The following is a 115,343-nucleotide window of genomic DNA, read 5'->3' as shown; positions in this document are numbered from 1 at the left end:
ATGAAGATTATTTATGTTTTGATAGTCCGTTCTTGTTTCTAACGAGAAACTGGTTTCCTTAATAACAGCGAATACGCCGCCCAATTCCCATTAAAACCCGCTTCATAAAATCCTGCTTTATCGGCAAGCTTTGAAACCTCTTCTCTCCTCTGAAAATGTGGATCAAATATGGTCTCCGCTACCGTCAGGATACCACCTGGCTTTAAAATATTAAAAATTTCTTCCAATGCTGCTTGCCGATCTGGTATTTCCCCTAAGACATTGACAAGCAAGACATGATCACAAGGTGATTGCCGCAGTTGACCCAAACCAATTTTTCCCTGCACCAATTCAATATTCTTTAAATTTCTTCTTTGCACTTTTTTTTCTACCCTTTGTAACATTTCATCCTGAATATCTAACGCAGCTATTTTTCCGTTGGAGCCAACACGTTCTGCTGCTGGAATCGTCACCCTCCCAGGTCCGCACCCTAAATCAATCACATGCATTCCCGGCTGTATGCCAGATTGCTCAATAATTTCATTCGCTTTATTCGGTTTGGTAAAGGGATTATCCAGTTCCACCAGCCAACGCAGCCAGAATGGACAAGGAATTTCACGTTTTCGCGAAGCAAACCTCCAGGCATAGAAGATGCTAATGCTCATAGGAACCATTGCGAAAATAATCATTTTAAGCATTTTTGTCCAAAGCCCTCCTCTTGATGTAGGCTACATTTCTATCCGTAACATCTTCCTTGTTACTTTTTCTATCCGGCTATCCATCCCCTGTTGATGCGCTAGTTTCCCTAATCGCAATTCATCAACAATTTGCCCGTCTTTCATAAATAAGACCCGTTCACTTTTGGCAGCAACTTTCGCATCATGTGTCACTAGCATAATCGTTGTTCCTTCTTGATTAACCTGAAGGAAATAGTCCATCATTCCCTCCGCAGTCTTTGAGTTTAAAGCCCCTGTTGGTTCATCTCCAAAAATGATTTTCGGTTCATTGATCAAAGCCCGGCAAATTCCTGCCCTTTGCAGCTGCCCTCCAGAAACCTGGTTCGTCATGCGATATGCCAAATCGCCAATCCCGGTATTTTCTAAAAGCTGCTGTGCTTTCTTCGCCAATTCTTTTGTTTTTCTCTTGTTATCTCGCACAGCTGGGAGTACGATATTATCAATAATTGTTAAATTTTTTAAAAATGTCGGCTGCTGGAAGACAAACCCCATTTGCTGGCGGCGGATTTCAGCAAGCTCTGATTCTCCACATGCTGGCAGACGTTGATTATTGAATATTATTTCGCCGCTATCAACGGTGTCCATCCCGCTTAAAGCATAGAGAAGCGTTGATTTTCCCGATCCCGATGGTCCCATAATAGAGATGAATTCGCTTTCGTAAATGGTAATGGATACCCCCTGTAAAACGTTGATTTTTTCTTTTTCTATATCAAAAGATTTATGAATTTGTTGCCCATCCAGTATTTTTCTCATCATTTACTCCTTTATATTTTCTGCAATTGGTATTTTACCAGCTTGATTGGTTCCCAATTTTGTTGCCAATAAAGTAACAATAAGCATAAGGGATGGAAACCCCAAATAGATAAACGGATGACTGATAAAGGCAATCGAATCTACACCAAAGGAAGAAATAGCCATCCCTGCGATTGCTTCCCCAAAGGTATTCGCTAAGATACTGCCTCCTGCTACGCCAATTATCAAAATGAAAATTCCGCGAGCTGCATATTGTTTGGTCAAATCCTGATTCGTAAAACCAATTGCTTTTAACGTGGCAATTGCCGAGCGATCCTTAGTAACCACTAATTTCATAAATAACAAGCTTACTAGACCTGTTATGAACAAAGCCACGATTAAGGCAACATTCGCTGCTGTTTTCATCGAATCCATCGTAGAACCAAATACTTGCTGCTTATGGTGATGCGCATCTGTTACGCTGGCAAATGGCAAAACCTGTGACATTTTTTTAGCAGTAACAGCAGCCTGGTTAGCATGATTAAGCTGGATATAATAGTTTAACCACATCGCTGGAGCGGTTTCATCTGAAAAAGCAGCTTTTGCCGTTTTACCTCCATTTAAAATATTGGAGTATATCCCAGAGACGACAAAGCTTTCCGGACCTTCACCGGTAATGATTTCAATCGTATCACCAGCTTGTTTTCCAAACTCCTCTGCATTCAAAGAGGATAATGCAATTTCATTCGGTGCTTCTGGTGCTTTTCCTGCATTGTATTCGATTGGAAACGCAGCATGATCGCCAAGTTCAACGATTATTTTTTCTTCTGTACCATCCTCTTTTACAGCTCGAAAGGATTTGGAGGTAATCTCAACATACTGGTGAATAGAAGCATCATCATTTAAATAATTTACAATCTGTTGTTTATTCTCCTCCATTTCCTCAGATGGATATATACTAACCATCAGGTCCATTTCTCCAAAGCCAAGATATTTTGTGAAAGATGGTGAAGATACGGTATGGTATGTGTTCCAGGGAACAATTATGATAAAACAAGAAAGCAGTAGAACAATCAGCATTGTTGCATAAAGCTTCTTACGGGATAGTACATCCTTTATCCCTAGAAAAACATTGGTAGACATTAGCTTATTTTGACTGAGTAAGAAGTAATTTTTACGGGCAGTGTTTTCCTCCGGACTGCCCGTACGGATTGCTGATGCAGCAGAGATTTTTCTAAAACGTCTCAACAAGAAATAAATGTAACCAATCACCAGCAGGAAAACAAATATACTTCCAAGTATGGCAAGAAAAATACTCCAGCTATCATATTGGCTTTCCCCCATATACAGCCGGATATTCTCTAATAAAGGGTTACTGAAAATAAAAGATACTAACAGCCCAAGCAAGCTCCCTGCCAAAGCAAGAAATGCATATTTAGCAAGATAGATTTTTTTAATATCAGCCAGCCTTAGACCGATTGCTTTCATCGTACCAATCTCCCGATAATCCTCTTCTATCTGGATTAATAGCGTGAAACGAATACACATAAATGCAATGAGTACGATTAGAAAACTAACCAGCAGGATGATTGCAATCATGATTCCATCAGATAAACCGTTAATTACTTTAAACAAAGTACTGGTCAGTGCCGGGCCATTGGCTTCTAATCCTGCATCGGCATATGCTGTTTCAAATTCATTGGTTTTAGATGTATCATGCAGCTGGAATTCAATTAAATATTCCAGCGTTCCTTTTGATACCAGATCTTGATAATCATTTTCGTGCACTAAAAAACGCTTGGAGGAAGCTAAAGGCGAATTCATTTGCGCATCTCTGAGGAATCCGGCAACTTTAAATGCTTTTCCGGCAATCATTGCTTCATCCCCGATTTGAGCTGTTCCATCTGTCATATAGCCGATGGGAACGTATAGCTCTCCCTCTGCCGGATGGATTGGCCTTCCCTCCAAATCAAGCAGAAAATCAAAGGAAGAACTTTGGGTAGTAAAACCATTGTCCTGAACATTATCAATCAGGTTATTTCCACCTACTTGAATACTAGAATTAGTAATATTTAAAAAATCCAACACCTGATATTTTTTTACATTTTCTTGTTCTTCTGCAAAGTTATTTAAACGCTCCTTATCGATATTCCCATTATGCATTTGCAGGAAGTTTGGCACTTGCGCCTGTTTCGTGAGTGTCTCAATCGAGCCGATAAGGTTCAGGCTTAAAATAGCTGCTAAGCAGACAAGTGCTGTTGCCGCAGAGATAAATAACATCGTCGTGATACTAATCAGCTTGTTTCTAAAAAGATCATTGCGTATAACTCGAAAATACATACCCTCTCCTCTATTCTTTTGCCAAGATTTTCAGCAGCTTCTCACTGATTGCTCCTTGTTTTGTTCCGAGCAGTCTTTCTGCGTTAAAAGCAAAAGCTGTCATTTTTAGCAATTGTGCTTCTTTCGATAATTCAATGGTTCCATCATCAAAAACAGTAGAAGCATAGACAAGCAGCATCTCCACACTTTCATAAGGGTAGTTTGTATGAAACAGATTTTCTTCTAATCCATCTTGAATAATACTTGTAAAAATCGGTGTGACTTCTGTAATCAACACCTTCTGGATTTTCTGATGCATCAGGGCGTTTTGCGGTTTATGAATCTGTGTCATCAATTCTTCAGAGACTGTGCTGCTTACGTTTAAAGAAGTAATCGCCATAAGTAACCGTTCAATAACCGGCACTTCTTTCCTCCCGGCAATGGATTGAGCCGTTTCAATCACTTTTTTGTTATAACGGTCAATTATTCCATCCATAATCGCTTCTTTGCTTTCAAAATGATGATACAGCGTTCCTCTGGCAATCCCGATGCTCTTCAAAATGTCCTTCGTGCTTGTTCTGTCATAGCCCTGCTCATTAAACAAAGCTTCAGCCACATCCAAAATTTCATTTTTTCTTTCTTCTGCGTTTTTGGCTCTTTTCATTAATCTCCCTCCTTTCATTTTTAGACCGGCAGTCTGTCGGTAATGTGGTGTAATTAAATTATAAGAAATATACCTCAAATACGCTATTGGTCTCTGGTCTGACTTTTGTATATAGAACGAAATTTATTCAGTAGGAATTTTGTTTCCACTGAATGAACCTAAGAAATTCAGGGAGTTGGCTTACCTGATCTTCCGCTTACATAACCTGCTTTATCTAACACTCTATTTGTTGTTACTCTTCTTCTGACTCGCTCCACTTTTTTTGGATTCGTATCATCAGCTATTTTCTCACTTACGATATCCTCATAATGTTTTACTTTATTTTCAAGAAAGTTTACTCTATCTTTTGCTTCTTCCAGTTGAGAATACGCTATTTCTTTTAAGTTCAAAAATATTGATAACGCTCCTCTATAGTCGAATCTCCTTGAAGACTCAGTGATACATAGCACTTTATTTCTTTAATGGTCATGCCGCATTCCTTTAAGATTTTTATGCCTTTAAGGCAATTCATTGATTCTTGATTAAACAATCTCTGTTTATTTTTATCTCGAGTTAATGATGGAATTAAACCACAATCCGTGTAATAACGAATGGTATGCTCGCTCATTTCCAGAGTCCTGGCAGCTTCTTTTACAGTGTACATTACCATTTCTCCTTTACAAATAAGCATTGACTTCGTGTTACTCTAACCTGATATAGTAATTATACTTTAAATAATAGAGGGAGGAAATATCGATATGAAGACAAGAAAAATTGGAAATCTAGAGGTATCTCCTATTGGTATGGGATGCATGGGTTTTTCCCATGGGTATGGCAGTGTTCCGGATGAGAGCTATGCCATTGAAGCCATTCGGAAAGCTTATGGCTTAGGCTGTACGTTTTTCGACACAGCAGAAGTCTATGGAAAAGAAATGTTTTACCCAGGGCATAATGAACAATTGTTGGGCAAAGCTGTCGAACCTTTTAGAGACAAGGTTATTCTAGCAACAAAATTTCACTTGGGTGCAGAAGAAGCTGAAGGAGCAGCGGATTTGTATAATCCAATTCGCCGTCACCTGGACGCTTCATAAATACCCTAACGTAGTGCCGATTCCAGGATCCAAAAATCAAGATAGAATAATGGAAAACCTTGGAGCGTGGAATGTGCGTTTAACAGAAGAAGAATTTGAATCCATTGAAAATGCTCTTGAAGCGGTTACTATCTATGGACACAGAGGACATGTAGAATCAGAGCAGGCATCTTTCGGAAATAATTGGAAAGATAAAGAATAATATATATACTGTTATGAGGTGATAAACGAACTTCATTCAATAGGAAAAAAGCAAAAATTCCCGTTGAATGAAGTTTCGTTTTTATCAAGTCTTCTAATTTTTTAATGAGAACTTTCTTTAACTTCTCTATTATTTCCTTTTTAACTGTGTCATTATTGCAAAAAACAGCATATACACCAACACCATAACAGCGATTGCAAAATAGCTTAATTGCAATCCGAAAATATCGGAGGCTGCACCACTGCTTATCGGGCCTAGCATCATTCCTACAGAGTAAGCCGTATTGTAAATAGCAAAGGTAACCCCATATGCTTGAGTTTGGCTTTGCTCAGCAATATCAGCAAGTTCAGGAAGCGTCGGCGCAAGAACTGTTCCCATACTGATGCCAATCAACCCTAATGCCGCAACCTGCAGCCACATCGTTGTCGGCATAACAACAAGCGTCAGTGATACTGCAGTAATTGCTAATCCAATCGTAATTGTTTTAGGATGGCCAATCTTTGTTGAAACACTTCCGACAATTGGTGCTGCAAACGCATAAGCGAGGGAGGGAACCCCAAATAATAAACCGATGATTCCTGGAGATGCATCAAAAACATTTTGCAGATGCATTGGAAATGTCGACTCCAGCACGCTTGGAATGGCAGCTCCGATAACAACTGCTCCAACAACCAAAAGCAAGGTTTGGTTTTTCAATAACTGCCATGCTCCTGATGCGTCTTCTTCCTTTCGATGAGGTTCTTCCTTCAATAGAAATATACGCAGCAAACCATCAATAAGGGCAATCCCCGCAGCTGCAAAGAACGGAAGCATATATCCGCCCAGCTGATAGAGCCAGCCTCCGAATGTCGGACCTAGAAGGGTCCCCATTGCTTGACCCGACAGCGCGATTCCCATGACTTTCCCCCGTTCTTTAGATGGGTAGAAATCGGCTAGAAGCGCAAGCCCTGCTGTCCAGGTGGCTGCTGCTGCAATTCCTTGTAAAATGCGGCAAATAAGCAAGAGCCAAAACGTATTTGCAAATGCAAATAACAGGGTTGCAAGCGTAAGCCCTAAAATTCCCCAAAGCATCGGACCACGTCGTCCAACTTTATCGGAGATTACTCCAAAAACGGGAGTAGCGATTAATAGAGCTGCTGCATAACTGCCGAATAAAATACCGATCGCAGTTTGCGATATGCTTAAAGAATCAGCATAATCTGGCAGTATAGGAACAATCATTCCATACAGCAGCATATCGGTGAATATGGCCAGCGTGACGACAAATAAGGCGCTCTTTTGAGCTTTTTTTAAATTTCGTTTTTGATTCATTTTCTTTCCTACTTTCTGTAGATAGCTTTGTTGTTTTCATCAACTGCATATTCCCTTTTGCAATAGATAAATTTCCTCCCTTCTGCGTTTCATCCTCAAGAGCAAAAAGAAGAATCCGTTTTTACCGCCTCATTAACACTCCGCCTCCACCGATAACTGCAGTAAGACATTGCTGTTGTTATGTTACTGCCGCTACCCATTCTTAAATAATGAATATCGTCTCAATCAACTTTGTATAGTCAACGTTGACTATACAGGTATTTTTTTCTCTCTCCTGTAACAGAGAGAGAATTAGTTATTGCTTTGTTCTAAATAAGCCAATGCTTTCCGTACAAAATCCTGTTGCTGGCTGATAATAGCAAACATATTATCAAAAACCATCTGCACCATGGGAGGAATATTACCGTCCAATGCTGCCTCTTTTTCCTTCCAGCCATCCTGCACACTTTGATATTCTTCCTCCAAAAGAACTTGCTGCTCTTTCAAAGCTTGACGTGCTTCCTCTGCAGGCAGCTTATCAAAAAAAGAAATACCTGCATATAAAGAAGAAGGATATTGAACGGATGAGCTGGTTAACGCCTCACGAATCAAATCTTTAAGGTGTTCTTTTCCTTCTACGGTGATTCGATAGGTAAATTTTTGACGGTGACCAGTTTGTTCCACCTTATCAATCGCAATATACCCATCCTTTTCCAATTTTTTAAGCGCATGATAAATCGAGCCAATTAATACACCGCCCCATCTTTCTGCATCTGTCATCCGCAGTGCCTGTTGAATATCATAGCCGGCCATCGGTTTTGCGTCTAACATGCAGAGCACAAGCAATCTTGTCATTAATGTCACACCCTTTACTTAACGTTAAGTATTATATGATGAATATATTAGAATGTCAAATGCTTACGATACAAATGGATAAAATCGAATCTTTCTCTAGCATGTAAGATTACTCTCTTTTCTGCTTTCTATCCGCCTATTTTAAAGCTGAAAATATCCATCAACACCATTTATACTTAAATGCAACGTCTTCACCAGCTATTTTCACAAAATGAAAAGAACCTATACCTGCTAATGTGAACTAATTAACAGATACAGATTCTTTTTCACATTTGTTTTTATTCATTTTCAAGCGATTCCTGAAGCTTCCTTACTTCTTTAAGTTCCAAACCAGTTAATTCAGATATTTCTTTCTCTGAATAATTCCTATCTAGAAGTTTTTTAACAAACTTTCTTTCCGTATCTTCAATGCCTTTTTCGATGCCTTGTTCAATTCCTTGCTCTATACCCTGTTCTATACCCTGTTCTATACCTCGTTCCAACCCTTTTCTGGTTGCTTTTTCCTCGATTTCTCTGTACAGTCTTCCAAATGTCGGCGTGTCTCTTAACTTTTCCAAACCCATGATTTTTTTCTCCTCCTTTTCATTTTGTGCAATGGGCAACGTTTCATACAGTTGTTCCTGCAGTTCCGATGGAATCAGCATCATATAATCAATGAAATACAATAATGCGACGAGGTAATTTGTGTGGTGCGAATATTTTTCAAATGCCAGGCTGATAAGCTGTTGCTTGTAGCAAAACCTTTTTTCATGATCTTCAGCTTCTCTTCCTTTGTTATTGCTGATATATATTCCTGCAAGCACGGCTAAAGCAAATGGATTATCCGATTTTTTCAGTTCTTCCGTATCTTTCCCGTGAAATCGGTAGGTGTTATAGGCATAGGTTAATTCGGTACCATAAAAAGAGTAATAGAATGTATCTTGATGATCTTTCTGACTGGCATCCGTCAATAGAGCGATGGAATAAATCTGGTGAATTGTTTTCGTTTTGTCGTAAATCCGGTAAAAATATTTAAACATGCGTTCTGCAAATTCTTTTTTCCCGACCGCCTGCACTTCGATATGAATGAAGATATATTTTTCCTCTCCATTTTTCAACTGCACTTTAACAATTTTATCTGAATACTTGGTCCCTTTTTTGGATTTCATCACAAGCTGAAAAAGCTCCAGGTTTTTGAAGTCCACTCCCTGCTCAAAATCAATTTCCGGATACAAATCCGGTGCAAAAAAGGCCATAAATTCTTGAAAAAGTTCTTCAATCAAATTCTTCCAAAGCCCATCATAATCGGGATGATTTACGCGATAACTGTTTGTATTTTCTTTGACTGTGTTTAGCATTATTTTATCACATCTCCAAGTAATAATAAATTTGTTTTCATCATAGCGGTTTTGTATGTGGAAGGCAAAACGGTAAAATAGAATTTCTCCTGCAAAAACTGCCTGCGAAATGGGGATTTGTATGCAATGTTTTTCGTTTTTCAATCATCAAATGACATTCATTTTGGATTTTTAATGTTTTTTTGGACAACTGAAAATGGGGGCTGTCTTTTAGATCAAACGTGCTACGATGGAATAAGCAATGATATATTTTAATAAAGAGAAGGTTGTGCTTACCCCCTTTTCTATTGTAGGCAGCTCAACAGCATCAAATATTAGTATACATTTTTAAACCAGTGATGTTCTTGTGATGATATTGCTTATTGAAAAGACTGGAGGGAAAGAAAATGGAAGAAAATAAGTCCATTGCCAATCGAATCATGGTCATTGGCTGTCCTGGCGCAGGTAAATCGACATTATCCGCTCAAATTGCTCAAATAAGAAATATCCCCTTGGTACATTTAGACAGCATTCAATGGATCGACGATAATACCACCGCCCCTCAAGCAACTTTTGATGCTAAACTAAAAGAAGAAATTCAAAAAAAGGAATGGATTATGGACGGGAATTATGCCAGAACGTTAGCCTTGCGAATGGAATGTGCAGATATGGTTATTTGGTTAGATTTCCCCCGCAGCATCTGTTGCTATCGTATACTCAAGCGCTATGTAAAAAACAAAAGAAAGAAAAATCCGCATGGGAATCCAGATAGGCTGGATTTTTCTTTCCTGCGTTTTGTTTGGAATTATAAGAAAGAAAATGATTCTCAGATAAAGTCATTAAAGATTAAATACCAGGAGCAGCTTCATTTCATTCATATTCATTCTGGGCAAGAGCTCAAAGAATTCATGAAAAAAATTAAAAGCCTTCCTTAGCAGGAATATACGTATCGATATGAATATTTTTGAAACGAATCTTCATTCGGGGGCGGGGATTTTTATACAGTAATAAAGAGTGGCTCACTAAGACGTTAGCGAACGCCACTCTTTTAATTAAAGGGGATTGGTCTCAATCCCTATAGATGTAAACACGCCTGATTATTGTTTTACGTCATTTTGGTGCTCACGTGTTTTATAGATGATTTTACGAATACTATCCATCGACAGATTATAGATTTGCTCCAATTCCTCAAATGAATAGCCTTCTTCATATAATCGGTAAATCTCTTCATTTCTCTCAGCCAGGGCAAGACGTGATCCATTCGCTTCTCCCCATCCCGCCCGCCGGTTGGTTTGCTTTGGAATATAAACAAGCTCTCCTTGAATATATTTCTGAAGCTCCTTCAACAAATGAGGTGGAAGCACCTCTTTTCCATTTTTATATGACAAGCTGGAACATCCTTTCTATCAAGATGTATGGTCCGGACATGCATTAATTTTTTATTCATCATTAAAAACTCCTTTCATTTGATTTTATTTTACGTAAGCCTTTTCACTTTTAGTATACATTAGTTTAGGAAAGAAAAGGAGACCGCAACATAAATGCGGCCCCGTCTTTTATGATTCCGCTATGCGGAAATCACCTCATGTTTTGTGATCAATTTCAATCAGCCTCCTTTCCGATATTCTATCGGTCCGACACCCTTATTAACTCATATATTGCCCCTTCTGAACAAGGGGGAAAACGATTATAATTATTTTTTACCTCTTTCTCCGATTCGTCATTCTCTGATTTAAACACTCCGCCGCCCCACGTATATCCCATTTAAAGTTATTATCTGCTACACTATAAGTAAAGATAAATTTCTGATTAGCAGTGCTTTAAATTGGGTAAACATAATAAAATCATTCACAAAGACTGCATTATAATGAATAGAGGGAGCGATGGACACAAATGAATAAATGGATGAAGATAGTTGCTGCCTTGACGATGGCAACCTCAATGAACATGGTACTTACACTCACAGCATTTGCTGAAAATGAAATGAGCGATTTACATATTGAAGTAGAATTGCAGGAGGATGGTTCAGGAGTTGTGACAGAACATCGTCAAATGAATATGGATGAAGGTACCGAGCTTTTCATCAATATGGTCAACCTTGACGAGTCAGAGATACTGGATTTTTCAGTTGAAGGGTTTACAAAAGAGCCCGATTGGGACTCTGATGATTCACGGGAAGAAAAGGCAGGAAAATATGGAACAGTATCTACAGATGATGGAGTTGAATTAGTTTGGGGAATTGGGGAATACGGAGAAAATACGTATACAGTAACCTATACATTATCTGATCTTGTACGTAATTTAGAGGATGGTCAGGCTATGCTCTGGAACTTCGATACCTTCTCCGATATTCCTGCGCAAAATTTGACAGTTGAAATCTCTGGATTTCAACCATTTACACAGGAGAACGTTAATTTCTGGGGATTTGGTTTTGATGGAGATATACAGCTGGAAGGCGATCGTATTGTATGGGAGTCAAATGGTGAAGCCGATGGAGATGTAATTGTTTTAACACAATTTCCGGCTGATTTCTTCCAAGCTGAACGAACAGTAGACATGACCTTATCTGAGCAGCAAGAAGAAGCAATGGATGGGTCAACTTATAATTCAAGTGACAATTCTACGCTAATTGTTATCATCGTTAGCGCAGCCGTTGGTTTTTCTTTATTAATCGGTATTGGAACCTTCTTCTTTGTCCGTAAAACAAATCAAGTAAAAAAAGAAGCCGGCGCGATGAAGCCTATCCATAAACGGATAGCGGAAAATAAAGGAAAAACGTATGCAGCCGTGCCTTTCGATGGAGAAGACTATGCAGGTTTAAGCGCCCTTTTAACGCAGATGAACCTTGGATATTTTGAAGATATCTTCCAAGCTTATCTGCTGAAATGGTCTGTGAATGAGAACATATCGATGGAAGCAGAAGAAGAAAGCAAGGTGTTTGGAAAAAAATATCGAACGACCCTTACCATCAACGATATGGAAAATGAACGTAATAAACATCCGTTAACCTTTAGTGAGCTTACGAACCAAATAGAAGATGAATCCTATGAGGGAACGTATGAAATGGCGTTGTGGACCATGCTCTTGGATGCTGCAGACAGGAATGGCGTCGTCACAGATAATGCCATCCAGAAATGGGGTAAAGAGCATGCGAAGGAAGTCAGCACTGTTGCCGATTATCTCAAAGACTATTCCGAAGCCTATCTGGAGCAGCAAGGATTGTTCTCTTTTGAAGAAATAAAGGTGTTTGGATTTTTACAATCTATTACGGTATCAAGTAAAGAGGGAGAACAACTAGCGGATCGTTTAATTCAGTTTGATAATTATTTGAAGGAATCAGATATCAATCAATTTTCAAATGCTTCCAAGCCACTTTCCTTGAAAGATATGATGCTATGGAGTGCTTTACTAGGTAAAAGCGATAAAGTGTCTAAAAAACTAGAGGATTTAGTCCCTGAAGATAGATACGAAGAGGACCAGGTATACCTACAATTCTGGTATGGAACTTACTACACCCGTGCAAGCTGGACCACCGGGTTAGCCAGCGGCGGATTTCATTCCAGCACTTCAGCTGCTACTGCGGCAGGCGGCAGCGGTGGTGCCACCGGCGTCGGGGGCGGCGCTGGAGCAGGCGGAGGCGGAGGCGGCGGTGCCCGCTAACCACGTTCTCAAGCTCCTTTAAATTTGAAATATATGTTTCTATCACTATAAGAAAAAAAGCTCAATTTACTGTTTGAGCTTTTCTTCTTATAGCTCCTTCCCTTCTATTTTGCATTTTCTTTATCCTCCTCGTCTGAATTTTATAAAGTGAATTTATTAAGAAATTTCACAAGCCTTTCATTTACTTTATCAGATTCACGTCCAAGCCATATTAAGTGCCCCCACGTATCAAGTATACATAATTCAGAATCTCGTATTTGTTGATCCGCATAATAAGCATGCTCTAATGGAACAGAGCTGTCATATTCACTATGCATGATAAGCGTTGGACAGGAAATAGCCTGCAGGTTTTTAGAGGTAATTTCCTTTGTTTGAGATAAATCTATTAAAAATCCATAGCCCGATCGTTGGCGTTTGCTCATTCTTTGGATTTCATCGATATCTTTGTCCAACACGCTGTTTTTTATTTCTTTATATGAAAGATTACTAAAGGTAGGTATCATCTGCTTAAACATAAATTCCGGAAAAATATTACTCATATTGGAAACCAATTTCCATGTTACTTTTTCCATAGCAGGACGAAATAAAATCTGTGCTGCCTTATATATTTTATCTTCTGGTGTCAGCCATTCTTTAGTAACAGCGCTTTGTAAAGTTAATGTTTTAACTCTCTCAGGATAGCGAGTTGCAAAATAAAGACCGCTCGGACCGCCAGCTGAGATAGCAAGCAGATGTACTTTGTCAATTTTCAAGTAATCTAATAACTTTACATAATAATCACTGGCTTTGGATAAATTTTCTCCAATTTCTTTTGACGTCATTCCATATCCTGCTCTTGATGGTGTAATTAGCATGAACCCGCTCTTAACCAGCGGCTTATACCCAAATTCCTCATAGCAGTTAGAGTGCCCGCCATGCATTACGAGAATCGGTGTACCCTCCTTTCCAGTAATTGAATATTCGATTGTTTGACCATTTACAAAATAAGTACCGAGTACTCTTTCCATTAATCCCGCCACACCCTTTCACGTATTAGATAGACAAATTCATTCTTTACACAAATAAACTGTCCGTTAGATATATTTTAAAGCTGTTTTATTACAACCAATCATAACAGAAACAAATGAAACCAGGCAGAATTCTAATTGTTTTTTAAATAAAAATTCCATTCGAGGTGAAAATTATATTTGATACATGTAGATAGCAATAAGACAAACTAGCGACTTTTTTGATGGGACAAGTAATCGCTGTCCCACTCCCAGTCAGTTACACTACGATAAATTACCGCTATCACAAGAACACTCCCCATCCCCCAGTGAAATCATACTTTATCAAAACTTTATGTTAACTATATGCGCAGCTTATTTTGCTTTGCTATTCTTTAAATTACCGAAAAGGAGCTGAGTACATGGTACAAGAAAATAATGAGAAACCTATTTTAGAAATTAAAAATCTAAGCAAAAAAATTAGCGGGCAAACCGTAATCGATCATATTCATTTTTCGATTCAAAAAGGAGATATCTACGGATTTCTCGGGCCAAACGGTGCTGGTAAAACAACAACATTACGAATGATTACCCGTTTGATATTCCCTGATTCTGGCGACATATTTATCGACGGGCATTCCATAAAGAATGATTCTGTTTTAGCCCTTTCCAGAGTAGGAAGTATTATCGAAAACCCTGCTTTTTATCTTCATCTCACTGCTAAACAGAATTTAAACCTGAGTGCTAAATTAGCTGCCGTCAACGTGCCAAAAACAAGAATCAATGAAGTTTTATCCATTGTTGATTTAAAAGAAGCTATGGATAACAAGGTGAAAACATTTTCTTTAGGAATGAAGCAGCGTCTGGGAATTGCTAATGCCTTATTGTGCTATCCCAGCTTAATAATACTGGATGAGCCAACGAATGGCGTTGATCCAATGGGCCTTCGGGAAATGAAAACATTAATTAAGCATTTGGCAGAAAAAGAGAAGATTACATTTCTGATTTCCAGCCATATGCTGCGGGAAATGGAGGATTTATGTCATAAAGCAGCATTTATTCAAGGTGGGAAAATCGTCGAAGAAGGAGATATCTCCGAATTGTCAGGAGTCTATCAGGTCACTAATTTAGAAGATTTATTTTTTGCATGTATAAAGGAGAAGTTAACGTAATGAAGAATATATGGACACTGACCTCATTCGAGTTCAAACGTACGCTGACTTCCAAAATGCTGCTTGTCTATACCCTTATTTTTACGGCAATGTATGTTTTAACAGGCATCCTTTTTCATGTTTATGGTGCGGATTCTACCGTAGTTGCTGGGTATGGCCAATCATTCCCTGTGGAAATGCTTCAATCCAGTTTAACATTTACAGCTGTTTTTATAGCGATTTATGTAGGAGAAGTTCTCATACAGGAACGAAATAATGGTACCATCAAATTTGTTTTATTACGTTCTGTTTCCAGATTTCAATATTATCTTTCAAGAATTTTATCCATCCTTTTATTTTCGCTTCTTTTAACATCCATCATGCTTTTTATTGGTTATGTGGTTGGTATTTCTTTCTTTGGATGGGGAGATACGTTTGTTTTTTACTCCGTGGTTACAAGCGGATGGCACGGTGTAGGTGTTACGCTTTTAGCCGGATTAGCTTTTGGTTTTGCTTATTTCATTTTTGGATTAATCGCGTTATTGCTTTCACAGTTTATTCAGCGGATTTCTACGTTAGCAATGCTGATGGGAATATCTACACTCGTCGGACAATATATCATTATTTATGATCAAGTAAAACAATATGCGATTTATGAACACTTATTATTTTTCCACATTAATCTATTTGAAAAGTCCTTTTCCTATAGTGTCACTAGCTTTGGTGTACTTATCGCTTATCTATTGGTGATTGGAACAGCTGGATATTATCTATTTAAAAAGCAAGATCTGTATGTATAAGGGGGACGTATAGGATGCAACAATTAAAGCACGATGTATTTTATATCATCTATAATCGGAAATATCGGTTATTGATATTACTTACCATTTTATTGACAGCAGGATTAACTATTTACACTGCTGTTAATGTAAAGATAGAAGAAGATATTTTAATCCATTCATTTGAAAACTTTAGACAATTCTTTTGGTTACTCTGTGCTTATTTGATAGCCGATTTGCTTTCAACAGATTATCATTCGCAAACATTTAAAAATATTATTCCGAAATCATCCAACCGCAGCGATTACTATTTATCAAAAATAATGACTGCAACAATATTAGGCGTATTTATTTTATTGACACATGTTATAACAAGTTGGATAGTAATCGGTTCGGCTGCAGCAGGAATGGAATTAAATTACTTCAACATCTTCTATCTTTTCTTGGGAGCTTTTCTTTCTCTTTTCCTATTTTCAGCTCTATTGTCTTTTGTCATTACCCTTTCTGGAAAAGAAACAGTCACTATTGGCACGGGACTAGGACTTGTACTCCTGCAAATATTAGTAGAAGGTTTTGATCCAGCTATTTCAGCACATTTTCCAACGATGTATGTAGTCAGCTTAGACGATCTTATTTCAGAAAGCTTGTTAACGGCATTCATTTCGATTGGCAGCTATGTCATATTCACCCTTTTATTATTTATTGGTACAATAAAGATATTCCGTAAACAAGACCTTTTCATTTAGGAGGTACCGATGAATCAGAAAAAAATACTTATTGTTGAAGATGATACTGATTTAGCAAAAATGATAGAGAATTATTTATCCCGGGAAAATTATGATGCAGTAATTTGCAGACAAGGGGATAAGGCTCTAAGCACCATAAAACAATATCGACCGGATATGATTCTATTAGATTTAATGCTGCCTGAAATGGATGGACTGGAAATATTAAAGCAGATAAGAGCCTTCTCTGTATTACCAGTTATTATTATCAGTGCAAAGGAAGCAGAGGTAGACCGGGTGCTTGGTTTAAAAATCGGGGCAGATGATTACATTACGAAACCATTTTCGATTAAAGAACTTGTTGCACGGGTAGAGGCATTATTCAGGCGCTATGATTATACTGCATCCTCCCCTGTTTCAAGTAACATCATCGCATTTGATGATGTCATGATTGACCGGTCTTCGAGAAATGTAACAAAGGATGGAGCGATTGTTAATCTGACCATGAAAGAATTTGATTTGCTGGTATTCTTAGCACAGTCTCCCAATCAGGCTTTCCGTAAAGAACAGCTCTATGACAATGTTTGGGGAATACATGAATATGGAGATATCAACACCGTTACCATTCATGTACAAAAAATCAGAGAAAAGCTGGGGAACAGCAGATACATCACTACTTTACGCGGAATAGGCTACCGTTTCGACGGTGAAATACAATGAAGCAGCGTATTGTAAAAGAACTTATTTGGATGTGTATCGTTACAGCCTGTTTTCCGCTGCTGATTGCTTTTATGATGGTGCAGTCAAATATTATTTTCATTATTATCCTGATAACGACCCTGCCCTTTTTTCTATTCTCTGTTTGGATGATTGCCTATGTGAGAAAACGAATGATCGCTCCTCTCTCCATTTTGGCTGCGGAAGCTCAAAAAATATCTCAAGGCAATTTATCACATCGAATCTCCTACAAAAAAGACGATGAATTTGGACGCTTTATCACTGCTTTTGATCAGATGAGAAACACATTACATCTGCAAGAGCAGCAGCAGCAAACCTTTGAAAAGGAGCGTAAACATTTTATAGACAGTATTTCCCATGATTTAAAAACACCAATCGCTTCGATTTCTGCTTATATTGAAGCATTACAGGATAATATTGCGGAGAGCCCGGAGGAAGAACAGCGATATTTACAGGTCATTCAAAAAAAGATACATGTATTAAGTGACCTTTCCAATCAATTAAACTTAAGCTATGAAACGCCCGAAACTGTTCATTTGGAAACACAACCGATTAACTGCTATGAATGGGCCGTGGACTGGCTGGATAATATTCTTGTAGAATGCCAGACAATGGATAGACATGCCCAATTAGAAAATCATATTGACAGTAAGGATGATTCCAGTATCAGTATCGATGTTTATCAATTGGACCGGGCGCTGCAAAATATTCTAAATAATGCCTATCGACATATGAGAGATTTTCTATTGATTAAAATTAGTGTTGACGCTGCCTATTTTAAAATACACATAGTAAATGATGGAGCCCGTCTAAATAAAACGGATATCGATCGCATTTTTGAACGGTTTTATACGGAAGAAGGGCACAATGCTGAGGGGCATCTTGGGTTAGGTCTTTATATAACAGATACGCTGATTCAAGCAATGGATGGGGGGATAACGGCAGCGTTGGAAGGAGATCAAATCCATTTTGACATAGCATTTCCGATTGGAAGGGTTTAATTTGATTAATAATTATTCCTTTTGTGATATAGAGAAAAGCATTCAAAAGATTTTCTTCTGAATGCTTTTCCTTCTTTATTCCTTTTTATTTAATTCAAGAATAATTTATAACTATAAAACATGGATAACACCTGCTCGCCTGTTAAACAATCTAAATTTGTTATTTGAGCATGCTTCAAGGCCTTGTTAAACTGATTTTTTGTAAATAGCTTTTGATATTCTTTATTTACCCATTTATATACAAAATGTTGATACAAATCTTTGTCCCTGGATTGAATTTCAGATTCTTTTCTTGTAAGTTGAATAAAAACAGAATCAACTTTGGGTTTGGGATGAAAATAATCTCTAGGAATTCTTCTTAAAACCTTTATATCAACCTCAGGAAATATGAATAATCCTAAAGCCCTTCGATAATCTGTCAGCCGCTTCGCAAACCCTTCTTCCACAATCAGAAAGCAGAACTCGGCAGCACTTTCAAATACAATCTTTTTTATTATTTTTGTACTTATATTGTAAGGAATATTTCCGTAAATTTTATACGGCTGATTTCCTTTTGGAAACCTATAATTTAATATATTTGCATGGACAACCTGGACATTTTCAGAACGATTGATAGACTTTTGCGTCATAGATACAAATTTAGGATCTATTTCAACAGCAGTAATAAAATCACATATCTTCACAAGCTCTCTTGTGAAATGACCTCTCCCTGAACCAATTTCAATAACGGTATCCTGTTTATTAATATTTGTTCGAGATAATATCTCATGAATATGCTTTTTCGACGTAATAAAATTTTGACTGTCTTTTGGATTTATTCTGTTCATTATAACCCCTCTATCCCATTGGTTATAACAAACTTTATTTACTGTTCATTATAACCATTTTGTATTTTTCTTGGTTTATAATGAACGTTTTTAACAACAGCAATGCTGCAAATCCCCATGCCTGCCCTCCTCTATCAATTTTTTAGAAGAACAGACGCTTATCTACAACCGCAATAGATGTAATTCCCATGGCAATTACCTCCAAATATAATTTTACAGATTGATTATAACAAAAGCTGGCAACGAAAAATAGTCTATCTCTAACATTCAGCTGTCGGCAATATTATCCGTACCTCCAAACCGCCATACCTGCTCTGTTTAATCACTGTCTCTCCCCCATGGGAAGAAATAATCTGTTTCACAATCAAGAGCCCTAACCCATGCCTAAGCTCACCAGAACGATTGCTCTCAAGCATATAGTGCGGTGTATTGTTTAAATGTTGAATTTGTTCCTCTGTTGTACCCTTACCATTATCCTCAACCGAAATAATACATTTACTTTCTCTTATAGCAATAGACAGATAAATGGTACAGCCATCCTCATTATGGTTCATACTGTTTTGAATCAGATTGCTTATCGCTCATTTACATCCTCATCCAAATGAAGCATTCCTTCCTCTGCCAGTTTTACAGCAAGGAATCCTGTTAAGAACTTGCTGATAGAACAAGCATTAAATACCGAATCATCATCCACTTTTCTGTTTCCTCCACCTTCCAGCTGGCCTTTATTTTCCGTTCTGTTGATTTGACCGTTTTCAAGCACTGTTATATTCAAGCTAGGAACATGATAAAATTTCATCCGTTCTTCCAGGTCCATGTTTTTCAGCTCCAAATTATCTCCTCCTAACCTAGTAATTTTAATACCTTTATACTAGAGTTTACATTACATGAGTTGTATTTCGCATTTATTTCATCATTTTAAGGATACTTTTGGAATGTTTTATCATGCCTAGTAATCCAATCCCTTTTTTTGCGTCTTTCGTTAATTTCGCCCCAGCTATGTTTTTAATCTTTTCTTCCGCATTAGAATAATTACCAGCATTAAATATCGGTTGCGGTTCATATTCAATTGCTAATTGAATCGCTTTGGTTTCCTCTTCTCCAGCTATTTTCTCCGATAAATACAAAGCCATATCTATCCCTGCCGACACACCCGCAGCAGTAATATATTTTTCTTGCTCCACGATTCGTTCTCTAACAGGAACAGCTCCATACTCACTTAGTAGATTGATTGGCTTCCAACGAGAGGTTGCTTTTAACCCAGCGAGCAACCCAGCTGCAGCCAACAGCATGGATCCTGTACAAACAGACGTCGTCCAGCTTGTGGTTTTGTCTACTTCCTTTATCTATTTCAACACTCGATTATTTTTCATCTCTTTCATAAATCCAATTGTTGAACCTGGTATTACTAAAATATCCGCACTTTTCATTTCGCCGATACTATATTTCACATTAATATCAACAAAACCTGAATCTGCTTTTATTTCTCCCCTTTTTTCCGCAACAAAATATACTTCTGTATTGTCCATATTCCTTAAAACCTCATAAGGACCTATGGCATCAAGCATGGTTATGCCATCTTACACGTAAATGATTACTTTCATATTTCCCTCCATTTTTATTAAGACTCTATTCTGAAACATAATTCTTTAGGTTTCTGATTAATACATCAGCTATACATCTAATATTCAGACAGCAAATCTATATCGCAGCTAAAAAAGGATATACTTTTATAAAAAGCATATATCCTTTCATTTATGGTTAAATAACTATTAAAAAAGCAGATCTAATTGCAAATAATAAGATTGGAAACAACTATTTTTGACCATGACTCCAGCGTATCGAAATGTTGTTTCAGTTCGGTTTTTGTCATCCATAGCCCTGTAAGCTCCTCTTCCTCTGACTGAATATCTTTATGATTTAACACGATTTCATAAACAATCCCCAGATGGTCACTATCCACACCATCATTCGATTTGATAATACCTTTCATTTCCAGCTTTTTAACCATTTCTGCTTTTATTCCCGCTTCTTCTTCCAATTCGCGCCAAAGCCCATTCTCAATAGAAAGCTGAATATTTCCAGGCACTGCATCTTTTTCTCCAACGTGCCCTCCTAATAGCCCTTTTCTTCCAGCTAATCTGCTTTCTCCGACATTTGCTCCCCGCAAAATAAAGAAATATTCCCCGTTATACCGGACAATAACATAGGGAATTGGATGGCGTTGACTTGGATGGTACTCTAGTAAACTGCGTTCTGCAATTCTATAATCCATGAGAGGCAAATGCTTTGCTTTGCTGAATCCTAATGGAATTCTTTCTAAATCCGTTTCTTTGAAATATAAAATTTTTTCTTTTGTACTCGGTTTATTCTTTTGTAAAACGTCTGATTTTATCTTATTTAAACGTTCCCATTCCTTCGATTCAACAGGATATTGCGATCGTGCAATTAATATTTCTTCCATACTTTTTTCTCTTAGAGAACTTTCATCACTATCTTGAAATAAAGCATCCTCATTCTCTTTTATAAAAGCGTCCGTTGTTTCTTGTTTTATCATAATATCCCCTTTACCTTCATTACGCCCTACTCTCAGTACGCAAATTATTCCACCAGCTTATTCTGAAATGCATAAATCACAGCCTGAGTCCGATCTTGCACCTCTAACTTTCCTAAGATATTGCTGACATGAACCTTTACCGTTTTTAAAGCAATAAATAATTCATCGGCAATTTCCTGGTTTGCTTTTCCTTTTGTCATTAGCAATAGAATTTCCTTTTCCCGCTCTGTTAATTGCTCATGTAAAACTGTCTCCTGCTTTGTGCGCATACGGTTCATAATTTTCCCGGTGACTTCCGGCTCCAGAATAGACTGCCCTTCGTAGGTGGCACGAATCGCTTTGGCAATTTCACTGGCTTTCGATGTTTTCAACATATAGCTTGTAGCTCCCGCTTCCAATGCAGGATACACTTTCTCGTCATCTAAAAAGCTGGTAACGATTATAATCTTCGCCTCAGGCCAGGATTCAATTATTTTCTTCGTTGCTTCGATTCCGTCCATTTCCTTCATCACAAGGTCCATTAAGATAATATCCGGGCGGAGCTCTAATGCCAGTTCAATTGCGCGGGAGCCGTCATCTGCTTCTGCAACTACCTCAATATCCGGCTGTGAAGAAAGATATGCAGATACGCCGATTCGTACCATTTCATGATCATCGACAAATAAAACGTTAATCATTCGTTGTATCCTCCTTTCTTAAAATAGGCACCTTTACTTCCAAACGTGTACCTTCATTTGGGAGACTGATAATTTTTAATGTGCCGCCAACTTCATAAGCACGTTCATGCATGTTCTGCATTCCGTAAGAGCTTGTTTTGACAGCTTCTGTCTGAAATCCAACCCCGTCGTCCACAACACGCATAATAATGTTTTCATCACGTTCCAGTAATAAAACTTGCAGGTTTTCCGCTTTCGCATGACGCAATGTATTGGAGATAGATTCCTGAAAGATGCGGAACAGCTGATCTTCTACCCCTTTATCAACCTGGAATGCTTCTATTTTTGCATCGATTTCTAGAGGTACTTTTTGGGTTAATTCCTTTAAGAGCCCTTCTACCCCTTCCTGCAATGACTTGCCCTTTAATGCAACTGGACGCAGATGTAAAAGAAGCGCACGCATTTCCAGCTGCGATTGGTGAATCATATTTTCCACCATATTTAACTGTTTATTTAATGCCGGATCCTCCGGCGGTCCTGCCTCATTGATTGCCGACATCAGCATTGAAGCTGCAAAAAGCTGCTGACTCACGGAATCATGCAGTTCCCGGGCTAAGCGGTTTCTTTCCTGTTCCACTACTTCCTGCAGGCTTTGTTCCCGTTCAGTTGCTCTTTCCGTTGCAATCTTTTGTACATGTTCGGTTTGTATCCGCAGTTTTTCTTGGACTTGATTCATCCGTTCCGTAATAGACTCCAGCTCTTTAGGCACATCCTCTGTATCAGGATACCTTTCTCCCTTGATAATGCCCGTAAGCATTTTTTCAATTTTTTTCAAATTACCTTTCCAATAATAACCAATAATAGCCCCAACAATAGAACCAAATGTAATCACAAAAGCCAGCACAGTCAAAAGAAAGGAAACATCACCAATTTTCCCTTCCCATAGCGCGCTCCACCCCGCTGATTCATCTACGGTAAATGTAACAAAGGTTGTAACAATCGCGGCAATAGCCAAAACAAAGCTGCAGGCGATAGACAAGAGAACAAAACGGATAATTGTATTCATACGCGCTTCACCTCAATGTCCCCGGAAAATAAAGAGGTTACAATCTTCACTCTTTGATGTGCCGTATTATAATTTTTTGTTTCATAGTGAAGTGATTTGTTCATTAGCCGCCCGTGATACACTCCAAAAATAGATGCTCTACCAAAGATGGAACTATGATGAATACTGACTTCTACTTCATAAGGCACATAAATCTCAATATTCCCTGCGAGATGCCGGATGGAGATGACCGCTGTATCATAAGGAAGGACCGTATTACTTAAATCAATCACACGGTCTCCATATATCCCATGCATATTGACGTCCTTCCATTGATAAGCCGTTTCCTCCGTCCGAAAATCATCAAAAAATCGTTCATCAAATAAACGATCCACCTGCACAAGGGGTTCTTCCTCTGTCAAACTCGATTTATTAGGCAGCTCCGGCTTCTCCTTGCTGGGTTCTTTCGTTGATTTGATATAATTTAAAATAATAATGGCAATAGCAACGACAATTAAAAACCGTACCGCAAGTAAATTAAAAACATTTAGAACGAAGGATATTGCAGCAATTGCAAATACAATCTTCCACCCAAGGGAATGCAGCCTTTTCCAGCTGAAGTAAACAAAGAAACCGGAAATTAATGCCGATATCAGGGCTCCTCCATGGAAGAAGACAATTTCAAAAACAAGAAGAATGGCGACGGTAATCCATATCCAATTTAGGTTTCTTGTGGGAATCTGCTTGAACATCCTTCCATTCTCCTTTCCTTGATTTCATATGTAAAATATACAGGCGCAAGAACAGCCTGCACCTGTATAAGTATACCATGATTTTTCATTTTCCAGCTATCAATTCTAGTTTATTTCTTTTTCGTCCAGTCTCTTTTCAATCGCAGCAATTTTATTATCGAACGTGCTTTGATAGTAGGCACTGTTTACTCTGTACTCCAGGTTTTCGATATATTGCTCCATTTCTTCAAACTTGGAGAAAGGCTTTTCTGGTGACTCATCCACGACACGATTGATTTGGTGATTTGCTTTGGCTATATTTTCCCGGCCCATCAGCTCCATACGGCGCAGATGCATATCCTTCAGACGATGCTTCATTTCTTCGTATTTCTGCTCCAAATTTTCCAGCTGCGTGATTGCCTCTTCTCTGGACGCTTTCATGCGATCAGCACGATTTTGATATTCTTCATGCTCTTTTAAAGCAAATTCATGCATTTCCTCTTCCTGCGCACGTTCGGCAATTTGTGCTTGTTTTAAGCGCTTATCTGCAAGATCTTGTGCTTTCATATATTCACGAGCAAATTCTTCCTTCAATTTATACTGACGGTCAATCAGCTTTCTTACTTTTTCTTTTTCCTGTTCACTTTGGCGTAAATAATGGTTTAGTGCTGCAATCGGATTTTTTTGTTCCTTTTTGTCCATCATCGTGTGTAAATCTGCAGAAATAGATTCCTTCATTCGTGTAAAAATATTTGTTGACATCATCAATCTCTCCTTTGAATGTTATTCATTTTATTTATTTAACTCTGCCCACTGTTTTTCAAAATTTGTAAATGGGTCATCCTCTTCCTTTATTTCGTGGACAACAGAGCCTTCCGGTGTGTTCCAATTCTTATAGATAAGGTAAAGTGCATAAGCTGCGGCAACACCTAAAACTGCATAAATGTTAGAGAATGTGATGCTTACAACTATCAATCCCAGGATTACCCATCCTACTTTAGCAGCGGTGGAATCTGTGCTGATAAACTTTTTAAAGCATATATAGAACAGCCATACACTTAATGCAAGTAATACCATCGGGCCAAGATTTGCGAGCAGTATCAGTAATGCAACAAGCCCTCCAATAAACAACATGAATTTTTTCATTCCGTTTTCCTCCTCTTGTTATTGTATCTTTATCTTACCGGGGATTTTGTTTTCTCGTAATGAGCCTGAGCAATATCTTTGTCTAAGCCTTAAGGTCTATCTCCTTCTAAACCTCCTAAGCAGCACAGTTACAAGCCAACAAGCAACAGCTGCTAAAATGCAAAAATGGAATGATACCTCTTCTGACTGAGATACCATTCCATTTCTATTCTGCCTATTCTGTTTTAAATGTAAGTCCTTTGTTCTCCAGCGCCTTTGTCAGAGCCGGCATCGATGCTGGACCAATGCCATGCAGGGCTAGTATTTCTTTCTTGGTATGAGCTGCCAGCTGTTCTTCTGTTGAGATACCTTCATGGATAAGTGCTTTTCCTGCCGGAGCAGAAAGCGTTGCTAGAAAGCCGCTCTTTGGTTTATTTTCTTTGTCACAAGTCGGACAGCTTTCACAATCTGAACTTTTAAAGAAAACATGTCCATTCTTACATACTTTTCTTTGTTTTTGACTAGTCATCTGATTTCCTCATTTCTTATTTTACATTTTAAAGAATAACATTCTAACCCATTAGTTTACATAATATAATTATGGTTATCTAAAGGCGCTTCTCCATGATTATTTCTCCCTCCGGATCATACGCTCCTGTCCGGGCGAATCCGTGCTTTTTATATAATCGTTCTGCTTGGCTATTTCCCGGCACAAAGCTTAAACGTATGATTTCCACATCATAATGCTCATGGATGTACGCTTCAATTAATGGGATGAACTGATTGGCATAGCCCTGTCCCTGATAGCGGTAATCAATCATAAACCTGTCAAACCAGATACTTCTTTTTTCGTCAGAATAAAATCCGACCATAGCATAGCCGGCGGGTTTCTCACCAGCATAGAGCCCAAGCGATGTGGTCAATTGTTCAATAAAACTCTCTGCTAAACAAAAGGACACAGGCTCGATGAATGCTTTTTGATTTTCAGCTGCTTCTAACCCAGCAATTTCTCGCCAATTTTCCTTATTTACTTTTTTGATATAAAGAGACATCCATATGCACCGCTTTTCATTATTTATTCTTATTATAAGATAGTTCCAGTATATATGAAATCCCCCTGACACGATGTATAATTCCATCATCAGGGGGATAGTATCATTATTGTTATTCAGCTAACGCTTCTCTTACCTCCTCACGAAAATCTTCCTCCGTTACTAATTTATCCGTCAATGCCTGCACCTGCATTGCTGCAACCTCCAGTTCTGACAGATTGAGATCATTTGTAAATAAAATCATCTCAAACCGGTTTCCGTCCTCATCTTCTGCGTAAACGGTCTGATTCAAAACAAAAGCAGTGCTTCCGCCTTTTTGCGCTGTACGTATAATGGAGTCATTCTTTAATTCTAAGCTGAAAATAGCATCCAATTCCTCATAAAAAGCTTCCGAATAATGTTCTTTATTATTTAACATCTTCATGATTTGATGATAATCTTCCGCAGTAGCATGCGTCAGCCGGTCGGACCAAACCTTTTGTATCGACATATCATTAAGCGGGGCAGCGGCTTCCTCTTTTTCCGCTTCGTCTAATGGATTCTCCTGCCATTCTTCAAAAAGGTCAACCGCTATTTGCCGGTAGGCATCATCATCCAAATCACGTAATGCTTCCTCTAATTGACCTTCTTCAATCCCCTTATCCTCTATTACTTTTTTGGAAATGATAATACTTGCTGTTAACGGATAGATAGGCTCGTGATTGTTCAAATTGAGTTCTTCTATCCGATTGTTTACTTCTTCTAACCCTAATCTTTCAATTAAATAATCGGTATTGGCATTGGAACTGAAATCCATCATACCTCGTGCAATTTGTTCCAGGGAAACGTCGCCTTCCTCGTCTTCCAATGTACTTTTCCAGGCATCATGTGCTCCGCCATCTGTATTCGGAAAATAGTATTTATCTACTTCCTCCATCGCTTCCATTTCAGCAGGATCGATATCCCCTTCTTCCGCCTGGCTGGCAAATTCAATCGCAATGATTATTTTAACAACACTGGCAAGCGGCATAGCTAAATCTGTATTGATCTCTGCTAAGGCCTCATCATTCCAGGTGGCTAGAAAAGCAACCCGGTCCGAGTCTTGGTTTTCCTCGATAAATTCCATCAAAAGTCCAGTTGCGGGATCCAGATTTTCTTTGTTTTTTTCCAAAGCTTCCTCTTGTTCCATATCAGTTGAACCGGCTTCCCGCTCTTCTTCCTTATCATTGGAACAAGCTCCGAGGAAAACCAGAAGACCTACAAACAATAAAGGATAAAATTTCTTCATGAAATCCCGCCCTTTCCGATTAATTTCCAGCCACATCCCGTTTTTTAAAGGTGAGCCATCCTGCTGCCATAAATACGATATAATAAACAAGAAGAACAGCAATGGAAAAACCAAGTGATGTTCCTTCAATTATCGGTGTTCCTTCAAAGATTTCTTGAAGGTTTAGATGTGCGGTCAACAGATATTTCGCAATTTCGTATTGGCTTACCATCATCGTAATGATCGGCGCAGCAATATAAATAACAATACTTGCCGCAATAGCCATGGCACTTCCTTTGAATAAAATTGCAATCATAAAGGATAAGGTTGCCACTATAATTAACGGTACAAGCTGAAAGAGGATATCCTTACCAATGGAAGCAATGATAGAGACTTCCGTATAGCCGGAACCCATATTATCTACAATGGTTGGATTCCAAGCATCCACACCGAAAAAAATAAGTCCAATAAGTAATGATAAAACGATTGTGTAGAGGATTAACACAACTGCAAAAAGTAACACCGTAATATATTTTGACGCTAACACAGTCCCTCTTCCCGCTGGTCGGATAAGTAATAATTTAATCGTGCCCCATTTATACTCATTTGAAATAATTTTAGCGGCAACAACAATAATAAAAATCGTGATAAAACTGATATAGGAGATATTTTCCGCCACGAAAGCCCACATATCATAAGCCGGAACCTCTAACCCCATCGACTGATATGCCTGCATGAGTTCCCCTTGGAAGGTTTGATTTATCATCATGCTTTGATCCACTACAAAGTTTGTAATAAGTGCACTGCCAATAAGGAGAATCGCCAGGATAATATACATTGCCCAGGTAGATTTATAATGATGCAGTTTGATAAATTCATTTTTTATAAGCTGGCTTAAATTACTCAATGACATTCTCTCCAATCAAATCGAAAAATTTATCTTCTAACGTGCCTTTGGCAGCTTGAACCTCATATACATTGATATCATGGATTAATAATTCTTTAAGAATCACTGGGATTTGTTCCCGTTTGACCGCCGTTTTTAAGGTAGTTTCATCCACTGCCTCTACAAATAAAGCATCCTCCTCCAAACGATCTAAATGCGCTTTTGCAGTCTGCGCATTACTTACAGAAATGGCGTACTCTGAAATATCACTGTCCTCTGCCTTTCGGTTCTTCTCTACATCCTCTACAGCGATTAAAGCACCATTTTTTATAACACCGATACGATCACACATCAGTTCAATCTCAGACAATAAATGACTGGATACAATCACACTGACTTTTTCTGTCTCTGCCAAAGTACGAATATATTGGCGGATTTCCTTCATTCCAGAGGGGTCCAGTCCATTTGTAGGCTCATCTAAAATGAGAATCGATGGTTTATGTAACAAGGCCTGGGCAATCCCCAGCCGCTGCCGCATTCCGAGAGAATACCCGCCAACCCGGTCATTGACCACTTTTTCAAGTCCAACTAATCGAACAACTTCTTCTATCCGCTCTTTTGTCGTACCTGGAATCATCCGGGCGAACTGTTCTAAATTCTTTCTTCCTGTTAAAAAGGGATACATCTCCGGATTTTCCACGATCGCGCCAACCTCTCTGATGGCTTCACTATAATCCGTTTGGATGCTTTTACCGACAATGTGGATATCCCCTTCTGTCAATTTCATCAAACCGACCATCATCCGGATTGTTGTCGTTTTACCGGCTCCATTCGGCCCGACAAAGCCAAACACCTCCCCTTGTTTTATTTGAAAGCTGACATCTTTAATAATTTCTTTATTCTTGATGCGCTTACTCACATTTTTTAATTCCATTGCAATTTCTGTCAATTCTAGTCCTCCTCTTCCAATCTTTCTTCTTAATCAGGTTATACGAAAGAATGGAATAAAAGTTTCAAATTCACCAATATTTTTAAATACTTCGTTTATTAAGGACAATCGTTCGAAAAAATCTTATGGAATGAAGTTTTATTTTATGAATCTACATTTTCCACGTGAAAATGTGTTAGCTCCTATTAAGTTTGTCTAATCTCTTTTTTCTTCCTTGCGTATATTGAATGAGAAAGGAGGGATAAGCTATGTGCGGTCATCACTCATCCAGAAAAAAATGCGAAGATCCTTGTCGCAACACAAGTCGTCGAGGGGGCGACTATCGTCAAAAAGATCATAAATCCAATCATTGTGACAACAGACATCAAAATCATCACAGATGTGGAAGCAGGCATGAAAATTATTGTCACTGCCGGAAACATCAAGGAAACGAGCAGCATCACAGATGCGGAAACAAGCATGAAAATGGTTGTTGTAACCGGGACGGTCACAGAAACGATCATCACCGATGTCGTGAATCGAATCATTGCGATAATAACAGGAATAAAAGGAAGTTCTGTTTTTGCTGTAACCATTTCTACTAATTAGAGCTTGCGGACAGATAACCCTCACTTTTTAAAAACAGCCCAAGCTATCAGAGGTAGAAATCTGATAGCTTGGGCTGTTCGTTAGAAAATGGTTCTTTTTTATTTTGGAAAACGCAGCTTATCCCTAATACTTTACTTATCTTTCTTTTTTCATGCTGTCAGGGAGCTTGGACAGCTGCTTACGGAATAAATCAATGAAATTTTTTGTTTTCCAGTACAATCACTTTGGCAGTCATGGAATGGCTCATTTTTTTGGTTTCCTCTACTAATCGGTCAATTTTTTCACAACATTGCTTCGCGCCGGCAACCAGTAAAGGTTCGCCTAAGAAATTAATATTTAACCCTCTTGCTAAGAAGCCACCAACAGACATTACAAATGGTACAGTAGGAGAGGTATTAGAAATAATAACCTTTTCACTTAGCTGATTTCTTTCTTGTAACAAAGCAGCAAACTCTTGTATTGCCGGCACAACATATTTACTATTTCTTCTTCCAATAGTGTATACCGGATTATTGTCTTCATCGATACCATGAAAAATAAGCTTACCGAGGTCATGCTTCGTTAATTTATTAAAATACCTGACGCTTTGTATCTCATCCTTGGTCAGCTTTCGATTTGAAGGTAGTTTTTTTAAATGATAGGCTGCTGCAAGTGAAGTGGTGTGCGTGCCTCCATAATCATTGTATATATAAATCAAATTACTTCTCTCCTTTCCGAAATACCACGTAATCAATTGAAATCTTCATGCTTGCTTTTCTAATTTTGTTCTCTCCGTTTTGAAATACTTTCCTGTTATGGATAATCAAGCTTTATTATTATCTAAATCCAAAAAAGAATACATATTACATACCTAAACAAACATTCGAAAAACAAAATGGCTTATTCTCTGGTCATATAAAAAGAGGATGAACGTATAACCATTCACCCCATTAAATAAATGTATTGATTTGCTTAAGATTTCGTATAATTCAAATTCCATATAACACCGGTGTTTAAAAGATTAAGTGGTGTTCTTGGTTTTTCTTAATGAAAGCATTCCTTCTTTTTGATTACGCAATTGATTTTTAAAGATACATATGGATACAAGCACTTACTTAATCATCCCCATTAGTTATTGAAAAAATTCTCAGTATAAAACGGCTGATCACTTTCATTAAAGTCCACGCCAATCCCTAGATGGCTGAAATCCCGATGTAAAATATTTTCTCGATGCCCCTCCGAATTCAATAATCCCTGATGCGCAAAAACACTGCTGAATTGCCCATATGCAAGGTTCTCCCCTGCACTTAAGAATGAAATATCATCTTCCTTCATCCGGTCAAAAGGAGATTGTCCTTCTAAATTAGTATGGCTGAAAAATTGATTTGCGGCCATATCTGTACTATGCTTTCTCGCTGTTTCTCTTACTGCTTCATCCCATTCTAAAATAGACAGCTCATGCTTTACGCGAGTTGCATTGGTCAAATCAAATAATTGATACTCCAAGCCTTCTTTTAGAGCCTCACTGCCAGGTGTATAAAGGGTGCTTTTGGCAGATTCCATATCCTCATCTATTAACTGAATTGCTGTTACTTCTTCTGATTCATGCAGGTCATAAAAAATGGTTGCGTAGGTTCCATCCATATGATATACATCATATTCGCCTTCGCTTTCAATTTTATAATTAAACCAGCCATTGCGGATCATTTCTTCCGGCTCCCCTAATGTCTCGTTTACAAACGACTTGGAATCTCCCAAGGCAATACCCTGCTGAGAGGATAGTAAATCCTGATTGGTAAAGAGTCCACGCACCATGTCTTGTTCATCATAAGCAACCATCATAAAGTTTTGATAGTTTTCATGATAGGTGAACCATTCCACTCCATACTCATTCTCACTTTGCCGCTTAGCTTCACCATACATTTCTTCCACCTGTCCTCTTGTGTCACCTATCTCTACATTGCCAACGGAGAATGATTGTTCCTCCGGAGTAGTGAGCTCCGGTGTTTCTACTTGTTCATACGAGGTGCCTGTTTCAGAATCAGTAAAGGATTGAAAAAAAGAAGTTGCTTCATCTGCTACTTGACGGAAGTAAAAGTCATTATCTATCGCTTCTGAAACAAAATCGCTTGCAGAGGAAAACGTATCACTGACAGCATCGGGGATGACATCGCGGACCGGGTCTTCCCATAAAGGCCTTGTCCAAATGGCTAACAGTATCATAAACAGCAATAATAATAATCGCTTGAAAATAGCTATCCCAACCTTTTTAAATACTTTAATGCAGCAGAAGGATTACCGCTGCTATTCTATTCTTTACGAAATCAACCTTGGCTAACCCTTAAAAAATAGTCAGCCCGCTGACTTATATAAATTATACTATCTCCAAATTACTTTCAACAAATCTAAACCTTTTTTATTCAGGAAAACGTCAACGTAAATGAAAAAATCCGCTTCTGTATTTATAACAGAAACGGATTTTCTATTCTTCCTACATCAAGGTCCCAAACCACACTGCAAGGAAAGTTCCAATGTAGTTTCCAATAATATAACCCAGTGTCCCAACAATTAATATCGGACCGACTAATTGCCTCCATCCTTTCGCAATCGCAAACGCGGCTGCAGTAGTTGGTCCGCCGATATTTGCATTGCTTGCCAGCAGGATTTCTTCTAAACTCATCCGGAATAGTTTTCCAAAAATAAGAGACAGCGTTAAATTGATTGCTACAATAATAAATGCAAAAACAAGCAATAATGGTGCCGTTTGAACAATTAACGTGATAGAAGCAGGTATTCCGATTACGACAAAAAAGATGTGAATCAGATACGTTCCTATTTCCTGACTGCCATTTAATCCGGAAAAATAATTTGGAAATACTGCTAAAGCGACAAAGGTAAGCGTCGTTAATACTAAATACTGATCTCCGATAATTCCATTCAACAGATTATTGAAGAAAGAAGCCTCTTCTCCACTTGGAATAATCCCGGCAAAAAATTCGGCAATTTTTAAGGAAACTATAACTAAAAAAAAAGCTGTTCCAATCGAAAGTGCCATGTCCTTCAAAGAAACTTCTTTCCTTTTCCAGAAGCTTTCTGCCAACGTTTTATCATCATCCGATTGATTCTTTTCTACCTCTTCCACATGCGGCGTCGGGTAACGTTTACGGATAAAATGAAGTGCAGGAATCATCATTAGAATAATAAACAGCAGTGCCATCATTAAATTATCCGCAACAACAGCGGCAGAAATAATTTCCCCCGGGGTCTCGAATTTAGCTGCCATAGCAGCAAAGTTCACGCCTCCTCCAATATAGGAAGCACCGAAAATCCCACTCAATTGGTCTAAAAAAGGTATGTGATTCCGTAAAGTAAAAAATGCAATAATCGTTCCTGCAACTGTGCCAATGGAGCTCAATAGGAAAATGAGCAACAATCTGCTGCTTTCCTTCCATATTTTTTTAAGATTAACGTGAAATAACAAAAGCGGTATTGCTAACGGTACAATAACAGACCATACTGCATCATATACCGGCGATTCTGTGGGAATAATTCCAAAGTTGGATAAAGCCATCGCCCCGACTAATGCAATAATGGCCCCAGTCACCTTGGAAGCCCAGCTGTAGCGTTGTTCTAAAAAAATACTGACAGACGCCCAGATAATGATAATCCCCCAAAGCGTAATGCTATCATCTGCTTGAATCAATGTTTCTTTCATCCACTCCCCGCCCCTTCTCTATTTTCGGTTGTATGTATCATATTTTACCACTTCATTTTAAATATTTGTTAGGTATTGTGGAGTGTTTTTTTGAAATTAACCTATCATGATGCAGAAAAATCCCCATCAAAAAAACCTCTCTAACCATTGTCAGAGAGGTTTTCAACAGGATTATTTCACTTGCTCTAATAACGCTAATTTATGGTTTAACGCTTGCAGCTGCTCATCATTTAATGGAAGCAGCGGCAAGCGAACACCGCCGACATGGACACCATTGCGATTTAATGCTGCTTTTACAGGAGCTGGACTCGGTGCTGCAAACATTTCCTGCATGACCGGCAGAATCCGCTGATGTATGGAAGCAGCTTTTTTCACGGCTCCCTGCTCATATGCAGCAATCATTTCCTGCATTTCATTGCCGATAACATGCCCGGAAACCGAAACAATGCCTATAGCTCCAACTGCAAGAGACGGAAGGGTCAAAGCGTCTTCCCCGCTGTATACAGAAAAGCTTGCATCTGTTTGGGCCGCCATTTCAGTTATCTTATCCATATTGCCGCTTGCATCTTTGATCGCCACAATATTATCAACCGCAGCCAAACGAATAACGGTATCTGCCGCCAGATCAACAGAAGTTCTGCCAGGCACATTATATAGCATGACCGGCAGCTGAACGGAATCAGCCACTGTTTTAAAATGCTCATATAAACCGTCCTGAGAAGGTTTATTATAATAAGGCGTTACAAGCATAATCGCATCCACACCAGTTTTTTCAGCTGCTTGTGATAACGCAATAGACCCTTTCGTCTGATTAGAACCGGTGCCCGCAATTACTGAAATTCTTCCATTTACTTTTTGTACCGTATGTGAAAATAATGCCAGTTTTTCTTCATCTGATAAAGTCGGTGACTCTCCAGTTGTTCCAGCTACCACCAATCCGTCTGAACCATTTTCGATAAGATGCTCGATTAACTGATCTAATGCCCCGTAATCAATTTCCTGCTGTTCGTTAAATGGCGTTACCATCGCCGTAACCACTTTTCCAAAATTCATAACAACACACCCTTTATATAATATCAACATTCTTTGATGAAAAATAGACGGATAGCACCGAAGTAAAGTGCCTTAAAAACTAGAGGGTGGAAAGTAATAAAGATAAGCAGAATCCGTATTATTGTTTGTTCCAACTTTTTCAGGGTCCTTTTCTCTTATCATCATGCATTACTTCAATTATTTCCACAAAATAAAAAGCACCAACGGAGACCGCTGCTGCTTAAACACTTAATGTCCTCTCAGCTGATAGCCCTCCACATAGTTTCCTATATGACAGCACTGGATTTATTCAATACCAGTACCAGTATAATAAGAATAAGGCTTATTATACTTCGGCAAATTCCCCTTTCCATATGCTTCATCGTCAGCCTATTCTGTCTCAGCATATTTACTAATGGTTTTTGCACCTCTACCGTTCACCTATGAATAATGAATTTGTCTGTATTATAGCAAGAATAACAGAGAAACACAATTGAAAAATAGAGGTTTTTTCAAAAGAGCCAAAAAAGCTTTACAGCGTGCGCATCCTCCATGGTGTTAAAAAAACATGATGAAGTTTCTTTACTGGTAAACTATGCAAAATAAAAAAATAGGTGATTCCCCCGCCCCTCTATTCTTCCTCTTGCAGAAAATCCATAGACAGGTATCTTTCTCCGGTATCAGGTGCGATACAAACCACCTTTTGCTCAGGTTCCATGCGCTTGGCAACTTCTGTAGCTGCATAAATAGCAGCCGCTCCTGATGGTCCGACAAACAGGCCTTCCTTTTGGGCAAGCTCTTTTAATAAACTTAATGCCTGCTCATCATTGATTTGAATGATTTCATCATAAACCGATGTGTTTAAGATTTCAGGAACAAAACCCGGGCTGGTTCCCACTAATTTATGCGAACCAGGCTCTCCGCCGGATAGTACGGGAGAACCTTTAGGCTCCACCACAGCAATATGCAAATCCGGAATATAAGATCTTAGCGATTCTCCTGTACCTGTTACAGTTCCTCCTGTACCCGCAGTACAAACAAACGCATCCAATTGATGATTCAAATCATTTAAAATCTCCAGTGCTGTTGTATTACGATGCGCATCTGGATTTGCTATATTTTTAAATTGCTGTGGAATAAAACTGTTTGGTATTTCTTGTTGCAATTCTAATGCTTTTTGAATAGCGCCCGGCATTTTTTCACTGCTTGGTGTTAAAACCACTTTGGCTCCATATGCTTTCAAAAGATTTCGTCTTTCCTGCGTACTATTATCCGGCATTACCAGAATCGCCTGATATCCCTTTGCAGAGGCAGCCATGGCCAATCCGATTCCAGTATTTCCGCTTGTCGGCTCAATAATCGTATCTCCGGCCTTTATCAGTCCTTCCTGCTCAGCAATATGAATCATATGCACTGCAGCCCGGTCCTTCAAACTGCCGCTTGGATTAAACATTTCCAGTTTCACATATATCTTTGCAGCATTTTCAGGCTGCAGTTTATTTAGTGTTATCATAGGAGTATCTCCCACGAGCTCTGTAATATTATCCGCTACTCTCATTTTTTATTCTCCTTCCTCATCCTTTAATAAACGTTTATCTACTGAAATATTTGGATTTAACTTCGCCAATTCTTCTACAAAAGCAAGCTTATCCTTGGGCGAAATAGCTATCAGATCATATTTTCCGCTTCGAATCTGGATACGGTCCAATGATAATGCCGGTGCAATTAGCGGCATCTTAGATTGAAGAATCAATTCCATATTTTCTATATAAATCGTTTGCCGGATAGGGCCATAATAAACAATTAACCGATCTCTATCAATTTTATATCCCGTGCGGAACCAGAACCAGAGCAATATACCGCATAACAGCAGCATAATCGCTACATTGATCACCTGGCCCCTGAATAGGGGAATGAGCACCCCGCTAATCACAATAGCCCAGAGAACGATTGCCATCCATTTATCCTTCTTTGATTTAAAATACATTCAATTCCCCCATTCATTCGAACAATATTCCTTCTTTTATTATAGCTTTTGTATGACTTTATACCAAACTTCAGCAATCCGTTTCTGTTATTTTTTTAACAATAAGGAAAACTTATACTGACTCACAATATGTTCTTTAAAAAGAACAAAAATAATTTCAGGCTTTATAGAAAGGAAGATATACTAGAGGTTATGTACATTCTCATCCGAAACAGAGAGTACAGACAAAAGCAAAAAGAGGGGTATTCTCTATACCCAGGGGAGGTACAAAGGATACCCCAGTTTATTCTAAAGATAAATTAAAACGATACAGATGTTTGATCCTTTATAGGTGCCAGTAACCGGTCTACATGCTTCCATTCCAGCTTATCTAATGCTGATGTCACTTTCTCTTCTTTAAAATTCCATTTAGAATCCTCTAAATCACAACTAATCGGAACATCACATTTAATTTCGGCAAGCGTCCGGGATAAATAGAGCATATCCATATCTGTCTGTAATTTATTTTGCACCCCTTTTGGAAGCTTTTCTATATTATTTACTAATTCATCAATGGTTCCGAATTCCTGTAATAATTTCAAGGCTGTTTTTTCTCCGATTCCTTTTACCCCTGGATAATTATCCGAGGAGTCTCCCATTAACCCTTTTAAATCTATAATTTGTGCTGGTGTAAGTGCTTTTTTCTCATAGAAGTTATCTTTATCAAAGACTTCATAGTTCCCCTGACCTTTCCGCATAATAATCACGCGGATATTCTCCTTGACTAATTGCAGCAAATCCTGATCTCCTGACAAAATAAACACATCATTTTCCGGATTATACATATTGGCAAGGGTTCCCATGCAATCATCTGCTTCAAAGTTTTCTAAACCGATATTAGGAATATCAAAGGATTCTACTACTTCTTTTACTAAATCAAACTGCGGAATCAGTTCCACCGGCGGTTCATCCCGATTGGCTTTATAGCCGTTATACATTTCTGTGCGGAAGGTTTTGCTCCCCATGTCCCAGCAGCAAACCACATGAGACGGTTCAAATGTATGAATGGCATCTGTTAAATAGCGTAAAAACTGATAAACTCCGTTTGTCGGAACTCCTTTTGAATTATACATAAAATTTCCGCGGAAAGAAGTGGCGAAGAAGCCCCTAAACAGGAGCGCCATGCCATCTACTAATAAAACTTTTTTTGTTGTCATACTTCATTTCCTTCCTCTCTGTATCCAGTCAGGATAACATCCATCTGTTGTTTCATTTCCATTAAATCATCCATATCCACCTCTACAAACAGACGGTCAATAAATTGCTGATAAAGGACATCCGCTTCATGTACAAGCGTTGTTTTTTCCTGTTCTATTCCTTTATCCCACTGCGCTTGGTAAGAAGACTGAATTAACCTTCCGCCTTCTTCTACAAATGCTTGGATGTCTGATTCAATAATTGTATAAAGCTGTTCTTTGATTTCTTCTTTTTGATTCTGAACAAAGAAGGTTTTCGTATCTTTAAACTTAGCAAATAATTTTTGCAGCTCATTCTGCTTGTTGATCGATAGTTTTATCGTTATATCCGGTGTGTCAAAAGCCGTCATATCCCACTCCGAAATGGAAAAAACCGGATCCAGTTTTTTCGCTTCTTCAATCATTTCTTGCTGATTGGTTTTTAACAAGCTTTTTAACAGCTGTTCTATCCGTAAAGAAATCGCTAATAATTCCTGATGCAATTCAGATTCCATGTACTGAACCAGCTGTTCAAATTGCTTTGTGAGCTGTTCCCGTCCTGTTTTTCCAGACTCTGTAATGGTTGTCGGGTTATAAATTTCTTTAAACAGGTCATGAAAACGGATGGTAAAACGTCCATTCAAAAAGTACGTTTGCTTTTCTAATTTCTGATGCCAGCGGTTTTCGGTCGAAGAGATATCCCGTTTTTCTACATGTTGAACAAGTTGCTGATACGCATTCTCTAATGTTTCTTTCCGTTTCTTTTTTGCAGATTGATCCAGTTTTAAGGATTGGATAAATTGGTCCAATGCCTCCCCGGAACGTTCAATATCGCTGATTGCAGCTCTTTTCGCAAGGGCAGTTAAATCATGGTGAATAAAGTCATAGAACCGTGTTTCAAAAGCCTCCATCTGTTCGTTCAAGGTCTTCTGGTCTGTTTTTTCTGCCAAAGAAAGCTTGCTGGAAACTGGATAAAGACGTGGAAAACGAATTCCCAATTGCGCTAATTGTTCTTTAACATAAGTGGTTACCAGATTTAATTCTGCCAAATTGCTGGCAAGGTCTGCGGCATTGACGATGAAGAACATTTTATCCAGCTCAAATACATCCTTTACACGTCCCAGCTGCATCAGAAAATCTTTATCTGCACGGGATAAAGCATGATTATAGTAGGTCACATATAAAATAGCATCTGCATGCTTGATATATTCAAAGGATACATTGGTATGTCTGGCGTTAATCGAATCTGCACCCGGTGTATCTACAAGCGTAATTCCCTGCCTTGTTACTTCACAATCATAAAAAAGATCCATCGATGCAATATAACACGCTTTTTCTTCATCTGTCACATATGACTCAAAATCATCGAAGGTTATTTTTATCGGAGTGCCAATTGCCGGTTTTGCCTCTTCATAACCTTCCAGCATCGCACGTAAATAAGCCTGATACATTTTTGGCAAACGCGCATCTGTCAGCACGTTCTCTGTTTTCAGCCATGTAATCAGCTCATCCAGAGAAGCTTCCGGCGGTTCACATTCTTTTGCCAGTGTTTGAATATCGTCGGCCAGCATTTCCTCGGATTTAAAGGTTACAATAACATCCCGGTGCTGATTTTCACTGGTAACCGGACGAATCCGATTGACCGCAGCGGTTGTCGGATTCGGGGAAACCGGCAAGACACGTTCCCCAAGAATGGCATTGGCAAAGGATGATTTTCCGGCACTGAAGGCACCAAATAAAGCAATCGTATAGGAACGCTCTGTCAGAGATATTTTTCGTTTCTTTAAATCCTGCTGGTAGCTTTCAAAGCCCGGCAATTGAATCAGCTGCAATACATGATCAATATCACGGACGACATCCTGAGCTGTATTATCATGCCATTCCTTCTCTAAGGCTTCTTGTTCCTCCTCAGGCTCATCTGCCGGTATTTCCTCATTAGATATTTCCAAAGCAGCTGTGCCCTGCTCTGGAATCACTTGGCGGGCTTGCAGATCCTCCTTCATTTCCGTAATAATTTCTGCCGGCACTTCCGGGTGTTCTTCCGCCTCATCTAAATAGTTGAAATAAGCTGACTCTTCCTTTTCAAGCGCCTGATTAGCCTTTCGTTCTGATGCTTTCTTCTGCCATTCCTCCAATGCTTGTTTTAACTCATTTAATTTACTCTCATTTTTATTTTCAAGTTCTTTTTTCACTTCATTAGCCAGCTGTCTCATCTGTTTCTTAAAATATGATTTTAAACTGGCTGCAATTTCATTTGTATAATTTAAAACATAGTCGCCGTTTATCGTAGCACCTTTACGCAAATTATTTTCCAGCAGCTCATCACTTAATGTCCATTCCAGGAAAGAAACTCCTTTCTCCTGATAGGAAGAGTCGAGCTGGTTGCTTTCAATATACTCATACCACTTATCACGAAGCTTCCATTTTAATGTTGTCTCGACATTCTTTTCTAAAGCTTCCATGAAATTTTGTTTTCGTTCTAATTTAGCTTCTTTTGTTTTTTTGCTGCTAGTGAATAACCCGCCGACCTTAAAATCAGGCTGTACAGATTCTAAATATTCCTTCGCAAGCTCTCTTAAATCAGCTGGCATCAGATAAGCATTTTTCGCAGTCTGATCCACCTCCGTTAAAAAACCGGCTGCTATCTTTTCCGGCTGCTGCTCCAGATTTTCAATTTCGTTTGTTAAGCTTTCTATTTTCTGAGCCAATAATGCTTCATCAACGTCATCCAGGGATGCTTTCTGATTCGACATTTCCCGATGCACCTTTTCTTTATGGTCACGCACAATTTGTCGAATGCTTGCCTCCATCGTCATATACTCATGCTTCGATTGCAGCATATGAAACACTTTATCTTTCAGCTCTGACCACTCATTGTGCGGTGCTTCCGAATTTTTAAGAGATGTGTAGAAAATGGAAGAAGGGTGCAGATTCCATTGATCAAACGTTTGTTTAATTTTTTTATCAAATTCGACAAAAGGCAATTCTGCTTCATTATGCTTGTCTATCTGGTTGATAACAATCATAAATGGCAGTTCATTTTCCTGCATTGCCTGTAAAAATAATAGATTCACTTCGGATTGCACATGGTTATAATCCGTTACATAAATAAGATAATCCGATAAATGAAGTGAAGCTTCTGTCAGCATCCGGTCCACGTCATCTGCAGCATCGATTCCCGGCGTATCTAAAATAGCCGTATCCTGCGGCAAAATGTTATCCCCTGTGCTGATGTGCATTTTTTTTATATCATTTTTATTAGTCGCGAACTGCTTGATTTGCTCCAGGTTATACGGTTCGTGATATTCCACCACGTCTCCATTGTGATAAAACACATTGACAGCACCTTCTCCAGATGAGATTTTAACAACATTCGCACTGGTAGGAATCGGACTGTTCGCTAAAATTTCTTCCCCTAATAAATGGTTGATCAAAGAAGACTTCCCCGCAGAAAAATGACCTGTTAGGGTGATAATAAACTCTTGGTTAACGTATTTTTCCAAGATACCAAGCATCTTATCTGCATTTACCTGATCTCCCTTGTTTTTCATTTCATTATAGAGAAACGCAATTTGTTGTTCTGTTACCCTTTTTTCCATATACGTGATCACAAGCCTTTACCCCTTTTTCAACTTATTCATATCTACTTTTAACGTCTATGACGTTTCTTTCTGTCTTTACGAGGTGTGGTTTAAGTACTTTACATAACACCTTCATTATACGCAATATTTGTTTTGATTTCTAGGTGCTAATCAGATTCTGATAAAGTGAAACTGACAAGCCTTCTTTGTTTTTAAAACGGGTGTCTTACAAAAGCCCTTCTATGGGACGAGCAAACACAGTATGCAAACACAATAACATATAAATAACCCCCTGCAGGCAGGAGGTTATCAATCTATTACTTTATTATTTAACAGCATGTTATGATTATTTTATTTTCTAAAATAGCCTTTCCAAAGGGAGATACCGATGATAATAAGACAAAAGATAAATCCGTAAAGCCATACGGAAAGCATCGGATTAACAAACATCCATACTCACCCCCTCTTTAATTTGCCCGGACCTGATTTTTTTCTGTTTCCTTCTCTTGTGGTAAAGAAGGATTTTTCAATATTTTTGCCAGAATCGTAATCGTTGCTATACCAATAAAAGTAGCCGCAGCGCCTGCAGACATGGTACTTGGGATAATACCAGTAAAGTAAATAAAAAGGTAGGAAAACAAACCTGCTGCCATCGAGATTTCTGCCGCTCTCGCTGGAGCTTTTTTCTTACTGTAGATAGCATGTAATATCGGTCCCATCGTTCCTGCAGCAATGCCGGAAATCCCAATCCACATGACATCGCCCATATATGCGGGCGGCCGTAATACAATTAAAAAGGCGATCAGCCCCACCAGTGGAACAGCTAGACGGCTGATTTTGAGCGCAATTTTCTGCGCCTTCTCATTGCTTAGCTTGATAATTTTCTTTTTCACGAGGAATTTCAGGAAAATGTCGTTCGCGAACACCGTAGAAATGGAGACGAATATCCCGTCCGTCGTGGACATGGCTGCAGCAAGAATAACGATTCCAAAAAGAGCTACAAAGATTGCCGGAAAGGCCCAAACTACGTACTCCATCAATGCTAAATCAGCGGCTGCAACATTGTCCCCAAGCGCTGTTCTGCTGTATAACCCTCCAAAAAGAACAAGCAGACAAAAGGCTGCGGTAATAACATAGGTTAGAATCATTTTTCCCAGGTCTCTTTCATGCTTTAAGCCAAGCACTTTATTGAATAAATGAGGTGCAGAAGCAAAGGCCCACTGAATAATAATCGCGCCAGATATTGCTCCAAACGAATAGAAATGGAGCGAATCAGGGTTAAATACGCTTACTAAATTCCCATTCTGCACGCTGAGATTATCTGTAATGCCAGTGAAGGTTGCTGTAACACTTCCTTCCCAGAAAATAATAATTCCGGAAATAAATATAGCTAAGCCTGCAATTGCCATCATAACCGCTTGGACAGCATCTGTATAAATATCAGCAAATGCTCCTCCGGCATAAACATACAGAACAACAATGACTGCGATAAATATCAATCCGCTTGTATAAGACATTCCCAAAAGGTATTCAAAAATTCTTGCTCCTGCTACAAACTGAGCTGCTATATAAAAAATGTTAAAAAGTAAAATCAGCCCAGTTCCCACTCTTAAAATATCACTATTATAGAAGTCACCAAGCCAATCCGGCAGGGAAAGGGACTTTTGTTTTGTATTCAGCTTTCTTACTTTTTTAGCTACCATCAGCACTCCTATTGGCCCGCCGCCAATCATCGCCAAAAACAGCCAGAGGTTAGACAATCCCCAGTCATGAGTCCATCCCGGGTAACCCAGAAAAGTTGCTGCACTTAGATAGGTAGTAGCAAAGGACAGGCCCAGTACATAGGGTCCCAGACTTCCGCCGCCTGTAGCGAAATCACTGATGTTTTTCGTTTTTTTAGCACTTATGTAACCAAGGATCAGCATGACAGCTAGAAATATTGCAAAACCGATCCATGTATAAAGCATAATTGTACTCATCTCTGACCTCCTTGCACATACGAGTAAAACAGGAAATGTACTTCTCCGTTATCTCGGCTGAAAGCTGCCAAGCTTTCGCGCAGGATGATTATCGGGTAAATGGGGTGTTCCATTTCCAAACATATTTTCTCTAAGCGTCTTCCCTTCATATTCAGTCCGGTAAATGCCGCGTTTTTGCAATTCAGGAACAACTAAATCCACAAATTCCCGAAATGTATCCGGAGAATAGGTCTGCGCGATATTGAAACCATCCACGTCACCTTCAAATGCCCATTCTTCCATTCGATCTGCAATTTGTTCAGGTGTTCCGATAAATTTCACCGTACCATTGCCGAGTCCATGATTTTTAACAGCTTCCCGCAGTGTCCATTTCTTATTAGGATCTTTTGTATACATATCCAGATTTCCCTGTACTGCTTCTGTCTGTATATCTTCAATATACTGATCCGGATTATATTTTGAAAAATCGATTCCTGTATGTCCGGAAAGGAGAGACGCAGTTCCTTCGTAGCTGACGTGGTCTGTTAAATCTTCATACTTTGCCAGCGCTTCTTCTTCCGTTGACCCAATGATTGGCAAAATCATAGGAAAAACAAATATATCTTGCCGATTTCTGCCCTGTTCCTCTGTTCGTTTTCGAATATCTGCAACATAGGCCTTTAACGCATCCAAGGAATGATTTTTAGTAAAAACCGCCTCTGCATGTTTCGCTGCAAAATCTCTTCCTTTTGGTGAAGCTCCTGCTTGGAATAAAACAGGCGTACGCTGCGGAGAAGGTTCAACCAAATGCGGACCAGGTACATTGAAAAATTCACCTTCATGATTAATCAAACGAACCTTATCCGGCTGTGCAAATGTATCCTTTGTGCCATCATGAACAACAGCATTGTCATCCCAGCTGTGTTCCCAAAGTTTATAAACGACTTCGAGAAATTCATCTGCACGGTCATAGCGCTGTTCCTTAGGAAGACGGCTGGAAAGGCCAAGATTGACTGCCTCGCTTTCTAAATAAGAAGTCACCACATTCCAGGCAACTCTTCCATTCGTTAAATGATCCAGTGTAGATAGCTGCCTTGCGAGTGCGTATGGTTGTGCATATGTAGCAGAAATTGTTGGCGCAAAGCCGAGATTTTCAGTGACAGCCGCCATAGCAGAAATCGGAATCAATGGATCATGAGCCGGAAGCTGTACAGCATGCCGGACAGCTGCTTCATGACTATTTTCATATACACTGTAGGTTCCAAGCACATCAGCAATAAACATGGCATCAAATTTACCGCGTTCCAGGATTTTTGCTGTTTCTATCCAATATGACAGGTCATTATGTTTTGTCCCCTCGTCCTTTTCATGCTTCCATAATCCTGTCGAGTGAGGGGAAGGTGAATTTTGAATAAATCCATTCAGGTGAATTTGTTTTGTCATCGTTTCGATAAGCTCCTTTTCTCATAAATTTTCATCTTGACCGCTTCAATACGGGCAGCCTGTGGTATGTGCTGATGCCACCGCGATAAGCTCTTTCTCCTTTTCGGTCAATTTGCCTGCTTTGATAGATTTATGATCAAAAGCAGCAAATGCCTTGAATGTATCCGCATCAATGTCACCAAATTCGGTTAATCTATTAAAATAGGATGCTTTGTACAGCTCGTCTTTTTCCTCTTCATCAAACGCATTTAGCGCATTCACACCATGAGCAACCGCTGAACCAGCCTTTAGAGCTGTTGCAACAAAAATGGCCTCTGTTACTTCCTCTTTATCAGCGTTATTTTTTTTAGCATTCCCCACATGTAAATCAATGCAGTACGGGCACCCCGTAATGTGCGCTACGGCTACCGCAATTAATTCCTTTAATTTAACTGATAATTCACCCTCAGCTAATGCTTTATCGTTAAAAGCAAAAAAAGTTTGAAACGCTTCCGGTGCATATTCTTTTAATTCTGTTATCCGGTTAAAATAAGATTTTTGATATAAACTATCTGTTTTAGTCAATGAAATCTCTCCTCATACATTTAAAATTTTGGTTTGTCATACAGTGAAACTTCAATTAGTGAAGGTTTTTCGACGCACAACTCTTTATAATAGGACGGTTAATCGCAAAAGTTCTTCGATGGGACGAGTAATCGCAGTCCCAGTCCCAGTTTCAGCCCTAGGACATCGTGAACCTGGTCTGTTTCCTTTGCCCACTGATTTGTGCTGCGATAAAATCATACAAATTGTAAATCCATCTCGTTAATTTTCTTACAGCCACCATAATAATTAAACTTTACCTATCTAATTACTCGGTTTTAAGCCATGCTTGCCCCTTTGAAATTATTCCCTCCCTACCCTTGTTTAAAAATGAAAAAACCCCTTTTCCAGGAGAAGAGGGTTTCTTTACACACTGCCTCATCTCTCAAGTGAAAACTTGCTGGAATTAGCACCATTTTACTGCGTTTCCAGTAATGGTTGCTGCGGGATTATAGGACCAGTTCCTCCCCCGGCTCTTGATAAGGAATTACATTATTTAGTTTTTTAAGATTTCTTTATATGTTATCGAATTCAAAAAATATGTCAAGTGGAAATTTTAATTTAATGAAGCGTTTCTTGATCAAAATCTATTGATAATATTAGCAGATATCTTTTTGCTGTAAGCGGCGACTGGTTGTTTTATCACATGTAATTATATTTTCCTGCTATAGAGTACGATGCTAAATCGATTGAGCAGCTTTTTTCATCGTGTCCTTAAAATTCATCATTTAGTTTACATAATACAATTATGGTGAATTAATATTCTTTTGTTTTCAGTAAAAACGCTTAGACCACATTCTAGCCTAAGCGTTTCCATTATTTGTTTACACTGGGTAAACCCCATGTTTTCTCTCGGTAAATTGCTTTTTCTTATTCTGATAAATGATGAAACGTCTTGTCAGCTCGCTCCGAAGATGATCTGGATCAATGATATCATCAATAATCATTTCGGAAGCTAAGCGGTAAATATCAATGTTCTCTTTATAGGCGGCCTGCTTTTCTGCGATATATGCCTCCCTTTCTTCTTCTGGAAGCTGAGCGATTTTATTTGCTTCTACTGCATTCACTGCTGCTTCCGGTCCCATAACAGCAATCTGTGCATTTGGAAAGGCTAAACAGCAATCCGGATCGAAAGCCGGCCCTGACATCGCGTATAGACCAGCTCCATAAGCCTTTCGGACAATAACAGAAATTTTAGGTACCGTTACCTCACTCATTGCAAACAGCATTTTGGCTCCATGGCGAATAATTCCCTGCTTCTCCACTCTTGTTCCAATCATAAATCCTGGTACATCCGTTAAGAACAGCAGCGGAATTTCAAACGCATCACATAATTGGATAAATTTTGTTGCTTTATCTGCTGAATCCGTAAAAAGAACGCCTCCTTTTACACGTGGCTGATTAGCAATGATTCCTATACTTTGACCGTTGATACGGGCCAGCCCAGTAATTAATTCTGGAGCAAACCGCTTTTTTATTTCACAAAAACTGCCTTCATCAATTGTACGGTCAATCAGTTCATACATATCAAAAGCAGCATTTTGATTTTCTGGAATAATTTCGCTGATTGGCTTATCAAAGCTTTTTGGTTCTACAGATGCTGCTTTTTTTGGCTTCTCACGAAAATTAGCAGGAAAATACGTTAAGTACTTCTGTGCAAATTGAATCGCTTCTTCTTCGGTATCTACTAAAACATCGCCTACTCCTGAGGTTGTACAGTGCATCTTTGCTCCGCCCATTTCCTCTAAAGAAACCTTTTCGCCAATGACCTTTTCAGCCATTCGCGGTGAACCTAAATACATCGATGCGTTCCCATCAACCATGACAACGATATCACAAAAGGCCGGAATATAGGCACCGCCGGCAGCGGATGGACCAAACAATAAGCAGATTTGCGGCACTCTTCCTGACAGCTTAATTTGATTATAGAAAATACGTCCCGCTCCTCTTCTTCCCGGGAACATATCTATTTGATCTGTAATTCGGGCACCGGCAGAGTCTACCAGATAAACCATGGGCACCTCCAGCCTCTCAGCCGTCTCTTGAATACGTAAAATTTTCTCCACCGTCCGCTGTCCCCAGCTTCCTGCTTTGACGGTCGAATCATTTGCCATCGCACAAACTGTCTGACCGTTTATTTTTCCTGTTACTGTAACCACGCCGTCTGCCGGCAGGTCTTCATCCATCGCATTGGCAAATAAACCATCCTCAAGTGTCTCATGAGAATCAAAAAGAAGCTGGATTCTTTCTCTAGCAAAAAGCTTGCCCTTTTCAGCATTGCTGTCGTGATACTTTTGTTTTCCTCCCTTTTTTATTTTTTCTATACGCTCCTTAAGTTCTTGATTCACAGGCATATAAGCATTCTCCTTTCCGGCTTTAACTTCCATGGTAATCAGGCTTTCTTTTCTCTTGAAATGCAAGCAATCCTTCTTTTCTGTCCTTTGTCGGTATTAGTTTTACATAAGCTGCATGTTCCAATTGAACCGCTTCATCTATCGAAAGATCCATTCCTTGATTAATCGCTTGTTTAGCCTGCTTCATAGCAATCGGTCCATTTTGGCTTATTTTCCGGGCAATACTTATTGCTTCGTCTTGTAAAAAAGAAGTGGCGACTGACCGCTCAATCAGTCCAATGGCTAATGCATCCTCTGCTGAAATTGTTTTGGCAGTATAAATAAGCAGTTTCGCCTGGCCGATTCCAATTAATCTTGGCAAACGCTGTGTCCCGCCGGCTCCGGGTATAATCGCCAGAGAGGTTTCCGTCAACCCCAGCTTTACATGATTGGCCGCAATGCGCAGGTCACAGGCTAAAGCGATTTCCAGTCCACCTCCAAAGGCGACGCCATTAATAGCAGCAATTACAGGAACCTCTATTTTTTCTATGGAATCGGCAAGTCTGCTAATTTTCTGTACAGCAGCAACAACTTCCTCCTCATTCATTGCCTTTCGTTCTTTTAAATCTGCTCCGGCACAGAAAGCTTTTTCTCCGCTGGCTGTAATAATCACACAGCGTATAGCACGATCCGTACTGATTTTTTGAATACAATTCTCTAACTCTGTTAGTAACGCGAAAGATAATGCATTGGCTGCTTCCGGCCGATTTAATGTGATAACAGCGATATGATTATCCACTGTTTCTACGTTTACAAGTTGCATAGGCGTTCACTCCAAACTGATTTAGTCAACGATTGCAATCGTATCTCCTTCATTAACAAAATCTCCTTCTTGCACCTTCCATTCCTTCAAAATCCCTTTTCCCTCTGAAGCAATCGGAATTTCCATTTTCATTGACTCTAGAATAACGACATCCTGCCCTTCTTCCACAGCCTCTCCCTGTTGCACTGTAATCTTCCACACATTTCCTGCCATCGATGCTTTAATCTCCATCTTAATTCCCTCCTGTAGTTGGTTGATAATATTTATCTAAAAAGTTTGTTGGTGTATTTCCTTTTTTAAATGCCTCATAGGTGATAATTTCCTGAAGCATCGGTATATTGGTTTTTATCCCTTCTATTTTGAATCGACCAAGCGCTTTTTCCAGCTTATTCCTCGCTTCTGCCCGGTTTTCCCCAAAAACGATCAGTTTTGCAATCATTGGATCATAAAAAGGAGTTACCATATCTCCGGATGCAACAGCACATTCATTACGGACACCTTCTCCTTCAGGCAGTTCCAGTGCTGTGATTTTTCCGGGCGATGGAAAGAATCGAATGGGATCTTCTGCATAAACTCTTATTTCTATCGCATGCCCGTTTCGGGTGATTTCTTCCTGTGTAAAAGACAGTGCCTGCTGATTGGCAATACGAATCTGTTCTTTGACAATATCAATCCCTGTTATTTCTTCTGTGACGGGGTGCTCTACCTGAATACGTGTATTCATTTCCAAAAAATAAAATTGCTCCGATTCATCAACTAAAAATTCAATTGTTCCGGCATTGCTATAATCAATTGCCTCCGCAGCGATAACAGCTGTTTCTCCTAATTTCATGCGAAGTGCTTCAGAAATAGATGGCGATGGGGCTTCTTCTAAGACCTTTTGATTCCGGCGCTGAATAGAGCATTCTCTTTCAAATAAATGAACCGTATGCTGATGACAATCTGCTAAAACCTGTACTTCAATATGCCTGCTGTTTGTTATGTGTTTCTCTAAAAACATTGCTCCATCCCCAAAGAAAGACAAGGCCCGCTTGGAGTTATTTTCAAAAGCTTTTCGCAGTTCATCCGAAGTGTGAACAACCTCCATTCCGATACCTCCACCGCCTGCAGATGCTTTTAACATCACAGGGTAGCCAATTTGCTCGGCAAAAGTGACCGCTTCTTCCAGCGATTCCACCGCACGATCAGTACCGGGAATTACAGGCACCCCCGCTGCTATCATCGCTTTTCGAGCTTCAATTTTACTTCCCATCAGACTTAAAATAGCCGCTTCCGGTCCAATAAAAATAATTCCTTCTTCTTTACAGCGTTCAGCGAATGAAGGGCTTTCACTCAAGAAACCGTAGCCTGGATGAATTGCATCGGCATTTGTTTTTTTGGCCACTTCTATAATTTTATCTAATTGAAGATAGCTTTGCTGCACTTGTGAAGGACCGATAGGATAAGCTTCGTCAGCTTCTTGTTTAAATAAAGCATTCTCATCTGCTTCGGAATAGACAGCTACCGTCCTGATACCTGATTCTTTGCAGCTGCGAATAATTCTTCTGGCTATCTCACCGCGATTAGCAATCAATACTTTTTGTATCATGATCTTCTCTCCTTCTCTAGCAGCCTAGCTGTCTTGCAATAACCAAGCGTTGGATTTCAGATGTCCCCTCTCCAATTTCCAATAACTTAGCATCCCTGAGCAGCCTTTCTACTTCATATTCACGCATATAACCATAACCGCCATGAATTTGAATCGCCTGATTTGCCGCACGAAATGCCATTTCCGTTGCGTACAATTTTGCGTATGCTGCCTCTTTGGAAAAGCTTCTATTCTGATCCTTTAACCAGGCTGCTTTATAAACCATATTACGAGCAAGCTCAATTTCCATCGCCATATCTGCTAATTTAAATTGGATCGCCTGAAAACTGGAAATGGATTTGCCAAATTGTTTACGATCCTTCGCGTACTGCAAGGAACGGTCTAAAGCCGCCTGACCAATACCGACAGCTAATGACGCAATAGAAATCCTTCCTCCATCTAATGTTTTTAAAAATTGCTGATGGCCTTGATGTTCTGTACCAAGTAAATTTTCTTTGAGAACACGGACATTATCCAAGATGACTTCTGCGGTATCTGACCCGCGCACGCCCATTTTGTCATAATCACTGCGGACAGTCAGCCCTTCAGCATCTGTCGGCACAATGATGGCAGATATTTTATTCTTGTTATTTGCATCCTTTTTCGTGACTGCCGTTACAATAATAAAATCTGCAAAACTGGCATTGGTAATAAAACATTTTTCTCCTTGAATAATATATTCGTCTCCGTCTAATTTAGCAGTAGTTTTTGTCCCCCCGGAATCAGACCCTGCATTCGGTTCTGTTAAACCAAAAGCTCCAAGAGAACGGCCTTCAGCAATTGGTTTTAAAAACCGCTGCTTTTGTTCTTCTGTTCCAAAATAATAAATCGGGCTGGCACCTAAAGAAACTGCAGCGGCATAACTTAAGCCCGTACTTCCGCATCGGCGGCCGATTTCCTCTACAGCGATGGCATAGGAAACGGTGTCACCGCCCGAGCCTCCATAGCTTTCAGGAAATGGAATCCCTAATAAACCAAGCTCTCCCATGTCTTGAAAAATATCTTCCGGGAAAGCTGCATTAACATCAATATCGATTGCTCTTGGACGGATGTTTTTTTCAGCAAAGTCAGAAACCATCCGCTGAATCATCTTTTGTTCCTTGGTTAAATCAAAATCCATTCTCGTACCCCCTTTTGACGAATTGAACACGCTTACATTATCATTTTATCAAAAGCTGGGAATTAGGCAAAGGAAAAGATAAAAATCTTTTTCTTGAGCAGCTGCTCTGACTTCTTTATTCAACTAAAATACAAAAATCTCCCTAACAATGTTTTGGCATTGTCAGGGAGTTAATATCATTTTTTTACGATTCTTCATCATTATTTTCAAATGGTTTTTCATACACTGTTTCTTTATATACTTCCATCACTTCACCGGTCTGATCGGCATCAATCATAAACGATCCGTTGCCATAACGATCGGAGGCGGATAACTCCAGCGGATATACCTTCTGTGTATCGCCATTTTTCGTTTTATAGCAAATCATTTCCTGATTATTTACCATAAAGAATCCTTGGATCCGATGCGGTTTTTTCTTTAATTCCTTCAGCATAAGCAATCCGCGCTTCGCCCGGCTTGCTTTTTCAAAGGATTTTAGCTTCATGCGTTTGCTGGCTCCGCGCTGCGTAATGATAAATAAATCTTTTGGTGCTTCCAGATCAAATACTTGTCCATTGACAACAAAATCATCCTCTTTTAAAGAGATCGATTTTACTCCGGCTGCTCTCTGCCCGACAATGGACACTTCTGCTTCTTCATACCATAGACCATAGCCTTTGTTGGTTGCGATAAATATATCTTTCCCGCCATCTGTACGGCTTACATGAACCAGTTCATCATCATTTTTCAGATTTAACGCAATTAACGCCTTACCACGTCGCTGCGCTTCATAAAGCTGAAATTCGCTGCGTTTGACCATGCCATTTCGAGTAAAGAACATTAGAAAGCCGTCTTCTTCTTTAAAATCACGTACAGGTATGACCTTAATAAAATGTTCTTCTTTTTCCAGCGGAACAATATGCGAAATATGCTGTCCCATATCTTTCCAGCGTATATCCGGAAGCTCGTGAACAGAACAAATAATATATCTTCCTTTGTTCGTAAATAACATGATATTATCCGTTGTATTGATTTCCAGGAGACTTATCGGATGATCATCATCCTTCAGCGGTAAATCCTCACTATTGGAAGCTGCATAGGACCTTAGGCTGGTTCGTTTGACATAACCGTCTCTGGTTACGGAAACTAACACATCCTCACTTGCCACGGTCACCTCAATATTAATTTTCAGTTCTTCCACTTTTTCCTCGATATGGGTGCGGCGGTCATCTGCAAATTTTTTCTTGATTTGTCTTAAATCATTTTTAATGGTTTGCAATAATTTCTTTTCGCTTTCCAAAATAGCAGACAGCTTCTCCATTTGTTTTCTTAATTCGCTAGCTTCTTCCTCAAGCTGAACAATATCCGTATTTGTCAGCCGATAAAGCTGCAAAGTAACAATTGCTTCCGCCTGTGGTTCGGTAAAACCGTATTTAGTCATAATCTGGTTTTTTGCATCCGCCTTATCTTTTGATGCGCGGATGGTGGCAATCAACTCATCTAAAATCGAAATTGCTTTGATTAAGCCTTCGACAATATGTGCTCTCTTTTTCGCCTTATTTAAATCAAATCGGGTTTGATTCGTTACAACCTCGCGCTGATGACTGACATACGCATCTAGAAGCTGCGGCAGGGATAAGAGTGTCGGCGTTTTATCTTTGATAGCAACCATATTGAAATGGTATGTGATCTGCAGGTCTGTGTTTTTATATAAAAAGTTTAAAATACCCTCACTATTTGCATCCTTCTTTAACTCAACAACAATACGGAGGCCTGTCCGGTCTGTTTCATCGCGTACTTCCGCAATGCCCTCGACCTTCCTGTCAATACGGAGCTCGTCCATTTTCTTCACCATTGCTGCTTTGTTCACCTCAAAAGGTACCTCTGTCACAACGATTTGTTCACGGTTCCCTTTTAACGTTTCAATGGCTGCCTTTCCGCGAACGACAACCTTTCCTTTGCCGGTTTCATATGCTTTTTTGATTCCTTCGACCCCTTGAATAATGCCGCCGGTCGGAAAATCAGGTCCTTTCAGCACACGCATTAAATCATCTACACTTGATCCCGGTTTATCGATTCGCATAATCACTGCATCGATTACTTCTCCTAAATTATGAGGAGGAATGTCGGTTGCATAGCCTGCGGAGATTCCTGTAGAACCATTTACTAAGAGATTCGGAAATTTCGCCGGTAAAACAACCGGCTCATCGGTTGTTTCATCAAAGTTAGGAATGTATTCTACTGTCTCTTTGTCAATATCCCGAAGAAGCTCTGACGCAATCGGAGATAATCTTGCTTCTGTATAACGCATTGCTGCAGGGGGATCTCCATCAATACTGCCGTTATTCCCGTGCATTTCTATCAGTCTGTTACGTACCTTCCAGTTTTGGCTTAAGCGGACCATTGCTTCGTATACAGAAGAATCTCCATGTGGATGGTAATTACCGATTACGGTTCCAACCGTTTTAGCAGCTTTTCTAAAATTCTTGTCATGCGTATTTCTCTCTACATGCATGGCATAAAGAATACGCCGCTGTACAGGCTTCAAGCCGTCTCTGGCATCAGGCAGCGCACGATCTTGAATGATATATTTACTGTATCTTCCGAAGCGATCTCCGATAACTTCTTCTAAGGGGAGATCTAAATATTTCTCTGTTTGATCCAAATGGAATCACTCCTTACAATCCGAACTAATCTTCCTTATGAATATTTTCATTTTCTAAAATGGTTGCATCTTCTTCCAAACCAAATTTAACATGACCTTCAATCCATTTACGGCGGGGTTCTACTTTATCCCCCATTAACGTTGTTACTCTCCGTTCTGCACGCGCTATATCATCAATGGATACACGAATAAGGGTACGTGATTCCGGGTTCATCGTTGTTTCCCACAATTGATCCGCATTCATCTCCCCGAGACCTTTATAACGCTGAATATCATAGCCATTTTTTAATTCCTTCACTGCTTTTTGGAGTTCATTTTCATCCCAGGCATAACGTGTTTTTTCTTGTTTTCCCTTTCCTTTTGATACTTTAAACAGCGGCGGGAGAGCAATAAACACTTTTCCCGACTCCACTAAAGAACGCATATATCGATAGAAAAAGGTTAACAACAGCACTTGAATGTGCGCTCCATCGGTATCTGCATCGGTCATAATAATAATTTTATCATATTGGACGTCTTCCAAATTAAAATCTCCGCCGACTCCGGCACCTATCGTATGGATAATCGTTGAAATTTCTTCATTTTTAAAGACATCCTCCAGCTTAGCTTTCTCCGTATTGATAACCTTTCCCCGGAGCGGAAGCACAGCTTGGAATTTACGGTCGCGCCCTTGCTTTGCTGAACCGCCGGCAGAGTCTCCCTCTACAAGATAAAGTTCATTCTTTTTTGGGTTCTTTGATTGTGCCGGGGTCAGCTTTCCGCTAAGCAACGTATCTTTTCGTTTTCGTTTCTTTCCGGTACGTGCTTCCTCACGTGCTTTTCTGGCAGCTTCCCGTGCTTCTTTTGCACGGATAGATTTTTTAATCAGCAAAGAAGAAATCTCTGCATTTTCCTCTAAAAAGTATGTCAGATGTTCAGATACTACGCCATCAACGGCCGAACGGGCTTCTGTTGTTCCCAGCTTGCCTTTTGTCTGCCCTTCAAATTGCAGCTTATTCTCCGGAACACGGACGGACACAATCGCAGTTAATCCTTCCCGGATATCTGTCCCTTCCAAGTTCTTATCTTTTTCTTTTAATAACCCTGCTCTTCTTGCATAATCATTTATGGTACGGGTAATTGCTGTTCTGGCTCCAAATTCATGTGTACCGCCGTCCCTGGTCCGCACATGGTTTACAAAGGAAAGCATATTTTCAGCAAAGCCGTCATTGAACTGAAAAGCAAATTCAACTTCAATTTCCGATTGCTCCCCTTCAAATGAAACAACTGGCTGAAGCACGTCCTTCTCCTCATTAAGCCACTCTACGAAAGATTTTAGGCCTTCAGGATATTCATAAACCTGCTGCTCTCCATTGTGTTCATCCTTCAGTTCAATTTTTAGCCCTTTTAATAAGAAGGCAGACTCCCGTAAACGCTCGGAAATTGTTTCAAAATTAAATACCGTTGTCGAGAAGATAGATGGATCCGGCTTAAAATGAATGCAGGAACCTTTCTTTCTGGAAGGTCCTTTATCCTCTAAGGTCGTTGCCGGATGTCCTCCATTTTCAAAACGCTGCTCATATTTATGACCGTCGCGGTAAGTGGTTACTGTCAGCCATTCCGATAAGGCATTAACAACAGAAGCACCTACCCCGTGCAATCCTCCGCTTGTTTTATAGCTTCCTTGCCCAAACTTTCCGCCTGCATGTAGCACCGTAAATATAACCTCAGTAGTTGGTTTTCCGGTTGCATGCATTCCGATCGGCATACCGCGGCCGCTATCTTCCACAGAAATACTGTCATCTTTATGTATGGTTACCGTAATTTGATTGCCATGACCAGCCAGCGCTTCGTCAACAGCATTATCAACAATTTCATAAACAAGATGATGCAGCCCGCGAATGTCTGTACTTCCAATATACATCCCTGGGCGTTTTCGTACAGCATCCAGTCCTTCCAGCACCTGAATGGAGCTATCAGAGTATTGATATTCTTTCTCCACGAATCATCTTCTCCTTTCAATACTACCTCTATATACATCATAGAACATTCGTTCTTATTAAGCAAACAGAAAATTATCCTGCTTGTAACACGAACACGATGTTCCTGTATTAGCGTTCCTCATAAATGTTTATCCTCGATACGAGTCAGCGATTCAATCAGGACTTACATGATTAAAAGTATAAGGAGCTTCGGAAAAGCAGCTTGCACTTTCAAGAGGCCCTTTTAAAAAATGCCATGCTTTCTAATAAAGTGAAACTTCATTACAATCTTCTAACAGAAAAACAATTTTTGTTGATAAAAATCTGCAGGTTAGAATTAGAGGCAGCTATACTTATATTACGCTTCTTTCAACCCTTGTTCTATCTATATAACATGAAGCATCCTTTCGAGGAAAGTTTATAAACGCTTATCGGTGATAAATAAAACCTTGTTTATACACTATAGAGCAAAATTTGTTTCTCCGTCTAGTCTAAACATGCTCATTCCACATAAAGGGCAAACGCACTATATCCATATTTACATCATTAATATCTTATGGGAAAAATCGCAGAAAAGCAAGATAATCATTTATTTGCATAGAACCACAGCCAATTGTTGAACCCGTTTTTTAGCAATGAGAATATACGTAAAAGTTCTCCGGCAGGACAAGTAACTGCACCAATGCGGGGCAATTTAATGCCGTTTTTTGCTGCAATAACCGTTGCATGATCTCTGTGATAAGCGCATAGTCAGCAGAAGATGCTTTTCACCCGGGCAAGCTGCCGGCTGCATCCGCTGAAACAAAAAGACCGAGCCAGGCTTATCATGCCTGGCTCAGTCTTTAATTGTTTATACACTATTTTAATAAAACTGCGTGTAACACCTTAATGCAAAGGTCCATAACGACTTCAAAATCATGCTCTTTTAAATAATTATAAGCTTCTTCGTTCACAATTCCCTGCTGCGCCCAGAACATCTTACAATTCGTCTGTACAGCATCTTTCGCGACATCAGGCAGATGCTCCGGACGGCGGAAAACATTGATAATATCGATTGGTTCGTCTACCTCTGCCAGGGAGCTGTAGGCTTTTTCTCCAAGAACCTCATCAATGGTTGGATTGACAGGAATAATTTTATATCCTTCCTCCTGCATTCTATGAGCTATTTGATACGAGGTTCTCTCTGGATTAGCAGATAAGCCTACAACCGCAATCGTCTTCGCATTCTCCAGGATTTCTTTTATTCTTTCTTTACTTGGGTTTTCAATGGACATGGTAATTCCTCCTTTAGTTTGTGTTTAGAATCTCTTTTTCCACTTATTCAATAAAACCATTTTCCATCAGGTAATCCCTGGCAACATCTTCTGCAGCTGCATCCTCATAATCCACTTGATAATTCATTTCCTGCATTTCTTCATCCGTAATTTGTCCGCTCAGCTGATTTAATATGTCCTCAATCTCTGGATATTCCTCTAACGTATCTGCTCGCATTAACGGTGCACCCTGATACGGCGGAAATAGATTTTCAGAATCTCCCAAGGATACCAGCCCTAATTCTACCATATAGCTGTCTGTTCCATAGGCATCAATCACATCTACCTCACCGCCCGAAATGGCTCCCTGACGAAGGCCTGGATCCATTGTGTTTACCTCGTTGAAGTCCAGGTTATATACTTCCTGCATCCCGACATAGCCATCATAGCGGTCATTAAACTCGGATGTAAATCCGGCTGTTACCTGGTTTTCAATCGACTTCAAATCAGAGATATCCTCCAGATTGTTTTCTTCCGCAAATTCTTCTGTAACTGCTACTGTATACGTATTATTAAACAACATTGGCTCTAAAAGCTCCAAATTATATGCTTCTTTTATACCGTCTCTGGCTTGTGCATATACTTCCTCTGCTTCATTGGATTCCGCCTGTTCATCAAGCAGCGAAACGATAACCGTCCCTGTGAATTCCGGATAAATGTCAATGCTGCCCTGCTGGAGTGCGTTAAATACCATATCTGTTTTTCCAAGATTCGGTTCTATATCAACAGTGATATCACTTTCTTCCTCAATTAAAATTTTATAGAGATTCATAATAATTTCTGGTTCAGCTCCTAATTTCCCGGCTATCACAATTTCTCCCTTTTGGCTGCTTGGAATCATCAAGGGAATGGTGATGACAAGTACAACAATAACAAGCATCGCAATAAATGCCTGAATACCATATTTTTTAGACAGCTTTTCAAATAAACGCAGAATAAAATCAAGCATAACAGCTAATAAAGCTGCCGGTATCGCACCTAATAATACAAGCGGAATATCGCCGCCCCGGTCCAGACCGAGTAAAATGATATCTCCGAGTCCGCCAGCACCGATTAAAGCTGCGATAGTTGTAGTACCAACGATAAGAACCATGGAGGTGCGAATACCAGCCATAATAACCGGCATCGCAATTGGCAGATCTACTCGCATTAATTGCTTTTTTGTATTCATCCCCATGCCTCTGGCAGCTTCCCGTAAGGCAGGATCTACACCGTCTATCCCTGTGTATGTATTTCTTAGGATTGGCAGCAGCCCATAAAGGACTAGGGCAACGATAGCCGGCTGGATACCGATTCCTAAAAACGGGATCAAAAAAGCCAATACAGCAAGACTCGGAATTGTCTGTAGAACTGCGGATGTGCCAATGATAGGCTCGGCAATGCGTGGATATCTGGTCAGTATAATGCCGATTGGCACAGCGATTAAAATCGCAATTCCAAGTGATATCAAAGAAATTTGCAAATGCTCCCAAATCGCCTGAAGAAGCATATCCTGCCGATTCTGGAACACGTTTATAAATTCCTTCATAAAACGCTCGCCCCTTCCTTCTCCTGTTGATAGAAGTATTGAAGCAATTCATCTCTTGTAACAATTCCGATGGTTTTCTGATTGTCATCGACTACCGGAAAATCAATCTGATTTACTGATTGAATTATTGCGTATGCATCCTCTATTGTACTCGTTGCAGGAATTGTCATGACATTTTCCGGCTCCCGGTCATGAGCAGCTGGTACATCATTTTTCATAACTTTCTGAACAAATGTCAGCCAGGCTGATTTTCGATTTCCAATGAATTCCTCCACAAAATCATTTTTAGGGTGTTTCATTAATTGTTCAGGCGAACCGCATTGAACCACACTCCCTTCTTTCATTAAACAGATCCGGTCGCTCATTTTCAATGCCTTGTCCATATCATGGGTAACAAATACAATCGTTTTCTTGATGTCTTTTTGTAATTTATCGATATCCATTTGTAATTGCTCCCGGCTGATTGGATCGAGTGCGCTGAATGGTTCATCCATCAATACGATATCAGGGTCTGCAGCTAATGCCCGGATAACACCGATACGCTGCTGCTGTCCTCCCGAAAGCTCGCTTGGATATCTTTTTTTAAAAATTGATGGATCGAGCCCCACCATATCCAGTAATTCATCTGTTCGTTTCTCTTTTTCTCCTTTTTTCCATTTCAGGAGTTCTGGAACAACTTGTATATTCTCCTGAACAGTCATATGAGGAAATAAAGCAATCTGCTGCAGAACATATCCAATATTCCATCGTAATGCGTCAATGGAATAATCACTTACCGGTTTCTCGTTTATGTATATTGTTCCTGCAGAGGGATCAATCAGACGGTTGATCATTTTCATTGTTGTTGTCTTACCGCAGCCGCTGGGACCGATAAGTGTCATAAATTCCCCTTTTTCGACCGTCAGATTAAACTGGTCGACAGCGGTTGTCCCATCAGGGTATGTTTTTGTAATATCTTTAAATGTAATCATAAGAATAACCTCCTTCATAAAAAGATTCCCGCTTGTGACTATTTAAAAACCTGCTGCTGTATTATTTTTCACTTTAAATCAAGGATAAGGAAAACAATAAATTAGTAAATGGAAAGCTTTGCTGTGTTTTTCTTAAAAATTTTTGTACTTAAACAGATTGGTTCATGCTAAAATAGCCATAGGAACATAGAATAAGAATTTGAAAAAGAGAGTTGGGAACGTATGGATTATATTATTTTCGGGATTATCGCATATCTCTTAGGATCTATTCCATTTGCCTTAATTATCGGCAAGCTTGGTTATAAAATAGATATTCGTGAGCATGGAAGCGGCAACCTTGGAGCCACCAATGCCTTCCGTGTACTTGGAATAAAAGCTGGAAGCATCGTTATCTTAGGCGACATTTTAAAAGGAACGGCTGCTGCTGTATTACCTCAATTATTTCATGCGGATGCCTATCCGTTGATTATAGGTATTATCGCTGTATTAGGTCATACTTATCCGATTTTTGCTAAATTTAAAGGCGGAAAGGCTGTTGCAACATCAGGAGGGATGATACTAGGGATTAATCCTATCCTATTTATTATTATGATTGCAACATTTTTACTGTCATTATATTTATCTAAATATGTTTCCCTTTCCTCTATGATTACGGGAGTTGTGGCCTTTTTCGCGTCGCTGTTTTTCCAAAATACCGGGTTGACTGTCGTTATCCTGATATTAACTGCTTTTGTAGCGTATCGGCATTGGGCCAATATTAAACGGATAATAAACGGAACAGAACCTAAAATAACCTGGATGTAGAAAGCCGATAAATTGAATATTTAAGCCGAATTCAGTATACTAGTGGCTATAATTAAAGATTGTTTGAACATCCTTGAGCTTCTAGTCTAAGCTTTCAGATGTTTATCAGGAAAGGACGTTTTTATGCATCAATTAAACACGATTCCATTAAAAAAACTTCCTTCAAAGGAAGAAAGACATAAATTATTCGGTTCTGTTCCTCCTGGTGAGAAGAAAAAACCGACTGAAAAAAACGAAATGGCTGACCTGCAAAATGTAAAACGCGATTTTCTTTTTGATTTGGATGTTGTCGGTGTTTCTAATGTAAAATACCCTGTCCGTGTCCTAAGCGGACAAGCTCCATTTGAACAAACCACCGTCGGCACGTTCACCTTTTCATCCAGCATCCCTGCGAATAGCAAAGGGACGAATATGAGCCGTTTTATGGAGCTGTTAGAGCAATATCATCAAGGCGGATTTACCGTTTCTATTGATGAATTAAAACAGTTCGCAAAGGATCTGGCCGTGAAATTGGAACAAACAGATGCAACGGTTTCTGTCAGCTTCCCGTGGTTCTATGAGCGGAAAGCACCCCAAACCTATGCTGCTGGTTTAAACCATGCAGAAGCATCTGTTTCCGTACGTTACTCCAAATACGAGGATTATCAAATCACTGTTTCTCTAAACGTACAAATAACAACATTATGCCCATGCTCCAAAGAAATCAGTGAATACAGCGCTCATAACCAACGTGGTAATGTAACCGTGGAAACTGAGCTGGAGCCAAGTTTTTCTAATACAGACGGGGATTGGAAAGGCATTTTATTAGAAGCTGCAGAAAGTAATGCAAGCGCCAGACTTCACCCTATCCTGAAAAGACCGGATGAAAAAATGGTGACAGAAGCAGCTTATGAAAATCCCCGATTTGTAGAGGATATGGTTCGTTTAATTGCTGCCGATCTTTACGAGCTGCCGGCAGTGATGAAGTTCCATGTAGCATGCCGTAATGAAGAATCGATCCATATGCATGATGCAATTGCTTCTGTTACCTATGATAAACGCAACAGACAAGGGTAACGACAAATGAAATATATTTTTATTGGATTGATTCGCTTTTACCAGCTTGCCATCAGTCCTTTTACACCAGCAACCTGCCGTTTCTATCCAACCTGTTCAGCTTATGCATTAGAAGCATTTCAGCGTTTTGGATTTTTTAAAGGTGGAATATTAACTATAAAGCGAATAAGTAAATGTCATCCATTTCACCCAGGCGGCGTAGATTACGTTCCGGAAAAAAAGGGAGAAGACAAAACAGCAGGAAAAGGGAGAGATATAATGGAAATCACCGTATCAGAACAAGCAGCAAAATGGTATAAAGAAGAATTAGATTTACAAAACGAAAAGAATATACGATTCTTCCCAAGATATGGCGGAGTCGGCGGCAGAATTGCCGGTTTTTCCCTCGGTATTAAAGCAGAAGCACCCGAAAATGAATCTGCTTCTACATTGGTAGAAGGCATTCATTTCTTTATCGAAGAATCAGATGATTGGTATTTTGAAGGTGCAGACTTATCTGTTTCTTATGACGAGACACAAAAAGAACCAAAAATTGAATATCCTGAGAACAACTGATTGTAAAAATGATATGCTAAAAACGCAGGCGAAGACATATGTCCGCCTGCGTTTTTTAATTATCTCAACTTTCGCACCTAAGAATAAGCAAATATATCTTGCTATTCCAGGGTAAGCATGTTCTCCATTACCATACTTGCATTTTGGTTAAATATCCGGCTTTTTTGGAATTGGTGATGGTGCATAGCTCCGCTCCGGCCAACCACTCCGCTTTCCGACGTACAAAAGTTTTCGATGGGACGAGTAATCGCCGGCCCAGGACGTCGGAAAGCAAAACGGTCCGCCGCAACGGTGATATACACTTCACCTTCTATTCTTTATCAAGAGTGTTAGCGAAGGAACAATCAACTTCTGTTTCTATGGAAATGAAGTTATTATTTAATGTGCGAAAGTTGAATAATTATTTAAACCGCTCTAATTGTTCCAGCCGGTTTTCTGATTTTAAAATTTTCCACTGGTATTCCCCGAATAAATCAAAATGGGGATATTTGGGCTTTAAATCAATCCAGGATTCATCCAACTGATATTTTCTTCCCCATGCTTTCAGCTTTTCCAAATCACTGCAACCCACTTTGGTTACTGTATTACAGCCTGGAAAACGGTCATCCAGCCAATAATGAGTAATAAAATCAATCTCTCCGGCACGGACATTCCGCTTCCACTCGTTTAACTCTTCTCTTTTTAATCCAAAAGCCATTCCTATTCCTCTTTCTTTAGAAAACTTGGTTGTCACCAAGCCTTTAGGTGACAACCTTAGTTACACTTATGCAGTAAGAAAGTTTATACTTTCTTAACTGCCAAGCTGGTTTTGATATGCGGCATGCCAATCAGGAAATTTTCTTCGAATAGACAGCGGCCGAAACGTATTTTTATCAACAATCGTATGGGTCGTCGTACCAGTGACAGCTAAATCTCCAGACCCATTCAAAATTTCATAACGGTAAACCGTACGCAAGCCGTCATATGCATCAAGCCACGTTCTTACAATAGGTTTTTCACCATAGCGAACTGCGTTTTTATATGAAATCCGGGCATCAATCACTGGCGAAACCACATTTTGCTGTTCCATTCCTTGATGGTAATTAAGCCCCAAGGCTTCTACAAACTTTGTACGCCCGATTTCAAACCAAACAAGATAGTTTGCATGGTAGACGACACCCATCTGATCGGTTTCTTGGTATCTTACTTCTATTGGTGTTTCTGTAACTAACAAACTTTCTTCCTCCTTGCTTCTCTCTCAATCAATCCATTCCTTGAACCATTTCTTCCATAAATTCATAGTCCATCGGTCCGATTCTTCTAGGCTGTTGTATGTTTCCGTCCGTGCCTATAAAATATGTCGTCGGTGCGGCATAGACAACATACGGCTCCGATAACGTATCCTCTCTATCTAAAGGAACCGTAAAGGTATGCTCATGCTCATCGATAAAATCGCCAACATCCGAAAGCTGATTCTCATGCTTCGTCATATTGACAGCAACAACTTCAACTTCATCCTGATAATCCTCATAAAATTCCTGTATTTCAGGCATTTCTTCAATACAAGGCGGGCACCAGGAATACCAGAAGTTTAAAATCACTTTCTTTCCTTGCAAATCAGAAAGTTTGAAAGTCTCTCCTTCTAATGTCTCCAGTTCAAAATCTGGAGCTGGCTCACCAGGCTCTACTCCGGCACTTTCCGCAGGTGCAATCGCAGCTCCCTGACTGGAAGATCCATCGTCTACAAGCACTGCTTCCTCTTCTTCAGCAGCATTGTCCGCAGCTCTGTTCTGAAGCACATTCGCGATAACAATTCCAACAAGCACTAATAATAAAACAAGCGAAAATATCCGTTTATACAATTTGTATCTCCCACCATCCACATTGTTTTCCTACTTCTATCGTAAAGAGAAACTTCACTTTTGTAAAGAATACAGACCTCAATAGGAATGCATAGAAAAAGAGCCTTGCTCTATAAAAAGCAAAGACCCTTTTTCTCTTACAAAGCAGCTGACTGCTTATGCTTTTACTTTTTCACGCAATACCATACGAAGGATACCGCCATGACGATAGTAATCAATTTCTACATCACTGTCGAAACGGGCAACTGCTTTAAATGAAGTTACTTTTCCGTCTTCATCTGTTGCAGTTACATTCACTAAATCGCCTGGTTTAACAGACTCATCTACTTCTACAGCAAATGTTTCTTTACCAGTTAATCCTAAGCTTTCCGCGCTGTCACCTTTTTCAAATTGAAGCGGCAATACGCCCATCATAACAAGGTTAGAACGGTGAATACGCTCGAAGCTTTCAGCAATTACTGTTTTAATTCCTAAAAGGTTGGTACCTTTGGCAGCCCAGTCACGGGATGATCCCATTCCGTAATCTTTTCCGCCGATAACGACAAGACCTGTTCCATCCTGCTGATATTTCATTGCAGCATCATAGATTGCCATGACTTCGCCAGTTGGCCAGTAAGTTGTATAACCGCCCTCTGTACCAGGAGCCAGCAGGTTACGGATACGAATGTTAGCAAATGTACCGCGCATCATGATTTCATGGTTACCGCGGCGAGAACCGTAAGAGTTAAAGTTTCTTGGTGAAACTCCTTTCTCTTGCAAGAATTTACCTGCCGGTATATCTTTTGCGATAGCACCTGCTGGTGAAATATGGTCTGTTGTTACAGAATCGCCAAACAATCCGATAGCACGTAATCCGCTTAGCGGTTCAACTGTTCCAGCTTCCGGAGTCAATCCTTCAAAGAATGGAGGGTTTTGGATGTAAGTAGAATCCTCATCCCATTCAAATAAAGGCTCATCTGTCGTGTCGATTTCATTCCACTTCTCGTTAGATTGGAATACATTTTCATACTCTTTGCGGAAAATTTCAGGTGTAACTACTTTTTCCACTTCTTCTTTAATTTCAGTAAGTGATGGCCAGATATCATTCATGTAAACATCGTTACCATCTTTATCTTTACCAATCGCTTCTTTTACAAGGTCGATATCTGTTGTTCCAGCAAGCGCATATGCTACAACAAGCGGTGGAGATGCAAGGTAGTTTGCTTTTACCAGCGGATGGATACGACCTTCAAAGTTACGGTTACCAGATAATACGGAAGATGCAATTAAATCATTTGCTGCAATCGCTTCTTCAATCTCTTCACGTAAAGGACCGGAATTACCGATACATGTTGTACATCCATAACCTACAAGGTTAAAGCCCAGTTTATCTAAATATGTTTGTAAACCGGCGTCCTCTAAGTAGCGAGTTACCACTTTTGATCCTGGTGCTAAGGAAGTTTTTACGTATTCAGGAACTTCCAGGCCTTTTTCGACAGCTTTTTTAGCAACCAGACCTGCACCTAACATAACATATGGGTTAGATGTGTTTGTACAAGATGTAATTGCTGCAATAGCAAGGCTTCCTGTCTTCATAACAGAAGTTTTTCCATTTGGATGGTTGATTTCAACTTCTTTATCAAATTCAGATTTATCTAATCCGAATCCTTGGTTACCTTCTTTTGCAGTAATTGCTTTATTAAATTCTTTCTTCATGTCAGAAAGCGCGATTAAATCTTGCGGACGTTTTGGTCCGGAAAGGTTCGGCTCTAATTCGGACAAATTGATTTCAATTACTTTTGTATATTCCGGATCAGTACCATCTGCGTCATACCATAAATCATTTTCTTTACAGTATTTTTCAACAACGCTGATTAATTCATCACTGCGTCCAGTCAGTTTCATGTAATCAAGTGTTTCCTGATCAACCGGGAAGAATCCGCAAGTAGCGCCATATTCTGGAGCCATATTTGAAATTGTAGCACGGTCAGCCAATGGCATATCCTTTAGTCCTGGACCAAAGTACTCTACAAATTTGCCAACTACACTTTGTTCACGCAGCACCTGCGTTACCTTTAACGCCAGGTCTGTCGCTGTTGTTCCGTTCGGGAAGGAACCAGTAAATTTGACCCCGATGACTTCCGGTGCAGGGAAATAAGAAGGCTGTCCTAACATGCCTGCTTCTGCTTCGATTCCGCCAACACCCCAGCCAAGGATACCCAGACCGTTAATCATTGTTGTATGGGAATCAGTACCTACAAGTGTATCAGGGAACGTTTCATAAGTTCCATCTTCATTTTCTCGCGCATGTACAACGTCAGCCAGATACTCCAGGTTAACCTGGTGAACGATACCAGTTGCCGGTGGAACTGCACGGTAGTTATTAAACGCTTTTTGTGCCCAGTTCAAGAACTGATAACGCTCTGCATTACGTTCGAATTCCAATTCCATATTTGCACGCAGCGCATCTGGAGTACCATATTGGTCAACCTGTACAGAGTGGTCAATAACCAGATCTACTGGAACTTCCGGATTGATTTTATCCGGCTCTCCTCCAAGATCAACCGTTGCTTTACGGAGGGACGCAAGGTCAACGACTGCAGGTACCCCTGTAAAATCTTGAAGAATAACACGGGAAGGCTTGAATGGAACATCTGCTCCAGTTGCTTTATCCGTTCCCCAATGTGTTAATGATTCAACATGTTCATTTTTGATTTGATGGCCGTCTTGTTGCCTTAATAATGATTCTAAAAGAACACGGACAGAAAAAGGCAAACGATCTACTTTACCTAGCCCCGCTTCTTCCAGCGTCTTTAAACGATAATAATTGTACGTCTTACCGTTTAATTCGAACTGCTTTTTTGCATTGTACGCATTTGTGTTCGACATATTGTGTTACCCCTTTCATTTCCTCTCCTTCTCGCAAATAAATGAGAAGGTATTACTTTTTTTAATCCATACTGCTATTCAACTAAATAGAGCCTTCAATATATATAATATAGGAATCTAGCAAATAAAACAAATAATTATTGTTAAATAGTAGATAGTAAAAAGTTATGCCAAGAGATAAATATTACTTATATAATTACTGAATTATTAATAGTGAAAATAATAGCTGCCTGCAAAAAGATAGAAATTCTGCGAAATTACAATTATTCTTTCTGATAAAACGCATTAATCAGCTTTTGAAAAAATAATTTCAAATGTGCTTCCTTTATGTTCATTATTATACATATGAAAATCTGCATCATGATTATGGAGGATTTTCTTGGTAATCAGCAACCCTAGCCCTGTACCCGATGTCTTTGTCGTAAAAAATGGCTCTCCAAGCCGATGTAAAATATCCTCAGATAATCCGCAGCCTTCGTCAATAACAGATATAATTATTTTTTGATCTGCTTCTTTTGCTTCTACAATTATTTTTCCAGGCTGCTCCATAGCTTCAATTGCATTTTTAATCAGGTTAATTAAAACTTGTTTAATCTGGGAACGATCACAAAGAACGGATGCATTTGTACTGCTTTGCAGCTGAATTTGAATATCCTTTTGATTTGCCTGGGACTGTAATAATAATTCCACGTCCTGCATCATTTTTGTAACACTTTCTTTAGAACGGTTATCTGTTAAGGGCTTTGAAATAAATAACAATTCCGATGTGATTGACTCAATTTTCTCCACTTCTTCAATCATCACATGAAAGTATTCTTCTTTATGCTGTGCACCAGCCTGAAGCAATTGCAGGAATCCTTTTAATGATGTCAGCGGGTTGCGTATTTCATGAACTAAACTTGCTGCAAGCTGTCCAGCTACATTCATCTTCTCTGAACGTATCATGATATCATCCAGCCTCATATCTTTTGTTTTTCTTTCTAAATAAAGTAAAAACTTTTTTTCGACATCAATATCCTGAAAAACATCATTTAACTCACATGAGAAAGATAAATTCTCCCCTTCTTTGGTCGGAATATCTATTAAAAGCTTTTTATGCTTTATTTCGTTGCCAACAAGTGCTTGTGAAATGATTTTTGAATCTATTTTAACCGGGATATCGCCCAGCTTTTTCCCGACTGCTTCTTTTGGCTCATAGCCAAGAATCTCATATACGGAATCACTTATATATTCTATTTCACTATCTGTATTAATCACGATCACTATTCCTTCTGTTTTTTTACTCAGCCAAGAAATAATGGCCGCTGAAAGCGTTGCATCGGGGTGTAAATTATGACGACTTTCAGAACTTTGCAAGTCATTGGGGTTCTTATTTTTGTGGTTTTTATCCATACCCATGCTCCTTTCAGAAGTTATTAAAAAGTATAATTTCATTCCATTGGGATTTTGCTGCGTTCCCAACGGAATAAAACGCTAGATTACTCACTCATAAAAAACGATTTTCATTGAACCAATCGAGTTTATACCGGCAATTAGTCCCTAATTACCCTTTCTACATATTTTTTCGTTTTTTGAAGCGAGTGGTTTACTGCCAGTTTAACTGCGATAAATAATATGTATGATTATGACGAAACAATTATGATTACTTGTGTATATTTCTTAATAACTTTATAATGTACAAGTGAGGAATAATAACAAAGGTTAAATTAATGTTACTACAATTTTCTAAAAAAATAAATTGATAGTTGATAATAAATTAGCAATATTCGTAATTTTTTTATGTAAAATTAAGGTGAGGTGTACGATGATATCACTGTTTATTATCCTGTGGGGATGTTTATTAATTGGTCTGATGGCAATCGGTGGGTATTTTATGTTTCGAAAGTTTTTAAAGCGGCTCCCTAAAGAGGATGGGCGTTCCATTATGGATTGGGAGGAATATTATTTCGAAAAAACATTACATAAATGGTCTCAAGCAGAAAAAGATTTCCTGGAAGAGCTGGTTTCTCCTGTTCCCGAACTATTCAGAGATGTCGCCAGACAAAGAATCGCCAGTAAAATTGGAGAGCTTTCTATTCAAAAGGACGAGGAAAGCATTACACGCTCTACATTGATTGAAGGGTATATTTTAGCAACCCCCAAAAGAGACCATAAATTTCTGCGAAAAAAGCTAAAAGAAAAAAATATCGATATCGCACCCTACGAGCCTTTCTTCCAACAATCCAAAGAGGATTATCAGGAAAATTGGGAAGAAAAATACAAGCAGAAAAAATCTTAGTTTAGCGAAAAAGAAGCAAAGTGCAGAAATTTACGCACTTTGCTTCTTTGTTAATTGTACATATTGATAAAGCATTGCTATTCTCCAGGTACCAATCATCCCAAACGCCAGCAAAAAGAACATTCCTGAAGTTTCGCCAACCGAGATGCTTGTACCAATAATCAGTTTTATTATAATTCGGATAACTAATAATCCAATTAAAATAACCGGAAACATTTTTGACGGCTTAACATATATTTCTCCGTCCGAGAATTCTAATTTTGATGTTTTAATTAAAAAGATAGAAAATATTATTCCGACAGTCAGTGCTTCTGCGACTTGAAGCCAGCTTATCTGAAACATGGGGAACAAGAACATCAGTGCTCCCGTACTCATAAAAAATGGCGGTAATATAATCTTTTTTACAGATGCCGGCTTTCTAGAAGCGCGCATACGTACAAATATCATCACAATCGCCATAAATGCAAAGACAGCAGTAGTTGCAATTGCTAAATACATACATAACAACTCTTTTCTTTATACGCTGAAAAAATATCGGCCAAAACGATTTAGGCCGATACTTTTCATCGTTCCATAAAAATAATGTCTTAACCCTGATCTTAAATCATATTATTTCATTTTAAAATCCGGTAAATCCAAATAGATTAGCTAAAAATGCAGTAACCTTCGTCATCCAGTCAAAGAATAATGCGATTCCCATTAAAACCATTACCCAGCCGCCAATTTTCACCATTTTTTTACTGTGTTTCCGAAACCATTTCAATTTACCAATAAAGAAAGCAAGTAATAAGAAAGGAATGGAAAAACCTAAAATATAGCTAATCATCATAACAAGTCCAAGATTAGGATTAGTTGCAGCTAATGAGAATACCACCATTAAAATTGGTCCGGTACATGGTGTCCAGCCTAAAGAAAACGCCATTCCAATAAGGAAAGAACCAAAAAACCCTGCTGGACGATTTTTAAAATGAATTTTACGATCCTTCATAAGAAACTCGAAATTCAATACACCCACAATAACCAAGCCAAAAAAGATAATTAAAATTGCGCCAACCTGTCTGATGGTATCTTGATAGGTCATTAAAAACTCGGATACATATGTCGTCGTAAATCCAATCATTACAAAAATACTTGAAAAACCAATTAAAAAACAGACCGTATGTAATATTGCTTTTCGATCAAGCCGTTTATTATCCTGATTTATTTCATCCATGCTCATCCCGGTAATATAAGAAAGAAACACCGGATACAGCGGAAGAACACAAGGCGAAATAAATGAAAGAAACCCAGCTGCAAAAGCCAAGAAAACATTAATTTCTTCCATATGAAGCCCCCCTTACTCAATCATTTCTATTCTAACAGAGAAATTAAAAAATAAAAGTCAAATTTATGACAATATCTATACATTTTTATGAAAGGGGCTTTCAAATAATGCAGATATTTCTCCTCGCTTCAATCAAGGAACACCGGCTTCAGCATTCTGGTGAATTCCTTCGTGACGAGTAATTGCAGCAATGCTGTCAGGTTAGTACGACCGCTACGACGGGTTATGGTGAGGCGCATAACCGTCCCCTGGAAAAACACTACACTAGATAGTTTTATTGCTATCTGAGATAAATTGAGAAAATGCATGAACCTGACAACATCGGTAAGCGCTGCCCATCATAAAGCCGGAATCCCTTTATAAGCATCCAGATTGTGCGTAGCTCTACTCCGGACAACCACTCCGCTTTCCGACGTACAAATGTTTTCGATGGGACGAGTAATCGCCGGCCCAGGACGTCGGAAAGCAAAACGGTCCATCGCTTTACACTTCACCTTCTACTCTTTGTCAGGAACGTTATCGAAGGAATAATCAACCCCATTTTCTATGGAAATAAAGTTCCTTTTCAATGTGCAAAAGCTGAGTAAAAATAAACTGAATGGATTAAATATACTCTCGTACATCATAAATTTTTCCGTTTTTAACATTTTCGTCATCCATTAAGATGTCGATTAAAACGCCTCCAATGATGTCTGCTCCCCTTAACAGATTATTCTCTTTTAGAGCGCGGAAGCTGTCTACGTCCTTAAACGCTTCCTGTGAACTGGAACGGATTGTCTCTTGCATTTCTGTATCCATTACACCCGGGCTAAATGCAATAACAGCATGCTCTGTTCCTTCCTGTTCTATTGCTGCCACTTGCGTATACATATTTATACTGGCTTTTGTAGAGCAATATACGCTCCATCCATACTTCGGTTTTTCTGCTGCTCCTGAAGTTATCATCGCTGCCAGAAGCTGGACATGATGTTCCGAAGCTTTTTTTAAGAAATGATTCGTTAAAGCCATTGGTGCAACTGTATTGATTTGAACCTGTTTCATCAAATCATCCATCTCGATATTTTCGGCACGGTCAATTGGATCAACTAAGCCCGCATTATTAATTAAGTATACTTTAGATAACGTTTCGTGAAACAGCATTTCATCCACGCTTTTGCATGCTTTTTGTAGAGAGGCCTGCTCAGATAAATCACATGCTATGAAATGATAAGTCGCATTATTTTGTTTCGCATAGTCATATAACTTGGTATTATCCGTCCTCGAAATTCCTATCACATTTATTCCAGACTCCAAGAATAGCTTAGCAACGGATGCTCCCAGCCCTTTGGAAGCACCTGTAATGATTGCAGTCTCCATAAATTCTGCTCCTCTCTATTTCTAATTATTATTCTATTCCCCATTTTTCTATATTTTGCACATGAAATTTTTGTTGTTTTGCCTTATAAAATTAGAAGCAGAAATCCTCCCTAAAATAAAAAAGATCCCTCTCAACAAGGTCTTACGCATTGAAAGCAGATCTTTTTTACATCCTTCTATTAATTATTTCATTTTCAAGTTAAAGTTCATTCCAATAATAAGCTAATGTTTCCATCCCTTTTTGAAAGCTGTCTACCGGAAAGCTTTCATTTGGAGAATGTAATCTGTCTTCTGGCGTACCAAAACCTAACAGAACAATTGGATATTGATAAGCTGCCTCCAACCATTCAACAACCGGAATGGATCCTCCCATTCTCAGGAAAACCGTTTCTTTTCCAAAAGCCTTGCTGTAACTTTTGGCAGCCTTTTTTATCAAAGGGTGATCTGGCTCTACTTTATAAGCTTTCGCAGAGAGCTTTTCTTTTTCAACATGAACATGTACACCCGACGGTGCAAACTTTTGAACATGATTCACTAATTTTTCTTGAATATCCTGCGGGTCCTGGCCGGGAACCAAACGGCACGTAATTTTAGCAGTTGCTGTAGATGGAATAATTGTTTTTGTCCCATCTCCCTGGTAACCGCCAAATAATCCATTCACTTCCAATGTCGGCCTGCCCATCGTATGTTCTTTTGCTGTATATCCTTTTTCCGATACAGTTTCCGGAATATTTGTTGCTTTTACAAAATCTTCTCCTGGCGCTTTTTCCATCAGTTCTCTCTCTGCTGATGTTAAGTCCTCGACGTCATCATAAAATCCGTCTATTGTAATAACTTCCTTCTCGTCCTTCATCGATGCCAGCAAATGACTCATTGCCATTAATGGGTTTCGGACTGCACCACCGTACATTCCAGAGTGAAGATCATGATCTGGACCGGTTAATGTAATTTCAATTCCTGTAAATCCTTTCAATCCATATAAAATCGTCGGCTGGTTTTTCTCTGCCATCCCGGAATCCGAAATTACGGCAAAGTCAGCTTGGAATTGTTCTTTTTTATCCTGAAGGAGCTCGTAAAGATTTTCACTGCCTATCTCTTCTTCTCCTTCAATACAAACTTTTACATTCATCGGCAATTTTCCTTCTGTTTTTAAGAAAGCTTCAAAAACAGCAAGATGCATAAAAGTTTGTCCTTTATCATCACTTGATCCACGGGCGTAGATTCTTCCATCGCGTACTTCTGCCTGGAAGGGTTCACTGTCCCATAAATCAATCGGATCCACCGGCTGTACATCATAATGACCATAAAGCAAAACAGTCGGTGCTTCTGGTCCTGCTTCTGTATATTCTGCAAAAACGAGCGGATGACCTTTTGTTTCCATTTTCTCTACATTTTCAAATCCCAACTCATTTAAGTATCCTGTTAAAAAGTCAGCCGCACGCTGTACATCTTCTTTATGCGCCGGGTCCGTGCTGACACTTGGAATTGCTAAAAAATCATACAGCTTTTGTAATAAAGCTTCCTGATTTTCTTTCAGATAAGCAATTGCTTGTTCACTCATTACTTTTATTCCTCCTTCAGCATTTAAATATTAGCCTTTTCACTGTGTCAAAAAGCTTTCCACTAAACACGATATCTATTCCAAGCACGCAAAATTCAGCAGTCGCATAACAAATATCACCTGTTAGGCAACTGCCATTTTTTTCTTAAAATACTTCATGCCAAGCATCTTTATGCTTCAGCATTTCTTCTGCTATTTCCTTTGCACCTTCTAAGCTGTGGTTAGCTGCCCAGCCGCACTGTACTTCATTACATGCCGGAACTTCTGTTGCTTCTAAAACATCCTTTAGTGTTTTTTCCAGCATATCAAGAACTTCATCGTAATTATCATGATTTATTAAAGAAAGATAAAAACCGGTCTGGCATCCCATCGGACCGATATCTAATACGGCATCTGAATGATTACGAATATTTTCAGCCATTAAATGCTCTATGGAATGTAATCCGTCCATTTCCATATGTGCTTTGTTCGGCTGGGTAAAACGGATATCATATTTATGGACTTTGTCTCCGTGTGCTCCTTCTGTTATACCTACAAGCCGTACATAAGGAGCTTTTACTTTTGTATGATCTAAATTAAAACTCTCCACATTCATTTTTTGGGTCATATTGTCCTTCATCCCTTCTCTATTCTATCCTTTAGCAGGAACTGTATCTTTTTCCATCATACATGAAAAAAACGTGTAAGAAAAGTGGAGAGCGCTGATGTATACCAGCTGATATATCCTTCTATGTCAGATTCCGATTAAAAAAATCCAATCCCGCAGTTTTATATAGCTAACGGAATTGGATTTGTACCATGTTATACGATTGAAAAAACGCGAATCATAAAATGCTTGATATTATTTTGCGTCTGGGAAAACGCGGTCAATCATGCCGCCAATTTGATCAAAGAAGCCTTCAACTGGATTTCCATTGTCCATATCGTTGACATATCTGTCAGCTAAATCCAAGAAATCCGGATTGGATGTTACATATACGTTATCAATGGATGAGTCAACAGAACGTACAATATCTGCAATTCGTTCTTTTACATCATCTGTAATCTCCATACTGCCTTCATTATTTTCTTGGTTATTCCTGTTTCCTTCATTATCTATATCCAAGTTGGCTCCTACATAAGCGTTGTTTCTAGTTGTTAATACATAAGCATGATCAATTTCGTCCATTTCATCCGTTATTTTCTCAGCTGCCTCTTTGGACACATTATATTCTGCGTCTGTATTACGGTCAGAAACTCTGTCTATCGTATGGTCACGATTACGGTCTCTTGCATTATCATCGATATGCTGACCTTGATATCGAGTCGGCTCCACATTTCCATCCGAGTTATTCGGATTGGTATCGTCGTTATTCGTATTTTGACAAGCAACTAAGACCATCATAAGAACGGTTAATACCGCAAATAAGCGTAATTTCATTTTCATTCCTCCTTACCTATTTGCCTCTTATTATGGTTAGACAGATAAGGAATTATGCATATGAAAAACGTTAATTTATGGAAAGCTGACCATGAAAGTAGCGGTGATATTTAAGAAATAATGGAGAAGCTATGGAAGAAGCCTTTCACCAATAAGATTGTTTACCGGAATTCCTTCTTGATAAAGGAGTGAAAATGTTGATACCTGATTATGATAAAGCTTTATATTACACCATATGGGGACAGTGGGACAATTTATTCATATTAATGTCACGGACTAATGATGATTTACTCGCTAAAAAAATTGAGCATTTTCTGTATGCCTACCATCATTCTTCCAGTCAAAAATATGTTGATCAATCACACGATACTCTGCTTTATTATTTAGAGCATGCCCTTCAATTCAGCAGTCCATGGATGTATGAATTTGAATAATTTACCGCAATGTAACCAGCTGTAGTTTCACTTTACCGTGCTGAAGAAGCAGATGCCGGTCAAAACTGGAATTCCATCTGCTTTTTACAGCTTTAACTGGTATTCAAATGTCTGTTTGTAGACGGCTGTTAACGAACCCGGTGAAATTTTAATCACGTTTGTACTTCATTGTTCTATAATGATTCATCCTGGCCGCTGTCTTCATCATCAGAAACATCATCTGTTAACTCATTATTTTTTGGTTTTATTGGCGTTTTTTCTTGTTTTATAGAACGGTTAATATCAGACTCTTGTTCACCATAAAAAAATTAATAATTGCACGATTATTTGCGTCTGTCATATCAAAATGTGCCTGTTCTACATCTACATTATGATTTGCCAATTCTGTAGCCATTACTTCGTTCATTGATTTATTTTCATTTTTTGCTAATTCCCTCACCTCTTCTGGAATAATCAACGTTGCAACATCCCAATCAGGCAAGGTTTCTATGTAAGGATTAATTTGCGAAATGAGCTCTCTCGGGTTTCCGTTTTGATTTTCACAGCTCACTCCTACAATCATTCTTCTTTGCTCTGCCAGTCCTCTGTTTTCACTCTCATCAACAATATGCGTTAATACAGAGTGGATGGGCTTGTCTTGAACACTGTTGATTTCCTCCAGCAGCTTATCTGCAGAACCATTCAATGCATTGACGTCTGTAACCATTAATTCATCATTCAATTCTAATTCAATACTGGGATTGATATCAATGGCAACATAAGCATGCGTTTCTGTATCACCCATTCCGTGAAAAAGCGGATATCCGAAAATCAACAGCATCAAAAGTACAATAGCTGATAATCTTACTGCGATAGGCGTCTTATCCCAATACCTTCTCCATCTGGGCTTTCCAGATACAGGTTGAAAAATAACTTCATCCCCTCGTTCCGCATGCTCTGTTAATATAATTCCCTTCTCAAAACTGCCATCCTTGGTAAGCAAAATGGCGTATTTGCGATGGATTTCCATCACAATTCCTTTTTTCATTTTTCCACATCCTTGAGGTAATCCTTAAGGTAGTCCTTAAGATAAGCATATTCACTGCCTAGCACAATAAAAATAGCTAAAATAAACTTGCGATTCCGTTCTAATGTTTTTTTACTTACTTCAACTTTCATTAATAACTTTTTAATTGGCAGCTTTTTTTTACGATAAACATACTCACTTAACTGGTTATCCTGATATAAAATATAAGCTACCTGTACTGCAGATTCCCTGGCGTCCCGATGCTTGGGGGAAGCATTTGTCAACTCCTCCAGTGTAAGCCGGTATGATTTTAGCTTCTCCTTGAATAAAATAATTTCTTCCCGTCTTTTGCTGTTCTCTGCTTCCATTTGGTGTTTTTCTTTTGCGGCAGCAATAACAAGCGGATTTTCCATTTGCTCCTCTTCATTTATTTCATCTAAAGACAGCAGATTCGGGCGTTTTTGATGATAGCGGATATAATCAATCACTTTTCTTTTCACAACAAGCTTTGCAAAGGATAGAAATGAACTGCCTTTATCTGGTTCATAAGAAAATATAGCATCATTAAAAGCCATTAATCCGACACTAAATTCATCATCTTTTTTAGGATCAATATATCGTTTGCAAACTTCTGATACACATTTAGCGATAAATGGCTTATACGTATGAAGCAGTTCATTTTGCAGTACAATATCTCCTTTTTGGATTGCTTCAATTTTTTCTTCAATAGGGGTGTCTGTTAATTGATTGGTCATCATCATTTGTCAGCTCCCCCTAACACTATATCATTCGTTTTTATTTTTATTTTTCCGGGTTTTAAATTTATATTCATCAAATATTTATTTTTATTTATTATTTTCATATCAAATAATCTCCATTTTTATCATTCTTATTAGTTATTGCGGTATCATCGCCCATACCCTTTCTCCTCAAAATTCAAAAGGAAAGCAAATCTGATATGAGGAGAGAGGATGGACAATCATTTCCTGAACCGCTTCTCGTAGGTGAGGATATTCTCCACACGTATCAAAATTTATTTGTCTAATCCGTTTTATTTTTCGTAGCAATAAAATCTAGTTTATTGGTTAAATATATACAGGCCATTCTAGCCTGTACATATAATACTACCCTATATCCAAAATGGTTACTATCACAAATGAATAACATTTCATTTAAATTAATATGACGAAAATCCATATTTTTGTAAAACATCCTCGAAAAATGTTGGAATTTGTAATGAAATGTTTAAATAAGAAATAAATATGTAAAAATGAAAAAGCATTATCCTTTGTCTATGATGAAAAAAGGAGAAATGCTGGGGTTTGGGATTTAATGAATTTTAAAAAGGATTGCTAATCCAGCATTCGCTGCTGGGATTTTGAATTAAATTCTTTATCGAAAATGCGGAGGAAAATCAAGTGAATTTTTCTGCCTTTAGCAAAACAGGATAAAATAATCGGCATTATTCGATTTTTTTTTCCCTTTTTTCATATATTTTTATTGAAACATACGCAATTATTGAAATAATTAACATAGTAACTGCGATTACAAGAAGAAAATTTACTACAGAGAATAACGGGAAATCATTACTTTGATAACTAAGATAGGATACGATTGTTATCAAAGTAGCAACTATTATATTTCCAATTAAATATCTTTTTAATGATTTTATCGAAGGCTTCATGATTTTTCACCCTCTCAAACTTTCAGACTTCTTCACCCTTTTATGTTTCCGTTTACATAAAAGGTCAAAATAACTAATACTAAGAGACTAATTGTGAAAAGAAAGATTATCATGTCAATCTGGTCTGCAGTACTTGTTACGAATGCTTTGCTTGTTCTAAAGATAATGGTGAAGGAAAGCAAGAAAATGTTCAACCTCAAGCTGTAAGCTGTGATGCAGATAAGCCTATTGCTAAAATGGGTTATATTACAAATACTCCGTTTGAAGAAATGCAAGATTAAAGAAAATTATCAGGAGATTGGTATGCCGTAGTCACTGCATTTGGCTTTTGCTATACTCGGTGCTGCTTATGCGTATGCCATGACGAAATAATGATTAAAAACAGTAACTAGCGAAAGAAAAATACGGAGACTCCTGCGGGAGAGCGTAGTGTTTTCCTGCAGCGGTAATTATTAATTTCAATTTGTATAAACATCACATTTGTACTATTTTATTTCGGGGAATTTAATCTTCATATCTTCTTTTACCATTTTCGTAAGTAAACCAGCATCCCAAAAGAACAAAGAAAAGCAAAACGAAGCTATCTGTTAAGACAGAGAAGCCCACAGTCCATCTTAAAGTTACTGCTATCACTATAAAAGTCAAAGAAAGGATAATCTGTTTTAATTTAAAATTCACTGGGGCCACTCCCCTATCTTATGAATCAGCATCTTGCATTGCATGAATCCACTTAGGAATGATTTAAGTGATGAAATACTTCTTCTTTATCTTTAAATGGTGTTACCTGCTCTAAACCTTCCACAGAATCATCCAGATACAAATCTTTTTCAAACCAATCTACCGATGTCACCTGATCTGTCCGATATAAATATAGGTTATTTTCTACATAGCTTTCGTTGCTGTTTACTACAAGATATTGTATCTTTCCTACTTCTGTTAAAATAATATTATCGACGAGTCCAATTTTACCGTCTGTTGCATGTGCTTTAAATTCCATAAACTCTTCTATGCTTCTCAGGTTATCAGTTGCATTTTCAGGTGCAGCTAAATCCGGTTCCGGCGGTACACTGGCATCCTCCAGCTGTCCGTTTCCAGTTGCTACCGGACCGTGATCAGAATCTAACACCGCGTTTTCCTTATAGCTGTTCCACCCGAAATAATCCAATACCACTTCTTGATAGGAAGAAACGAAATCTTTATCTTCAGGCACCTCAGGACTCTCTCGAATCGTTTCCTTATCCCTGTCTACCTTAAGATAACCTTCCTCCAGATTAATTTCTTCCTGTACATGGAAAGGAAGCAGTACTTTCTTACCCGGAAGCCACTTTCTTGTATCGACAACAATAAATCGCAGCTCCCAATCATCATTGAAATATAAATCTTTTACCTTTCCTATTTCTCCATCTGTTGCATGAATAGTTAAATTCGTTAATGTTGAACCTAGAAACATGACAACACCTCCAAAAAAGGGTTTATCCTGGAAATCGCCCTTAAACTCCGCTCTAACGCCTCTATTATAAAGAATGAAAATGCATAATACAGACGGAAGATCAGGCGGGCTGAATCCCTGAATCATTTTATTATCTAATACCCTTTCAGCAAGGTGTTAAACAACTCTATTATAATTGTTAATTATTTGTAAAATAACTTATCGGCACATAAAGACCGACACGTCCATGCTCTTCATGATTTAACGTTGCGAAAATAACTCCAATAACATTGCCTTCCTGATTTATAACAGGACTGCCGCTATTCCCCCGGTAAACGGGGGCCTGGATCATCATGACTTCCTTTTCCCAGCCGGAAAGCTGCAGCGGACCTAATATCGTGCCCTCATTGGCAATTCCGTTAAAAAATAAAGGGTTGCCTATAAAACGGATATCGTCTTCATATTCGACGGGTGCTGTTTCATCTAATGTTAAATAAGGAAGGCCATTCCCCTCAACTTCCACAACTGCTAAATCTATCTCCGGCATTTCTTCCACTACTTCTCCTTGAAATAGGCCTTCTTCCGGAAAAGCAACCGTTATCGTCTGCTCATCCTCAATCACATGATAATTTGTTAAAATTGTGCCATCATCGGAGACAGCAAAACCGGTGCCTCTTCCATCATTTGTTTCAATAACCACGACAGCTTCCTTGGATGCTGCTATCTGTTCCTCCTGCGATAACCGGCTGGACGCTTGAAGGAAATCTACAGCAGGAACCGAAATTACTTTCGGGAATAAGGAAAGTACATAAAACGTCATCGCAAAGGCTATCAGGATGGCTAATACTTTCGGAAAACGGCGCTTCGGTTTAGTCTCTTCTTCTGCGCGGGCTCTTTCCCACGCTTCTGCTTTTGCTTGCGTAACCAGCTCCTGCATTTCTTCCTCATCAATATCTTCTATTAAATCTTCGTCCATTGATTTTTTGAACTTGTCATTTTCCTCTTCTTCGTTCAACGTCCGGCCTCCTTTCTCTGCTTAGTGGATCACTTTCATTTTATTTTAATAGAAGGAGCCCTGCTTTTCTATTAAAACAGCGTATCTCCCCTGCAGTTTAGGCGGAGATACGCTTTCTTCTTCCTTACTCAACTTTCGCACATTAAAAACTAACTTCATTTCTATAGAAACAGGGGTTGATCGTGCCTTCGATAACTCCCTTGACAAAAAATAGAAGGTGAAGTGTAAAGCACCACTGCGGCGGACCATTTTGCTTTCCGACGTACAAATGTTTTCGATGGGGTGAGTAATCGCAACCCCAGAACGTTGCGACATTAGTCTGCCTAGGGGCACACTCTTCAGCTAACTTTTGCCAAGAAGAGCACTTGGCAAAAGTGGATCTTCAGATGGTGCTGATCCCTCAGGAGTCAAAACGGTCCGCCTCCGCTAGTAGGTATTCTATACGTGAAAAACAACTTACCAAACAGAAGTTTGAACCGATAGAACATGTTTTTCATGCTGTATGGTAATGAAGAACATGTTCACCCTGGAATAGCAAGATATATTTGCTTATTCTTAGGTGCGAAAGTTGAGTTACTTATATTAACTAATTATTATACTTAAACACTTACCTTCAAAGAACCTTGCTGCATTTGATACATTTGATAATACGTTCCACGTTCTGCAATCAGAGTATCATGATTCCCCTGTTCGATAAGTCTTCCTTTATCCAGAACAATAATTTGATCAGCCTGCTGGATAGTAGACAAGCGGTGAGCGATAACAAGTGTCGTTCTTCCTTGCTTCAGTACCTCCAGTGCATGCTGAATCAGCAGCTCTGTTTCCGTATCAATATTTGCTGTAGCTTCATCTAAGATAAGAATCGATGGGTCAAAGGCAAGCGCCCGTGCAAAGGAAATTAATTGCCGTTCTCCTAATGAATAGGTAGATCCGTTTTCCGTCACTTCTTCATCATAACCGTTTGGAAGCTTTTCAATGAACCGGTCTGCCCCGACCGCTTTCAAGGCAGCAATCGCTGTTTCTCTCGTTATTTTTTCATCCTGCATCGTGACATTGCTCAAAATCGTACCCGAAAATAGAAATGGATCTTGAAGCACAACCCCCATATGACTGCGAACCTGCTGTCTGGACAAGGAGAATGTATCCATCCCGTCGATGGTAATCCTTCCTTTTTGCGGATCATAAAAACGAAATAATAAATTCATAATCGAGCTTTTGCCAGAGCCTGTATGCCCTACAAAAGCAGTGGTTTGCCCCGCACCTACATGAAAGGAAATATCTTTCAAGATATAATCGTCCTTTTGATAAGCAAAGGATACATGGTCAAAAGAAATCGTTCCTCTGTATTTATCGATTGCCCGGTTATCCGTTTCTTCCGCAGGCTGGTCTAACAGCTCAAATACACGGCTGCCTGCTACTCTTGCCTGTTCAATTAATGGAAGCTGATTCACGATATCTGTTACTGGCTCAAACAAGCGGTTAATATAATCGACAAAAGCATACAGAACACCAATTGATATCATACTTGCCATATCAAAAGAAGAAGCTCCAAAATACCAGATAAACCCGACAAAGGTGATGTTACGAAATACAGTCACTAAATTATAAGAGGTCAGTGCGCTTAAGCGGATTAATTTCTTTTGGAATGTATAATTGCGATGATTTAATTCTTCAAAATCCGCTTTCATCGCCTTTTCTCTGTTGAAAGCTTGAATAATCGGCATACCTTGAATTGCTTCGTTGATGTTACCGTTAATTTGACTAATCGTTTTTCGGATCACCTGATTATATTTACCGCCAAAATACTTATAAAAACGCATCCAGCCATATAATAATGGAATCACAAGCAAGCAAAGCGCTGCGAGCTGCGGATCCAAAATAAATAAGGCAACAAAGATTCCTGCCATATAAACCAAGCTGGCGACTACAATCGACAGGACGCGCTCATATAAATCGCGAATCGCTTCCGTATCATTGGTGATTCTTGCAACAATGGTTCCCGCCGGCTGGTCGATATAATAATTTATCGGCAGCCGCTCCGTATGCGCAAATAAATCTGTCCGCATCCGCTTGACAATCTGATTTGCAGACTTTTGTAATAAAAAGGTTTGATAAAATTGAAAAACACCTGCAATAATTAATAAAACCATATATAATACCAGCAAACCGATGATTGGTGTCTTCTCCGGCTCGAAGAACGGATATGCTTCTTGAACAGATAACTGTTCCCCTTCCGCTCGAACAATATCATTATTCAAGGTAATCGTCAGCTCTCCATTATTCATCTCCCGTTCTCCTGTCAGAGGAAGCTCACCTTCAAAAACATAATAAGAAATTCCGATTTGTAATAAGGTGTAGGTAGTCCCTGTGGGGGTATCTTCGTTTTCCACGCGGTCCGATCGTTTTAACAGCTGTTCGTTATAAGGAGCTGTTGTATCATCTGCTGTTTCTACAGCTTCCCAATATCCTTCGACACCGAGAATATGATTATCAATGACCCGTTTAGCAATCAATGGTCCAGCTAATTCCAAAGCAACTGCTATCATTAAACAGACAAGACCTAAAATAATCCCTTTTTTATATTTTAAGGCGTATTGAAATAACCGCCTTTCCGTACTCTTCATCTTTCCACCTCCCTAGTCTCCCATCTGCTGCTGAACATATTGCTTGTAATACCATCCTTTTTCCTTCATCAATTGCTCATGGGTACCCTCCTCCGCTATTTCGCCATCCTCTAAAACGATGATATGGTCTGCATGCGTTACAGCAGAGAGGCGATGCGCAGCTATAAATGTTGTTTTATTTTTTCGTTCCTCTTTCAGATGAGCAATAATAGCTGCCTCTGTTTTACCGTCAACTGCTGATAGCGAATCATCTAAAATAAGAATCTCTGGATTTTTAATAAAGGCACGTGCCAAAGCCACACGCTGCTTTTGACCTCCGGATAATGTAATTCCGCTTTCACCGACCTGGGTGTCTAACCCTTCAGGCAGCTGCAGAATGTCACCTGCGAAATACGCCAGCTCAAGTGCCCGGAATATTTCTTCATCGGTCGCAGCTTCTTTGCCAAATTGAATATTTTCCCGAATGGATTTGGAGAACATCATTTGATCCTGAGGAACATACCCTATCCATTCACGAAGCTGCTTTAACGGGAGACTTTCTATTTCCTCTCCAGAAATCACTATCTTTCCTTGTACATCTGGATACTGTCTCAGCAACAATTTAAACAGCGTTGTTTTCCCTGCTCCTGTTTTCCCGACAACTCCAATCGTATCTCCAACCCGCACCTTAAAAGAAACTGCTTTTAAAGCCTTCTCTGCCGTATTTGGATAGGCAAAGGATACGTTATGAAATTGAATCTCTTTCACCGCTTCAACTTGCTTCAGCTCCCTGACATCCCGCACATCAGGCGGGTAGGATAATGTCTTGTTCACCCGGTCTAAGGAGGCATTTCCCCGCTGGAGGATATTGATTAGCTCACCAACTGCGAACATTGGCCAAATCAGCATCCCCAAGTAGACATTAAAAGTCACTAAATCTCCTAAAGTTAACCTGTTTTCAAAGACAAGCATTGCTCCGTAGCCAATTCCGATTGTGTAAGACAAGCCGACCAGAATTTTCATTGTCGGTTCAAATAACGCATCGATTTGGGCAACTTCCATATTTTTGTCATACACATCTTTTGTCATATTCTCAAACCGTGTTTTTTCCTGTTCTTCCTGGACAAAAGCACGAATTGCACGAACACCGCGAATGGATTCTAAAACACTGTTATTCATTTCCCCAAAAGCATCCTGTGCTTTGGTAAAACGACGATGTATCGCGCTTCCGTAAAAATTCATCATAACAGCCATAATGGGTAATGGAAGCAAAGCTGCAAAAGTCAGTGGCCAGCTGATGGTCAGCCCCATTACCGCAATAATCATCAGCATAAATATACTGGAATCAACCAATGTCAGGACACCAAAACCAGCTGTCAGACTGATTGCTTTTAAATCATTGGTCGATCTTGCCATTAAATCTCCTGTACGGTATTTCCCAAAAAACGTCGGAGACATCGATAAAAAATGATCCATCAGCTTGCTTCGCATCCATCGTTCTAAAATAACCGCTCCGCCAAAAAGCGTATAATCCCATAAAAATGAAATAATATAATGGACAATCAGCAGTACAATGTAACCTGTAATAACTGCCGTCAGAATTTGTACCGTCAATGTTTCAAATTGGATATGGTCGATAATATATCCGACTAATTTTGGAGGAATCAATCCAACTGCACTTGCCAAAATTAAAGCGATAATAGCGAACGTATATCGTTTCCAGTAATGCGCAAAAAACCAGCTTAATTTCTTAAATACGGCAAACATCCTTTCACCTGCTTTCTATACCAAGTTTTGCATTCTAAATTCATTTTCTGTTGAAATCCTCCCCGTAAAACGACCTGGAAGTTTCCTCCCTGCTTCAATTATTAAGAAAACACGTCAATTCCACATAGTAAACGGCAGCCAGGTCGCCTCTCCTTATTCACACCCCATTTTCTGGTTGAAAAATGCATCAAAAAAAAGCGCACGCCATCTGTCGGCATACGCTTATAATAATCATCCTGCTTATTCCATTATCAGCCGGCCACACGGAAACCTGCGGCCATACAAACACTTCTCCCTTAAAAAATTAAGAGAAAGCAAACCCGTTTACTGGAGGCCACAAAATTGTATTCTGTTGTATTTGATTTGATTGGTTGATTTGATACTGTAAATTCATCATTTTGTGATTCCCTCCTTTTTTATTTATTTGAAAATTGAATGCCTTTTTATTATATATTCCTACAATTCCCAAGTCAATTGTTTTTTTAATTTTAATAAAATTATATTATTTGAAAGCATTTTTTTATATGTTTCTCACGATTTTTTTCACCCTATTTATTTTCATATAATAAATTCCGTGCTATTATTTTTATTTAAGGGAGATGAAAGATATGAATTTAGATCAACTTTTAGATTTCAACGAAAAATTTGTAGACAGCAAAGATTACGAAGCTTATACAACGGACAAGTTCCCGAATAAACGCATGGTTATTTTTACTTGCATGGACACACGTTTAGTGGAACTGCTTCCCAGAGCACTGAATATCCGGAACGGTGATGTGAAAATGGTGAAAAATGCCGGAGCTATTATCCGGAAGCCATTTGACAGTATTATGAAAAGCTTATTAGTGGCTATTTACAGCTTAAAAGCAGAGGAAGTTGTTGTTATCGGTCATCATGGCTGCGGAATGTCCAATGTAGATACAGAAGCGCTACAACAAACTATGCTTGACCGCGGTATATCGGAAGACACGTTACATACCCTGGAGCATTCTGGTATTAACCTTCATAAAGAATTCCATGGTTTCGAGAAAATTGAGGACTCTGTGACTCAAAGTGTAGGAATTATTCGCAATCACCCGCTTCTTCCTAAGGAAGTGAAGGTTCACGGGCTTGTTATTGACCCGGAAACTGGAAAATTAGACGTCGTTTCCAGAGAAGACTAAAATAATACAAAGAAAGGGCCCGCTCATTTTATGAAGCAGGCCCTTTTTAAACATTAAAAATGCTATTAGCTTATTTCTTTTGAATCGATTGAATAATTTCAATAACTTTATCTCTTGATTCTTCACTCTTATATTTTTTCATTTCATCCAGCATGACTGGCGCAGCTTTTTTTAGTGCAGCCGCTTCTTGAATCAGCTTTTCTGTTGTTAACGTCTCCTCTTCAACAACCTTCGCATATTTCTTTTCTTTAAAAGAATTTGCATTAATAATCTGATCTCCCCTGCTTGCCCCGCGAGAAAGCGGGATTAACAGCATCGGCTTTCGCAAAGCTAAAAATTCAAAAATCGCATTGGAGCCGGCACGGGATACAACAAAATCCGTAGCCGCGAAAATATCTTTTAGTTCCTCATGTACGTATTCAAATTGCGCATATCCTGGAGCATGAAGAGCTGAATCTACTTTTCCGCTTCCGCAAATATGAATAATTTCAAAATGCGTCAGTAAATCATCCAACGCCTCATGGATCGTTGAATTAATTTTTTCCGATCCGCCGCTTCCCCCCATAACCAAAAGCACGGGTTTTTCTCCTGAAAGCTGGGCAAATGTTAACCCTGCCTTTTTATCACCTGTAAATAATTCATCCCGAATCACCGCTCCAACATAAGCAGCCTTCTTCTCCGGAAGATATTGCATGGTCTCCGGGAATGTCGCCAATACTTTTTTGGTAAATGGAATAGAAAGCTTATTTGCAAGTCCCGGTGTGAAATCAGATTCGTGAATCACTGAGGGGATGCCTCTTAATTTTGCTGCTGCAACTACCGGAACAGAGACAAATCCGCCTTTTGAAAAAACAACAGATGGCTTTCTCTTGCCTAAAATACGAAAAGCCTGTATCGTTCCCTTTAAAACCTTAAACGGATCTTTAAAGTTTTCTTTGGACATATAGCGGCGCAGTTTCCCGGTAGATACCGGATGATAGGTCACGCCCTCCAATTTTTCAATCAAATTTCGTTCGATTCCTTCATAGGATCCGATGTAGTCTACTTCATAACCCTGCTCCTGATAATATGGTATAAGTGCTAAATTAACAATGACATGGCCGGCAGTTCCGCCGCCAGTAAATAAAATACGTTTTTTATTTCTTTTTTCCATGGATCAATTCATCCTTTCCCAGATTATTATATCAGCGTATAATGGGCAATGCACCTATTAAATGTAATGAAAAACCGAATTACGAAATGTCAGGAAGATGAATGATGTACGAAACAACGAATCGAAGACAAAAAATCAAACTTTTTATTATCATTATGCTGCCAATCCTTGTGACCCAAGTCAGTATGAATCTGATGAATTTTTTTGATACGGTCATGTCCGGCCAAGCCAGCGCCGTTGATTTAGCAGGGGTTGCAATCGGATCCAGCCTTTGGATACCAATTTTAACAGCTGTAAATGGGATTGTTCTCGCAATAACTCCAATTATCTCTCAACTTATTGGCGCCAAAGAGAAAAAAGATATTCCGCAGGTTATTCAGCAGGGTATTTATTTATCTGTCGGTTTATCCTTCATTATTCTCATTGCCGGTTTTTTTGTTTTAGAACCTGTATTACAGCTGATGAGCCTGGAACCGGATGTACATCATGTGGCGAAATATTATTTAATTTTTCTTGCTGCGGGTATTATGCCATTATTTATTTTTCACACGGTCCGAAGCTTTATGGATGGGCTTGGACAGACGAGAGCTTCTATGATTATTATTTTAATTTCTCTGCCAATCAATGCCTTTTTGAACTATATCTTTATTTTTGGCAAACTGGGAATACCGGCATTTGGCGGCATCGGCGCTGGAATTGCAACGAGTATTACCTATTGGATAGTCAGTATCATTTCTTTATATATGATACATAAGGTTGCTCCATTTACATCGTATCAAGTCTTTCAGGTACGCTTTAAACCACAGATTTCCTATTGGCTCAGTCAATTAAAAATTGGTCTGCCAATCGGAATGGCAATGTTTTTTGAAACAAGTATTTTTTCTGTGGTAACGATTATGATGAGTATGTATGATACAAATACAATTGCCGCCCACCAGGCAGCAATGAACTTTGCCGGATTATTATACATGCTGCCGTTAAGCGTCGGAATGGCGCTTACTATTGCAGTCGGGTTTGAAATAGGAGCGAAACGTTTTCAGGATGCACGAACCTATACGTATCTTGGAATTACAGGCGGGATGATTATTGCTCTATTTATCGGCATTATTTTGTTTGTATTCGATGATGCCGTTGCAGCGCTATACCATAATAACCCAGAAGTGATTGCCTTAACAAAACAATTTATTCTGTTTGCGATATTTTATCAGCTTGCAGATGCCATCGGCGCTCCTATCCAAGGAGCTTTAAGAGGATATAAGGATGTGAACGTCACCCTTATTCTCGCATTAATTTCTTATTGGCTTATCGGCTTGCCGGTTGGATTTTTATTTGCCAACTATACCAATTTTGATGCCTTTGGCTACTGGATTGGAATTATTGTCGGTTTAAGTGCAGGCGCAATTGCTCTGCTGCTCCGACTATTACACATTCAGCGTAAAGCAAAGCGCGGTTGAAAATGTTTTAATAAGAATTATAAAAAGCACCATGAATCATTTTGATTGATTCATGGTGCTTTGATGTTATTCCTACAAGAATAGTCCAACGATGGTTGCTGAAAGAATAGATACCAGCATAGACCCTGCCAAAAGCTTCATTCCAAATTTAGAAACAATGACAGCTTTGGCATTATCAATCCCTTTTACAGTACCTGCGATAATACCGATAGAAGAGAAGTTAGCAAAGCTTGTTAAGAATACTGTTACAATACCAACTGTTTTTTCAGAAAGCTGATCCAGCAATGGTTGTAATTCCAGCATTGCTACAAATTCATTTGTTACAATTTTTGTACCCATAATCGATCCAGCTTGAACAACTTCACCTGGCGCAATTCCCATTAGTACGCCTAGTGGAGAAATAATATAACCAAGAATTTCCTGCAGGGTAATTCCAGCGAAAACAGCTTGGATAATCCAGTTAACCAGTTCTAATGAGGCAATAAAAGCAATTAACATTGCAGCAACAATCAGTGCAATTTTCCCGCCTTCTAATGCACCATTTCCCATTGCTTCGAAAATACTTTTATCCTGACTGACGTCCGAAATATCCACTTTGTCTTCTTCCTTTGGAACGTTTACAGGGGCAATGATTGAAGCGATCATCAAGCAGCTGAACATATTCAACGGCAAAGCAACCAAAACATATTCTGGAGGCAGCATTTGAATATACGATCCCACGATAGAAGCTGATACAGAACTCATTGCCGAGGCACAGACAATAAATAAACGATTTTCATTTAAATGGTGAAATTGCGAGCGTATTGCAATCAATGCCTCAGATTGACCGAAGAAAACACTATTTACACCATTAAATGATTCAATTCGAGGTAACCCTGTTATTTTGGAAATAACAGCTCCAATATACTTAATAATTATTGGAAGAACTTTTAAATAAGTAAGAACGGAGAGAATGGTTGCAAAAAAGATAATTAAGAGAAGCACATTGAAGAAGAATACGCCGCCCTCTGCCAACTCAAATCCACCTAACACAAATCCAATACCTTCTTGTCCGAACTCAATTAACTTATTGAATAAGTTTGAAATCCACCTGATAATGTCTTCACCAATTGGCGTGGAAAACATAAACCATGTAATAAGCAATTGTATAACTAACATAATACCAATGGCATAGAAGTTGATTCTTTTCTTATCATTCGACATTAAAAATGCTAGGCCGAGTGTAATGATAACTGCCAAAATCCCCAACAAAATGTCCATATTACCGCCTCCTCCACATTATTTCCTGTAAACGCTTTATCATATATAATAAAAAATTTACAGGAAAAGTTTCAAATCTACATATTAAAACAATACAAAACATTACAATCCCTAAAAAAATAAATGTGATTATTTAATTAAGAACTCCCATTCAATTACTATCATATTAGTAATTGAAAATAATTTCAATGCTTGGAAAAGAGAATTAATAATTAAAAAAATTAGAAATAAATTGTAATATTTAGGATAAATACTCTATTTGTGTCATGTTAAATAAATCATATATAATATTTCCTAATTGCTTAAGAAAATACAACTTCAATTTGTCTGCACCTGTCGAAATTCGGAACTATTTTGGTTTCTTTATGATTCAGCAGAGTTTGAATTAGATATTTACTGAAGAGGCTAATTTTACTTTCTTGACATATAAGAAAAAAACAAGAACACCACTTGATTTTTAAAACTTCGGTGTTCTTGCCAAAAAGATTTCCGATGCGACTCTTTTCGATGGGACGAGTAATCGCATTCCCAGTCCCAGTCCCAACCCCGACCTCAGAACGAGAGCCCTTTCTTACTCTTATAAAAAAAGTCTTGATACGAGCATATCAGCTCATATCAAGACTTTTACATTTTTAACCTTCTAGCAATAAATCATATGGATCTTCAAGCATTTCCTTGATTCGAACTAAGAATTGAACGGCTTCTTTTCCATCTACAATACGGTGATCATAGGATAATGCAATATACATCATCGGACGCACTTCAATGGAATCATCCGGCATAGCGATTGGGCGCTTAATGATGTTATGCATTCCCAAAATACCAACCTGCGGCGCATTTAAAATTGGTGTAGACATCATAGAACCAAATGTACCGCCATTTGTAATTGTAAAGGAACCGCCTTGCAAGTCATTTAAGGACAATTTATTGTCACGTGCTTTCGTACCTAAATCAACGATATCCTGCTCAATTCCTGCAAAGTCCTTGCGATCTGCGTCACGAACAACCGGAACAACAAGACCATCATCTGTAGAAACGGCAATACCGATATCATAGAATTTTTTAATGACTAATTCATTGCCTTGGATTTCTGCATTCAGAAGCGGGAATTCTTTTAATGCTCCTACTACAGCTTTAGCAAAGAAAGACATAAACCCTAGCTTGACACCATTTTTCTCTAGGAATTTATCTTTTCGCTGCTTACGAAGCTCCATTACAGAAGTCATATCTACTTCATTAAATGTAGTTAACATAGCTGTATTATGCTGTACTTCTACAAGGTTTTTAGCAATTGTTTGGCGGCGGCGTGTCATTTTAACACGTTCTACCGGCTTATCAAACTCTGTTTTCTCTGATTTAGGCTCTTCTTTTTTCGCCGGCTTCGATGGCGCAGACTCTTTTTTAGGAGCATTATTATGAGCATTCACATCGTCTGGACGAACTCTGCCAAGCGGATCACGTGTTTGTACTTCACTTAAGTCAATACCCAGTTCGCGAGCGCGTTTTCTTGCTGCAGGAGAAGCAATCACATCACCATTACTTTGTTCAGGTGCAGCTTCCTGCTTATTTTTCTCAGAAGCTTCCTGTTTAGGCTCTTCTTTAGGAGCTTCTTCATTTTTATCAGCTTCTTCTGTCTTACTTTCTTCCTTGCCGGAAGATGCACCCGCTTCGCCATTTTCATCTAATTTGCCGATGATATCTCCTACAGAAACATCCTCGCCCTCATTACTGGTAATTTCAGCGATAACACCAGAAAATTCTGAGTTGACTTCCACGTTTACTTTATCCGTCTCTAACTCTACAATTGCATCGCCTTTCTCTACTTTATCGCCTTCTTTTACAAGCCATTCTGCTATTGTTCCTTCTGTAATAGATTCCGCTAATTCAGGTATTTTAATTTCTTGCACTTTATTTTCCTCCTTCAAATTCGTTCAATGCCTGGTCAATAATATATTGATGCGCTGTTTTATGCACAGTAGGTATGCCTCCAGCTGGTGCTGCACGCTTCGGTCTGCTGATAACGTGTAATTCCTGATCCTCTTCAAGAAGCTCTCTTAAATAATCATCTACAAAATCCCATGAACCCATATTTTTTGGCTCTTCTTGCACCCAGACGATTTCTTTTAAGTTAGGAAGTTTTTGGATTTCTTCTTGAATTGCTTTTTTAGGGAACGGATAGATTTGCTCTACACGTAAGGCGCGAATCCAATCGCAGTTCGCTTCTGCTTCTTCCATTTCCCCTTCAATATCAATCATTATTTTACCGCTTCCCAATAACAGACGTGTCGCTTTTTTCGGATCTGTATCAAAGTATGGTTGTTCACGCAACGTTTTAAATCCACCGGTCGTAAACTCTTCCGCACTGGAAGCCATCTTATAATCTCTGATAAGACTGCTTTTCGGTGTCATCAGAATCAAAGGACGTGCCTCTGGACGGGAACGCATTGCTGCCTGACGACGAAGCAGATGGAATAACTGCGCTGAGGAAGTAACATTCGCTACGATCCAGTTATTCTCTGCAGCCATCTGTAAATAACGTTCTAAGCGGGCACTGGAATGCTCTGGCCCTTGTCCTTCATACCCATGAGGAAGCAGCAATACCATATTTGATTTTTCATCCCATTTCGCTCTCGCTGAAGCAATAAATTGGTCAATAATCACCTGACCCGCATTGGCAAAATCACCGAATTGTGCTTCCCAGATAACAAGTGTGCTTGGAGAATACACACTATAGCCATATTCAAAGCCTAAAACTCCTGTTTCTGATAGCGGACTGTTGCGAACATCAAAGGAGGCTTTGACATCTGACAATCCATGCATCGGACTATATTTTTCACCTGTATTCACATCATGCAGGACAACATGGCGATGCGCAAAGGTTCCTCTTTCTGTATCCTGACCTGTTAATCGAATTGGTGTGCCATCTTTTAATATAGAGGCAAATGCTAACGCTTCCCCGGTTCCCCAGTCAGCTTTGTTTCCTTCTTCTAATGCATCTTCTCTGCGCTTCAGAATTCTTTCGGTTTTCTTAAAGCCTTCAAAACCTTCCGGACGTTTTAGAAGTTCTTTATTGATTCCCTTTAAAGTCTCTAAATCTACTGCAGTTTCAAATTGATCTAATCTATTAGATAATACTTCCGGCATAGACTTCGGCTGCGGCTCACCTATTTCCGTTTCTGTCATGCCCTTGTAAATATCAGACAGTTTTGTATCAATCTCGTTTTTAATTTCGTCAAATCCGCCGGATTCCAATAGGTTTCTTTCTTCCATCGCACGTGCGAACAAGGTAGATACCGATGGATGATTATCGATTTCACTGTACAATTGCGGCTGTGTCGTTCTCGGCTCATCCATTTCATTATGTCCATAACGGCGATAACCTACTAAATCAATTAAAACATCTTTATGGAATTTTTTACGATACTCACAAGCTATTTTCACTGCAGAAATACAAGAAATCGGATCATCTGCACTGACCCGGATAATCGGAATTTCAAAACCTTTAGCCAAATCACTTGCATAGCGTGTAGAGCGTCCGTCTACGCGGTCTGTTGTATAACCAAGCTGGTTATTCGCAATCAGGTGAACAGTTCCGCCTGTTGTATACCCCGGCAATCCGCTTAAATTAAGCGTTTCTGCAACGACACCTTCCCCGATAAAGGCTGCATCCCCATGAATAATCAGCGGCATTGCTTTATTCGTATCTCTAACAGGATAACCGCTTACATCACGTTCATCCTGTGCCGCACGGGCAAATCCTTCCACAACCGGGTTGACAAATTCAAGGTGTGACGGATTATGCGCAAGTGTAATTTTTGTGTTTACTTTACTTCCATGGATAACTTCTTTTTCTGCTCCAAAATGATATTTTACGTCTCCGGTCCAGCCATAGTTAATTGCTTTAGAACCTTCTGACGGCATCAATTCCTTGTCTCTTGTATAATTAAACTCGGAAAAAATCTTATCATATGGCTTTTTCAATACATTCGCAAGCACAGCTAAACGTCCGCGGTGCGCCATTCCCATCATTACATGTTCAATGTTATCTTCGTTTGCATATTTTACGAGATAGTCGATCATCGGAACCATTGACTCTAAGCCTTCGATGGAAAAACGCTTTTGGCCGACAAATGTTTTATGAAGGAATTTTTCAAAACCCTCTACTTCATATAAACGCTTTAAAATATCCTTTCTGTCCTCTTGATCAGGATCAAATCTTGCATTTCCTTCTTCAATCAAATCAAACAGCCAGGTCCGCTCTTCATCATTATTGACATGGTCATACTCAAACGTAATAGTTCCTGTATAGTATTTCTTCAGCAGGTTAATAACATCCAAACCTGTTTGAACATCTTCTTTTTCCCGTTCCCAGATCCAGGAGGCCGGGATTTTTTTCAAATCTTCTTCTGTTAAATTGTAATGCTTTAAATCAAGCATTACGGACGGAGCACTTTTATAGCCGCCAACAGAATAAATATCCGCATCTGTATGACCGTAACGCCGAATAGCCTCAACAAGTTTGATTGCTGAGGTTAATTTCGTCACATCAAAATCTTCTGATATATTCCCATTGGAAGCTGTTTGTTCACTGATAGGAAAGACTACTTCTGCCCCTGTCATCCAAGCAGGCGCTCCATATGCATCAAACAATGCTTTAATAGAAGATTCCACTTGTTCTGGATCTTCTTTGTACAATTCATACTGTTGTTCTAAATACCCCGCATTTGGTCCGTGAAACTGTCCCCAAAATTTTTCTGCAGACTCTTCATTTCCTGGCACGACTGATACCCCCATTGAATTAACTAATCCGTTCGTGAAAACGGTTCAAATTATTAATAATCCTATTGATTTCTTTACACCAACTAATATACATGATTTTTAAGGAGGTTACAAGGAATCAGAACCGATTTATTGGGATAATTCGACATTTTCTATTCTTCCATAAAAATATATCAAAACAGTCCCTTTTTTATATTTTTCTAACAATTAATTCAGTGACTTTTGAACACATATTTTCCGGTAAAAATACATTTAATTAAAATTAATATAGGAATAGTTCACAACCAGTGATTTTTCCGTTATAATAAGGACAAATTAGTAAACAAAACTTCATTCTGTCAGAGCATCCCGATTTCTGCAGATTGGCAGTTACATGCTTCAGGCTTGCAGGCAGTTCTTCATTCTTCTTTCAACAATTTCTATAACAGAAGAGATATGTTTACATACAGCTGCTGCAAGATAAAAGCGTATCCATAACCCAAATGAAAATACAACGCATTTCTTTATGATGTAAAATTGGATACCATCACTACATAAAAGGAGGAATCTTATCATGAAATTAGCATTGATTTTAGGAGTTGCTGTTACATTTATTGTTTCCTGTTTTTCAGCTGGCTACGAAGCAAAACCGGGAGTACCAAAAGAAGATCAGCGTACTTAAGATTTAAAATAACTTTATAGAAATCACTTTATGTACAATCAAAAAAAGATGCCTCCATTTTGCGGAGACATCTTTTTTAATGTAAATCAGGAAACCCCTGCTGTCTTAACGCTTCATAGATAATAATGGAAGCTGTATTGGACAGATTTAATGAACGAACCTCGTCATTCATATGAATTCGCAGGCATTTATCTTCTTTATCTGTCAGCAGTTCCCGCGGGATCCCTGTAGACTCTTTTCCAAATACAAAAAATTGATCCAGCTCCACGGAGGAAAAATCAAAATCAGTATAATATTTGGTTCCAAAGTTCTCTATATAGTAAAAGCTCCCTGCCGGATAGGTTTGATATAATTCATCGATGGAATCATATTCTTTAACATCAACATGCTCCCAGTAATCCAAACCGGCGCGACGCACCATTTTACTGTCTGTTGAAAAGCCAAGCGGACGGATAAGGTGTAACGTCGTCCCGGTCGCTAAACATGTTCTCCCGATATTCCCCGTATTTGCCGGGATTTCTGGTTCAAATAATACTACATGCAAACTCACCATTCATTCTCCTTCAATTGCAAATTCTAAAAGTGGATATCCCTAAAAGCTGGTTCTCTTCTTTCTATCCCAAAATCAATTATACACTAACTTATCTCAATCCGAAAAAACTTATATTCAATTTCCGGAGTCCAGGCAGCCGAGTCCTCATAAGACCAATAACGGTTGCGGCTGTTATCGGTATGCGCATTGACAAGCGGCATATTATCAGCATCTTTAGCTACTACAATCGTTGTATGATTCCATGTACCGTCGCCTTCAAAATCATAGCAAATCACATCTCCGGGATTTAATTCTTCCGGTGTTTGCATCTCGATTCCCCTGATTCCGCGTTCTGAACCGCTTAAATACCATCTGAACGAATGCGCCACAGACCAGCTGAAGCTCCAAGAATCTTTTCCATACCACCAGCCCCGCTCCCGGACCGGCTCCCCCCACATCGGGCCTCCTCCCGCCCGCAGACATTGGGAAATGTAATTCGTGCAATCATCTTCAAAGCGACGATATTCCGGATTATAGCTGTTCCACCAGCGCTCTGCATATTTCACTGCTCCCAGCCGGTTATATTCTATTTCACGATTATTATCCTTGAGGTTTCCTTGTTTTAATACAGGGGGCTGATTACTGCCGTTTTCCGCTGGAGGCTTTTCAATCGATTGATGTCTGATTTCTCTATCCGATTGTTTCACAAGCTGATAAGGGACGACCTGCTCTTCCGTATAAAAAAAATCGCCCTGCTTCATTAAATATACCAAGTGTACCGCATATCGCGTGCTTCTGGTTGTGTCATAGGACTGTTTGCTGAAGACGAGGCCTTTTCCTTTTATCTTCACAATTTGCGCCTTTCGCTTCTTACAAAGTCTCTGCTTCTTACGCCACCAATCTTGGCCCTCCTTGCTGCCCTTGAAAAATTGCTGCCAATATGTTGTAATATCGCCCATAAAAAATCGCCTCCTCATCACAGCTTATGCATAAAGGAGGCGAATTAGGTCTTAGAAACCGCTGGAATGGCCGTGAGTATTTCTTCTACTTTACTGTCATGGCCGACAGCGCATTTTCCATTTCAAATTGTACTTGTTCATGATTCTCTTTTTCCAGGGCTTTAGAGAGCGCTTCTCTCGCAGCATCTGTTCCTATCTTCCCTAATGACCAGGCAGCAGTACCACGAATAACCGGCCGCGGATCGTTTTCCATAACAGCTATTAAATCAGTTTCCGCGGATGCTTCTTTATAATGGCCCAACGCTAAAATAACATTACGCTGAATCGGCTTTTTCCCTCTCCAAAAGCCGGACATATGCCCGAACTTTTCTTTAAACTCCCGATTTGATAAATGAAGCATTGGTTTAAGTCTTGGTTTAACCAATTCTGGCTCTGGCTCTAATTCCTGGTGGAAATGAGAATCTTTATCCCGGTTCCAGGGACATACCTGCTGACACGTATCACATCCGTATAAACGATTTCCTATCTTATTACGGAATTCCTCCGGCAGAAAATCCTTTGTCTGGGTTAAAAACGCAATACAGCGCTGCGCATTCAATTGTCCTCCTTGTACAATAGCACCTGTAGGACAGGCATCTAAACAAATTGTACAATCACCACAGCCGTCCTCTACCGGCGAGTCAGGGATAAACGGAATATTAGTCAGCATTTCTCCCAGATAAACAAACGAGCCATATTCCTTGGTAATAATGGAGGTATTTTTTCCGCTGAAGCCAATGCCGGCTCGTTCAGCTACAGCCCGGTCGCTTAATTCCCCAGTATCTACCATTGACTTGATAACAGCATCCGGCACTTTATCTTTTATATACTCTCCCAGCTTATCCAGCCGTTCCCGCAAGGCAACATGGTAGTCAATCCCCCATGAAGCACGGGCAAAAATGCCGCGTCTGTCTCCTTTTGTCCCTCTCGGTGTTGTTTCCATTCTCGAAGGATAGGCGACGGCAATGGAGATGATAGACTTCGCTTCCGGCAGTAACCGCCTGGGCTCCGTTCTTTCCTCAATACTCCCTTTTTCAAAACCAGATTGGTATTTTAGTTCTTGCTGACGTCTTAACCGTTCTTTCATTTCTGTAAAAATATCAGCCGTTGCAAAACCAATTTTATCGATACCGATTGTTTTCGCGTAGGCCTGGATATCCTTTTTCAGCTCTTCTACTTTCACCATACCGCCTCCCTTCTATTATTTTTTATCCTGATGAACTCGCTTTAAACATCCGGACCGGGATTTCAGTTATGCATCCATGAAAAATCTTGCTCTTCGCATCCGGTTCAATACCGCAGCAATTTCATTTTTCCTTGGTCTGGCTAAATCTCCTGGATGTTTCCCGTTGCTTTTCGTCAAAGTTTCCAATCCTTGATCCATTTTTTTATCAATCTGATCGATCAATGTTGCAAACGAAGAAAAATGCTTCTTTTCATTCCGGTAAAGATATTGGATAATCTCTGCAATCATTCTTGTTTGCGAAGCATCTACCAGCTGTTCCGTATAAGCAAAAGAAATGGGTTCTTTTCCAAATAGAATTTGAAATTGGCCTTTAGCCTGGATTTTAAACCTTTTATCTGTCTGCTTCGGAAATGTAGAAGCAGACAGATGCCGCTTTTCTACGTTCTTGAAATTCGTCTGCTCTACCTTACTATCGGCAATAGGATCTTCTTTTATAATTTCCTGTGCTCTTTGTGTGACATTCTTTGGCTTATATTCCTCCATAAGAATAACCGTATCTGCCACGGCAAAATATCCTCCTGAGCCGCCAGTTACTAAAATAACTGATTTATCTGCTTCATCGACTAATTGTCTGATACGATGTATAAACGGGGTGATTGGTTCATTTTTATGATCAATCAGTTTTTGCATGCGGCTGTCGCGAATCATAAAATTGGTTGCGCTGGTATCCTCGTCAATCAGCAGGGTGTCTGCTCCAATCTCTAAAGCTTCCATCACGTTTGCCGCCTGAGAAGTACTTCCGCTTGCATTACTTGTTGAAAAAGCAGTTGTATCTTTTCCATGCGGAAGGTTAGAAATAAATGGTGAAATATTCACCGATGAGATTTCCCTTCCATCTTCTGCCCGAATTTTGACAGCACTCGGGTCTGTACAGATAAATTCCCGGCCATCTCCCTCGCAATGAGGATAAACGCCGCGTTCGATCGCTTGAAGCAGTGTACTCTTCCCGTGATAACCGCCTCCGGTAATCAAGGTGACTCCCTGCTTGACCGCCATTCCTGTTATTGTTTTGCCATGAGGAAGCTTTAATTCTACCTCATCCTCCTGCGGACTTTGAAAAGCAACCGCACCTTTGGCAGGCAGATTACTTACGCCGCTTTTTCTTGGCAATACAGAGCCATTGGCAATAAAGCTCACCCAATTATTTTCTTTCATTGCTTGCCATATGGCCTCTTGCTGATCAGCTAATTGAACCGCCTGCTGAATCGTTTTATCCTGAATATGAAAAACAGAATGCTCGATGATAGATGGAATTACCTCATCGAATAACTTGATTGCTTCCTTTCCATTAATGGATCGTCCATTAGCCGGCAGACCTGCAGACAGACAAACCGTTAATCCCTGCTCGGAAATACGTACTGCTGTCCGCTCTAATATCTCCTGGCCCGGTCCATCAAAAGCAATCATGCCGCTTTTGCCAGAACCTTTAATAAATGTTTTATTTTGATACACTGCTTTATCAATCACTCTCGCAAACGCATCCTCTACTGCTGTCTGTCGAGATTTTGTTTCCAGCCACTCAGCAGCTATATGCCGTTCCTTCTCTGGAATCCCGATTCTTATTTTAGAAGGGCTGGCAAATGGGTCTCCTTGAACATAGTCGATATAAAGTGTATACCTCGGATACGTGTAGCTTCCCGCAATTTGTTTATATGCTTTGTAGCTTTTTCGGTCAATTTGTAATAAATTATTTTCAAGACGCTTCATCCTGGCTCCTCCATTCTGCTTTATTCTTTATAAACAGGGTACTATACTTAAAGTGCAAGTTCAAAAAGTCCGGTAAATAGGACCAAGAAGTTCAAGGCGACGAGCTATTTCCAAACGGACTTCCACAGGATGTGGTGACTTCTGTGTTGTCCACAGGACGTGGACGGTTTTAACAGAAGTTCCTCTTTGTTTTATAATACGTGAGTAACGGTTTTGGTGGGGCGAGTAATCGCAGTCCCATTGGAAATAGCTTGTCAACGCACTTCCGCAGGATGCGGTGGCTTCTGCGCTGCCCACACGACGTGGGCGTTCTTAGTAGAAGATCCTTTTCCCGACGTGTCATTTTTATTGGATTTTTTGAACTTCCTCTTATAGGTGAGGAAACAAATATTTTACAAAATAAAAACGCAACACTTCGTAGACTAAGTACGAAACACTGCGTTATCACATATGTATGGAGCGGGTGAAGGGAATCGAACCCTCATCATCAGCTTGGAAGGCTGAGGTTTTACCACTAAACTACACCCGCATGATTTATAGTTGTTTTCAACGACAAAATTTATTATAGCAACGTATTCGATAAAAATCAACAATAAATTTAATTTTTTTCATGAAAACTTAACCGAAAATTAATATTTAATGAAAATATACCTAAGAATAATTTATAATACCAGTGCATATACTTCTATAATGCCCAAATGTTTCTCGTATAATCTGTTTACATTCGTCTGGTCGCGTAATAAACTATTATTATGCTTCACGGAGAGGAGAATTTTAAAATGTCAGTATATTCAACTATTCTTACCCAATCGGAATTTGTAGATAAGGATAGTCTCAGCTACCCATTTGAAGAAAGAGGATTACAGTTTGGCGATGGCGTTTATGAAGTGATTCGGATTTATAAAGGAGAGTATTATCTCCTGAAAGAACATGTGGATCGCCTGTACCGTTCTGCCGAAGCCATCAAAATCAAGATCCCTTATCATAAAGAAAAGATGACAGACCTATTACATCAATTAATGGAAAAAAATAATATGAAAAATGATGGAAAGGTGTATATGCAAATCACACGCGGCTCAGCTCCCCGGGATCATGCCTTTCCATATGAAGTCACACCTAATATCTATGCTTACCTTCAGGATCTGCCCAGAAATGAAAAGATTCTGGAGAACGGGGTAAAGACCATCTCACAGCGTGATGTCCGATGGGAAAACTGTTATATCAAAAGCTTAAATCTGCTGCCAAACGTTTTAGCAAAGCAGACAGCAAAAGAAAATAATTGCTATGAAGCCATTCTGCATCGAGATGGCGTGGTAACAGAATGCAGCTCTTCCAATATCTATCTCGTAAAAGACGGAAAAGTATACACGCATCCAGCTACTAATAATATTTTACATGGATGTGTACGAATGGCAGTGGAGCGCTTTTTAAAAGCTGAAAATATTCCGCTGATTGAAGAGGCTTTCCAAATTGAAGATATCCAGCATGCAGATGAAATGTTTTTATCCAGCAGTACATCAGAGGTACTGCCTGTTATTCAGCTCGACAATGTAGTTGTCGGAAATGGTGAACCCGGAAAAATTACCCGTACCCTGCAAAGAGCGTATGAACAGGATGCTAAAATTACTGATAAGTTAATTAAAAATGTGTAATGAAAACTGTCGCCTTGACCATGGGCGGCAGTTTTATTATCCTGATATAAATATCCGGAAACCCTGCTAATGACAGCCTTACATCACATCGACTAGTTAATCATATTACTCTTCCCACTGCGTTCATTTAAATAATGGATTCCTTTTTTAATCGAATATAATTTGCGGTGATATTAAGTTATTTCTTTTATTATCAAGACTCCAACCGTAAAAAATAAGAAGATAAACATATTAGTCATGTATAATATCCTTCTCTTCTTTACTTTTTTCCACAATCACGCCCGATTTCTTAATATTCCAGATGGGAGGTATCATTAAATTTATTCACTACATTCTGCTGAAAACTATTTTGGCTTAAAACAGTTACACCACCTGCTGATGAAGAAAAGTATGCATTAACAATCATCTCTGGTTCAAATTTCAACCACCAGGCTAGTATGTACCCTAATGTTCCTCCGTGTGAAACAATTAAAATGCTTTTCTCATTTTCTAATTCACATATCCTATCCATACAATTGGAAACCCGACTATAAAATTCTCGCCAGGTTTCACCGCTTTGAAATTCCCGATAATCTAGATCAAATTCACTTTTTGCTCTGGGATTTCTATTTGCTCTTGTCCAATCCTTTGTTTTCCCTGCAGCAACACCACTGTTTATTTCACGTAATCCTTTTTCCTGAATAACGTCTAATTTTAATTCTGCTCCAACTATATCTGCTGTTTGGAACGCCCTTAATAGATCAGATGAATACAAGCCACAGGCATTTTTCTCCACAAATTCTTTTAATTTTTCTCCAATTTTTTTCGCTTGACCCTTTCCTGCTTCAGTTAAAGGAGTATCTGTCCAACCACCCGACATATTATTTAGATGATGTTCCGAATGACAATGTTGTATCAAGATAATATTGCTCATTTTGTCCTCCCCGCTTTTATTTTAATTAAATTATACTTAATTCCCAATCTGAGCAGTTTGTTTAATATTGATTTCCCTTATTAACAACAATATCTTTTTATTGGATCAACACCAAAATCTATGGTTGGAAAATATAATTAAATGTGATAAAAGCAACTAGCTAGCGGAGGAAATACACGGAGACTCCTATGGGAAAGCACAGTATGAAGACCCCGCAGAAAAAAAGCGAACTTCTTTTTTTTGAGGAGGCTGAGCGCAAGCCCATGGAAAGCGTAGTGTATTTCCGTAGCGGTCGCTTACAGCAAATTTATATCTACTATGTCACCCATAGATTTTGGTGAAGAGCCTTTTTATTAAATCGAAATTCTTGTAAAAGGTATTTAACTACTCTTCCTTTTAGAGTCAATTAGTATAGTCTTTAACTAATATCCATCATTTCAGTTCAAATGTTATCTTTTTCATACAGCCTCTTTTAAGGATAAAGATAAACTTCCTATGTACCCATCGTCATAACTTCCAAATTTGTTTTATCCTATTCCTGTATATGTATTTCTATGACAAGATCAGAACCGAACACTCTCATATTTTATAGTCTCCAAAATATGAGCAAAATGCTAAAATCAACGACAATTCATTTCCCGATTATTTGATATAAAAGAAAGACTATAACAATCGTTATTACTAGGCTGACTGCTATAATTTTCAAGAAGGATTTCCGTTTTATTTTACTAGGTTGTTCTACTTTCATTGCTTCTTTTTCCACTTGATAAGAAAGCATCTTCGACGGCACCGTATCTGATGCCGTTATTCCAAACAGCTGTCTGTGCTCTGCTATTTCAAACATACGCTCATCTGTTACTGCTCCAAACTCACGTCTGTCCAGTTCCTTCAGCAGTTTTGCTCTATCCTTCCGCTTGATTAAGCTTAATAAAAAATTTACTTTTATAATATGAGGAATCTCGTCTATTTGTAAACGCTTGGCTAATAGCTGTCCTGCAACTAAACGTTTTCGAAATGCTTTATATTCTTCTTTATCCGCTAAATAAATTTCTATCGAACTGGTAAATTGATGTTTATATATTTGATACCTTTTAATATCCTGCCATTGAATAAAAATCGCACGTTTTAATGGATGTTTGATAATAAACATATCCTTTGTCAGCGTGAGATACGGTTTTAAATCAACAAGCATTTTAATCGCAAGAAGTGTGGAACCCCCAAAAATCAAGGGAAGGATAGTAAAAATATAACCATCTACCGTATTCCCTTCCTTAAAAGAATAGATACATACCGCCATTCCCAGTATAAAATAAGTAAGAGAGAGAATAAGAGCTAAAAAACTCTTCCCTTTTGATACGTATAAATAAACTTCCTGTGTACCCAACATCATAACCTCCGAATCAATTTCGTATCACTCTATTGATTCTTTATTTTACCATATTTTACTTGATATACATTTAAAAAATATACAAATAAGCTCTATAGCTAATCCCACCTGTACAGTTAATCCTCATTGATTCGCATTCCGAAATAGTTTAAACTAAAATCATATAGAATGAAATTCATTTAAAAATTGAGGAGGAATTACATGTCTGCATCAACAGAAAAAAGACCCGTTACCACAACCGATTTTCAGAATATTAAGGTTCTTAGTGAACCGGAGTTTATTTCAAAAAATAAATATAGTTATGTCATCACCTCTGTGAATGAAGATAAAGACTATGAATCACAGATTTATGTACATAACTTGAAAGATGATTCTCATAAGCAATGGACTACAGACAATCATCGGAATCATACGTTCCGCGTTTCTCCGAATAAGGATAAATCCTTCTTCCTTTCCAGCCGCAGCGGAGCTTCACAGATTTGGCTAATAGCTGTTGACGGCGGGGAAGCAAAACAGATTACTACTTTTCCAAACGGCGTCTCCTCCCCTGTCTGGGCAAACGACGGAAAGTCGATTATATTCTGCTCCTTTCTGGAAAAAGATGATGATATTGCTTCCTTAAAAGAGTTAAGCAACGAAGAAAAAAAGGCAAAACAAAAGGAAGCACAAACAAAACCGCTTATTGTCGACCGTTTAAAGTACAAGTCGGATGCCAGAGGATTCCATGACCAATCCACTGTACAAATCATCCAATATGATATAAACGCAGACAAATTTTATCAGCTTACAACCCAAGAGGCAGATCATCATTTGGTTGACCTTGCACCGAACGGCGAACATCTTGTCTTTGCAGCTAATTTTGAAGAAGATGCGGATGCTTCCCTGGTTTCTGATTTATATTTACTGGAGCTGCAGTCAAAGGAAATAACTAAATTAACAGACAGTAAAGGCAGCTACCACGACGCCAAATTCTCCAGAGACAGTAAAAAAATTATTGCTTGCGGGCATGAGTTTGAATATGCAGGCGCAACGCTCACTAAGCTGTTTCTATACGATGTAGAAAGCAAAGAAAGAAAATTGCTTTCTGGAGATTGGAGCATCCAGCCAGGTGATACAATGGTCGCGGACATGCGTCTTGGCAGCTCGGAAACTGGTCCTGTCTGGTCACATGACAATGCATCCATTTATTTTCTTGGATCAGATGCTGGAGCTGTCAATCTATATGAAACAGATTTAGAAGGAAATTTAAAAACACGTTACAGCGATGATAATCACGTATTCGGCTTTTCTTATCATCCAGAGACAGACAGCTTTATTTTAGGAATCAGCAAACCAAAAGATCCTTGTAATTTTTATAAGCTGGATGCAGATAATACCTTAAAGCAGCTGACAGATGTAAATAAAGCCTTTATTCATGAAGCAGCTTTAAGTGAACCAGAAGAAATCTCCTATACATCAAGCGATGGCTTAGAAATTCAAGGCTGGCTGCTTCGCCCTTACGGCTTTCAGGAGGGAAAGAAATATCCATTTGTTCTGGAGGTTCACGGCGGTCCGCATGCTATGTACGGTCAAACCTTCTTCCATGAACTCCAGCTTCTTGCAGCGAAAGGATATGTTGTCCTTTATACCAATCCGCGCGGCAGCCATGGGTATGGACAGGAATTTGTTAACGGGGTGCGGGAGAACTATGGCAAAGGAGATTATCGCGATCTGATGGAGGCGGTCGATTATTGCTTAGAACAGTATTCCTTCATTGATGAAAACCGTTTGGGTATGACCGGCGGAAGCTACGGCGGGTTTATGACGAACTGGATTGTCGGTCATACGAACCGTTTCAAAGCAGCAGTGACACAACGATCCATTTCCAATTGGTTAAGCTTTTATGGAGTCAGTGATATCGGCTTCTTCTTTACCAAGTGGGAGCACGGCGTGAATTTATTAGAGGATCCAACCGGACTGTGGGATATATCTCCGTTGAAATATGCAGAAAACGTGGAGACACCGCTTCTTATCCTGCATGGTGAAAAAGATTATCGCTGTCCAATCGAACAGGGAGAACAATTGTTTATCACATTAAAGCATTTAAATAAAGAAGTGGAATTCGTCCGTTTCCCGGATGCTAATCATGAATTAAGCCGAAGCGGCAATCCATCTCTGCGTACAGCCCGGCTGGAAAATATCTGTCGCTGGTTTAATAAATATTTGTAAAACGAAGCTTCACTCAACGGAAGTTTTGCAGATGGCTTCTCAGCAATAAGCATAATGTCTATTAAAAAATAGAGGCGACAATTTCTGTCAGCCTCTATTTTTAATTATCCTATGATGATACACTGCCAACTTTTGGCGCGTGATAACCCTCCTGCGTTCGCAATGTCTGTAAATACGTCTGTAAGGATTGAATATCTTCATTCTTCAAGTGCTGGTATTGCCATACGAGCTTTGCCGTTTCCAGACTGGTGAAATACGGAATATTCAGCTGTGTACAAAGCTCTCTCAATTGAAAACCAAATCGTTCTTTATCTCTGCCGACGCTTGGCACATTAATCACATAGGCAGGCGGATCTTGTAAAAACAGCTTTTTGAGGTTAGCTATTTCACGGTTTACCGCAGTAGAAGGAATCTGGTTTTTCTCCAGGTAAGTACTCGTTCCCTGTGTAGCGATTATTTCTGTGTTTCCGGCAATTTCCTGAATAAACGGGATGCTTTCTTCCTTATGGTGATCACTGATCGATACAAACCATTTTTTTGTATCATGCAGCTTGTGCTGGGAAGGAAACACCGCCTTACGAATTGCTTTTTCCAGCGTTATATCCATCCCGATAGCTTCCCCGGTTGATTTCATTTCCGGACCTAAAATATGGTCAACACCTTTTAATTTATTCTTAGAAAAGACAGGTGCTTTCACCGTGTAATATTCCGGCTCCTGGTAAGAAGAGAATTCTTTCATAAAATCCTGCAGAGACTCCCCTAATTGTGCATTGACAGCTAAAGCCACCAGCGGAATCCCTGTTACCTTGCTGACAACCGGAACCGTACGGGAAGATCTAGGGTTTACTTCCAGAACATATACTTCATCTTGGTAAAGAACAAACTGGATATTCATCATCCCGATAATCGGAAGCTCTCTGGCAATCTTTTTAGAGATTTGATAGATTTGCGCTTTTTGCTGATCCGTTAATGTGATAGCCGGGAATACGCTCGTACTGTCTCCTGAATGCACCCCTGCTTTTTCAATATGTTCAAAGATCCCTGGGATAATCACATTTTCTCCATCGCTCACGACATCGACTTCACATTCTAATCCAGGCATATAGGAATCCATTAATAACGGCCAGCATTGATCGTAGGTATCTACCTGTACTCTTTGTACATTGCTGAGTAATTCTTCTTTATTGTAACAGACAAACATCGACTGACCGCCAATCACATAAGATGGACGAATCAGAACAGGATATCCGAGCTGATGGGCTGCTTCCTTCGCTTCATCCACACTATGGACAATTTCGCCATGAATGTGAGCAATATCTAATTGCTCTAAGAAGGTATAAAATTGCTCTCTGTCTTCCATTTTATCCATATTTTCAGGCGCTGTTCCTAAAACAGAGACACCGGCTTCTTTTAACTGATTCATAAGGTTAATAGCTGTCTGTCCGCCAAATTGGACGAGGACGTCTTGAATATTCTCTTTTTCCATGACATTTAATACATCCTCCAGAGCCAATGGTTCAAAATAAAGGCGATCAGCTACTGTATAGTCCGTACTCACCGTTTCCGGGTTATTATTGATCATAATTGCCTCATACCCGGCTTTTTGCAGTGCCTGCACAGCATGCACAGAGCAATAGTCGAATTCAACCCCCTGCCCGATACGGATAGGACCAGAGCCGATAACCAGCGCTTTTTTCTTATCCGATACGGTCTGCACTTGATTGGATCCTGACCAGGTTGAATAAAAATAGGTAGAATGTTTCCCCGACGTTCCCGGGCACGTATCAACAAAACGATAATTAGGCGACAACTCATGATTTTTATAAAATTCACGCAGTACAGCCGGTTCAATATGGAGAAGTTTTGCTAATTGGACATCACTGATATTATACTGTTTTGCCTGCAAGATTTTCTCTTCTGTTATATTCTCCCAGCCGGTTGCTGCCAATTCCTTTTCCAATTGGATGATAGCTGCTATTTTTTCCAGAAAATAAGGCTGGATCAGTGTCCGCTTTGCAATCTCATCTACAGAGAATTGGCGCCATAAGGCTTCACCGATAGCGAAAAGACGTAAATCATTCGGCTCTTCAAGCAATGCTGTCAATGCGTCATCTGACTTTTCTGCAAAGGCTGTCCAGCGGAAGGATTGAATATTCATTTCCAGAGAGCGGACCGCTTTATTTAATGCGCCTTCGAAGGTTTTATCTAAGGACATGACTTCTCCTGTTGCTTTCATTTGTGTTCCAAGCGTACGATCTGCTTCGGAAAATTTATCAAATGGAAAACGCGGGATTTTTACAACGGTATAATCCAAATCCGGTGTAAAATGAAGATAGGTCGCTCCGCTGACGGGATCAACTAATTCATCCAAATGATAGCCGACTGCACATTTTGCTGCCACTCTGGCAATCGGATAGCCTGTTGCTTTCGAAGCCAGTGCAGAAGAACGGCTAACGCGGGGATTTACTTCGATAATACAATATTCATTTGTTTCCGGATGGAAGGCAAATTGAATGTTACAGCCGCCCACCACTTCCAGCGCACGAATTATTTTTATCGACGCGTCACGCAGGATTTTACTTTGTTCAGCAGTTAATGTCTGAGCAGGAGCGACTACAATGGAATCGCCGGTATGCACACCGACAGGATCGACATTCTCCATGTCACAAATAATTTGGCATGCGTCATTCTCATCGCGCATCACTTCATACTCCATCTCTTTCCAGCCTTTAATGCTGCGCTCAACAAGCACCTGCGTAATCGGACTTAGATGGAGCCCCTTTGCCAACAGCTCGCAAAATTCTTCCTTATTATTTGCAAATCCTCCGCCTTCTCCGCCAAGAGTATAAGCTGGACGGAGAATAACCGGATAGCCTATCTTCTCTGCAAACGCCAGGCCATCCTCTATATTTGTCACAATTTGTGATTCAGAAATGGGCTCCTTGATGGAAATCATTAAATCTCTGAATTTTTCTCTGTCCTCTCCCTTTTGTATGGAAGCAATGGAGGTCCCGAGCAGGGTTACATCGTGTTTCTTCAGAATCCCTTTCTCATGAAGCTCTAAGGATAGATTTAACCCTGTCTGCCCGCCTAAGGTTCCAATTAAACCATCCGGCTTTTCCTTTTCAATAATTTTTTCGACGACCTCTACTTCTAACGGTTCTAAATAGACTTGGTCGGCGATGGTTTCATCTGTCATAATGGTCGCAGGGTTGTTATTGATAAGCACAACCTCCAGCCCCTCTTCCTTTAAAGCAAGACAGGCTTGCGTCCCGGCATAATCAAACTCTGCCGCCTGCCCGATAACAATCGGCCCCGATCCTAAAACAAGTACTTTCTTCATCCCTTGATGTATTGGCATATCTTATTCTCCCTTCTCCTCTATGTCTGCTGCAATAGCCGTTATCACTCCGATAAAAGTGAATAACTCTTCTTTCTCTGTTGTTAATGGAGGCAAAATACGCACGACATGCTCTCCTGCTGTTAATACAAGAACCTGTTTTTCTCTTAATTTCTCCACCCAGACCCCTGCTTTATTTTCAACTTCCAGCCCGATAAGAAATCCTTTTCCTCTTACCCCTGTAATAAGTGAATTGGTTTCAGCTATCTTCATTAACCCTTCAACTAACAGGGTGCAGTTTTCCTGTAAATCTTGTAAAAATGCCGGGTCTGCAATTTTCTCTAATGTAGCCAGCCCAGCTGTTGCTGCCAGCGGATTTCCCCCAAAGGTGCTGCCATGGGTTCCTGGTGAAAAACTGTCCGCAGCTTTACTTTTTGCTAGTAATGCTCCAATCGGGAAACCAGAGCCTAATCCTTTAGCCAAGGTGATAGCATCCGGCTCAATATCGTACTGTTCATAGGCAAACAAAGTACCCGTCCTGCCGACCCCAGTCTGAATTTCATCGACCATAAACAGAATATCTGCCTGCTTACAATAGTCATACAGTGCTTTTATCCACTCTGCATCCGCCGGATGAACGCCGCCTTCTCCCTGGACCAGCTCCAGTAAGACGCCCGCTGTTTTATCGGTATCTATTTGCTCCAGCGCTTCCGGCTGATTAAACGGCAAATAAGTAAAACCAGGTGTTAATGGGGTAAAGCCTTTATGGATTTTAGGCTGTGCAGTTGCAGCCATCGTATAACCGGTTCTTCCGTGAAAGGAGTTTGAAAAAGTAACAATCTCTGTTCTTTCCGGCTTCTGTTGGTCCTTTGCATATTTTTTAGCCAATTTGATTGCTGCTTCATTTGCTTCAGCACCGCTGTTACAGAAGAAGGCCTGATCAAAGCAGCTTAACGAAACTAACTTTTCTGCCAATGCTTCCTGCTGGGGAATCTGATACAAATTAGAAACATGCCATAAGTTCTCTAATTGCTCGGATAACTTTCCCTGTACATAATCCGGCACATGGCCTAAACTACATGTTGCAATCCCGGATGTATAGTCCAGGTATTTCACACCCTGGTCATCCCATACATAGCTTCCTTTTCCTTTTACAATAGTAAGCGGCAAACGCTGATAATTTTTCATTAATGCTGATGTTGTCATTGTATTAGACATGCTCAAACTCCTTTTCACTTAAAATCGTCCCTACTTTTTCTCCGTCTAAATATTTCAAAATATCATTAGGTTCTAATCCATTTAAAATAACCGATTCCTCTACGCCGCCCTGCAAGCTTGCCAACGCCGAACGCACCTTGGGAATCATGCCGCCATAAATGACGCCGGAATCAATCAATGCTTCAACATCTTTTTTGGTTAAATGGTGGTGGATTACTTCTTTTTGGTCGATTGTTTCCATCACACCCGGAATATTACTGATCAGAACAAGTTTACAGCCTAATGCCTCTGCTACTGCACCAGCCGCTGTATCGCCGTTAATATTGAAACGGGTTTCTCCCTCGCCTGCTGCAATCGGGGAAATAACAGGAATACCGCCTGCATCCAGAATCATGTCAATCCAGGACGTTTCCACCTTGGTAACCTCTCCGACAAAACCAAGCTTCCCATTTTGAATTTGTTTTGCCTGCAGCAGGTTGCCGTCCACTCCGCTAAGACCAATTGCTTTTCCATTTTGATTTTGAAAGGAACTGACAATCCGTTTATTAATGGTTCCGCTCATTACCATTTGCGCAACTTCTAACACTTCTTCCGTAGTAACCCGAAGCCCATCGACAAATGTACTTTCAATATTCATCTGCTCCAGCGCCTGATTGATTTCCGGACCGCCGCCGTGAACAATAACAGGTTCACAAATCTTTTTTTCTTTCAGCTCGATTAACAGCTCATAAAAAGCCTTTGGCAGCTCCTGCAAAATACTTCCGCCTACTTTAAATACTACTTTTGTCATTAGAACACCTCACGTTCGATAGGATGCGTTGATCTGTACGTAATCATAGGTTAAATCACAGCCCCAGACAGTTGCTTTCTCCACGCCGTCTGTTAACCCGATAAAAAGGTGAACCGTATCTTTAACCAATTCCTCTACACAATTCGGTTCATGGAAGGCAAGCAGCTGCCCTTCCTTAATAATCTGCTCTGATCCAATCGCAAGCGATAACCCCTGTTTATCAAATGCTACGCCGCTTGCACCTAGAGCACTGATGATTCTTCCCCAGTTGGCATCTTCACCATAAATTGCTGTTTTTACCAGACTGGAGCCAATCACTGCTTTCGCCATCTGCGCCGCTTCCTGCTCCGATCTAGCTCCTTCTAAACTTACTTCAACCAGCTTGGTTGCTCCCTCTCCGTCCTTAGCTATCATTTTTGCAAGCTCCCGGCTGACGAATTGCCACGCTTCCATAAATTGATGCCATTCCGGATGCTGTGGATGAAGTGTTTCATTATTCTGCATTCCGTTTGCTAAGATAAGTACCATATCATTCGTACTGCTGTCCCCGTCCACTGTAATACGATTAAAGGACTGATCGGTTATTTGTCTTAATCCCTGCTGGAGACTTTCCGTTTCTACGTTTGCATCGGTTGTAATAAAGGAAAGCATGGTCGCCATATTCGGGTGAATCATACCCGACCCTTTCGCAGCGCCGGCAATGGTGATGACTTTTCCATCTATTTCAACCTCGACAGCAATATGCTTCGTTTTCGTATCCGTTGTTAAAATGGCATGTTCAAAATCAACAGCTGCTTCACTCTCCCCAATACGGGCAATGGCTCCTTTAATAACATCCATTGGAAGCATCTCACCAATGACTCCCGTGGAGGCAACAGCCACTAAGGAAGAGTCAATTCCTATTTTTTTGGCTGTAAGCTGCTGCATTTCTAACGCATCCTGATAGCCTTGTTCACCTGTATACGAATTGGCATTAGCAGAATTGACAACGACTGCCTGCAGCTGGCCGGAATGCTTTAGTGCCTGCTGTGTTACATCCAGTGGGGCTGCCTGAAATGTATTCTGCGTATACACTCCCGCGGCATTTGCTGGTACATCGGAATAAAGCCAGCCGAAATCACGCTTAGATTTCCGCAGCCCTGCGTGTATGCCTCCTGCAGTAAATCCTTTAGGCTGATCAATATGTGCATTTTCTAAAATTTTAAATGACTTCGATAATGTATGTTCCACCTATGATTTTCCTCCTCAAAGTTGTTCTCTTTTAGATTATGGAAATACTGGAATAAACTCCAATCCCATTGTCTCATCCCATCCGTTCATCAGATTAGCATTATGAATTGCCTGGCCAGCTGCTCCTTTTACTAAATTATCAATCGCCGACGCTATCACAATGCTGTTTGTCCGCTCGTCTACATACGCTCCAATATCACAGTAATTACTGCCCGTTACCCCTTTTGTTGCCGGAAAATGACCTTCTGGCAAAATACGGACAAAGGATTTCTCCTGATAGTATTCCTGTAGATAATCTAAAATGGAGGCGGTGGTTTCCTGACTTTTCAAATCTGCATATATTGTGCATAACAGCCCTCTTGTCATTGGAATCAAATGCGTTGTAAAAGAAACCTTTACATCATTATCTGCAAATTGGGATGCATAACGTTCAATCTCCGGGATATGCTGATGCTGACCAATTTTATATGGAACAACATTTTCATTTGCTGAAGAGAAATGGGCTTTTTCACTTAAACCTTTTCCAGCTCCGGAAATCCCTGTTTTCGCATCGATGCGAATACCCTCTGTCTGAATTTTATTCCCATCAATAAGCGGGATTAATGCGGATAAAGCAGCAGTCGGGAAACAGCCCGGGTTAGAAATAATCGACGCTGATTTGATTTCCTCTGTAAAAATATCACTGAGTCCAAATACTGCTTTCTCCAGCACATCTGCAGAAGCAGGCTCTTTTCCATACCATTCCTTATATTCCTCTGAAGTAAGCCGGAAGTCGCCAGATAAATCGATACATTGAACGGAAGTATCCTGGAAAGAAGGAATAATATTTTTAGCGACACCAGCTGGGGCTGCTAAAAATAAAATATCAATCTCTTTTTCTAGCTCCTCGGTATTTAATGCTTCCATCTCTTTCGTAATAATACCGTTTAAATGCGGATAAGTAGCTGATAACTCCTCTCCTGCCTGTGATTGTGATATAATTTTAGTAATCTCGATTTCTTTATGTGATTGGAGAAGCCGGATAAGTTCAATCGCCCCATACCCGGTTCCGCCAATAATTGCTGCTTTCTTCAAAAACGCTCTCTCCCTTGTCTGAAAAATGAATTATTCATTATTATAAATTTTTATGTATGTTTATGCAAGGGAATTTATAAATATTAATGAAATTTCTTCAGATTAATTGTTTACTTGTATAATATATGAATAAAAAAGACACTGATCAAGCTTTATGATCAATGTCTTTTTCTTATCACACATCTTAAATAAATGGAATCCAAACCTTTGTATATCGGAGTTTTTGAAGCATCCTTAAATCAAGTTTCGTAGTATCTCAACTCAGATTCCTGTTATTTTCTCTTGTTTCTAACAGAAAAAAATTTATGCAGTCCTCCTGCATCCTCATTCAGCTTCCCGCACAAACCGTTCCAGAAAGCCATCCAATGTTTCCTTATATAATTCCTCATCTTTCACAAAGGACTCCCCGTGGCTCGCCTCATCCACAAGCAGAAGCTCCTTTTCACTTTTGGTATTTTCATAGAGCTCCTCTGTCATCTCAGTCGGCACAAAGACATCTTCTTTTCCATGAATATATAATATCGGAACTTCCGCTTTTGCAACTTGATCTAAAGCAGAGGCTTCCTTCAGCCCGTAACCGGCGCGCAGCTGTGTTACGAGACTGGTAGATGGGATAAACGGAAAGGAAGGCAAATGGAACATCCGGTCAATTTGGTAAGAGAATAATTCATTGACATCTGTATAAGAAGCATCCGCTACAACGGCTTTCACATTCGGCGGCAGTTCCTCCCCGCTTGCCATCAAAACAGAGGAGCCTCCCATGGAAACGCCATGTAATACAATTTCAGCATCATCACCCACACGTTCCATTACTTTATCAATCCAATCAAGCAAATCTAAACGGTCGTGCCAGCCAAAGCCGATATAATCTCCTTCACTCTCTCCATGTCCGCGCATATCCGCTGTAAAAATGTTATATCCTAAATCCTCATAATAATGCTGTCCGTATAAAGCCATATCTTTTCCGCGCCCTAAATAACCATGAGCAAAAATAACTACTTTGTTCGTAGGCTGTTCTGCTTCCAGATAATATCCTTGTAAATCAAGATTATCATAGGAAGTCTGATGCCAAGTTTCAAACGGCTGTTCATCCGACCAGTCCCGCCAATCACCTTCTAATAAAATATCCAGTGTCTCTGCTTCCACTTCCAGGTCATCATTATCGTTTAAAAAATCTTTTACATTCCTTTCAATGGCGAGGTTATAAAAGAAAATCGCAGCAGCAAAATTTATAATAAGGAGTATCAGCACAACTCCTGAAATAATCCAAATCCATTTCTTCTTTTTCTTCACACCCTGACCCTCTTTTCTATCTAACATTCTAACTACCTATTATACTAGAAATTCCCTGAAGTATATAATCCAAGTTATGGGAGAATGCCAGGAAATTTGTTTAATCGTACATACACAAATAAACGTATAAGGCTTTGTTAGCGCACAAAGCCTTATACGTTTTACACATGCTGTTTGATTAAATATGTCGTCTTTCCATTAAATGAATGCCTAGTCCGGTAAATAAGACAGTCATCAATGTTAAAATACTGATTGGCTGCAGGAGCTCTGTAAAGGAATAACCGTACACTGCTGCTCCCTGAATAATATCTAAACCATATTTGATTGGATTCAAATTTGCTAAAAACAGCAGGACAGGATTGCTGACAATTTCTAACGGCCAAAATGCGCCGCCAATCATGGCTAAACTTACTGTAATAATACTGATCGCTGCATTAAACTGCTCCACATTTTTAACAAGTGCTGTAATCAAAATAGACATAGCAACAATAGCTAAAGCATATGGAATCAGCATCAGTAAAATTTCAATCATTCGATCATTAAAGGTAATTCCCCGCCAGAAATAGAAGAAACTAAAAATAATTATAATTTGCAGATAGCCTTCTAT

100 protein-coding genes, 1 tRNA gene, 2 pseudogenes and 2 riboswitches (1 of these 105 only partly in view) are annotated in these 115,343 nt (G+C 39.4%); of the genes and pseudogenes, 20 read left to right on the top strand and 83 right to left on the bottom strand.

The genetic code is table 11. The annotated features are described in order from the left end of the window. Positions 1-38: 38 nt before the first annotated feature. From MKY45_RS11445 to MKY45_RS11420, 6 genes are all read right to left on the bottom strand, one after another. Positions 39-677 carry a class I SAM-dependent methyltransferase gene (locus MKY45_RS11445; RefSeq protein WP_341172936.1) on the bottom strand — a complete coding sequence of 213 codons (639 nt, stop codon included), beginning with the start codon at positions 675-677 and terminating at the stop codon, positions 39-41. A 30-nt stretch (positions 678-707) separates the two neighbouring features. Beyond that, positions 708-1,469 carry an ABC transporter ATP-binding protein gene (locus tag MKY45_RS11440; RefSeq protein WP_042533894.1) on the bottom strand — a complete coding sequence of 254 codons (762 nt, stop codon included), beginning with the start codon at positions 1,467-1,469 and terminating at the stop codon, positions 708-710. 3 nt (positions 1,470-1,472) lie between these two features. Next, positions 1,473-3,788 (bottom strand): ABC transporter permease, encoded by a 2,316-nt coding sequence (locus MKY45_RS11435; RefSeq protein ID WP_042533892.1) that lies wholly within the window; start codon positions 3,786-3,788, stop codon positions 1,473-1,475. Between the two features lie 10 nt (positions 3,789-3,798). Next, entirely contained in the window at positions 3,799-4,431 is a 633-nt protein-coding gene (locus MKY45_RS11430) for a TetR/AcrR family transcriptional regulator (RefSeq protein ID WP_042533890.1), read from the bottom strand. Positions 4,432-4,598: 167 nt separating this feature from the next. Next, positions 4,599-4,820: a hypothetical protein gene (locus MKY45_RS11425; RefSeq protein WP_246528961.1), complete on the bottom strand. Its 222-nt coding sequence runs from the start codon at positions 4,818-4,820 to the stop codon at positions 4,599-4,601. Continuing rightward, positions 4,817-5,074 (bottom strand): MerR family transcriptional regulator, encoded by a 258-nt coding sequence (locus MKY45_RS11420; RefSeq protein ID WP_226894673.1) that lies wholly within the window; start codon positions 5,072-5,074, stop codon positions 4,817-4,819. The genes MKY45_RS11425 and MKY45_RS11420 overlap by 4 nt, the downstream gene beginning before the upstream one ends. A gap of 94 nt (positions 5,075-5,168) precedes the next feature. On the opposite strand from MKY45_RS11420, the gene MKY45_RS11415 reads away from it, so the two are divergent. The 3 genes and pseudogenes from MKY45_RS11415 (at position 5,169) to MKY45_RS11410 (ending at position 5,703) form a co-directional block, all read left to right on the top strand. Then, positions 5,169-5,501: an aldo/keto reductase gene (locus MKY45_RS11415; protein ID WP_226894672.1), complete on the top strand. Its 333-nt coding sequence runs from the start codon at positions 5,169-5,171 to the stop codon at positions 5,499-5,501. Beyond that, a pseudogene (locus MKY45_RS23310) lies at positions 5,446-5,559 on the top strand (aldo/keto reductase); the annotation flags it as partial. The gene MKY45_RS11415 and the pseudogene MKY45_RS23310, both read left to right, overlap by 56 nt. Positions 5,560-5,574: 15 nt before the next feature. Then, positions 5,575-5,703 (top strand): hypothetical protein, encoded by a 129-nt coding sequence (locus MKY45_RS11410; protein WP_264299281.1) that lies wholly within the window; start codon positions 5,575-5,577, stop codon positions 5,701-5,703. A gap of 129 nt (positions 5,704-5,832) precedes the next feature. Here the strand turns inward: MKY45_RS11410 and MKY45_RS11405 are convergent, their stop codons facing one another. The 3 genes from MKY45_RS11405 to MKY45_RS11395 all read right to left on the bottom strand — a co-directional run bounded on the left by MKY45_RS11405 (position 5,833) and on the right by MKY45_RS11395 (position 9,185). Beyond that, positions 5,833-7,014 (bottom strand): MFS transporter, encoded by a 1,182-nt coding sequence (locus MKY45_RS11405; RefSeq protein ID WP_341172935.1) that lies wholly within the window; start codon positions 7,012-7,014, stop codon positions 5,833-5,835. Positions 7,015-7,305: 291 nt separating this feature from the next. Continuing rightward, entirely contained in the window at positions 7,306-7,848 is a 543-nt protein-coding gene (locus MKY45_RS11400) for a PadR family transcriptional regulator (protein ID WP_042533884.1), read from the bottom strand. Between the two features lie 278 nt (positions 7,849-8,126). Next, positions 8,127-9,185: an Rpn family recombination-promoting nuclease/putative transposase gene (locus MKY45_RS11395; protein WP_042533882.1), complete on the bottom strand. Its 1,059-nt coding sequence runs from the start codon at positions 9,183-9,185 to the stop codon at positions 8,127-8,129. A 386-nt stretch (positions 9,186-9,571) separates the two neighbouring features. Between MKY45_RS11395 and MKY45_RS11390 the strand changes: the two genes are divergently transcribed. Next, positions 9,572-10,099: a topology modulation protein gene (locus tag MKY45_RS11390; RefSeq protein WP_193062084.1), complete on the top strand. Its 528-nt coding sequence runs from the start codon at positions 9,572-9,574 to the stop codon at positions 10,097-10,099. A 162-nt stretch (positions 10,100-10,261) separates the two neighbouring features. Here MKY45_RS11390 and MKY45_RS11385 read toward each other — a convergent pair whose 3' ends face one another. Next, positions 10,262-10,552, bottom strand: a complete 291-nt coding sequence (locus MKY45_RS11385) for a CD3324 family protein (RefSeq protein WP_193062083.1) — start codon at positions 10,550-10,552, stop codon at positions 10,262-10,264. Between the two features lie 505 nt (positions 10,553-11,057). Between MKY45_RS11385 and MKY45_RS11380 the strand changes: the two genes are divergently transcribed. Continuing rightward, positions 11,058-12,824 carry a DUF2207 domain-containing protein gene (locus tag MKY45_RS11380; RefSeq protein WP_341172934.1) on the top strand — a complete coding sequence of 589 codons (1,767 nt, stop codon included), beginning with the start codon at positions 11,058-11,060 and terminating at the stop codon, positions 12,822-12,824. 140 nt (positions 12,825-12,964) lie between these two features. Here MKY45_RS11380 and MKY45_RS11375 read toward each other — a convergent pair whose 3' ends face one another. Further along, a complete protein-coding gene (locus MKY45_RS11375) occupies positions 12,965-13,831 on the bottom strand; it encodes an alpha/beta fold hydrolase (RefSeq protein WP_193062081.1) in 867 nt (288 codons plus the stop codon). A 401-nt stretch (positions 13,832-14,232) separates the two neighbouring features. On the opposite strand from MKY45_RS11375, the gene MKY45_RS11370 reads away from it, so the two are divergent. Genes MKY45_RS11370 through MKY45_RS11350 form a run of 5 tightly spaced genes read left to right on the top strand, consistent with a single transcriptional unit; the run spans position 14,233 to position 18,204 of the window. Then, on the top strand, positions 14,233-14,982 hold the full coding sequence (locus MKY45_RS11370) for an ABC transporter ATP-binding protein (RefSeq protein WP_042533873.1): 750 nt from the start codon (positions 14,233-14,235) through the stop codon (positions 14,980-14,982). After that, entirely contained in the window at positions 14,982-15,761 is a 780-nt protein-coding gene (locus MKY45_RS11365) for an ABC transporter permease subunit (RefSeq protein WP_042533871.1), read from the top strand. The genes MKY45_RS11370 and MKY45_RS11365 overlap by 1 nt, the downstream gene beginning before the upstream one ends. Positions 15,762-15,775: 14 nt before the next feature. Beyond that, positions 15,776-16,486: a hypothetical protein gene (locus MKY45_RS11360; RefSeq protein WP_042533870.1), complete on the top strand. Its 711-nt coding sequence runs from the start codon at positions 15,776-15,778 to the stop codon at positions 16,484-16,486. Positions 16,487-16,495: 9 nt separating this feature from the next. Continuing rightward, positions 16,496-17,185 (top strand): response regulator transcription factor, encoded by a 690-nt coding sequence (locus tag MKY45_RS11355; RefSeq protein ID WP_042533868.1) that lies wholly within the window; start codon positions 16,496-16,498, stop codon positions 17,183-17,185. Next, positions 17,182-18,204: a HAMP domain-containing sensor histidine kinase gene (locus tag MKY45_RS11350; RefSeq protein WP_256706231.1), complete on the top strand. Its 1,023-nt coding sequence runs from the start codon at positions 17,182-17,184 to the stop codon at positions 18,202-18,204. The genes MKY45_RS11355 and MKY45_RS11350 overlap by 4 nt, the downstream gene beginning before the upstream one ends. An 89-nt stretch (positions 18,205-18,293) precedes the next feature. Here MKY45_RS11350 and erm read toward each other — a convergent pair whose 3' ends face one another. From erm to MKY45_RS11270, 16 genes are all read right to left on the bottom strand, one after another. Further along, the gene (erm, locus tag MKY45_RS11345) at positions 18,294-19,031 is read right to left on the bottom strand and encodes a 23S ribosomal RNA methyltransferase Erm (protein WP_193062079.1); all 738 of its coding nucleotides are present in this window, start codon (positions 19,029-19,031) and stop codon (positions 18,294-18,296) included. A gap of 260 nt (positions 19,032-19,291) precedes the next feature. After that, complete coding sequence (locus MKY45_RS11340) at positions 19,292-19,585, bottom strand: sensor histidine kinase (RefSeq protein WP_042533863.1); 294 nt, start codon at positions 19,583-19,585, stop codon at positions 19,292-19,294. 20 nt (positions 19,586-19,605) lie between these two features. Continuing rightward, the gene (locus tag MKY45_RS11335) at positions 19,606-19,863 is read right to left on the bottom strand and encodes a serine hydrolase (RefSeq protein ID WP_212929561.1); all 258 of its coding nucleotides are present in this window, start codon (positions 19,861-19,863) and stop codon (positions 19,606-19,608) included. A 73-nt stretch (positions 19,864-19,936) separates the two neighbouring features. After that, the gene (locus tag MKY45_RS11330) at positions 19,937-20,377 is read right to left on the bottom strand and encodes a DJ-1/PfpI family protein (protein WP_212929565.1); all 441 of its coding nucleotides are present in this window, start codon (positions 20,375-20,377) and stop codon (positions 19,937-19,939) included. Next, complete coding sequence (locus MKY45_RS11325; RefSeq protein WP_341172933.1) at positions 20,378-20,560, bottom strand: hypothetical protein; 183 nt, start codon at positions 20,558-20,560, stop codon at positions 20,378-20,380. 257 nt (positions 20,561-20,817) lie between these two features. After that, complete coding sequence (locus MKY45_RS11320) at positions 20,818-21,588, bottom strand: NUDIX domain-containing protein (RefSeq protein WP_052485056.1); 771 nt, start codon at positions 21,586-21,588, stop codon at positions 20,818-20,820. Positions 21,589-21,632: 44 nt separating this feature from the next. Then, positions 21,633-22,265 (bottom strand): response regulator transcription factor, encoded by a 633-nt coding sequence (locus tag MKY45_RS11315; RefSeq protein ID WP_042533859.1) that lies wholly within the window; start codon positions 22,263-22,265, stop codon positions 21,633-21,635. Then, positions 22,258-23,310, bottom strand: coding sequence for a sensor histidine kinase (locus tag MKY45_RS11310; protein ID WP_193062078.1), 1,053 nt, complete (start codon positions 23,308-23,310; stop codon positions 22,258-22,260). Before MKY45_RS11310 ends, MKY45_RS11315 begins: the two co-directional genes overlap by 8 nt. Beyond that, on the bottom strand, positions 23,307-24,041 hold the full coding sequence (liaF, locus tag MKY45_RS11305; protein WP_042533856.1) for a cell wall-active antibiotics response protein LiaF: 735 nt from the start codon (positions 24,039-24,041) through the stop codon (positions 23,307-23,309). The genes MKY45_RS11310 and liaF overlap by 4 nt, the downstream gene beginning before the upstream one ends. A 105-nt stretch (positions 24,042-24,146) precedes the next feature. Then, a complete protein-coding gene (locus MKY45_RS11300) occupies positions 24,147-24,782 on the bottom strand; it encodes a PspA/IM30 family protein (protein ID WP_042533854.1) in 636 nt (211 codons plus the stop codon). 30 nt (positions 24,783-24,812) lie between these two features. Next, on the bottom strand, positions 24,813-25,166 hold the full coding sequence (locus tag MKY45_RS11295; protein WP_212929559.1) for a lmo0954 family membrane protein: 354 nt from the start codon (positions 25,164-25,166) through the stop codon (positions 24,813-24,815). 214 nt (positions 25,167-25,380) lie between these two features. After that, positions 25,381-25,674, bottom strand: a complete 294-nt coding sequence (locus MKY45_RS11290; RefSeq protein WP_042533850.1) for an RNA polymerase alpha subunit C-terminal domain-containing protein — start codon at positions 25,672-25,674, stop codon at positions 25,381-25,383. A gap of 79 nt (positions 25,675-25,753) precedes the next feature. Further along, a complete protein-coding gene (locus MKY45_RS11285; protein WP_212929558.1) occupies positions 25,754-26,197 on the bottom strand; it encodes a GNAT family N-acetyltransferase in 444 nt (147 codons plus the stop codon). Positions 26,198-26,309: 112 nt separating this feature from the next. Beyond that, on the bottom strand, positions 26,310-27,464 hold the full coding sequence (locus MKY45_RS11280) for a serine hydrolase (RefSeq protein WP_341172932.1): 1,155 nt from the start codon (positions 27,462-27,464) through the stop codon (positions 26,310-26,312). A 19-nt stretch (positions 27,465-27,483) separates the two neighbouring features. Further along, positions 27,484-28,350, bottom strand: a complete 867-nt coding sequence (locus MKY45_RS11275) for an ABC transporter permease subunit (protein ID WP_042533845.1) — start codon at positions 28,348-28,350, stop codon at positions 27,484-27,486. Continuing rightward, positions 28,343-29,278, bottom strand: a complete 936-nt coding sequence (locus MKY45_RS11270) for an ABC transporter ATP-binding protein (protein ID WP_341172931.1) — start codon at positions 29,276-29,278, stop codon at positions 28,343-28,345. The genes MKY45_RS11275 and MKY45_RS11270 overlap by 8 nt, the downstream gene beginning before the upstream one ends. Positions 29,279-29,671: 393 nt before the next feature. Here MKY45_RS11270 and MKY45_RS11265 point away from each other — a divergent pair, with 393 nt between their 5' ends. Beyond that, positions 29,672-29,866, top strand: coding sequence for a hypothetical protein (locus MKY45_RS11265; protein ID WP_341172930.1), 195 nt, complete (start codon positions 29,672-29,674; stop codon positions 29,864-29,866). Between the two features lie 190 nt (positions 29,867-30,056). Here MKY45_RS11265 and MKY45_RS11260 read toward each other — a convergent pair whose 3' ends face one another. The 21 genes from MKY45_RS11260 to MKY45_RS11160 all read right to left on the bottom strand — a co-directional run bounded on the left by MKY45_RS11260 (position 30,057) and on the right by MKY45_RS11160 (position 59,677). After that, positions 30,057-30,563: a DUF3189 family protein gene (locus MKY45_RS11260; protein ID WP_042533839.1), complete on the bottom strand. Its 507-nt coding sequence runs from the start codon at positions 30,561-30,563 to the stop codon at positions 30,057-30,059. Between the two features lie 410 nt (positions 30,564-30,973). Next, positions 30,974-32,068, bottom strand: coding sequence for a CAP domain-containing protein (locus tag MKY45_RS11255; RefSeq protein ID WP_042536219.1), 1,095 nt, complete (start codon positions 32,066-32,068; stop codon positions 30,974-30,976). 268 nt (positions 32,069-32,336) lie between these two features. Next, the gene (locus MKY45_RS11250) at positions 32,337-33,560 is read right to left on the bottom strand and encodes a DUF819 family protein (protein WP_256706229.1); all 1,224 of its coding nucleotides are present in this window, start codon (positions 33,558-33,560) and stop codon (positions 32,337-32,339) included. Between the two features lie 171 nt (positions 33,561-33,731). After that, positions 33,732-34,613, bottom strand: coding sequence for a 4-hydroxy-tetrahydrodipicolinate synthase (gene dapA / locus MKY45_RS11245; protein WP_042533835.1), 882 nt, complete (start codon positions 34,611-34,613; stop codon positions 33,732-33,734). A 239-nt stretch (positions 34,614-34,852) separates the two neighbouring features. Beyond that, positions 34,853-35,033: riboswitch (Lysine riboswitch) on the bottom strand. Between the two features lie 190 nt (positions 35,034-35,223). Continuing rightward, positions 35,224-36,150, bottom strand: a complete 927-nt coding sequence (gene cysK, locus MKY45_RS11240; RefSeq protein ID WP_341172929.1) for a cysteine synthase A — start codon at positions 36,148-36,150, stop codon at positions 35,224-35,226. Positions 36,151-36,153: 3 nt separating this feature from the next. Further along, entirely contained in the window at positions 36,154-36,579 is a 426-nt protein-coding gene (locus MKY45_RS11235) for a PH domain-containing protein (RefSeq protein ID WP_042533832.1), read from the bottom strand. A 299-nt stretch (positions 36,580-36,878) separates the two neighbouring features. Further along, on the bottom strand, positions 36,879-37,775 hold the full coding sequence (locus MKY45_RS11230; protein WP_042533831.1) for a 5'-3' exonuclease: 897 nt from the start codon (positions 37,773-37,775) through the stop codon (positions 36,879-36,881). Beyond that, entirely contained in the window at positions 37,772-41,404 is a 3,633-nt protein-coding gene (locus MKY45_RS11225; RefSeq protein ID WP_341172928.1) for a dynamin family protein, read from the bottom strand. Before MKY45_RS11225 ends, MKY45_RS11230 begins: the two co-directional genes overlap by 4 nt. 437 nt (positions 41,405-41,841) lie before the next feature. Continuing rightward, positions 41,842-43,353 (bottom strand): sodium:solute symporter family protein, encoded by a 1,512-nt coding sequence (locus tag MKY45_RS11220; RefSeq protein WP_341172927.1) that lies wholly within the window; start codon positions 43,351-43,353, stop codon positions 41,842-41,844. Between the two features lie 48 nt (positions 43,354-43,401). Next, a complete protein-coding gene (locus MKY45_RS11215; RefSeq protein WP_256706226.1) occupies positions 43,402-44,775 on the bottom strand; it encodes an LLM class flavin-dependent oxidoreductase in 1,374 nt (457 codons plus the stop codon). 45 nt (positions 44,776-44,820) lie between these two features. Then, positions 44,821-45,339, bottom strand: a complete 519-nt coding sequence (locus MKY45_RS11210) for a carboxymuconolactone decarboxylase family protein (protein ID WP_341172926.1) — start codon at positions 45,337-45,339, stop codon at positions 44,821-44,823. A gap of 393 nt (positions 45,340-45,732) precedes the next feature. Then, positions 45,733-45,843: riboswitch (SAM riboswitch) on the bottom strand. A gap of 338 nt (positions 45,844-46,181) precedes the next feature. Then, on the bottom strand, positions 46,182-47,711 hold the full coding sequence (locus MKY45_RS11205) for an acyl-CoA carboxylase subunit beta (RefSeq protein ID WP_212929133.1): 1,530 nt from the start codon (positions 47,709-47,711) through the stop codon (positions 46,182-46,184). 22 nt (positions 47,712-47,733) lie between these two features. Next, positions 47,734-48,513 (bottom strand): enoyl-CoA hydratase, encoded by a 780-nt coding sequence (locus MKY45_RS11200; protein ID WP_042533823.1) that lies wholly within the window; start codon positions 48,511-48,513, stop codon positions 47,734-47,736. A gap of 21 nt (positions 48,514-48,534) precedes the next feature. Then, positions 48,535-48,744 (bottom strand): acetyl-CoA carboxylase biotin carboxyl carrier protein subunit, encoded by a 210-nt coding sequence (locus MKY45_RS11195; RefSeq protein ID WP_042533822.1) that lies wholly within the window; start codon positions 48,742-48,744, stop codon positions 48,535-48,537. Position 48,745: 1 nt separating this feature from the next. Then, positions 48,746-50,101 (bottom strand): acetyl-CoA carboxylase biotin carboxylase subunit, encoded by a 1,356-nt coding sequence (locus MKY45_RS11190; protein ID WP_341172925.1) that lies wholly within the window; start codon positions 50,099-50,101, stop codon positions 48,746-48,748. 16 nt (positions 50,102-50,117) lie between these two features. Beyond that, positions 50,118-51,260 carry an acyl-CoA dehydrogenase family protein gene (locus tag MKY45_RS11185; RefSeq protein ID WP_341172924.1) on the bottom strand — a complete coding sequence of 381 codons (1,143 nt, stop codon included), beginning with the start codon at positions 51,258-51,260 and terminating at the stop codon, positions 50,118-50,120. 184 nt (positions 51,261-51,444) lie between these two features. Further along, the gene (parC, locus tag MKY45_RS11180) at positions 51,445-53,904 is read right to left on the bottom strand and encodes a DNA topoisomerase IV subunit A (protein WP_341172923.1); all 2,460 of its coding nucleotides are present in this window, start codon (positions 53,902-53,904) and stop codon (positions 51,445-51,447) included. Between the two features lie 25 nt (positions 53,905-53,929). Then, positions 53,930-55,885: a DNA topoisomerase IV subunit B gene (gene parE / locus MKY45_RS11175; RefSeq protein WP_042533814.1), complete on the bottom strand. Its 1,956-nt coding sequence runs from the start codon at positions 55,883-55,885 to the stop codon at positions 53,930-53,932. 837 nt (positions 55,886-56,722) lie between these two features. Beyond that, positions 56,723-57,139 (bottom strand): CoA-binding protein, encoded by a 417-nt coding sequence (locus MKY45_RS11170; protein WP_084612960.1) that lies wholly within the window; start codon positions 57,137-57,139, stop codon positions 56,723-56,725. Positions 57,140-57,182: 43 nt separating this feature from the next. After that, on the bottom strand, positions 57,183-58,706 hold the full coding sequence (locus MKY45_RS11165) for an ABC transporter permease/substrate-binding protein (protein ID WP_193062064.1): 1,524 nt from the start codon (positions 58,704-58,706) through the stop codon (positions 57,183-57,185). Then, positions 58,703-59,677, bottom strand: a complete 975-nt coding sequence (locus MKY45_RS11160; protein ID WP_341172922.1) for an ABC transporter ATP-binding protein — start codon at positions 59,675-59,677, stop codon at positions 58,703-58,705. The genes MKY45_RS11165 and MKY45_RS11160 overlap by 4 nt, the downstream gene beginning before the upstream one ends. Before the next feature lie 222 nt (positions 59,678-59,899). On the opposite strand from MKY45_RS11160, the gene plsY reads away from it, so the two are divergent. The 3 genes and pseudogenes from plsY to yidD all read left to right on the top strand — a co-directional run. Further along, entirely contained in the window at positions 59,900-60,481 is a 582-nt protein-coding gene (plsY, locus tag MKY45_RS11155; RefSeq protein WP_042533808.1) for a glycerol-3-phosphate 1-O-acyltransferase PlsY, read from the top strand. A 123-nt stretch (positions 60,482-60,604) separates the two neighbouring features. Further along, on the top strand, positions 60,605-61,537 hold the full coding sequence (gene folE2 / locus MKY45_RS11150; RefSeq protein WP_042533806.1) for a GTP cyclohydrolase FolE2: 933 nt from the start codon (positions 60,605-60,607) through the stop codon (positions 61,535-61,537). 6 nt (positions 61,538-61,543) lie between these two features. Further along, positions 61,544-61,759 (top strand): annotated as a pseudogene (gene yidD / locus MKY45_RS11145) (membrane protein insertion efficiency factor YidD); the annotation flags it as partial. A 733-nt stretch (positions 61,760-62,492) separates the two neighbouring features. Here yidD and MKY45_RS11140 read toward each other — a convergent pair. The 5 genes from MKY45_RS11140 to MKY45_RS11120 all read right to left on the bottom strand — a co-directional run bounded on the left by MKY45_RS11140 (position 62,493) and on the right by MKY45_RS11120 (position 68,193). After that, positions 62,493-62,789: a hypothetical protein gene (locus tag MKY45_RS11140; RefSeq protein ID WP_193062061.1), complete on the bottom strand. Its 297-nt coding sequence runs from the start codon at positions 62,787-62,789 to the stop codon at positions 62,493-62,495. 93 nt (positions 62,790-62,882) lie between these two features. Further along, positions 62,883-63,305 (bottom strand): acyl-CoA thioesterase, encoded by a 423-nt coding sequence (locus MKY45_RS11135; protein ID WP_341172921.1) that lies wholly within the window; start codon positions 63,303-63,305, stop codon positions 62,883-62,885. 28 nt (positions 63,306-63,333) lie between these two features. Next, entirely contained in the window at positions 63,334-63,933 is a 600-nt protein-coding gene (locus tag MKY45_RS11130) for a TlpA family protein disulfide reductase (RefSeq protein WP_042533799.1), read from the bottom strand. Between the two features lie 156 nt (positions 63,934-64,089). After that, on the bottom strand, positions 64,090-66,801 hold the full coding sequence (gene acnA / locus MKY45_RS11125; protein WP_341172920.1) for an aconitate hydratase AcnA: 2,712 nt from the start codon (positions 66,799-66,801) through the stop codon (positions 64,090-64,092). A 285-nt stretch (positions 66,802-67,086) separates the two neighbouring features. Beyond that, the gene (locus tag MKY45_RS11120) at positions 67,087-68,193 is read right to left on the bottom strand and encodes an ATP-binding protein (RefSeq protein WP_193062059.1); all 1,107 of its coding nucleotides are present in this window, start codon (positions 68,191-68,193) and stop codon (positions 67,087-67,089) included. A gap of 412 nt (positions 68,194-68,605) precedes the next feature. On the opposite strand from MKY45_RS11120, the gene MKY45_RS11115 reads away from it, so the two are divergent. After that, positions 68,606-69,079, top strand: coding sequence for a DUF2621 family protein (locus tag MKY45_RS11115; RefSeq protein ID WP_042533793.1), 474 nt, complete (start codon positions 68,606-68,608; stop codon positions 69,077-69,079). 30 nt (positions 69,080-69,109) lie between these two features. Here the strand turns inward: MKY45_RS11115 and MKY45_RS11110 are convergent, their stop codons facing one another. The 6 genes from MKY45_RS11110 to MKY45_RS11085 all read right to left on the bottom strand — a co-directional run bounded on the left by MKY45_RS11110 (position 69,110) and on the right by MKY45_RS11085 (position 74,740). After that, entirely contained in the window at positions 69,110-69,577 is a 468-nt protein-coding gene (locus MKY45_RS11110; protein WP_193062057.1) for a CcdC family protein, read from the bottom strand. Between the two features lie 121 nt (positions 69,578-69,698). Then, complete coding sequence (locus MKY45_RS11105) at positions 69,699-70,403, bottom strand: cytochrome c biogenesis CcdA family protein (RefSeq protein ID WP_042533789.1); 705 nt, start codon at positions 70,401-70,403, stop codon at positions 69,699-69,701. 603 nt (positions 70,404-71,006) lie between these two features. Further along, a complete protein-coding gene (locus tag MKY45_RS11100; RefSeq protein ID WP_193062056.1) occupies positions 71,007-71,759 on the bottom strand; it encodes a (S)-benzoin forming benzil reductase in 753 nt (250 codons plus the stop codon). A 199-nt stretch (positions 71,760-71,958) separates the two neighbouring features. Then, positions 71,959-73,320 (bottom strand): dipeptidase, encoded by a 1,362-nt coding sequence (locus tag MKY45_RS11095; protein ID WP_042533786.1) that lies wholly within the window; start codon positions 73,318-73,320, stop codon positions 71,959-71,961. A gap of 145 nt (positions 73,321-73,465) precedes the next feature. Further along, positions 73,466-73,927, bottom strand: coding sequence for an S-ribosylhomocysteine lyase (locus MKY45_RS11090; RefSeq protein ID WP_042533784.1), 462 nt, complete (start codon positions 73,925-73,927; stop codon positions 73,466-73,468). Positions 73,928-74,161: 234 nt separating this feature from the next. Beyond that, complete coding sequence (locus MKY45_RS11085; protein WP_042533783.1) at positions 74,162-74,740, bottom strand: YhcN/YlaJ family sporulation lipoprotein; 579 nt, start codon at positions 74,738-74,740, stop codon at positions 74,162-74,164. 194 nt (positions 74,741-74,934) lie between these two features. Between MKY45_RS11085 and MKY45_RS11080 the strand changes: the two genes are divergently transcribed. Further along, positions 74,935-75,174, top strand: a complete 240-nt coding sequence (locus MKY45_RS11080; RefSeq protein WP_042533781.1) for a YhdB family protein — start codon at positions 74,935-74,937, stop codon at positions 75,172-75,174. Positions 75,175-75,439: 265 nt separating this feature from the next. On the opposite strand, the gene MKY45_RS11075 is transcribed toward MKY45_RS11080, so the two are convergent. From MKY45_RS11075 to MKY45_RS11050, 6 genes are all read right to left on the bottom strand, one after another. Beyond that, entirely contained in the window at positions 75,440-76,201 is a 762-nt protein-coding gene (locus MKY45_RS11075) for an anti-sigma factor domain-containing protein (RefSeq protein WP_256706223.1), read from the bottom strand. After that, on the bottom strand, positions 76,198-76,938 hold the full coding sequence (gene sigI / locus MKY45_RS11070; RefSeq protein ID WP_193062365.1) for an RNA polymerase sigma factor SigI: 741 nt from the start codon (positions 76,936-76,938) through the stop codon (positions 76,198-76,200). The genes MKY45_RS11075 and sigI overlap by 4 nt, the downstream gene beginning before the upstream one ends. Positions 76,939-78,594: 1,656 nt before the next feature. Further along, the gene (locus MKY45_RS11065; RefSeq protein ID WP_193062051.1) at positions 78,595-79,314 is read right to left on the bottom strand and encodes a PRC-barrel domain-containing protein; all 720 of its coding nucleotides are present in this window, start codon (positions 79,312-79,314) and stop codon (positions 78,595-78,597) included. Positions 79,315-79,492: 178 nt separating this feature from the next. Beyond that, on the bottom strand, positions 79,493-80,308 hold the full coding sequence (locus MKY45_RS11060; RefSeq protein WP_256706222.1) for a S1 family peptidase: 816 nt from the start codon (positions 80,306-80,308) through the stop codon (positions 79,493-79,495). A 599-nt stretch (positions 80,309-80,907) separates the two neighbouring features. Beyond that, complete coding sequence (locus tag MKY45_RS11055; protein ID WP_341172919.1) at positions 80,908-82,932, bottom strand: ABC transporter ATP-binding protein; 2,025 nt, start codon at positions 82,930-82,932, stop codon at positions 80,908-80,910. A gap of 12 nt (positions 82,933-82,944) precedes the next feature. Further along, complete coding sequence (locus tag MKY45_RS11050) at positions 82,945-84,678, bottom strand: ABC transporter ATP-binding protein (RefSeq protein ID WP_341172918.1); 1,734 nt, start codon at positions 84,676-84,678, stop codon at positions 82,945-82,947. 608 nt (positions 84,679-85,286) lie between these two features. Between MKY45_RS11050 and MKY45_RS11045 the strand changes: the two genes are divergently transcribed. Next, entirely contained in the window at positions 85,287-85,841 is a 555-nt protein-coding gene (locus MKY45_RS11045; protein WP_042533770.1) for a beta-class carbonic anhydrase, read from the top strand. 70 nt (positions 85,842-85,911) lie between these two features. Here the strand turns inward: MKY45_RS11045 and MKY45_RS11040 are convergent, their stop codons facing one another. Then, entirely contained in the window at positions 85,912-86,994 is a 1,083-nt protein-coding gene (locus MKY45_RS11040) for an undecaprenyldiphospho-muramoylpentapeptide beta-N-acetylglucosaminyltransferase (protein ID WP_193062048.1), read from the bottom strand. 104 nt (positions 86,995-87,098) lie between these two features. Here MKY45_RS11040 and MKY45_RS11035 point away from each other — a divergent pair, with 104 nt between their 5' ends. After that, the gene (locus tag MKY45_RS11035) at positions 87,099-88,448 is read left to right on the top strand and encodes an MATE family efflux transporter (protein ID WP_341173480.1); all 1,350 of its coding nucleotides are present in this window, start codon (positions 87,099-87,101) and stop codon (positions 88,446-88,448) included. Between the two features lie 72 nt (positions 88,449-88,520). Here the strand turns inward: MKY45_RS11035 and MKY45_RS11030 are convergent, their stop codons facing one another. The 8 genes from MKY45_RS11030 to MKY45_RS10995 all read right to left on the bottom strand — a co-directional run bounded on the left by MKY45_RS11030 (position 88,521) and on the right by MKY45_RS10995 (position 100,160). Next, a complete protein-coding gene (locus tag MKY45_RS11030) occupies positions 88,521-89,708 on the bottom strand; it encodes a NupC/NupG family nucleoside CNT transporter (RefSeq protein WP_193062047.1) in 1,188 nt (395 codons plus the stop codon). Positions 89,709-90,340: 632 nt separating this feature from the next. After that, positions 90,341-91,615 (bottom strand): 2-oxoglutarate dehydrogenase complex dihydrolipoyllysine-residue succinyltransferase, encoded by a 1,275-nt coding sequence (gene odhB / locus MKY45_RS11025; RefSeq protein WP_332093655.1) that lies wholly within the window; start codon positions 91,613-91,615, stop codon positions 90,341-90,343. 1 nt (position 91,616) lies between these two features. Beyond that, complete coding sequence (locus MKY45_RS11020; protein WP_139089118.1) at positions 91,617-94,487, bottom strand: 2-oxoglutarate dehydrogenase E1 component; 2,871 nt, start codon at positions 94,485-94,487, stop codon at positions 91,617-91,619. 737 nt (positions 94,488-95,224) lie between these two features. Then, entirely contained in the window at positions 95,225-95,698 is a 474-nt protein-coding gene (locus tag MKY45_RS11015; RefSeq protein ID WP_042533758.1) for a tRNA (cytidine(34)-2'-O)-methyltransferase, read from the bottom strand. Positions 95,699-95,784: 86 nt separating this feature from the next. Next, on the bottom strand, positions 95,785-96,639 hold the full coding sequence (locus MKY45_RS11010) for an amidase domain-containing protein (protein WP_256706217.1): 855 nt from the start codon (positions 96,637-96,639) through the stop codon (positions 95,785-95,787). 85 nt (positions 96,640-96,724) lie between these two features. Further along, positions 96,725-97,861, bottom strand: a complete 1,137-nt coding sequence (queG, locus tag MKY45_RS11005) for a tRNA epoxyqueuosine(34) reductase QueG (RefSeq protein ID WP_042533755.1) — start codon at positions 97,859-97,861, stop codon at positions 96,725-96,727. 69 nt (positions 97,862-97,930) lie between these two features. Further along, a complete protein-coding gene (locus MKY45_RS11000) occupies positions 97,931-99,631 on the bottom strand; it encodes an ABC-ATPase domain-containing protein (RefSeq protein ID WP_341172917.1) in 1,701 nt (566 codons plus the stop codon). Between the two features lie 455 nt (positions 99,632-100,086). Further along, positions 100,087-100,160, bottom strand: a tRNA-Gly gene (locus tag MKY45_RS10995). Between the two features lie 250 nt (positions 100,161-100,410). On the opposite strand from MKY45_RS10995, the gene dat reads away from it, so the two are divergent. Further along, positions 100,411-101,283 carry a D-amino-acid transaminase gene (gene dat / locus MKY45_RS10990; protein ID WP_042533752.1) on the top strand — a complete coding sequence of 291 codons (873 nt, stop codon included), beginning with the start codon at positions 100,411-100,413 and terminating at the stop codon, positions 101,281-101,283. 289 nt (positions 101,284-101,572) lie between these two features. Here the strand turns inward: dat and MKY45_RS10985 are convergent, their stop codons facing one another. Together MKY45_RS10985 and MKY45_RS10980 are read right to left on the bottom strand one after the other, a co-directional pair. Then, a complete protein-coding gene (locus MKY45_RS10985) occupies positions 101,573-102,196 on the bottom strand; it encodes a histidine phosphatase family protein (RefSeq protein ID WP_341172916.1) in 624 nt (207 codons plus the stop codon). Positions 102,197-102,827: 631 nt separating this feature from the next. Continuing rightward, entirely contained in the window at positions 102,828-103,586 is a 759-nt protein-coding gene (locus MKY45_RS10980; RefSeq protein ID WP_341172915.1) for an STM3941 family protein, read from the bottom strand. Between the two features lie 198 nt (positions 103,587-103,784). Between MKY45_RS10980 and MKY45_RS10975 the strand changes: the two genes are divergently transcribed. Next, positions 103,785-105,791, top strand: a complete 2,007-nt coding sequence (locus MKY45_RS10975) for a S9 family peptidase (RefSeq protein ID WP_193062041.1) — start codon at positions 103,785-103,787, stop codon at positions 105,789-105,791. A gap of 109 nt (positions 105,792-105,900) precedes the next feature. On the opposite strand, the gene carB is transcribed toward MKY45_RS10975, so the two are convergent. The 7 genes from carB to MKY45_RS10940 form a co-directional block, all read right to left on the bottom strand. Beyond that, positions 105,901-109,152: a carbamoyl-phosphate synthase (glutamine-hydrolyzing) large subunit gene (gene carB / locus MKY45_RS10970; protein WP_256706212.1), complete on the bottom strand. Its 3,252-nt coding sequence runs from the start codon at positions 109,150-109,152 to the stop codon at positions 105,901-105,903. Positions 109,153-109,155: 3 nt separating this feature from the next. Continuing rightward, a complete protein-coding gene (locus MKY45_RS10965) occupies positions 109,156-110,349 on the bottom strand; it encodes an aspartate aminotransferase family protein (protein ID WP_256706211.1) in 1,194 nt (397 codons plus the stop codon). Continuing rightward, entirely contained in the window at positions 110,342-111,139 is a 798-nt protein-coding gene (gene argB, locus MKY45_RS10960; protein ID WP_256706210.1) for an acetylglutamate kinase, read from the bottom strand. The genes MKY45_RS10965 and argB overlap by 8 nt, the downstream gene beginning before the upstream one ends. Before the next feature lie 9 nt (positions 111,140-111,148). After that, the gene (argJ, locus tag MKY45_RS10955; protein WP_042533740.1) at positions 111,149-112,369 is read right to left on the bottom strand and encodes a bifunctional ornithine acetyltransferase/N-acetylglutamate synthase; all 1,221 of its coding nucleotides are present in this window, start codon (positions 112,367-112,369) and stop codon (positions 111,149-111,151) included. Between the two features lie 36 nt (positions 112,370-112,405). Beyond that, positions 112,406-113,443, bottom strand: coding sequence for an N-acetyl-gamma-glutamyl-phosphate reductase (gene argC, locus MKY45_RS10950; protein WP_042533738.1), 1,038 nt, complete (start codon positions 113,441-113,443; stop codon positions 112,406-112,408). Positions 113,444-113,767: 324 nt separating this feature from the next. After that, positions 113,768-114,736 (bottom strand): alpha/beta hydrolase, encoded by a 969-nt coding sequence (locus MKY45_RS10945; protein WP_042536207.1) that lies wholly within the window; start codon positions 114,734-114,736, stop codon positions 113,768-113,770. A gap of 178 nt (positions 114,737-114,914) precedes the next feature. Then, positions 114,915-115,343, bottom strand: partial view of an ABC transporter permease gene (locus MKY45_RS10940; protein WP_193062034.1) — the 3' end only. Its footprint extends 684 nt past the window's final position; only the last 429 of its 1,113 coding nucleotides appear in the window; its start codon lies off the right edge, out of view — the gene reads right to left on this strand; its stop codon occupies positions 114,915-114,917.

This window comes from Oceanobacillus sp. FSL K6-0251 (assembly GCF_038004725.1).
Lineage (GTDB): Bacteria > Bacillota > Bacilli > Bacillales > Amphibacillaceae > Oceanobacillus > Oceanobacillus oncorhynchi.
Note: the sequence above shows the minus strand (reverse complement) of the source record. Positions and strands in the feature narration are given on the sequence as shown.

Bases quoted from the DNA above. Each gene is read 5' to 3' on its own strand.
- MKY45_RS11445 (WP_341172936.1), bottom strand. From the start codon at position 677: ATGCTTAAAATGATTATTTTCGCAATGGTTCCTATGAGCATTAGCATC.
- MKY45_RS11440 (WP_042533894.1), bottom strand. From the start codon at position 1,469: ATGAGAAAAATACTGGATGGGCAACAAATTCATAAATCTTTTGATATA.
- MKY45_RS11435 (WP_042533892.1), bottom strand. From the start codon at position 3,788: ATGTATTTTCGAGTTATACGCAATGATCTTTTTAGAAACAAGCTGATT.
- MKY45_RS11430 (WP_042533890.1), bottom strand. From the start codon at position 4,431: ATGAAAAGAGCCAAAAACGCAGAAGAAAGAAAAAATGAAATTTTGGAT.
- MKY45_RS11420 (WP_226894673.1), bottom strand. From the start codon at position 5,074: ATGTACACTGTAAAAGAAGCTGCCAGGACTCTGGAAATGAGCGAGCAT.
- MKY45_RS11415 (WP_226894672.1), top strand. From the start codon at position 5,169: ATGAAGACAAGAAAAATTGGAAATCTAGAGGTATCTCCTATTGGTATG.
- MKY45_RS11405 (WP_341172935.1), bottom strand. From the start codon at position 7,014: ATGAATCAAAAACGAAATTTAAAAAAAGCTCAAAAGAGCGCCTTATTT.
- MKY45_RS11400 (WP_042533884.1), bottom strand. From the start codon at position 7,848: ATGACAAGATTGCTTGTGCTCTGCATGTTAGACGCAAAACCGATGGCC.
- MKY45_RS11395 (WP_042533882.1), bottom strand. From the start codon at position 9,185: ATGCTAAACACAGTCAAAGAAAATACAAACAGTTATCGCGTAAATCAT.
- MKY45_RS11390 (WP_193062084.1), top strand. From the start codon at position 9,572: ATGGAAGAAAATAAGTCCATTGCCAATCGAATCATGGTCATTGGCTGT.
- MKY45_RS11380 (WP_341172934.1), top strand. From the start codon at position 11,058: ATGAATAAATGGATGAAGATAGTTGCTGCCTTGACGATGGCAACCTCA.
- MKY45_RS11375 (WP_193062081.1), bottom strand. From the start codon at position 13,831: ATGGAAAGAGTACTCGGTACTTATTTTGTAAATGGTCAAACAATCGAA.
- MKY45_RS11370 (WP_042533873.1), top strand. From the start codon at position 14,233: ATGGTACAAGAAAATAATGAGAAACCTATTTTAGAAATTAAAAATCTA.
- MKY45_RS11365 (WP_042533871.1), top strand. From the start codon at position 14,982: ATGAAGAATATATGGACACTGACCTCATTCGAGTTCAAACGTACGCTG.
- MKY45_RS11360 (WP_042533870.1), top strand. From the start codon at position 15,776: ATGCAACAATTAAAGCACGATGTATTTTATATCATCTATAATCGGAAA.
- MKY45_RS11355 (WP_042533868.1), top strand. From the start codon at position 16,496: ATGAATCAGAAAAAAATACTTATTGTTGAAGATGATACTGATTTAGCA.
- MKY45_RS11350 (WP_256706231.1), top strand. From the start codon at position 17,182: ATGAAGCAGCGTATTGTAAAAGAACTTATTTGGATGTGTATCGTTACA.
- erm (WP_193062079.1), bottom strand. From the start codon at position 19,031: ATGAACAGAATAAATCCAAAAGACAGTCAAAATTTTATTACGTCGAAA.
- MKY45_RS11340 (WP_042533863.1), bottom strand. From the start codon at position 19,585: ATGAACCATAATGAGGATGGCTGTACCATTTATCTGTCTATTGCTATA.
- MKY45_RS11325 (WP_341172933.1), bottom strand. From the start codon at position 20,560: ATGGACAATACAGAAGTATATTTTGTTGCGGAAAAAAGGGGAGAAATA.
- MKY45_RS11320 (WP_052485056.1), bottom strand. From the start codon at position 21,588: ATGATAAAACAAGAAACAACGGACGCTTTTATAAAAGAGAATGAGGAT.
- MKY45_RS11315 (WP_042533859.1), bottom strand. From the start codon at position 22,265: ATGATTAACGTTTTATTTGTCGATGATCATGAAATGGTACGAATCGGC.
- MKY45_RS11310 (WP_193062078.1), bottom strand. From the start codon at position 23,310: ATGAATACAATTATCCGTTTTGTTCTCTTGTCTATCGCCTGCAGCTTT.
- liaF (WP_042533856.1), bottom strand. From the start codon at position 24,041: ATGTTCAAGCAGATTCCCACAAGAAACCTAAATTGGATATGGATTACC.
- MKY45_RS11300 (WP_042533854.1), bottom strand. From the start codon at position 24,782: ATGTCAACAAATATTTTTACACGAATGAAGGAATCTATTTCTGCAGAT.
- MKY45_RS11295 (WP_212929559.1), bottom strand. From the start codon at position 25,166: ATGAAAAAATTCATGTTGTTTATTGGAGGGCTTGTTGCATTACTGATA.
- MKY45_RS11290 (WP_042533850.1), bottom strand. From the start codon at position 25,674: ATGACTAGTCAAAAACAAAGAAAAGTATGTAAGAATGGACATGTTTTC.
- MKY45_RS11285 (WP_212929558.1), bottom strand. From the start codon at position 26,197: ATGTCTCTTTATATCAAAAAAGTAAATAAGGAAAATTGGCGAGAAATT.
- MKY45_RS11280 (WP_341172932.1), bottom strand. From the start codon at position 27,464: ATGAAGAAATTTTATCCTTTATTGTTTGTAGGTCTTCTGGTTTTCCTC.
- MKY45_RS11265 (WP_341172930.1), top strand. From the start codon at position 29,672: ATGAAAATTATTGTCACTGCCGGAAACATCAAGGAAACGAGCAGCATC.
- MKY45_RS11255 (WP_042536219.1), bottom strand. From the start codon at position 32,068: ATGATACTGTTAGCCATTTGGACAAGGCCTTTATGGGAAGACCCGGTC.
- MKY45_RS11250 (WP_256706229.1), bottom strand. From the start codon at position 33,560: ATGAAAGAAACATTGATTCAAGCAGATGATAGCATTACGCTTTGGGGG.
- dapA (WP_042533835.1), bottom strand. From the start codon at position 34,613: ATGAATTTTGGAAAAGTGGTTACGGCGATGGTAACGCCATTTAACGAA.
- cysK (WP_341172929.1), bottom strand. From the start codon at position 36,150: ATGAGAGTAGCGGATAATATTACAGAGCTCGTGGGAGATACTCCTATG.
- MKY45_RS11235 (WP_042533832.1), bottom strand. From the start codon at position 36,579: ATGTATTTTAAATCAAAGAAGGATAAATGGATGGCAATCGTTCTCTGG.
- MKY45_RS11230 (WP_042533831.1), bottom strand. From the start codon at position 37,775: ATGACAACAAAAAAAGTTTTATTAGTAGATGGCATGGCGCTCCTGTTT.
- MKY45_RS11220 (WP_341172927.1), bottom strand. From the start codon at position 43,353: ATGAGTACAATTATGCTTTATACATGGATCGGTTTTGCAATATTTCTA.
- MKY45_RS11215 (WP_256706226.1), bottom strand. From the start codon at position 44,775: ATGACAAAACAAATTCACCTGAATGGATTTATTCAAAATTCACCTTCC.
- MKY45_RS11205 (WP_212929133.1), bottom strand. From the start codon at position 47,711: ATGCCTGTGAATCAAGAACTTAAGGAGCGTATAGAAAAAATAAAAAAG.
- MKY45_RS11200 (WP_042533823.1), bottom strand. From the start codon at position 48,513: ATGCAACTTGTAAACGTAGAAACAGTGGATAATCATATCGCTGTTATC.
- MKY45_RS11195 (WP_042533822.1), bottom strand. From the start codon at position 48,744: ATGGAGATTAAAGCATCGATGGCAGGAAATGTGTGGAAGATTACAGTG.
- MKY45_RS11190 (WP_341172925.1), bottom strand. From the start codon at position 50,101: ATGATACAAAAAGTATTGATTGCTAATCGCGGTGAGATAGCCAGAAGA.
- MKY45_RS11185 (WP_341172924.1), bottom strand. From the start codon at position 51,260: ATGGATTTTGATTTAACCAAGGAACAAAAGATGATTCAGCGGATGGTT.
- MKY45_RS11170 (WP_084612960.1), bottom strand. From the start codon at position 57,139: ATGTCCATTGAAAACCCAAGTAAAGAAAGAATAAAAGAAATCCTGGAG.
- MKY45_RS11165 (WP_193062064.1), bottom strand. From the start codon at position 58,706: ATGAAGGAATTTATAAACGTGTTCCAGAATCGGCAGGATATGCTTCTT.
- MKY45_RS11160 (WP_341172922.1), bottom strand. From the start codon at position 59,677: ATGATTACATTTAAAGATATTACAAAAACATACCCTGATGGGACAACC.
- plsY (WP_042533808.1), top strand. From the start codon at position 59,900: ATGGATTATATTATTTTCGGGATTATCGCATATCTCTTAGGATCTATT.
- folE2 (WP_042533806.1), top strand. From the start codon at position 60,605: ATGCATCAATTAAACACGATTCCATTAAAAAAACTTCCTTCAAAGGAA.
- MKY45_RS11140 (WP_193062061.1), bottom strand. From the start codon at position 62,789: ATGGCTTTTGGATTAAAAAGAGAAGAGTTAAACGAGTGGAAGCGGAAT.
- acnA (WP_341172920.1), bottom strand. From the start codon at position 66,801: ATGTCGAACACAAATGCGTACAATGCAAAAAAGCAGTTCGAATTAAAC.
- MKY45_RS11120 (WP_193062059.1), bottom strand. From the start codon at position 68,193: ATGGATAAAAACCACAAAAATAAGAACCCCAATGACTTGCAAAGTTCT.
- MKY45_RS11115 (WP_042533793.1), top strand. From the start codon at position 68,606: ATGATATCACTGTTTATTATCCTGTGGGGATGTTTATTAATTGGTCTG.
- MKY45_RS11110 (WP_193062057.1), bottom strand. From the start codon at position 69,577: ATGTATTTAGCAATTGCAACTACTGCTGTCTTTGCATTTATGGCGATT.
- MKY45_RS11105 (WP_042533789.1), bottom strand. From the start codon at position 70,403: ATGGAAGAAATTAATGTTTTCTTGGCTTTTGCAGCTGGGTTTCTTTCA.
- MKY45_RS11100 (WP_193062056.1), bottom strand. From the start codon at position 71,759: ATGGAGACTGCAATCATTACAGGTGCTTCCAAAGGGCTGGGAGCATCC.
- MKY45_RS11095 (WP_042533786.1), bottom strand. From the start codon at position 73,320: ATGAGTGAACAAGCAATTGCTTATCTGAAAGAAAATCAGGAAGCTTTA.
- MKY45_RS11090 (WP_042533784.1), bottom strand. From the start codon at position 73,927: ATGACCCAAAAAATGAATGTGGAGAGTTTTAATTTAGATCATACAAAA.
- MKY45_RS11085 (WP_042533783.1), bottom strand. From the start codon at position 74,740: ATGAAATTACGCTTATTTGCGGTATTAACCGTTCTTATGATGGTCTTA.
- MKY45_RS11080 (WP_042533781.1), top strand. From the start codon at position 74,935: ATGTTGATACCTGATTATGATAAAGCTTTATATTACACCATATGGGGA.
- MKY45_RS11075 (WP_256706223.1), bottom strand. From the start codon at position 76,201: ATGAAAAAAGGAATTGTGATGGAAATCCATCGCAAATACGCCATTTTG.
- sigI (WP_193062365.1), bottom strand. From the start codon at position 76,938: ATGATGACCAATCAATTAACAGACACCCCTATTGAAGAAAAAATTGAA.
- MKY45_RS11065 (WP_193062051.1), bottom strand. From the start codon at position 79,314: ATGTTTCTAGGTTCAACATTAACGAATTTAACTATTCATGCAACAGAT.
- MKY45_RS11055 (WP_341172919.1), bottom strand. From the start codon at position 82,932: ATGAAGAGTACGGAAAGGCGGTTATTTCAATACGCCTTAAAATATAAA.
- MKY45_RS11050 (WP_341172918.1), bottom strand. From the start codon at position 84,678: ATGTTTGCCGTATTTAAGAAATTAAGCTGGTTTTTTGCGCATTACTGG.
- MKY45_RS11045 (WP_042533770.1), top strand. From the start codon at position 85,287: ATGAATTTAGATCAACTTTTAGATTTCAACGAAAAATTTGTAGACAGC.
- MKY45_RS11040 (WP_193062048.1), bottom strand. From the start codon at position 86,994: ATGGAAAAAAGAAATAAAAAACGTATTTTATTTACTGGCGGCGGAACT.
- MKY45_RS11035 (WP_341173480.1), top strand. From the start codon at position 87,099: ATGTACGAAACAACGAATCGAAGACAAAAAATCAAACTTTTTATTATC.
- MKY45_RS11030 (WP_193062047.1), bottom strand. From the start codon at position 89,708: ATGGACATTTTGTTGGGGATTTTGGCAGTTATCATTACACTCGGCCTA.
- MKY45_RS11010 (WP_256706217.1), bottom strand. From the start codon at position 96,639: ATGGGCGATATTACAACATATTGGCAGCAATTTTTCAAGGGCAGCAAG.
- MKY45_RS11000 (WP_341172917.1), bottom strand. From the start codon at position 99,631: ATGAAGCGTCTTGAAAATAATTTATTACAAATTGACCGAAAAAGCTAC.
- dat (WP_042533752.1), top strand. From the start codon at position 100,411: ATGTCAGTATATTCAACTATTCTTACCCAATCGGAATTTGTAGATAAG.
- MKY45_RS10985 (WP_341172916.1), bottom strand. From the start codon at position 102,196: ATGAGCAATATTATCTTGATACAACATTGTCATTCGGAACATCATCTA.
- MKY45_RS10980 (WP_341172915.1), bottom strand. From the start codon at position 103,586: ATGATGTTGGGTACACAGGAAGTTTATTTATACGTATCAAAAGGGAAG.
- MKY45_RS10975 (WP_193062041.1), top strand. From the start codon at position 103,785: ATGTCTGCATCAACAGAAAAAAGACCCGTTACCACAACCGATTTTCAG.
- carB (WP_256706212.1), bottom strand. From the start codon at position 109,152: ATGCCAATACATCAAGGGATGAAGAAAGTACTTGTTTTAGGATCGGGG.
- MKY45_RS10965 (WP_256706211.1), bottom strand. From the start codon at position 110,349: ATGTCTAATACAATGACAACATCAGCATTAATGAAAAATTATCAGCGT.
- argB (WP_256706210.1), bottom strand. From the start codon at position 111,139: ATGACAAAAGTAGTATTTAAAGTAGGCGGAAGTATTTTGCAGGAGCTG.